General features: G+C 72.4%; 104 protein-coding genes, 1 tRNA gene and 1 pseudogene (2 of these 106 only partly in view). 44 read left to right on the top strand and 62 right to left on the bottom strand.

Translation table 11 applies throughout. From position 1 onward, the window contains the following. Window positions 1-340, top strand: partial view of a methyltransferase domain-containing protein gene (locus ACH4OW_RS03665; protein ID WP_360135411.1) — the 3' end only. 461 nt of this gene lie to the left of the window's left edge; the window shows 340 of its 801 coding nt (coding positions 462-801); its start codon lies off the left edge, out of view; the stop codon is at window positions 338-340. Between the two features lie 130 nt (window positions 341-470). Here the strand turns inward: ACH4OW_RS03665 and ACH4OW_RS03660 are convergent, their stop codons facing one another. The 11 genes from ACH4OW_RS03660 to ACH4OW_RS03610 all read right to left on the bottom strand — a co-directional run bounded on the left by ACH4OW_RS03660 (window position 471) and on the right by ACH4OW_RS03610 (window position 12,578). Next, window positions 471-3,290, bottom strand: a complete 2,820-nt coding sequence (locus ACH4OW_RS03660; protein WP_398024670.1) for a DEAD/DEAH box helicase — start codon at window positions 3,288-3,290, stop codon at window positions 471-473. A 768-nt stretch (window positions 3,291-4,058) separates the two neighbouring features. Continuing rightward, on the bottom strand, window positions 4,059-5,021 hold the full coding sequence (gene tatC, locus ACH4OW_RS03655; RefSeq protein ID WP_360127899.1) for a twin-arginine translocase subunit TatC: 963 nt from the start codon (window positions 5,019-5,021) through the stop codon (window positions 4,059-4,061). 62 nt (window positions 5,022-5,083) lie between these two features. Beyond that, a complete protein-coding gene (gene tatA / locus ACH4OW_RS03650) occupies window positions 5,084-5,377 on the bottom strand; it encodes a Sec-independent protein translocase subunit TatA (RefSeq protein ID WP_360127902.1) in 294 nt (97 codons plus the stop codon). Window positions 5,378-5,583: 206 nt separating this feature from the next. Then, window positions 5,584-5,784, bottom strand: a complete 201-nt coding sequence (locus ACH4OW_RS03645; RefSeq protein ID WP_360127905.1) for a hypothetical protein — start codon at window positions 5,782-5,784, stop codon at window positions 5,584-5,586. Window positions 5,785-5,834: 50 nt separating this feature from the next. Beyond that, the gene (locus ACH4OW_RS03640) at window positions 5,835-6,095 is read right to left on the bottom strand and encodes a hypothetical protein (RefSeq protein WP_398024667.1); all 261 of its coding nucleotides are present in this window, start codon (window positions 6,093-6,095) and stop codon (window positions 5,835-5,837) included. Window positions 6,096-6,116: 21 nt separating this feature from the next. Beyond that, window positions 6,117-7,067: a WYL domain-containing protein gene (locus ACH4OW_RS03635; RefSeq protein ID WP_360127911.1), complete on the bottom strand. Its 951-nt coding sequence runs from the start codon at window positions 7,065-7,067 to the stop codon at window positions 6,117-6,119. Window positions 7,068-7,088: 21 nt separating this feature from the next. Continuing rightward, on the bottom strand, window positions 7,089-8,078 hold the full coding sequence (locus ACH4OW_RS03630) for a WYL domain-containing protein (protein WP_360127914.1): 990 nt from the start codon (window positions 8,076-8,078) through the stop codon (window positions 7,089-7,091). A 249-nt stretch (window positions 8,079-8,327) separates the two neighbouring features. Then, complete coding sequence (locus ACH4OW_RS03625; protein ID WP_360127917.1) at window positions 8,328-8,702, bottom strand: FKBP-type peptidyl-prolyl cis-trans isomerase; 375 nt, start codon at window positions 8,700-8,702, stop codon at window positions 8,328-8,330. A gap of 57 nt (window positions 8,703-8,759) precedes the next feature. Next, window positions 8,760-9,764 carry an FKBP-type peptidyl-prolyl cis-trans isomerase gene (locus ACH4OW_RS03620; RefSeq protein ID WP_398024663.1) on the bottom strand — a complete coding sequence of 335 codons (1,005 nt, stop codon included), beginning with the start codon at window positions 9,762-9,764 and terminating at the stop codon, window positions 8,760-8,762. 174 nt (window positions 9,765-9,938) lie between these two features. After that, on the bottom strand, window positions 9,939-11,300 hold the full coding sequence (gene pafA, locus ACH4OW_RS03615) for a Pup--protein ligase (RefSeq protein ID WP_360127919.1): 1,362 nt from the start codon (window positions 11,298-11,300) through the stop codon (window positions 9,939-9,941). A gap of 9 nt (window positions 11,301-11,309) precedes the next feature. Continuing rightward, entirely contained in the window at window positions 11,310-12,578 is a 1,269-nt protein-coding gene (locus ACH4OW_RS03610; protein ID WP_398024660.1) for an MFS transporter, read from the bottom strand. A 122-nt stretch (window positions 12,579-12,700) separates the two neighbouring features. Here ACH4OW_RS03610 and ACH4OW_RS03605 point away from each other — a divergent pair, with 122 nt between their 5' ends. Beyond that, a complete protein-coding gene (locus tag ACH4OW_RS03605) occupies window positions 12,701-13,747 on the top strand; it encodes a LacI family DNA-binding transcriptional regulator (RefSeq protein ID WP_398024658.1) in 1,047 nt (348 codons plus the stop codon). Between the two features lie 117 nt (window positions 13,748-13,864). Here ACH4OW_RS03605 and prcA read toward each other — a convergent pair whose 3' ends face one another. The 6 genes from prcA to arc all read right to left on the bottom strand — a co-directional run bounded on the left by prcA (window position 13,865) and on the right by arc (window position 19,843). Beyond that, entirely contained in the window at window positions 13,865-14,671 is an 807-nt protein-coding gene (prcA, locus tag ACH4OW_RS03600) for a proteasome subunit alpha (RefSeq protein WP_360127926.1), read from the bottom strand. Window positions 14,672-14,736: 65 nt separating this feature from the next. After that, on the bottom strand, window positions 14,737-15,582 hold the full coding sequence (gene prcB, locus ACH4OW_RS03595; protein WP_360127929.1) for a proteasome subunit beta: 846 nt from the start codon (window positions 15,580-15,582) through the stop codon (window positions 14,737-14,739). Continuing rightward, window positions 15,534-15,710 (bottom strand): endonuclease domain-containing protein, encoded by a 177-nt coding sequence (locus ACH4OW_RS03590; RefSeq protein WP_360127932.1) that lies wholly within the window; start codon window positions 15,708-15,710, stop codon window positions 15,534-15,536. The genes prcB and ACH4OW_RS03590 overlap by 49 nt, the downstream gene beginning before the upstream one ends. 180 nt (window positions 15,711-15,890) lie before the next feature. Next, window positions 15,891-16,109: a ubiquitin-like protein Pup gene (locus tag ACH4OW_RS03585; RefSeq protein ID WP_003981605.1), complete on the bottom strand. Its 219-nt coding sequence runs from the start codon at window positions 16,107-16,109 to the stop codon at window positions 15,891-15,893. Window positions 16,110-16,287: 178 nt separating this feature from the next. Then, window positions 16,288-17,799, bottom strand: a complete 1,512-nt coding sequence (dop, locus tag ACH4OW_RS03580) for a depupylase/deamidase Dop (protein WP_398024656.1) — start codon at window positions 17,797-17,799, stop codon at window positions 16,288-16,290. A 277-nt stretch (window positions 17,800-18,076) separates the two neighbouring features. After that, the gene (arc, locus tag ACH4OW_RS03575; RefSeq protein WP_360127939.1) at window positions 18,077-19,843 is read right to left on the bottom strand and encodes a proteasome ATPase; all 1,767 of its coding nucleotides are present in this window, start codon (window positions 19,841-19,843) and stop codon (window positions 18,077-18,079) included. A gap of 241 nt (window positions 19,844-20,084) precedes the next feature. On the opposite strand from arc, the gene ACH4OW_RS03570 reads away from it, so the two are divergent. Beyond that, window positions 20,085-20,372: a ferredoxin gene (locus ACH4OW_RS03570; RefSeq protein ID WP_030017428.1), complete on the top strand. Its 288-nt coding sequence runs from the start codon at window positions 20,085-20,087 to the stop codon at window positions 20,370-20,372. Between the two features lie 15 nt (window positions 20,373-20,387). Here ACH4OW_RS03570 and ACH4OW_RS03565 read toward each other — a convergent pair whose 3' ends face one another. From ACH4OW_RS03565 to ACH4OW_RS03555, 3 genes are all read right to left on the bottom strand, one after another. Then, complete coding sequence (locus ACH4OW_RS03565; RefSeq protein WP_360127945.1) at window positions 20,388-20,972, bottom strand: hypothetical protein; 585 nt, start codon at window positions 20,970-20,972, stop codon at window positions 20,388-20,390. 185 nt (window positions 20,973-21,157) lie between these two features. Further along, window positions 21,158-22,066 (bottom strand): tRNA (adenine-N1)-methyltransferase, encoded by a 909-nt coding sequence (locus ACH4OW_RS03560; protein WP_003981600.1) that lies wholly within the window; start codon window positions 22,064-22,066, stop codon window positions 21,158-21,160. Between the two features lie 282 nt (window positions 22,067-22,348). Next, complete coding sequence (locus ACH4OW_RS03555; protein ID WP_360127949.1) at window positions 22,349-23,662, bottom strand: site-2 protease family protein; 1,314 nt, start codon at window positions 23,660-23,662, stop codon at window positions 22,349-22,351. 190 nt (window positions 23,663-23,852) lie between these two features. On the opposite strand from ACH4OW_RS03555, the gene ACH4OW_RS03550 reads away from it, so the two are divergent. Next, window positions 23,853-24,998 carry a RecB family exonuclease gene (locus tag ACH4OW_RS03550; protein ID WP_398024651.1) on the top strand — a complete coding sequence of 382 codons (1,146 nt, stop codon included), beginning with the start codon at window positions 23,853-23,855 and terminating at the stop codon, window positions 24,996-24,998. A 13-nt stretch (window positions 24,999-25,011) separates the two neighbouring features. Beyond that, window positions 25,012-25,683, top strand: coding sequence for a response regulator transcription factor (locus ACH4OW_RS03545; protein ID WP_360127955.1), 672 nt, complete (start codon window positions 25,012-25,014; stop codon window positions 25,681-25,683). A gap of 94 nt (window positions 25,684-25,777) precedes the next feature. Here the strand turns inward: ACH4OW_RS03545 and ACH4OW_RS03540 are convergent, their stop codons facing one another. The 4 genes and pseudogenes from ACH4OW_RS03540 to metH form a co-directional block, all read right to left on the bottom strand. After that, the gene (locus ACH4OW_RS03540) at window positions 25,778-27,367 is read right to left on the bottom strand and encodes an ABC transporter substrate-binding protein (protein WP_360128387.1); all 1,590 of its coding nucleotides are present in this window, start codon (window positions 27,365-27,367) and stop codon (window positions 25,778-25,780) included. Window positions 27,368-27,528: 161 nt separating this feature from the next. Next, complete coding sequence (locus tag ACH4OW_RS03535) at window positions 27,529-29,139, bottom strand: ABC transporter substrate-binding protein (RefSeq protein ID WP_360127958.1); 1,611 nt, start codon at window positions 29,137-29,139, stop codon at window positions 27,529-27,531. Between the two features lie 374 nt (window positions 29,140-29,513). Continuing rightward, entirely contained in the window at window positions 29,514-30,215 is a 702-nt protein-coding gene (locus ACH4OW_RS03530) for an HAD family hydrolase (RefSeq protein WP_398024649.1), read from the bottom strand. A gap of 172 nt (window positions 30,216-30,387) precedes the next feature. Beyond that, window positions 30,388-33,894: pseudogene (metH, locus tag ACH4OW_RS03525) on the bottom strand (methionine synthase); the annotation flags it as partial. Window positions 33,895-34,215: 321 nt separating this feature from the next. Between metH and ACH4OW_RS03520 the strand changes: the two are divergent. From ACH4OW_RS03520 to ACH4OW_RS03505, 4 genes are all read left to right on the top strand, one after another. After that, window positions 34,216-34,989 (top strand): IclR family transcriptional regulator, encoded by a 774-nt coding sequence (locus ACH4OW_RS03520; protein ID WP_398024647.1) that lies wholly within the window; start codon window positions 34,216-34,218, stop codon window positions 34,987-34,989. Between the two features lie 226 nt (window positions 34,990-35,215). Beyond that, window positions 35,216-36,004 (top strand): MIP/aquaporin family protein, encoded by a 789-nt coding sequence (locus ACH4OW_RS03515; RefSeq protein ID WP_398024645.1) that lies wholly within the window; start codon window positions 35,216-35,218, stop codon window positions 36,002-36,004. A gap of 41 nt (window positions 36,005-36,045) precedes the next feature. After that, a complete protein-coding gene (gene glpK / locus ACH4OW_RS03510) occupies window positions 36,046-37,587 on the top strand; it encodes a glycerol kinase GlpK (protein ID WP_398024643.1) in 1,542 nt (513 codons plus the stop codon). A 4-nt stretch (window positions 37,588-37,591) separates the two neighbouring features. Further along, window positions 37,592-39,202 (top strand): glycerol-3-phosphate dehydrogenase/oxidase, encoded by a 1,611-nt coding sequence (locus ACH4OW_RS03505; protein ID WP_360127977.1) that lies wholly within the window; start codon window positions 37,592-37,594, stop codon window positions 39,200-39,202. Between the two features lie 84 nt (window positions 39,203-39,286). Here the strand turns inward: ACH4OW_RS03505 and ACH4OW_RS03500 are convergent, their stop codons facing one another. Beyond that, entirely contained in the window at window positions 39,287-40,786 is a 1,500-nt protein-coding gene (locus ACH4OW_RS03500) for a GMC family oxidoreductase (RefSeq protein ID WP_398024640.1), read from the bottom strand. Between the two features lie 188 nt (window positions 40,787-40,974). On the opposite strand from ACH4OW_RS03500, the gene ACH4OW_RS03495 reads away from it, so the two are divergent. The 5 genes from ACH4OW_RS03495 (at window position 40,975) to ACH4OW_RS03475 (ending at window position 45,964) form a co-directional block, all read left to right on the top strand. After that, window positions 40,975-41,571 (top strand): cupin, encoded by a 597-nt coding sequence (locus ACH4OW_RS03495; protein ID WP_360127982.1) that lies wholly within the window; start codon window positions 40,975-40,977, stop codon window positions 41,569-41,571. After that, a complete protein-coding gene (gene mtnC / locus ACH4OW_RS03490; protein WP_398024638.1) occupies window positions 41,568-42,908 on the top strand; it encodes an acireductone synthase in 1,341 nt (446 codons plus the stop codon). Before ACH4OW_RS03495 ends, mtnC begins: the two co-directional genes overlap by 4 nt. Window positions 42,909-43,079: 171 nt before the next feature. Next, window positions 43,080-43,835, top strand: coding sequence for a purine-nucleoside phosphorylase (locus ACH4OW_RS03485; RefSeq protein WP_398024637.1), 756 nt, complete (start codon window positions 43,080-43,082; stop codon window positions 43,833-43,835). Beyond that, complete coding sequence (locus tag ACH4OW_RS03480) at window positions 43,832-45,181, top strand: amidohydrolase (protein ID WP_398024634.1); 1,350 nt, start codon at window positions 43,832-43,834, stop codon at window positions 45,179-45,181. Before ACH4OW_RS03485 ends, ACH4OW_RS03480 begins: the two co-directional genes overlap by 4 nt. A 111-nt stretch (window positions 45,182-45,292) precedes the next feature. Continuing rightward, the gene (locus ACH4OW_RS03475) at window positions 45,293-45,964 is read left to right on the top strand and encodes a FadR/GntR family transcriptional regulator (protein WP_398024632.1); all 672 of its coding nucleotides are present in this window, start codon (window positions 45,293-45,295) and stop codon (window positions 45,962-45,964) included. A gap of 46 nt (window positions 45,965-46,010) precedes the next feature. Here ACH4OW_RS03475 and ACH4OW_RS03470 read toward each other — a convergent pair whose 3' ends face one another. Both ACH4OW_RS03470 and ACH4OW_RS03465 read right to left on the bottom strand, forming a co-directional pair. Beyond that, window positions 46,011-46,757, bottom strand: a complete 747-nt coding sequence (locus ACH4OW_RS03470; protein WP_398024630.1) for an SDR family NAD(P)-dependent oxidoreductase — start codon at window positions 46,755-46,757, stop codon at window positions 46,011-46,013. A 128-nt stretch (window positions 46,758-46,885) separates the two neighbouring features. Next, entirely contained in the window at window positions 46,886-47,902 is a 1,017-nt protein-coding gene (locus tag ACH4OW_RS03465) for an aldo/keto reductase (protein WP_398024628.1), read from the bottom strand. A 394-nt stretch (window positions 47,903-48,296) separates the two neighbouring features. Between ACH4OW_RS03465 and ACH4OW_RS03460 the strand changes: the two genes are divergently transcribed. Together ACH4OW_RS03460 and ACH4OW_RS03455 are read left to right on the top strand one after the other, a co-directional pair. Continuing rightward, window positions 48,297-49,418: a PAC2 family protein gene (locus ACH4OW_RS03460; RefSeq protein ID WP_398024626.1), complete on the top strand. Its 1,122-nt coding sequence runs from the start codon at window positions 48,297-48,299 to the stop codon at window positions 49,416-49,418. 211 nt (window positions 49,419-49,629) lie between these two features. Further along, complete coding sequence (locus ACH4OW_RS03455) at window positions 49,630-50,307, top strand: response regulator (RefSeq protein ID WP_398024624.1); 678 nt, start codon at window positions 49,630-49,632, stop codon at window positions 50,305-50,307. A gap of 37 nt (window positions 50,308-50,344) precedes the next feature. Here the strand turns inward: ACH4OW_RS03455 and ACH4OW_RS03450 are convergent, their stop codons facing one another. The 5 genes from ACH4OW_RS03450 to ACH4OW_RS03430 form a co-directional block, all read right to left on the bottom strand. Beyond that, window positions 50,345-51,304: an SMP-30/gluconolactonase/LRE family protein gene (locus ACH4OW_RS03450; protein WP_398024622.1), complete on the bottom strand. Its 960-nt coding sequence runs from the start codon at window positions 51,302-51,304 to the stop codon at window positions 50,345-50,347. Window positions 51,305-51,503: 199 nt separating this feature from the next. Continuing rightward, on the bottom strand, window positions 51,504-52,733 hold the full coding sequence (gene mshC, locus ACH4OW_RS03445; protein ID WP_360128009.1) for a cysteine--1-D-myo-inosityl 2-amino-2-deoxy-alpha-D-glucopyranoside ligase: 1,230 nt from the start codon (window positions 52,731-52,733) through the stop codon (window positions 51,504-51,506). 133 nt (window positions 52,734-52,866) lie between these two features. After that, the gene (locus ACH4OW_RS03440; protein WP_398024619.1) at window positions 52,867-53,826 is read right to left on the bottom strand and encodes an SCO1664 family protein; all 960 of its coding nucleotides are present in this window, start codon (window positions 53,824-53,826) and stop codon (window positions 52,867-52,869) included. Continuing rightward, complete coding sequence (locus ACH4OW_RS03435) at window positions 53,790-54,380, bottom strand: DUF3090 domain-containing protein (protein WP_360128015.1); 591 nt, start codon at window positions 54,378-54,380, stop codon at window positions 53,790-53,792. Before ACH4OW_RS03435 ends, ACH4OW_RS03440 begins: the two co-directional genes overlap by 37 nt. 129 nt (window positions 54,381-54,509) lie before the next feature. Then, on the bottom strand, window positions 54,510-55,208 hold the full coding sequence (locus ACH4OW_RS03430) for a histidine phosphatase family protein (protein WP_398024617.1): 699 nt from the start codon (window positions 55,206-55,208) through the stop codon (window positions 54,510-54,512). A 78-nt stretch (window positions 55,209-55,286) separates the two neighbouring features. On the opposite strand from ACH4OW_RS03430, the gene corA reads away from it, so the two are divergent. Continuing rightward, window positions 55,287-56,279, top strand: a complete 993-nt coding sequence (gene corA / locus ACH4OW_RS03425) for a magnesium/cobalt transporter CorA (protein ID WP_360128021.1) — start codon at window positions 55,287-55,289, stop codon at window positions 56,277-56,279. A 24-nt stretch (window positions 56,280-56,303) separates the two neighbouring features. Here the strand turns inward: corA and ACH4OW_RS03420 are convergent, their stop codons facing one another. Together ACH4OW_RS03420 and ACH4OW_RS03415 are read right to left on the bottom strand one after the other, a co-directional pair. After that, window positions 56,304-57,092, bottom strand: coding sequence for a ferritin-like domain-containing protein (locus ACH4OW_RS03420; RefSeq protein WP_398024615.1), 789 nt, complete (start codon window positions 57,090-57,092; stop codon window positions 56,304-56,306). Between the two features lie 260 nt (window positions 57,093-57,352). Then, a complete protein-coding gene (locus ACH4OW_RS03415) occupies window positions 57,353-58,408 on the bottom strand; it encodes an LLM class F420-dependent oxidoreductase (RefSeq protein ID WP_398024613.1) in 1,056 nt (351 codons plus the stop codon). Window positions 58,409-58,570: 162 nt separating this feature from the next. On the opposite strand from ACH4OW_RS03415, the gene ACH4OW_RS03410 reads away from it, so the two are divergent. Both ACH4OW_RS03410 and ACH4OW_RS03405 read left to right on the top strand, forming a co-directional pair. Beyond that, a complete protein-coding gene (locus ACH4OW_RS03410) occupies window positions 58,571-59,554 on the top strand; it encodes an aldo/keto reductase (RefSeq protein ID WP_360128030.1) in 984 nt (327 codons plus the stop codon). Beyond that, on the top strand, window positions 59,485-61,953 hold the full coding sequence (locus ACH4OW_RS03405) for a helix-hairpin-helix domain-containing protein (protein ID WP_398025220.1): 2,469 nt from the start codon (window positions 59,485-59,487) through the stop codon (window positions 61,951-61,953). The genes ACH4OW_RS03410 and ACH4OW_RS03405 overlap by 70 nt, the downstream gene beginning before the upstream one ends. A gap of 77 nt (window positions 61,954-62,030) precedes the next feature. On the opposite strand, the gene ACH4OW_RS03400 is transcribed toward ACH4OW_RS03405, so the two are convergent. Then, complete coding sequence (locus ACH4OW_RS03400) at window positions 62,031-62,738, bottom strand: hypothetical protein (protein WP_360128036.1); 708 nt, start codon at window positions 62,736-62,738, stop codon at window positions 62,031-62,033. Between the two features lie 47 nt (window positions 62,739-62,785). Here ACH4OW_RS03400 and ACH4OW_RS03395 point away from each other — a divergent pair, with 47 nt between their 5' ends. Then, a complete protein-coding gene (locus ACH4OW_RS03395) occupies window positions 62,786-62,974 on the top strand; it encodes a DUF5703 family protein (RefSeq protein WP_003986762.1) in 189 nt (62 codons plus the stop codon). A 174-nt stretch (window positions 62,975-63,148) separates the two neighbouring features. Here the strand turns inward: ACH4OW_RS03395 and ACH4OW_RS03390 are convergent, their stop codons facing one another. The 3 genes from ACH4OW_RS03390 to ACH4OW_RS03380 all read right to left on the bottom strand — a co-directional run bounded on the left by ACH4OW_RS03390 (window position 63,149) and on the right by ACH4OW_RS03380 (window position 65,897). Beyond that, a complete protein-coding gene (locus tag ACH4OW_RS03390; RefSeq protein ID WP_398024610.1) occupies window positions 63,149-64,006 on the bottom strand; it encodes a chaplin in 858 nt (285 codons plus the stop codon). Between the two features lie 142 nt (window positions 64,007-64,148). Continuing rightward, window positions 64,149-64,382 (bottom strand): chaplin, encoded by a 234-nt coding sequence (locus ACH4OW_RS03385; protein ID WP_031010739.1) that lies wholly within the window; start codon window positions 64,380-64,382, stop codon window positions 64,149-64,151. A 189-nt stretch (window positions 64,383-64,571) separates the two neighbouring features. After that, window positions 64,572-65,897, bottom strand: coding sequence for a M20/M25/M40 family metallo-hydrolase (locus ACH4OW_RS03380; RefSeq protein ID WP_398024608.1), 1,326 nt, complete (start codon window positions 65,895-65,897; stop codon window positions 64,572-64,574). Between the two features lie 230 nt (window positions 65,898-66,127). On the opposite strand from ACH4OW_RS03380, the gene ACH4OW_RS03375 reads away from it, so the two are divergent. Continuing rightward, window positions 66,128-66,215: transfer RNA gene (locus ACH4OW_RS03375), tRNA-Leu, on the top strand. An 88-nt stretch (window positions 66,216-66,303) separates the two neighbouring features. Here the strand turns inward: ACH4OW_RS03375 and ACH4OW_RS03370 are convergent. After that, window positions 66,304-66,837: a hypothetical protein gene (locus ACH4OW_RS03370; protein WP_398024606.1), complete on the bottom strand. Its 534-nt coding sequence runs from the start codon at window positions 66,835-66,837 to the stop codon at window positions 66,304-66,306. Between the two features lie 369 nt (window positions 66,838-67,206). On the opposite strand from ACH4OW_RS03370, the gene ACH4OW_RS03365 reads away from it, so the two are divergent. Then, a complete protein-coding gene (locus tag ACH4OW_RS03365; protein ID WP_398024604.1) occupies window positions 67,207-67,395 on the top strand; it encodes a hypothetical protein in 189 nt (62 codons plus the stop codon). A 481-nt stretch (window positions 67,396-67,876) separates the two neighbouring features. Next, on the top strand, window positions 67,877-68,035 hold the full coding sequence (locus ACH4OW_RS03360) for a hypothetical protein (RefSeq protein WP_398024601.1): 159 nt from the start codon (window positions 67,877-67,879) through the stop codon (window positions 68,033-68,035). 118 nt (window positions 68,036-68,153) lie between these two features. On the opposite strand, the gene ACH4OW_RS03355 is transcribed toward ACH4OW_RS03360, so the two are convergent. From ACH4OW_RS03355 to ACH4OW_RS03330, 6 genes are all read right to left on the bottom strand, one after another. Further along, window positions 68,154-68,639: a hypothetical protein gene (locus ACH4OW_RS03355; protein ID WP_398024599.1), complete on the bottom strand. Its 486-nt coding sequence runs from the start codon at window positions 68,637-68,639 to the stop codon at window positions 68,154-68,156. 79 nt (window positions 68,640-68,718) lie between these two features. Then, window positions 68,719-68,949 carry a DUF397 domain-containing protein gene (locus ACH4OW_RS03350; protein ID WP_398024597.1) on the bottom strand — a complete coding sequence of 77 codons (231 nt, stop codon included), beginning with the start codon at window positions 68,947-68,949 and terminating at the stop codon, window positions 68,719-68,721. 37 nt (window positions 68,950-68,986) lie between these two features. Then, window positions 68,987-69,301: a hypothetical protein gene (locus ACH4OW_RS03345; RefSeq protein ID WP_398024595.1), complete on the bottom strand. Its 315-nt coding sequence runs from the start codon at window positions 69,299-69,301 to the stop codon at window positions 68,987-68,989. Window positions 69,302-69,339: 38 nt separating this feature from the next. Then, window positions 69,340-70,182 (bottom strand): helix-turn-helix domain-containing protein, encoded by an 843-nt coding sequence (locus ACH4OW_RS03340; protein ID WP_398024593.1) that lies wholly within the window; start codon window positions 70,180-70,182, stop codon window positions 69,340-69,342. Next, entirely contained in the window at window positions 70,172-70,696 is a 525-nt protein-coding gene (locus ACH4OW_RS03335; protein WP_398024592.1) for a DUF6879 family protein, read from the bottom strand. The genes ACH4OW_RS03340 and ACH4OW_RS03335 overlap by 11 nt, the downstream gene beginning before the upstream one ends. Next, a complete protein-coding gene (locus ACH4OW_RS03330; protein ID WP_398024590.1) occupies window positions 70,680-70,889 on the bottom strand; it encodes a hypothetical protein in 210 nt (69 codons plus the stop codon). Before ACH4OW_RS03330 ends, ACH4OW_RS03335 begins: the two co-directional genes overlap by 17 nt. Before the next feature lie 404 nt (window positions 70,890-71,293). Here ACH4OW_RS03330 and ACH4OW_RS03325 point away from each other — a divergent pair, with 404 nt between their 5' ends. The 4 genes from ACH4OW_RS03325 to ACH4OW_RS03310 all read left to right on the top strand — a co-directional run bounded on the left by ACH4OW_RS03325 (window position 71,294) and on the right by ACH4OW_RS03310 (window position 74,732). Beyond that, on the top strand, window positions 71,294-72,244 hold the full coding sequence (locus tag ACH4OW_RS03325; RefSeq protein ID WP_398024588.1) for an NAD-dependent epimerase/dehydratase family protein: 951 nt from the start codon (window positions 71,294-71,296) through the stop codon (window positions 72,242-72,244). Window positions 72,245-72,517: 273 nt separating this feature from the next. Beyond that, a complete protein-coding gene (locus ACH4OW_RS03320; protein ID WP_398024586.1) occupies window positions 72,518-72,958 on the top strand; it encodes an XRE family transcriptional regulator in 441 nt (146 codons plus the stop codon). Between the two features lie 50 nt (window positions 72,959-73,008). Beyond that, entirely contained in the window at window positions 73,009-73,527 is a 519-nt protein-coding gene (locus ACH4OW_RS03315) for a toxin (RefSeq protein ID WP_360128095.1), read from the top strand. Then, on the top strand, window positions 73,524-74,732 hold the full coding sequence (locus tag ACH4OW_RS03310; RefSeq protein ID WP_398024584.1) for an MAB_1171c family putative transporter: 1,209 nt from the start codon (window positions 73,524-73,526) through the stop codon (window positions 74,730-74,732). The genes ACH4OW_RS03315 and ACH4OW_RS03310 overlap by 4 nt, the downstream gene beginning before the upstream one ends. Here the strand turns inward: ACH4OW_RS03310 and ACH4OW_RS03305 are convergent. The 4 genes from ACH4OW_RS03305 to ACH4OW_RS03290 all read right to left on the bottom strand — a co-directional run bounded on the left by ACH4OW_RS03305 (window position 74,729) and on the right by ACH4OW_RS03290 (window position 79,298). After that, window positions 74,729-75,571, bottom strand: a complete 843-nt coding sequence (locus tag ACH4OW_RS03305) for an SMP-30/gluconolactonase/LRE family protein (protein WP_398024582.1) — start codon at window positions 75,569-75,571, stop codon at window positions 74,729-74,731. The genes ACH4OW_RS03310 and ACH4OW_RS03305 overlap by 4 nt on opposite strands. 205 nt (window positions 75,572-75,776) lie before the next feature. Then, window positions 75,777-77,216 (bottom strand): aldehyde dehydrogenase family protein, encoded by a 1,440-nt coding sequence (locus ACH4OW_RS03300; RefSeq protein WP_398024580.1) that lies wholly within the window; start codon window positions 77,214-77,216, stop codon window positions 75,777-75,779. A 1-nt stretch (window position 77,217) separates the two neighbouring features. Further along, a complete protein-coding gene (locus tag ACH4OW_RS03295; RefSeq protein WP_360128110.1) occupies window positions 77,218-78,315 on the bottom strand; it encodes a phenazine biosynthesis protein in 1,098 nt (365 codons plus the stop codon). A 158-nt stretch (window positions 78,316-78,473) separates the two neighbouring features. Continuing rightward, the gene (locus ACH4OW_RS03290; RefSeq protein WP_360128393.1) at window positions 78,474-79,298 is read right to left on the bottom strand and encodes a class I SAM-dependent methyltransferase; all 825 of its coding nucleotides are present in this window, start codon (window positions 79,296-79,298) and stop codon (window positions 78,474-78,476) included. A 146-nt stretch (window positions 79,299-79,444) separates the two neighbouring features. Here ACH4OW_RS03290 and ACH4OW_RS03285 point away from each other — a divergent pair, with 146 nt between their 5' ends. After that, on the top strand, window positions 79,445-80,692 hold the full coding sequence (locus ACH4OW_RS03285) for a DegT/DnrJ/EryC1/StrS family aminotransferase (RefSeq protein ID WP_398024577.1): 1,248 nt from the start codon (window positions 79,445-79,447) through the stop codon (window positions 80,690-80,692). 20 nt (window positions 80,693-80,712) lie between these two features. Here ACH4OW_RS03285 and ACH4OW_RS03280 read toward each other — a convergent pair whose 3' ends face one another. After that, window positions 80,713-81,201, bottom strand: a complete 489-nt coding sequence (locus ACH4OW_RS03280) for a DUF6314 family protein (RefSeq protein ID WP_398024575.1) — start codon at window positions 81,199-81,201, stop codon at window positions 80,713-80,715. Between the two features lie 203 nt (window positions 81,202-81,404). Here ACH4OW_RS03280 and ACH4OW_RS03275 point away from each other — a divergent pair, with 203 nt between their 5' ends. After that, on the top strand, window positions 81,405-82,097 hold the full coding sequence (locus ACH4OW_RS03275) for an HAD family hydrolase (RefSeq protein ID WP_398025217.1): 693 nt from the start codon (window positions 81,405-81,407) through the stop codon (window positions 82,095-82,097). Window positions 82,098-82,128: 31 nt separating this feature from the next. On the opposite strand, the gene ACH4OW_RS03270 is transcribed toward ACH4OW_RS03275, so the two are convergent. Further along, entirely contained in the window at window positions 82,129-83,751 is a 1,623-nt protein-coding gene (locus tag ACH4OW_RS03270) for an ABC-F family ATP-binding cassette domain-containing protein (protein ID WP_398024573.1), read from the bottom strand. Between the two features lie 360 nt (window positions 83,752-84,111). After that, entirely contained in the window at window positions 84,112-85,485 is a 1,374-nt protein-coding gene (locus ACH4OW_RS03265) for a cytochrome P450 (RefSeq protein WP_398024571.1), read from the bottom strand. 34 nt (window positions 85,486-85,519) lie between these two features. Here ACH4OW_RS03265 and ACH4OW_RS03260 point away from each other — a divergent pair, with 34 nt between their 5' ends. After that, on the top strand, window positions 85,520-85,921 hold the full coding sequence (locus tag ACH4OW_RS03260) for a (2Fe-2S) ferredoxin domain-containing protein (RefSeq protein WP_360128125.1): 402 nt from the start codon (window positions 85,520-85,522) through the stop codon (window positions 85,919-85,921). A gap of 40 nt (window positions 85,922-85,961) precedes the next feature. Here ACH4OW_RS03260 and ACH4OW_RS03255 read toward each other — a convergent pair whose 3' ends face one another. Continuing rightward, complete coding sequence (locus ACH4OW_RS03255; RefSeq protein WP_398024569.1) at window positions 85,962-87,287, bottom strand: TolB family protein; 1,326 nt, start codon at window positions 87,285-87,287, stop codon at window positions 85,962-85,964. A 183-nt stretch (window positions 87,288-87,470) separates the two neighbouring features. Between ACH4OW_RS03255 and ACH4OW_RS03250 the strand changes: the two genes are divergently transcribed. After that, window positions 87,471-88,367, top strand: a complete 897-nt coding sequence (locus ACH4OW_RS03250; RefSeq protein ID WP_398024568.1) for a phosphotransferase family protein — start codon at window positions 87,471-87,473, stop codon at window positions 88,365-88,367. Here the strand turns inward: ACH4OW_RS03250 and ACH4OW_RS03245 are convergent. The 4 genes from ACH4OW_RS03245 to ACH4OW_RS03230 all read right to left on the bottom strand — a co-directional run bounded on the left by ACH4OW_RS03245 (window position 88,364) and on the right by ACH4OW_RS03230 (window position 94,807). After that, entirely contained in the window at window positions 88,364-90,334 is a 1,971-nt protein-coding gene (locus tag ACH4OW_RS03245) for a primary-amine oxidase (protein WP_398024565.1), read from the bottom strand. The genes ACH4OW_RS03250 and ACH4OW_RS03245 overlap by 4 nt on opposite strands. Before the next feature lie 3 nt (window positions 90,335-90,337). Beyond that, window positions 90,338-91,927 (bottom strand): APC family permease, encoded by a 1,590-nt coding sequence (locus ACH4OW_RS03240; RefSeq protein WP_398024563.1) that lies wholly within the window; start codon window positions 91,925-91,927, stop codon window positions 90,338-90,340. Window positions 91,928-91,970: 43 nt separating this feature from the next. Continuing rightward, the gene (locus ACH4OW_RS03235) at window positions 91,971-92,924 is read right to left on the bottom strand and encodes a hypothetical protein (RefSeq protein ID WP_398024561.1); all 954 of its coding nucleotides are present in this window, start codon (window positions 92,922-92,924) and stop codon (window positions 91,971-91,973) included. A gap of 227 nt (window positions 92,925-93,151) precedes the next feature. Beyond that, window positions 93,152-94,807, bottom strand: coding sequence for an FAD-binding dehydrogenase (locus ACH4OW_RS03230; protein ID WP_360128143.1), 1,656 nt, complete (start codon window positions 94,805-94,807; stop codon window positions 93,152-93,154). Between the two features lie 209 nt (window positions 94,808-95,016). Between ACH4OW_RS03230 and ACH4OW_RS03225 the strand changes: the two genes are divergently transcribed. The 7 genes from ACH4OW_RS03225 (at window position 95,017) to ACH4OW_RS03195 (ending at window position 100,763) form a co-directional block, all read left to right on the top strand. After that, window positions 95,017-95,907, top strand: a complete 891-nt coding sequence (locus ACH4OW_RS03225; protein WP_398024559.1) for a DMT family transporter — start codon at window positions 95,017-95,019, stop codon at window positions 95,905-95,907. Window positions 95,908-96,035: 128 nt separating this feature from the next. Then, a complete protein-coding gene (locus tag ACH4OW_RS03220) occupies window positions 96,036-96,953 on the top strand; it encodes an MBL fold metallo-hydrolase (RefSeq protein WP_398024556.1) in 918 nt (305 codons plus the stop codon). Window positions 96,954-96,994: 41 nt separating this feature from the next. Next, window positions 96,995-97,525: an NUDIX hydrolase gene (locus tag ACH4OW_RS03215; protein WP_398024554.1), complete on the top strand. Its 531-nt coding sequence runs from the start codon at window positions 96,995-96,997 to the stop codon at window positions 97,523-97,525. Between the two features lie 57 nt (window positions 97,526-97,582). Next, a complete protein-coding gene (locus ACH4OW_RS03210; protein ID WP_360128155.1) occupies window positions 97,583-97,993 on the top strand; it encodes a DUF202 domain-containing protein in 411 nt (136 codons plus the stop codon). A gap of 3 nt (window positions 97,994-97,996) precedes the next feature. After that, on the top strand, window positions 97,997-98,335 hold the full coding sequence (locus tag ACH4OW_RS03205; RefSeq protein ID WP_360128158.1) for a DUF202 domain-containing protein: 339 nt from the start codon (window positions 97,997-97,999) through the stop codon (window positions 98,333-98,335). 136 nt (window positions 98,336-98,471) lie between these two features. After that, window positions 98,472-99,539 (top strand): phosphotransferase family protein, encoded by a 1,068-nt coding sequence (locus tag ACH4OW_RS03200; protein WP_360128161.1) that lies wholly within the window; start codon window positions 98,472-98,474, stop codon window positions 99,537-99,539. A gap of 9 nt (window positions 99,540-99,548) precedes the next feature. Then, window positions 99,549-100,763: an acyl-CoA dehydrogenase family protein gene (locus ACH4OW_RS03195; protein WP_360128164.1), complete on the top strand. Its 1,215-nt coding sequence runs from the start codon at window positions 99,549-99,551 to the stop codon at window positions 100,761-100,763. Between the two features lie 28 nt (window positions 100,764-100,791). Here ACH4OW_RS03195 and ACH4OW_RS03190 read toward each other — a convergent pair whose 3' ends face one another. From ACH4OW_RS03190 to ACH4OW_RS03180, 3 genes are all read right to left on the bottom strand, one after another. Then, window positions 100,792-101,388: a TetR/AcrR family transcriptional regulator gene (locus ACH4OW_RS03190; RefSeq protein ID WP_360128167.1), complete on the bottom strand. Its 597-nt coding sequence runs from the start codon at window positions 101,386-101,388 to the stop codon at window positions 100,792-100,794. A 64-nt stretch (window positions 101,389-101,452) separates the two neighbouring features. Continuing rightward, the gene (locus ACH4OW_RS03185; RefSeq protein WP_398024550.1) at window positions 101,453-103,108 is read right to left on the bottom strand and encodes a class I adenylate-forming enzyme family protein; all 1,656 of its coding nucleotides are present in this window, start codon (window positions 103,106-103,108) and stop codon (window positions 101,453-101,455) included. Next, the gene (locus tag ACH4OW_RS03180) at window positions 103,105-103,899 is read right to left on the bottom strand and encodes an SDR family oxidoreductase (RefSeq protein ID WP_398024548.1); all 795 of its coding nucleotides are present in this window, start codon (window positions 103,897-103,899) and stop codon (window positions 103,105-103,107) included. The genes ACH4OW_RS03185 and ACH4OW_RS03180 overlap by 4 nt, the downstream gene beginning before the upstream one ends. A gap of 183 nt (window positions 103,900-104,082) precedes the next feature. On the opposite strand from ACH4OW_RS03180, the gene ACH4OW_RS03175 reads away from it, so the two are divergent. Together ACH4OW_RS03175 and ACH4OW_RS03170 are read left to right on the top strand one after the other, a co-directional pair. Further along, a complete protein-coding gene (locus ACH4OW_RS03175; protein WP_398024545.1) occupies window positions 104,083-105,414 on the top strand; it encodes an exo-beta-N-acetylmuramidase NamZ domain-containing protein in 1,332 nt (443 codons plus the stop codon). A gap of 115 nt (window positions 105,415-105,529) precedes the next feature. Then, a complete protein-coding gene (locus ACH4OW_RS03170) occupies window positions 105,530-106,543 on the top strand; it encodes a methyltransferase (RefSeq protein WP_398024543.1) in 1,014 nt (337 codons plus the stop codon). 36 nt (window positions 106,544-106,579) lie between these two features. Here ACH4OW_RS03170 and ACH4OW_RS03165 read toward each other — a convergent pair whose 3' ends face one another. Beyond that, window positions 106,580-107,017, bottom strand: coding sequence for a hypothetical protein (locus ACH4OW_RS03165; protein WP_398024541.1), 438 nt, complete (start codon window positions 107,015-107,017; stop codon window positions 106,580-106,582). 232 nt (window positions 107,018-107,249) lie between these two features. Here ACH4OW_RS03165 and ACH4OW_RS03160 point away from each other — a divergent pair, with 232 nt between their 5' ends. Both ACH4OW_RS03160 and ACH4OW_RS03155 read left to right on the top strand, forming a co-directional pair. Next, entirely contained in the window at window positions 107,250-108,575 is a 1,326-nt protein-coding gene (locus tag ACH4OW_RS03160; RefSeq protein WP_398025214.1) for an MFS transporter, read from the top strand. Between the two features lie 158 nt (window positions 108,576-108,733). Beyond that, window positions 108,734-110,053 (top strand): serine-threonine protein kinase, encoded by a 1,320-nt coding sequence (locus ACH4OW_RS03155; RefSeq protein ID WP_398024539.1) that lies wholly within the window; start codon window positions 108,734-108,736, stop codon window positions 110,051-110,053. Window positions 110,054-110,093: 40 nt separating this feature from the next. Here the strand turns inward: ACH4OW_RS03155 and ACH4OW_RS03150 are convergent, their stop codons facing one another. Beyond that, window positions 110,094-110,540, bottom strand: coding sequence for a hypothetical protein (locus ACH4OW_RS03150; protein WP_360128188.1), 447 nt, complete (start codon window positions 110,538-110,540; stop codon window positions 110,094-110,096). Window positions 110,541-110,909: 369 nt separating this feature from the next. Here ACH4OW_RS03150 and ACH4OW_RS03145 point away from each other — a divergent pair, with 369 nt between their 5' ends. Further along, a complete protein-coding gene (locus tag ACH4OW_RS03145; RefSeq protein WP_360128191.1) occupies window positions 110,910-111,527 on the top strand; it encodes a hypothetical protein in 618 nt (205 codons plus the stop codon). Between the two features lie 153 nt (window positions 111,528-111,680). Then, window positions 111,681-111,887: the 5' end (the start) of an OFA family MFS transporter gene (locus ACH4OW_RS03140; RefSeq protein WP_398024537.1), read on the top strand. The gene runs 1,164 nt beyond the window's last position; only the first 207 of its 1,371 coding nucleotides appear in the window; its start codon is at window positions 111,681-111,683; its stop codon lies off the right edge, out of view.

Here is a 111,887-nt window from a genome sequence, read left to right as displayed (position 1 = left end):
CGCGATCGGTCACCAGGTGCGGTTGCAGGCCGCGGCCGGCGGCAACGCGCTGCTCGGCCGGGAGGTGCAGCCCCTGCTGACCGGCGCCGGATACGAGGAGGTCGCCGTGTCGCCGCGTACGGTCTACGCCGACGCGACCCGGCCCGGGCTGGTCGACAGCTTCACCCGCAGCACGTTCATCGCGATGATCGCGTCGGTGCGGGACGACGCGCTGGCCGCCGGGCTGACGACCGAGGCCGACTGGGAGCGCGGCATCGGCGACCTGCGCCGGACCGCGGACCCAGGCGGAACGTTTCACTACACGTTCTTCAAGGCCACCGCCGTCAACCCGCCGGCCTGACCACCCCAAGCCCCGCACGCCCGGACCACGGGGGTCGGGCGTGCGGCGCGCGGGCCCGCCCCAGCTCCGGGTCGGGCCCGCGCCTTGAGCAATCCGAGGAACGGGCCCCAGCCCTCAGCCCCCTTACCCCTCACCCCACCGAGGAGTACGCCACCACGCCCCTGAGCACCGCGTCCACGGCCTTCCGCGCGTTGCGCGCCACGTCCGACGGAGCCGCCGCCGCGATCTGGCCGAGGATGTCGATCAACTGCTTGCACCAGCGCACGAAGTCGCCGGCCGGCATCTCCGCCTCCCGCAGCACCTCGTCCAGGCCGAAGCCGGAGGCCCAGCGGTACGCGGCCCACGCGAAACCCAGATCCGGTTCGCGCTGGCCGACGCCCTCGGCCTGGTTGATCTTGTGGTCCTCCTCCAAGGCGTCCAGCCGGCCCCAGATCCGCACCATCTCGGCGAGCGCGTCCCGCGCCTTGCCGGACGGCAGCTTCGGCGCCACCGCGTCGTCCGCCTGCCGGGCCTCGTAGACCAACGCCGAGGCGCAAGCGGCCAGTTCGGCCGGGCCCAGCCCGTCCCAGACGCCCTCGCGCAGGGATTCACTCGCGAGGAGGTCCAGCTCGCCGTAGAGCCGCGCCAGCCGCCGGCCCTCGTCCGTGACCGTGTCCCCGTGCAGATAGCCCAGTTCGGTCAGCAGGGCACAGATGCGGTCGAAGGTGCGCGCGATCGTGTTCGTACGGCCCTCGATGCGGCGCTCCAGCTGCCGGGTGTCGCGCAGCAGCCGGTGGTACCGCTCGGCCCACCGCGCGTGGTCCTCGCGCTCGTCACAGCCGTGGCAGGGGTGCGCGCGAAGCTCCGTACGCAGCCGCGCGATCTCCCGGTCGTCGGCCGCCGCCGACCGCTGCTTGCGGTGCCGCTCCGGCACCAGGTGCCCGGCCTTCGTACGCAGCGCCGACGCCAGGTCGCGGCGCGACTGCGGACTGCGCGCGTTGAAGGACTTCGGGATGCGCATCCGGTCCAGCGGCGCCACCGGCACCGGAAAGTCGATCGACGCCAGCCGCTTGACCTGCCGCTCGGCGGTCAGCACCAGCGGCCGGGGCCCGTCGTGGGCGTCGTAGCCGCGGTGGCCGTTGGTGCGCCCCGACGGCATGCCCGGGTCCAGCACCAGCGCCAGCCCCGCGTACTTGCCCGTCGGCACGTGGATGACGTCGCCCGGCCTGAGCTTCTCCAACGCCGCAGCGGCCGCGGTCCTGCGCTGCGCCGCGCCCTGCTTGGCCAGCTCCGTCTCACGGTCCTTCAACTGCCTGCGCAGCCGCGAATACTCCTCGAAGTCGCCGAGGTGGCAGGTCATGGACTCCTTGTAGCCGGCCAGCCCCTCCTCGTTCTTCTGCACCTGCCGGGAGATCCCGACCACGGACTTGTCCGCCTGGAACTGCGCGAACGACATCTCCAGCAGCTCCCGCGAACGGTGCCGCCCGAACTGCGAGACCAGGTTGACCGCCATGTTGTACGACGGCTTGAAGGAGGAGCGCAGCGGATACGTACGCGTACCGGCCAGGCCCGCCAGCGCGCCCGGGTCCATGCCGCGCTGCCACAGCACCACCGCGTGGCCCTCGACGTCGATACCGCGGCGCCCGGCACGGCCGGTGAGCTGCGTGTACTCGCCGGGGGTGATGTCGGCGTGCTGCTCGCCGTTCCACTTGACCAGCTTCTCCAGCACCACGGAGCGGGCGGGCATGTTGATCCCCAGCGCCAGCGTCTCCGTCGCGAAGACCGCCTTGACCAGCCCCTTCAGGAACAGCTCCTCCACGACCTCCTTGAAGGTCGGCAGCATTCCGGCGTGATGCGCGGCGATCCCCCGCTCCAGCCCCTCCAGCCACTCGTAGTAACCCAGTACGTGCAGGTCCTCGTCCGGGATCCCGGCCGTCCGCTCCTCCACGATGGCGCGGACCTTCGCCCGCCCCTCCTGGTCGTTGAGCCGCAGCCCCGAATACAGGCACTGCTGCACAGCCGACTCGCACCCGGCCCGGCTGAAGATGAACGTGATCGCCGGCAGCAGACCCTCGTTGTCCAGCCGGTCGATCACCTCGGCGCGGCCCGGCGTCCAGATACGGCTGCGCTGGCGCCGCTCGCGCTCGCGGTCCGCCTCGCGCAGGTTGCGGCCCCGGCGCTTGTCCCGCCCGAACGTCGGCCGGCTGTTCTCCATCCGCGCCAGCCGCTCCAGGTCCGGGTTGACCTCGCGGCGCCCGGCCTTGCCCGTCCCCTGGCCCTCGCGCTCCTCGAAGAGGTCGTACATCCGGCGGCCGGCGAGCACGTGCTGCCACAGCGGCACCGGGCGGTGCTCGGAGACGATCACTTCCGTGTCGCCGCGCACCGTGTCCAGCCAGGCGCCGAACTCCTCCGCGTTCGAAACCGTCGCGGACAGGGACACCAGCGTCACGGACTCGGGAAGGTGAATGATCACCTCTTCCCAGACGGCCCCCCGGAAGCGGTCGGACAGGTAGTGCACCTCGTCCATCACCACATACCCGAGACCGGACAGCGACTGCGAACCCGCGTACAGCATGTTCCGCAGGACCTCGGTGGTCATCACGACCACCGGCGCCTCGGAATTGACGCTGTTGTCACCGGTCAGCAGCCCGACCCGGTCCGCGCCGTAGCGCCGCACCAGGTCCTGGTACTTCTGGTTCGACAGCGCCTTGATGGGCGTGGTGTAAAAGCATTTACGGCCCTGCTCCAGGGCCAGGTGGACGGCGAACTCGCCCACGATCGTCTTGCCGGATCCGGTCGGGGCCGCGACCAGCACTCCCTTCCCGGCCTCCAGGGCCTGGCACGCCTCGATCTGGAACGGGTCCAGCGCGAAGTCGTACATCTCACGGAAAGGGGCGAGTGCGGTGGCCTGCTCCGCCGCCCGCACCTTGGCGGCGGCGTAGCGCTCAGCAGGGGACATGTCCTCGGTCATCGTGCTTACGAGCCTACCGGCCACCTCTGACAACGAGCCGATCATTATGGCCGCCCTTTACCGACCCTCCCCCAAGCCCCCGCTTCCCCACCCGCCCACCGCCCCCGCCTCTCGAAGCGCCGGTCCGGGGGCGGGGATGCAGGGGGTGGGGATGCAGAGGGGGGTTCGGGGGCGCGGGTGCCGGGGGGGGCCGCGGGTTCTTAGGTCCGGGCGTCCGCGGCTCTGGGGGTTGGGGGGAGGGCGAGGGGCCAGGGGGTGGGGGCCGGAGGGCGGGGGCGCGGGCGCGGGGTCTGAGGCCCGCACGTCCGGGGGGGCCGCGGGTGCCCCGGTCCACGGGTGCCCCGGTCCGCCGGTTCCCCGGTCCGCCGGTTCCCCGGTCCGCCGATTCGCGCCCGTCACCCCTGGGTAACCCCCGGCTGGGGGGACGAGCACGTTCGATTCGCCCCGGAGAAGCGCGGGGCGGCGCAAGGACAGGGGCGGCGTCAGATCAGGGGCGGCGCGAGGTCAGGGGCGGCGCAAAGACTCGGGACGACGGTACGGGGAGGCGCCGCGCGGTTCGCGCCCGCCGCCCCCGGGTAACCCCCGGCCGGGGGGACGAGCACGTTCGATTCGACCCGGAGAAGCGCAGGGCGTAGGCCGCCCTGGAAAAGCGCGGGGCGTAGGCCGGGGCGTAGACCGCCCCGTAGGCGCTGGGCGCGACCCCAGGCCGGTGCCAAGACAACGGCCGGGGGTCGGTGTTTCGGGTCACACCTCGCCCCGGCCTTGCGGTCACGTCGCGTCGTCGTAGCCGTTGTGGCGCGGCGACCGGTCGCCGCCGGTCTGCTCCGGCAGCATCCGCCGGCCGGTGACCGGCTCCACCTCGCCGATGTCGTCAGGTGTCAGGTCCAGCTCGGAGGCCTCGTCGTCCGCGGGCCCCGCGTCCAGCCGGCGCTGCCTGCGTGAGTCGTTCAGCATGGCGATCACGACGGCCGCGAAGTACAGGAGGCAGATGGGCGCGGCGAGGGCGATCATCGTCAGCGGGTCGGTGCTCGGGGTGGCGATGGCCGAGAACACGGTGATGCCCATCACCATGCCGCGCCACCAGCCGCGCATCCGGGCCGCGGACAGTACGCCGGCGAAGTTGAGCATGACCAGCACCAGCGGCAGCTCGAAGGAGAGCCCGAAGACCACGAACATCCGGGTGACCAGGTCGAGCAGCTTGTCCAGCGGCAGCAGGTTGTCCACGCCGACCGGTGTGAAGTCCAGGAGCACCTTGGCGGTGGTCGGCAGCACCGAGTACGCGAAGTACGCGCCGACGACGAAGAGCGGGAAGCCGGTGCCCACGAAGCTCAGGGAGTACTTCTTCTCGTGGCGGTGCAGTCCCGGCGCGAGGAAGCCCCACAGCTGGTACAGCCAGACCGGGCTGGCCAGGATGACGCCACCCATCAGGGAGACCTTCAGGGCCAGCGCGAACGGCCCGAGGAGGTCCAGCATGACGATGCGGGCACAGGTGCCCTTCTGCTGCTTGGCCAGGTCGGTGAACAGCGCATCACAGCCGACGGCCTGCAGGACCGGCTTGGTGATGAAGTTGATGATCTCGCCGTAGAAGAACGCACAGACGATCGTGGCGATCAGGATGGCCAGGACCGATTTGGCGAGCCGGTTGCGCAGCTCGCGCAGGTGCTCCACGAGCGGCATGCGCCCCTCGGGATCCTTCTCTTTGCGGTTCTTCGGAAGGGCGGACTTGAGCACCCCACGTCCTCATCTCGTGCGAGAGGCAGTGGCCGTCACCCCTGCCCCGTCCGGGCCCTCGGTCAGCGCTTGGTGGTGTCGGACGGCTGGGCGACCGGCCGTCCGCTGTTCACGTCGCCGGGGGCGGCCTGGATGGTGCGCGGGGCTTCCTGCTGGCCGTTCGGGTTCGGCGGGTCGGACGGCGCCGACTGGGAGTCCGTTCCCTCCGACTTCATCGCCTTGGCCTCGCTCTTGAGGATGCGTGCGGACTTGCCGAGCGAACGAGCCATGTCGGGGAGCTTCTTCGCGCCGAACAGCAGCAGGACGACGACGAGGATGAGGAGGATCTCGGGAACACCGATCTTTCCACCGAACATAACTGGGTACCTTCTCACCGAGGCGGCTGGGGTTGGGGCTGCTCGACAGATCGGACATATGTCCGTCCGCCGTGCCAGCAGCGATCGTAACGCGCGGCGGCAAACGCTGGACAATCTCCGCGCGTACTCCCGGTTGCGGGCCGGTGCCTCGCTCTTCGGCCCGCTTCAGCAGCGTACCGGTCGCGCGTGCGACTGAGCAGAGCGCGTCATCCCTTTACTCTTCCGCCCCGCGCGGCCAGCGGTGTGGCCGCGCGTTCCAGGTCCTCGGCGGCCCGCTGGATGCGCTGCGAGGTCTCTCCGACCTGGCGGGCCAGCCGCCGTACCTCGACGAAGACGCGGACGGCGAGGACGCCGAGCACGGCGAGGCCGAGGAAGCCGAGAGCGATAGCGATCATGGGCCAGAGCATGGGGCGAGCCTATCGGGGGGTGGGTGGGGCGGGTGGTGTCCCGGGGCGCGTCAGCCGCAGTGCAGCCGCAGCGTGCGCACCCCGCCCCCGGTGAGCAGTTCGATGATCCGTTCGCCGGCCGGTTTGCGGACCGCGCTGCCGCAGTCCGGGCAGGTGAAGGAGTAGAAGGTGGTACGGCTGCTGGCGCCGATGGCCAGGCGCAGCGCGTCCGACGCCAGCTCGAAGCGGCCGCGGCAGGCCGGGCAGGCCGCCTTGAAGAGCACCGGTCCTGCCAGGGTCGTGGTCATCGTGCCCGCCATGGTCGTCGTCATCGTGCCGCCGCCCTTCGCGTCCTATTCGCCGTAAGCCGCGAGCGCCTGCCGGGACGCCTGGCGCGCGCTGTCCGCGAGGGCCTGCGGCGAGACGATGCGGCCGTCCCGGCCCAGGCGCAGCGCGAGCCGCCGGAGCGAGGCGGGGTCGGGGGTGCGCAGCGTGATGCGCAGGCCGCCGTCCGGCAGCTCGTCGGCGCTGTCGTGCGGGTAGTACTCGGCCACCCAGCGGCCGCCTGGGCCGACCTCGATGACGACCTCGGGGTCTTCGGCTGCCGGCTGGACGAGCCCTTCGGACAGGTCGCGCAGCTCGACGGGCGGCGGGTCGGAGGGGGCGTCGAGCAGTTTGATCTCGGCGACGCGGTCGAGCCGGAAGGTACGGCGTGCCTCCGAGAGCCGGCACCATGCCTCTACGTAGGTGTGGCCGACCGCGAACAGCCGGATCGGGTCCACTTCGCGCTCGGTCAGCTCGTCGCGGGCGGGCGAGTAGTAGCGCAGCCACAGGCGGCGCCGCTCGGCGATCGCCCGGTCCACGTCGGCGAAGACGCCGCCTTCGGACTCGAAGGTGACCGACACCCGGGAGCTGGCGCCGGCCGCCTCGCCCGCTGCGGCCTCCAGCTTGGCGGTGGCGCGCAGCAGTGCCTGCCGGTCGCCCTCGCGCAGGCCGGGGAGGGTGGCCACCGCGCGGGCGGCCACGAGCAGGGCGGTGGCCTCGTCGGCGGCGAGGCGGAGCGGTTCGGCGACGTCGTCGGGGTTGTGCCACCAGATGCGGTCGCCGTCGGTGTCGATGTCGAGCAGGTCGCCGCCGCGGAAGCTGGTACCGCACATGGGCAGTACGTCGAGGTCGGCGATCAGCTCGTCCTCGGTGATGCCGAAGGCGCGGGCGACGTCGGAGACGCGGGCGCCGGGGCGTTCGCGCAGGTAGGTCACCAGCGACAGCATGCGCCGGGTCTGGTCGATCGCGTTCGTAGCCATGGAGTGTGCGTCCCGTCTCTCTCAGCCCTTGGCCACGGCGCGCAGCCGGTCCACGACGTCGGCCCGCAGTTCGGCGGGTTCCAGCACCACCACGTCGGGGCCGAACTCCACCAGCCAGGCGTCGAGTCCGTGCCCGTACGGGATCTCCAGTTCGTCCCAGCCGCCGCCGAGGTCGCGGATGTTCAGCGCGCGGGCGCGCAGCGGGTAGCCGTGGTCGGCGCGCAGTCTGATGCGGGCGGTGCCGGTGGCGGTCTCGCCGGCCCAGCTCTCCACGGTCTCGCGGACCGTGACGTGGTCGGGCACCTCGGCGGTGAACTTCCCCTGCCGGGAGCGGACCTTGCCGGTGATGCGGGAGAGCCGGAAGACGCGCTCGGCCTGCCGCTCGCGGTCCCAGCCGGCCAGGTACCAGTGGCCGCGCCAGCACTCCAGTATCCACGGCTCCACCTGCCGCTGCTCGGGGCGCGCGGCGTTGGACTTGCGGTAGTCGAAGACGACGGGGCGCCGGTCGCGGCAGGCGAGCATCAGCGGTTCGAAGGCCGCCTCGTGAGCGGGAATGCGGGGCTCCAGCGCGCTGTGCGGCTGCTGCGCCTCGAACGCGTCGTCGTCCTGGAGGGGCATGCCGGCGGCGCGCAGTTTCTGGAGCGCGCCGCTGGCCGCGCCGGCCAGCCGGGCCTGCTGCCAGATCTTGGCGGCGAGTCCCAGTGCGGCGGCCTCGGCCGCGTCCAGGGTGATCGGGGGGAGGCGGTTGCTGTCCCGGCGCGCGAGGTAGCCGGTCTCCCCGTCCAGTGCCTCGACGGTCTCGATGACCAGGCCCAGCTCGCGCAGATCGTCCTTGTCGCGCTCGAACATCCGGTTGAAGGAGTCGTCGCTGCCGCTCCCGGCGTCCCCGGCGCCGAACGTCTCCACGTACGCCTCGATGGACGACCGCAGTTCGCGTTTGGTCAGCGGGCGACGGGTACCCAGAAGGCACAGCGCCAGGTTCATCAGCCGCTCGGCCTTGGCAATGGCCATCGACGCCCTTTCTTGTCGGACTCCCGACCGATGACCGTACCGCTCCGGGGACCTGCGGCAAAAGCCGAGGGTCCGGACGGCGAAGGCCGAGGGTCCGGACGGCGAAGGCCGAGGGTCCGGACGGCGAAGGCCGGGGGCCCTGACGACGGGCGTCGGCGGCCGGGGCGGCGAAGGCCGAGGGCCCGTGCCGGGTGGCACGGGCCCTCGGTGGGCCGGCCGCCGCGGTGCGGTGGGCCGGCGCCTTCGGTCTCAGACGGAGATCAGGTCACAGACGAAGATCAGCGTCTCGCCGGGGGCGATGCGGCCGCCGCCGGCGCCGCGGTCGCCGTAGGCCAGGTGCGGCGGGATGGTCAGCCGGCGGCGGCCGCCGACCTTCATGCCCTGTACGCCCTTGTCCCAGCCGGGGATGACCTGGCCGGCACCGAGCTGGAACTCCAGCGGGTTGCCGCGGTTCCAGCTCGCGTCGAACTCCTCGCCGGAGCTGAAGGAGACCCCGACATAGTGGACCTTGACGAAGTCCCCGGCCTTGGCGACCGGCCCGTCACCCTCCCACAGGTCCACGATCTCCAGATCGGTGGGGGCGTCGCCCTCGGGGAAGTCGATTTCGGGCTTGTCGATGCTCACGAAAGTGCTCCTACGAACGAATCTGTACTGCTACGACCACAGTCTGGCAGATCATGTTCACACCGTGCCGACGATGTCCACGGAGAACACGAGCGTGCTCTTGCCCAGCTCGTGCTGCGGGTTCGCGCCGTAGCCCAGCTTCGGCGGGATCACGATCTCCACCCGGTCGCCGACGTTCTTGCCGACCAGCGCCTGGTCCCAGCCCTTGACGACGGCACCGGTGCCGATCTGGAAGGCGGTCGCCCCGCCGTGGTCCCAGGAGGAGTCGAATTTCTTGCCGTCCTCCCACTTCACGCCCGTGTACTGCGCGATCAGCCCGTCACCGGCCTTCACCTTCGGGCCCTTGCCCTTGATCAGGACCTGCTCCTTGAGGTCGGCCGGCGCCTTCTCCCCCTTGGGGATGGTGATCGTCGCGGCCTTGTCGCCCTCCGCCTTGACCTCGGGCATGCCCTCCTCCGGCGCCGCCTGCTCGCCCTCGGACTTGCCCTTCTTGTCCGCCTTGCCCGCGCCGGCCACGTCCACGACCCACACCAGGCCGTCCTCCGGCTTGATGCCGGACTGCGGGTTCAGGTTCTCGCCGATCAGCGCCTTCGCGGTGCCCTCGACCTCGAACCGGCTGCCGACCTTCTGGCCCGCCACCGCCTCCAGCACCTTCTGCGGCAGCTGCTGCTGGGTCTGCTGGTCGCTCACCTCGCTGACCAGCTGCATGCGCGGCGCCTTCACATCCGCACCGGGCTGCTTGGTCCAGGTGCTGCCGAGGTTCTGGCCGCTCTTCATGGTCTGCGCCGCGAAGTCCAGGCGTACGTAGTCGCCCTTCTTCACCGTCGCGCCCTTGCCCTCGATCAGCGTCTTGGTGACGGCCTCGTCGGGCGCCTTGGCGTCCTTCGGCACGGTGATCTTGGGCTGTTCCCCGGGCTTCCCCTCCACCTTGGCGACCGCGGAGGCGGAGGCGGAAGCCGACGAGCCCTTGCCGTCATCGGACCCACAGGCGGCGGTGAACAGCAGGAGGGGCACGGTCAGCGCCGCGGCGGCAGCGCGGCTGGTGTTCTTCGTGAGGTTCATGAAGTCCAACTCGGGGTCGTGGGGCGGGTGGGCAATGCCCGCCACTCTACGACCTGAACCTGGGTGCATTTCCATAAGCAACACAACGGTGGAATAGAGCAATGTGCCGGGAGCGCCCCCGCGCTCCCGGCACCTCCACGGCCGGCCGTCACCGTATCCGGTGACGGCCCGGGCTCACATACCGGCGATCAGCTTCTCCACCCGGTCGTCCACCGACCGGAACGGGTCCTTGCACAGCACCGTGCGCTGCGCCTGGTCGTTGAGCTTCAGGTGCACCCAGTCCACCGTGAAATCGCGGCGCTGCTCCTGCGCACGGCGGATGAAGTCGCCGCGCAGCCGCGCCCGGGTGGTCTGCGGCGGCACCGACTTGCCCTCGAAGATCTTCAAGTCGTTGCAGATACGAGCCGCCTGGCCCTTCCGCTCCAGGAGGTAGTAAAGGCCCCGGCGGCGGTGGATGTCGTGATACGCGAGGTCTATCTGCGCCACTCGCGGATGCGACATGCTGATGTTGTTCTTCGCGCGGTACCGCTCGATGAGCTGGTACTTCATCACCCAGTCGATTTCGGTGGAGATACGGTCGAGATCCTCGTCACGGACGGCTTCGAGCGTACGGCCCCACAACTCCAGGACCTGTTCGACCGTGCCCGTACGGATTCCGCGCCGTTCGCAGAAGTCCACCGCCTTTTCGTAGTACTCCTGCTGGACCTCCAGCGCGGACGCCTCCCGGCCGCTGGCGAGCCGCACCTTTCGCCGGCCCGTTATGTCGTGACTGACCTCGCGAATGGCGCGGATCGGGTTTTCCAGCGTCAGGTCGCGCATGACCGTGCCGGCCTCGATCATGCGCAGCACGAGGTCCGTGGCGCCGACCTTCAACAGCATGGTCGTCTCGGACATGTTGGAGTCGCCGACGATGACGTGCAGCCGGCGGTAGCGCTCCGCGTCGGCGTGCGGCTCGTCGCGGGTGTTGATGATCGGACGGGACCGGGTCGTCGCCGAGGAGACGCCCTCCCAGATGTGCTCGGCGCGCTGGCTCACGCAGTAGACGGCCCCGCGCGGCGTCTGCAGTACCTTGCCCGCGCCGCACAGCAGCTGACGGGTGACCAGGAAGGGGATGAGAATGTCCGCGAGCCGGGAGAACTCCCCGTGCCGGGCCACGAGATAGTTTTCGTGGCAACCATAGGAGTTTCCGGCGGAATCGGTGTTGTTCTTGAAGAGATAGACGTCGCCCGCGATTCCCTCCTCGTGCAGGCGGCGCTCGGCGTCGACCAGCAGACCTTCGAGAATGCGCTCGCCGGCCTTGTCGTGGGTGACCAGCTCGGTCACGTTGTCGCACTCGGGGGTTGCGTATTCCGGGTGCGATCCCACGTCCAGGTACAAGCGGGCGCCGTTCCGCAGGAAGACATTGCTGCTGCGGCCCCATGACACGACACGGCGGAAGAGGTACCGCGCCACTTCGTCAGGAGACAGTCGGCGCTGTCCCCTGAACGTGCACGTGACGCCGTACTCGTTCTCCAGCCCGAAAATGCGGCGGTCCATGACTGAACATTACGCCTGATGGCCTGCTCTGAAACCGGGTTGGGCCGCCCCGTTCCGATCATTTTCCGCCGCGGCCCGGACAGCCCCGCTCACAGCGGCCCCACCACCAGGGGAAAGAAAGCGCTTTGTCGACAGAAGGACGATCAGTGCGGCCACTCCGCCCGCTCCCGCCACGGCGAACCCGGCGGCCGGGCCGCCCTGCTGCACCGCGGGCCCCACCACCGTCATCCCCACCGCCGACCCGACCCCGATCGTGGTCACCAGCCACGAGAACGCCTCGGTGACCGTCCCGCGCGGCGCGTGCCGGTCCACCACCACGAACGCACACGCCAGCGCGGGCGCCAGGGAGATGCCGGACAGCCCCGCCAGCAGCGTCATCCCCACCACTCCCGGCGTCACCGCCAGCGGCACGTACCCCGCCGCCAACAGGGCCACCAGCAGCAGCAACCGGTTCTCCGGATGCCCCGGCCACTGCCGTGCGCCGTACACCACGCCGCCCAGGAGCGCGCCGACGCCGAGGGCGGACAGCAGGTAACTGGAGACCATGCCGCCGCCGTGCGCGTCGGCGTATGCGACCGCCGCCACCGCGATCGACCCCAGCGCCGCGCCCACGAAGAAGAACGACGCCACGAGCACCACGATCCCGGAGGACTGCAAGGCGCCCAGCCAGTGCGCCTCGCGCGGCGCGCTGCGCCACTCCCGCGACGGCGCCGAGACGGCCACCGAGAGCGCGCCCAGCACCCCGAACACGTTGACCACCAGCAGCGCCGCCCGTTCCGACCAGGCCGCCACGCACGTGGTCACCAGCAACGGGCCCACCGCGAACAGCACTTCCTGCGCTACCGCGTCCAGCGCGTACGCGGCGTGCACCCGGTCCTCGCGCTTGAGCACCGAGGGCCACAGCGCGCGCAGCCCGCCCTCCAGAGGCGGCGTGAAGAACCCGGCGACCGCCACGGCCGCGTACACCACGGGCAGCGGGCCGAGCCCCACGGCCGCCGGCAGTGTCATGCCCAGGGCGGAGACCACGGCGGCGGGCAGGATCACGCGCGGCTGCCCGTACAGGTCCACCGCCCGCCCCAGCAGCGGCTGCCCGATGGCGTTGCTCAGTCCGTACACGGCGGACAGCACCCCGGCGAGGACGTAGCTGCCGCCCTCCGCGCGGGTGAAGAGCACGATGGCCAGCGGCCCGGTCGCGTTCGGCAGCCTGCCGATCAGCGTTCCGACCAGCAGCCGCGCCGCGTGCCGTGTCCTGAGCAGCTCCGCGTACCCAGCGGCCATGCCCGCCCCTTCCTACCCGGCGCGGCCGGGAGTGTTACGTATAACGTGCGGGCGTCATACGTACCATGGGACCGGTCGGCGGGTCCACACCGCGACGTACCGAAGCGAGGAGCCCGAACCCGGTGACCCCCCAAGAGGACCCGACAGCAGCGCGCCCGGGCACGGCCGCCGGCGCCCGCGTGACCAGCCGGGACGTGGCACGCGCCGCCGGTGTCTCGCAGGCCGCCGTCTCCCTGGTCCTCGGCGACAAGTGGCACGGCCGCGTCTCGCGGCCCAAGGCCGAATCCGTCCGCGCCGCCGCCCGCGACCTCGGCTACCGGCCCAACCTGGCCGCCCGCAGCCTCCGGCTGGGCCGCACCCGTACCGCGCTGCTCGTCGTCCCCGCCCTGACCACCGAGTTCTTCGCGCGCGTCTACACCGGCGCGGCGCGGGTCGCCGCCGAGAACGGCTTCGGCGTCGTGCTGTACCCCTCCCCCGAAGGCGTCGGCCCGGCCCGTGACCCCTTCGACTCGGCGCGCGCCTCACTCGACGGCGTGATCGCCTCCTCGATGGCCTCCGACGCGCTGGCCGCGATGCGCGGCGAGGGGCTGCCGCTGGTCCTGCTCGACAGCGACCCGGACGACTCCGGGGCCACCGCGACCGTCAACCTCGACCTCGCCGACGGCGTCCGCCGGCTGGTCGCGCACCTGCTCGCGCTGGGCCACCGCCGGATCACCCACCTCGCCGCCGACATCGACTCCTGGACCTTCCGCGTACGGGCCCGGGCGCTCGCGGAGGCGTTGCACGGCGTCCCGGACGCCCGCGTACGGACCGAACCGGCCGCCCTCAGCGTCGAGGCGGGCCTGCGCGCCGCGCACGCCTCCCTGACCCGGCCCGGCCCCCGGCCGACCGCCCTCCTGTGCGACGACGACCTCCTGGCGGCGGGGGCCTGCAAGGCCGCGCGACGGCTGGGCCTGCGGGTCCCGGAGGACGTGTCCGTCACGGGCGTCGACGACCTGGCGCTGGCCACCGCCCTGGAGCCGGAGCTGACCACCCTGCGGCTGCCCGCCGAGGACGTCGGGGCCGCCGGCATGCGGGCCCTGATGACGGCCTTGGACGGCGGTACGCCCGCGCCCGTGACCCTGCCGGCCGAACTGGTCGTCCGCGGGTCCACCGCGCCGCCCCGCTGACCGCCGCACAACGCGGCGCGCCCCGGCGGGTGCTCGACCCGCCGGGGCGCGTAGGTGCCCGTCCGCCGCGCCGTACGGCTGCCGGTCACCGGCACGCCGCACGACGCCTCGTAAGCGCTACTTCCCGGTGTCCTGGCCGCCTTCGGAGCCCGAGGTGCCTTCGGAGTCCGACGGTGCGCCGCCGGCCCCTTCCCGGCCCTCCTCCGCCGCGGACGCCGCGGCGCCGTTCTCCTCCAGCAGCCGGGAGAGCTGACGGCCCAGGATCCGCTTGAACTTCCGCTGCTGCGGACGCGTACGGTCCAGGGTCGCGACCTCCAACTGCTCGGCGGTCAGTGTGCGTTCACCGCCGTTGTTGTCGCGCGAGAGCGACTCGACGGCCAGTTTCAGCGCCTCGCCCAGCGTCATGCCGTCACGGTGGCGCTGATCGAGGTAGCTGCTGATCTGATCGGCGTTGCCGCCCACCGCGACCGAACCGTGCTCGTCGACGATCGATCCGTCGTGCGGCAGCCGGTAGATCTGGTCGTCCTCGGGGGCATTGCCCACCTCCGCGACGATCAGCTCCACCTCGTAGGGCTTCTCGGCGGCGCTGGAGAAGATCGTGCCGAGGGTCTGCGCATAGACGTTGGCAAGGCCCCGCGCGGTCACGTCCGCGCGGTCGTAGGTATAGCCGCGCAGGTCGGCGTAGCGCACGCCGCCGATGCGCAGGTTCTCGAACTCGTTGTACTTGCCGACCGCGGCGAAGGCGATGCGGTCATAGATCTCGCTGACCTTGTGCAGGGCGCGGGAAGGATTCTCGGCGACGAAGACCACGCCGTCGGTGTACTGCAGCACCACGACGCTGCGGCCGCGCGCGATGCCTTTGCGCGCGTACTCCGCACGGTCGGCCATGGCCTGCTGGGGTGAGACATAGAACGGCGTCGACACCGGCTATCCGTCCCTTTCTGTCAATGACTCTCTCAGTGGCGCGTGCATGGCGGACTTCCGTCCCCTCAGAGCAGCGCGGCACGCGGGCCGTCGGGCTCGTCGAGCCGCCGCTCGTGGACGGCCCGGGCGATCTGGGACACCTCGGCCTCGGTGTACCGCTTGAAGCCGTCCTCGGTGATCACGGTGACGATCGGGTAGATGCGGCGCGCCAGGTCGGGGCCGCCGGTCGCCGAGTCGTCGTCCGCGGCGTCGTACAGCGCCTGGACGACCGCGGTGGCGGCCTGGTTCTCCGTGAGGTCGTCGCGGTAGAGCTTCTTGAGGGCGCCGCGCGCGAAGACCGAGCCGGAGCCCGTCGACGCGAAGCCGTGCTCCTCCGAACGCCCGCCGGTCACGTCGTACGAGAAGATGCGGCCCTTCTCGCGGTCCACGTCCCAGCCGGCGAACAGCGGCACCACGGCCAGGCCCTGCATGGCCATCCCGAGGTTGCTGCGGATCATCGTGGAGAGGCGGTTCGCCTTGCCCTCCAGGGAGAGTTGGGCACCCTCGACCTTCTCGAAGTGCTCCAGTTCCAGCTGGAAGAGCCGGACCATCTCGACCGCGAGACCGGCGGTGCCGGCGATGCCGACGGCCGAGTACTCGTCGGCGGGGAAGACCTTCTCGATGTCGCGCTGCGCGATGACGTTGCCCATCGTCGCGCGGCGGTCGCCGGCGAGCACCACGCCGCCGGGGAACGAGGCCGCCACGATCGTCGTGCCGTGCGGCGCCTCGACGGCCCCCTGCACGGGCAGCGGCGGCCGCTTGCCCGGCAGCAGTTCCGGCGAGTGCTCCCCGAGGAAATCCATGAACGACGAGGAGCCGGGCGTCAGGAAGGCCGCCGGCAGACGCCCGGTGCTACGAGTGTTGGCTTCCACACGTTTCCTTCCGGATATTCGGCCGCCCGCCCCAAGACGTCCGGCCGATCCTTGAATTGGCCCAGCGCTGCGTTGCTGCTGAAGCACCGTACGCCCCGGACCTTACCCGTCTTGTGGTCGTGATCCACATGCGGCCGTCCGCCGGGCGCCCCGGGGGGTACCGGCGGTGTGCGGCTCCGCGCTCCGCCGCGCACCGCCGGCACCTCGGCCGGAGGCCGGCCCGCCGGTTCCGCCCGGCAGCGGGTGCGGCCGCGGGCAGCCCGTGCCCGTGCCCGCCGCACCCCCGGCCGGCCGAAGCGGCGGATCGGCTACTGACCGCCCTTTTGCACGAAACTCCGCACGAAGTCCTCGGCGTTCTCTTCGAGCACGTCGTCGATCTCGTCGAGGACGGAGTCGACGTCGTCCGACAGCTTCTCCTGCCGCTCCTTGAGATCGTCGGCAGCCTGTGCGTCCTGCGACTGCTCCTCGACCTCCTCGGTGGAACGCGTCGCCTTCTGCTGTCCGCCGCCGGTGTCCTTGGTCGCCATATCCCTCACCCCGCTCGGTTCGCCCCGCTCGATGTGACTGTCAAGATCAGACCCTACAAGCAAGGTCTGACATCGGCCCTGTTCTTCGTTGTCTTGGTGCAACGTCCGCCGGACACCCCGATGATTCCCGTTCGGGGGACCTTTCAGCCCCTCGCCGGGCACCGGATCGGGACCCGGATCACCCTCCGGAAAGGACCCTGACCAGGTCCTCGGCCGTACGGCACCGGTCGAGGAGCTCCTTGACGTGGTTACGGGTGCCGCGCAGCGGCTCCAGCGTCGGTACCCGTTGCAGAGAGTCACGGCCCGGCAGATCGAAGATCACCGAGTCCCAGGAGGCCGCGGCCACGTCGTCCGCGTACTGCTCCAGGCAGCGGCCGCGGAAGTACGCCCTGGTGTCCTCCGGGGGCGCCTGCACCGCCCGGTCGACCTCGGCGTCGGTCAGCAGCCGTTTCATCTTGCCGCGGGCCGCGAGGCGGTTGTAGAGGCCCTTGTCGGCCCGTACGTCGGCGTACTGGAGGTCGACCAGGTGCAGCCGCGCCGCGTCCCAGCCGACGCCGTCGCGGCGCCGGTAGCCCTCCATGACCTCCCGCTTCGCCACCCAGTCCAGCTCGCCGGACAGGCTCATCGGGTCGTGCTCCAAGCGCCCGAGCACGTCCTCCCAGCGGGCCAGCACGTCCTTGGTCTGCTCGTCGGCGTCCGCGCCGAGGCGGTCCTCCACGTACTTGCGCGCCAGCTCGAAGTACTCCATCTGGAGTTGTACGGCGGTCAGCGTGCGGCCGCTGCGCAGCGTGATCAGGTGCCGCAGCGTCGGGTCGTGGGAGACCTGGTGGAGGGCGCGTACGGGCTGGTCGACGGCGAGGTCCACGGCGATGAAGCCGTCCTCGATCATGGACAGGACCAGCGCGGTGGTGCCCAGCTTGAGGTATGTCGAGATCTCGGAGAGGTTCGCGTCCCCGATGATCACGTGCAGCCTGCGGTACTTCTCGGCGTCGGAGTGCGGCTCGTCGCGGGTGTTGATGATGGGGCGCTTGAGCGTGGTCTCCAGGCCGACCTCGACCTCGAAGTAGTCGGCGCGCTGGCTGAGCTGGAAGCCGTGCTCGTGGCCGTCCTGGCCGATGCCGACGCGGCCGGCGCCCGCGAAGACCTGGCGGGAGACGAAGAAGGGCGTCAGGTGGCGCACGATGTCCGAGAAGGGGGTCTCCCGCTTCATCAGGTAGTTCTCGTGCGTGCCGTAGGAGGCGCCCTTGTTGTCGGTGTTGTTCTTGTAGAGGTGGATGGGCTGGGCGCCGGGGACCTGGGCCGCGCGCTCGGCGGCCTCGGCCATGATGCGCTCGCCGGCCTTGTCCCAGAGCACCGCGTCACGCGGGTTGGTGACCTCGGGCGAGCTGTATTCCGGATGCGCGTGGTCCACGTACAGACGTGCCCCGTTGGTGAGGATCACATTGGCCAGCCCGATGTCCTCGTCGGTCAGCTGGCTGGCGTCGGCGTTCTCGCGGGCGAGGTCGAAGCCTCGGGCGTCCCGCAGCGGGTTCTCCTCCTCGAAGTCCCAGCGGGCGCGTCGCGCCCGGTGCATCGCCGCCGCGTAGGCGTTGACGACCTGGGACGAGGTGAGCATGGCATTGGCGTTCGGGTGGCCGGGGACGGAGATCCCGTACTCCGTCTCGATTCCCATTACTCGCCGTACGGTCATGCGGCCCTCCTTGCCCGGCGGCGCCCCCGGATGGGGTCGGCGCTCAAGTACCGCTGCGCTTCCGGTCCGTGTGCGGTCCCCGCTCCCGCACTGCGTGACGCGGCGGTACCGAAGAGCCTAGAACGCCTTTGCGGCGCTGGGGAGATCATTACAGTCATTGCTCCAGTCCGGTTTTTACCTGCTCCGTCGCTGCGTTCCGGAGGATCACCCCCGTGGCCCCGGAAATGCGTCCGGCTGCGGACGCCCCGTGCAGGACATCCGCAGCCGGTCGGCGGTGTTACAGGTATTGGCCGGTATTCGCCACCGTGTCGATGGAGCGGCCGGTGTCCGCGCCCTGCTTGCCGGTGACCAGGGTGCGGATGTAAACGATCCGCTCGCCCTTCTTGCCGGAGATGCGGGCCCAGTCGTCCGGGTTGGTGGTGTTGGGCAGGTCCTCGTTCTCCTTGAACTCGTCCACGCACGCCTGGAGCAGGTGGGCGACGCGCAGACCCTTCTGGTTGTGTTCGAGGAATGCCTTGATGGCCATCTTCTTGGCGCGTCCGACGATGTTTTCGATCATTGCGCCGGAGTTGAAGTCCTTGAAATAGAGAACTTCCTTGTCACCATTGGCGTAGGTGACCTCCAGGAAGCGGTTCTCCTCGGACTCCGCGTACATCTGCTCGACGACCGACTGGATCATCGCACTGACCGCGGCCGAGCGGACTCCGCCGTGCTCGCCGAGGTCGTCGGCGTGCAGCGGCAGGCGCTCGGTGAGGTACTTCGAGAAGATGTCCTTGGCGGCCTCGGCGTCCGGACGCTCGATCTTGATCTTGACGTCGAGCCGGCCGGGACGCAGGATCGCCGGGTCGATCATGTCCTCGCGGTTGGAGGCGCCGATCACGATGACGTTCTCCAGGCCCTCCACGCCGTCGATCTCGGAGAGCAGCTGCGGGACGATGGTGTTCTCCACGTCCGAGCTGACCCCGGACCCGCGGGTGCGGAAGAGGGAGTCCATCTCGTCGAAGAAGACGATGACGGGCGTGCCCTCGCTCGCCTTCTCCCGGGCCCGCTGGAAGACCAGCCGGATGTGCCGCTCGGTCTCGCCGACGTACTTGTTGAGGAGCTCGGGGCCCTTGATGTTGAGGAAGAAGCTCTTCCCCGCGGGCTGCCCGGTCACCTCGGCGACCTTCTTGGCGAGCGAGTTCGCCACGGCCTTGGCGATGAGCGTCTTGCCGCAGCCGGGCGGTCCGTAGAGCAAGACGCCCTTGGGCGGGCGCAGTTCGTGCTCCTTGAACAGGTCCGGGTAGAGGTACGGGAGCTCGACCGCGTCGCGGATCAGCTCGATCTGGCCGCCCAGACCGCCGATCTTCGTGTAGTCGATGTCCGGGACCTCTTCGAGGACGAGTTCTTCGACCTCGCTCTTCGGGATGACCTCGTAGACGTAGCCGGAGCGCGGGTCCAGGAGCAGGGCGTCGCCGGGGCGGATGGTGATGTCCAGCAGCGGCTCGGCGAGCCTCACCACCCGCTCCTCGTCGGTGTGCCCGATGACCAGGGCCCGCTCGCCGTCCTCCAGGATTTCCTTGAGGGTGACGATGTCCCCGGCGTTCTCGTACTCCATGGCCTCGACCACGTTCAGAGCCTCGTTGAGCATGACCTCCTGGCCACGCCGCAGCTCTTCGAGGTCGACGCTGGGGCTGACGTTCACCCGGAGTTTCCGGCCTCCGGTGAAGATGTCGGCCGTACCGTCCTCGTTCGCCTGTAGAAAGACTCCGAAGCCGGCCGGCGGCTGCGCGAGCCGGTCGACCTCCTCCTTGAGGGCGACGATCTGGTCGCGCGCCTCACGGAGCGTGTTGGCGAGTCGTTCGTTCTGCGCCGAAACGCCGGCCAGGTTGGTCTGCAGCTCGACGATCCGCTCTTCGAGAATCCTCGTGTGACGCGGAGAGTCGGCGAGCTTGCGTCGCAGGACGGCGATCTCCTGCTCAAGATAGGCGACCTGGCCGGCCGGGTCGTCAGACCCTCGCCCTGGCCGGATGCCGCGGTTGATGTCGTCGTCGTGGGCTGCCACGGTCCTCACCTCCTCCAAGGGGAGCTGGACGCTTCCTGACCCTACCTGGGCCGGTGCAGGTTGAAACCCCTAGATCGAAAAGACTGTCGGGGTGTGTCCGATCTTCACCCTTGCGCACGTCCTCACCTCAGGGGGATACCCACCCAACAACATCAGAAAGCGGACGGTTGTATCGTCGAGACGGTCAACACCCGTCAGGGTGGGCCCCATTTGATTCAGGTACGCAGGAACGGCAGGCGAGATGACGGCGCAGGACGAAGCACTGGAGGTCTGGATCGACCAGGACCTCTGCACCGGCGACGGCATCTGTGCGCAGTACGCGCCGGAGGTCTTCGAACTCGACATCGACGGTCTGGCTTATGTGAAAAGCGCCGACGACGAGCTGCTGCAGGACAAGGGGGCCACCACCCCCGTACCCCTGCCGCTGCTCAATGACGTACGGGACTCCGCGAAGGAGTGCCCGGGCGACTGCATCCACGTACGCCGCGTCGCGGACCGGGTGGAGGTCTACGGCCCGGACGCGGAGTAGACGGTATGTGACGGATCACACACCCTCGGTGACGGATGAGGCGGGAAGTTCGCTCTGGACGAACTTCCCGCCTTTCCATTGCCACTTGACCTGCTCGCGCTCGTCGGGGCAGCAGCGCGGCACATCGGCCGTGGAGTAGCCCAGCAGGGTCGCGGCGACCACACCGCCGCGTACGGCGAAGCCCTCGACGCTGCGCTGCCGTGCGGGCGCGAGGAGGGTCGCGGCGACCCGCGGGGCGCCCCGGCCCGCCTCGGGGCGGGCGAGGACGTACACCCCGCTCGGCGGCGTGCCCGTCTCGGTGTGGCAGCGCACCACGGCGACCGTCTCGGGGCTGCCGTCGCCGTCGAGGTCGCCGGTGGCGCTGTCGACCACGTCGAGGCGGTTCGGGCCGCAGTCCACCGGGTACGCGGCGGCACGCGGGTCGGGGGCCGGCGCGGCGGCGGCACGGGCGCTCGCGGCGCCCCCGGTGGTGGCCGTGGCGTCGGGCGGCTGGACGAGGGACGCGGTCGCGACGACCGCCGCCAGGGCGGCGGCGGTGGCGAGCCAGTGCAAGGCGCGGGCGCGGGTGTGCGGAAGGTCCTGGCCTGCCGTGAGCTGCACGCGGGGTAACTCCTGTGAAGAACTGTGGCGGTGGGAGTGCCCAGCATCGTTCCACAGGGCAGGCCGTCAGGGAACACCCGGGCAGGGAGCTCTACCCGCCGAACGACGCGGCGCCGCCGGCGGTTCCCGCACAGGGGAACTCGTCGGCGGCGCCGGGTGGTTCGGGTCGTCGTCCGGGCGGCGGGTCAGCCGCGCTCCGCGCCTCCGCTGGAGCTGCCGGGACCGCTGTAGTCCTCGCCGTACGCGCCCTTGGCCGGGCGGCGCCGGCGCAACGGCGGCTCGACGCCGTCCGCGAGGCGGCGGGCGGTGAGCAGGAAGCCGGTGTGCCCGATCATGCGGTGGTCCGGGCGGACGGCCAGGCCCTCGACGTGCCAGGTGCGGACCATGGTCTCCCAGGCCGACGGCTCGTTGAAGGTGCCGTGCTCGCGGATGGCCTCGACGGTACGGGCCAGCTGCGTGGTCGTGGCGACGTACGCGCACAGGATGCCGCCCGGCACGAGCGCCTTGGAGACGGCCTCCAGGCACTCCCAGGGGGCGAGCATGTCCAGGATGACCCGGTCGACGTCGGTGTCGGAGAGGTTGTCCTGGAGGTCACCGACGGTGAGCGTCCACGCCGGGTGCGGGCCGCCGAAATAGCGCTCCACGTTCTGCGTGGCGATCTCGGCGAAGTCGGCGCGCCGCTCGTAGGAGTGCAGCATGCCCTGGTCGCCGATGGCGCGCAGCAGGAAGCTGCTGAGCGAGCCGGATCCCACCCCCGCCTCGACGACGCGGGCGCCGGGGAAGATGTCGGCCATCGCCAGGATCTGCCCCGCGTCCTTGGGGTAGACCACGGCGGCACCGCGGGGCATGGACAGGACGTAGTCGGGGAGCAGCGGGCGCAGCGCGAGGTAGGCGACGTTCCCGGTGGTACGGACAACACTGCCCTCGGGAGCACCGATCAGCTCGTCGTGGGGGAAGGCTCCCTTGTGGGTGTGGAAGCTCTTGCCCTCTTCGAGCGTGAACGTGTAGTGGCGTCCCTTGGGATCGGTGAGCTGGACCTGGTCCCCGACCTTGAAGGGCCCGCGACGGCGGGCGGCACCGGTCGGTTCGGACATGTGACCAGCCTACCGGGCGCGGGGGGCGCTCCGTACCAGGAGGGGCGGGGGTGGGGGGGGGCGGCGGGCGGGCCGAGGCGGGACGAGGGAGCCGGGTCGCGGCGGGGCCGGGGCTCGGCGGGCGGGGCGCGGCCGGGGCCGGTCGCGGTGGGGCCCGGGCGGGGCGCGGCCGAACCCGGGCGTGCGGCCGGGCCGGGGCGTGCGCTCCTTCGGGGCGAATCGAACGCGATCATCCCCCCGGCGGGGGCTTACCCAGGGGTGGCCCGGGGAACCCCGTTCGGCTCAGGAAGGTCGTGCCATCGCTGCCACGAAGGCGCGCTCCACGTCGGCCGTGGACAGGACGCCGTAGATCTCGCCGGTCTCCTCGACCACGAGGTATTCGGTGGCGGGGGTGGCGCGCAGGTAGTCGAGGAGATCCTCGCCGGCCAGTTCGGCGGAGACCCGCATGCCGTCTTTCAGGTCCTGGGCGAGGCCGCTGACGGCGACCCAGGGGCGGCGGTGCTCGGGGACGCCGACGATGGCGGTCTCGCGGACGACGGCGGTGGGCCGGCCCACCCGGTCCACCACGACCAGGGCACGGGCGCCGGCGTCGTTGGCGCGGCGCAGGGCCTCGGACAGCGGGGTGTCGGCCTCTACCGGCACGGCGCGCCGGGTGAGGGTGCGGGCCTGGAGGTCGGGGAGGCGTTCGCGCAACCGGGCCATGCGCAGGCTGTTGCCGGCGCCGGTCCAGATGATCGCGGCGAGGATCGCGGCGAGCAGCGCGTCGGTGATCGAGTCGGCGCCGCCGAGGTCGGTGGGCGCGTTGCCCAGGGCGCCGGTGTGGGTGAGCAGCGGCAGGCCGATCAGGACGGAGACGGCGAGCGCGCGGCCGACCCAGGCGGCGGCGACGGTGCCGGTCATCGGCTTGCCGGTGATCTTCCACACGACGGCGCGGAGCATCCGGCCGCCGTCCAGCGGCAGGCCGGGGAGCAGGTTGAAGACGGCGACGATCAGGTTGGAGATCATCAGTCCGGCGAGCAGGACGCCGGGTACGGTGCCGGGTTCGACGAGCGTCATGCCGCCGTAGAAGACGCCCGCGAGGACGAGGGAGAGCAGCGGGCCGACGAAGGCGAGGACGAATTCGCGGCCGGGGGTCTCGGACTCCTTCTCGATCTCGGAGACGCCGCCGAAGAACTGGAGCTGGATGCGGCGGACGGGGAGTTTGTAGCGCAGCGCGGCGACCGTGTGCGCGAGCTCGTGGACGAGCACGGAGGCGTAGAAGGCGACGGCGAAGAAGAGGGAGACGAGGTAGCGGGCGGCGCCCAGCTCCGGCAGGATCCGTTCGAGCTGGCCGCCGAAGACCCAGGTGATCAGGGCGGCGACGATGAACCAGCTGGGGGCCACGTAGACCGGTACGCCGAAGGGGCGGCCCATGAGGATGCCGCCGCCCGTGCGCCGTCCCCTGCGGGTGTTCTTGGCCGGCTGCTGCTTCGGGGGGCGCGGCCCGGCCGCGCGGGTGCGCCCGGTGTCGCGGGCCGGGTCGGACGGTCCGGGCGGGTTGGGCGGTTGGGGGTGCGCGGACTCCTCTGGGTCCTGCGGCTTCCCACTCTCGTCCACGGTGTCCCCTCGTCGATTGCGGCCTTCGCTCCTGTCCGTACGGATCCTGTCCGGCGGCTTGTCGATCATGCAGGGCGAAGGGGTCTGGCGTCGATGGTATGCGGAGCGCTCCGCGGCGCCCCGCCTCGGTCTCCCATTGTGATCCCTCGGTTGCGCGAGCTGTCAGTGGCGGGCCGTAGGGTCGGGTGTCATGGGAACGAGCACCGAGAAGGCCGGGCCGGACGCCGCGGGCGGCAGCGGCGGGCAGGACGGGACCGGCGAGGCCGGCGGGGCCGCGGCGCGGGAGGCCGTGGATGTCGCCGGCGTGCGCGACGGCGCTGCCGTACGGCCCGCGGACGCCGCGCCGGGCACGGGGGCAGCGGCCGGGGCGGGGGCCGGGTCGGGCGCCGGGGCGGAGGCCCAGGGTGTGACCGGCTCCACGCCGGAGGTTGTGGCCGGTTCCACGCCGCCGGTGGTCGCCCTGCCTGCCGGGCGGCCGGTCGCGCTGTCGCCTTCACGGGCGAGCGACTTCATGCAGTGCCCGCTGCTGTACCGCTTCCGTGTGATCGACAAGCTGCCGGAGAAGCCCAGCGCGGCGGCGACGCGCGGCACGGTCGTGCACGCGGTGCTGGAGCGCCTCTTCGACGCCCCCGCGGCGCAGCGGACGGCCGACGGCGCGCGGTCCATGGTGCCGGGCGAGTGGGAGAAGCTGCTGGCGAAGCGGCCGGAGCTGGCCGAGCTGTTCGAGGACGACCCGGCGGGCGAGCGGCTGGCGGCGTGGCTGGCGGACGCCGAGGCGCTGGTGGAGCGGTGGTTCACGCTGGAGGACCCGACGCGCCTGGAGCCGGCGGACCGCGAGCTGTACGTGGAGACGGTGCTCGACTCGGGGCTGCGGTTGCGCGGCTTCATCGACCGGGTGGACGTGGCGCCGACGGGCGAGGTGCGGCTCGTCGATTACAAGACCGGCAAGGCGCCCCGCCCTGAGTACGCGGACGGTCCGCTGTTCCAGATGAAGTTCTACGCGCTGGTGATGTGGCGGCTGCGGGGCCTGGTGCCGCGGCGGCTGCAGCTGGTGTACCTGGGCAGCGGGGACGTGCTGACGTACGACCCGACCGAGGCGGACCTGCGGGGTGTGGAGCGCAAGCTGCTGGCGCTGTGGGACGCCATCCAGCGGGCGGCGGCGAGCGGCGACTGGCGGCCGCGGCGTACGAAGCTGTGCGGGTGGTGCGACCACCAGGCGGTGTGCCCGGAGTTCGGCGGTACTCCCCCGCCGTATCCGCTGCCGGTTCCGGCCCCCGGCCGGGCTCTCCCCGTGGAGGCGTCCGGGCCGGGGCAAGGCAGAATGGGCGCGGTCTAACGAAGGAGTTCCTGTGGCTATCCGCGTCCTGCTGGTCGACGACCAGCCGCTGCTGCGTACCGGTTTCCGGATGATCCTGGAGGCCGAGCAGGATCTCGCGGTCGTCGGCGAGGCCGGGGACGGCCTGCAGGCGCTGGAGCAGGTGCGGGCGCTGCAGCCCGACGTGGTGCTGATGGACATCCGGATGCCGCGGATGGACGGGGTGGAGGCGACCCGGCAGATCACCGGCCCGGCGAAGGACGGTCCGGCGAAGGTGCTGGTGCTGACCACGTTCGACCTGGACGAGTACGTGGTCGAGGCGCTGCGCGCCGGGGCCAGCGGCTTCCTGTTGAAGGACGCGCCCGCGCAGGAGCTGGTGCAGGCGATCCGGGTGGTGGCGGCGGGTGAGGCGATGCTCGCGCCGAGCATCACGCGCCGGCTGCTGGACAAGTACGCGGGTCATCTGCCGTCGGGTGAGGAGCCGGTGCCGGACACGCTGAACACGCTCACCGAGCGTGAGGTGGAGGTGTTGAAGCTGGTGGCGCGCGGCCTGTCGAACGCGGAGATCGCCGCGGACCTGTTCGTGAGCGAGACGACGGTCAAGACGCACGTGGGGCACGTGCTGACGAAGCTGGGGCTGCGCGACCGGGTGCAGGCCGCGGTGTATGCGTACGAGAGCGGTCTGGTGCGTCCCGGCGCGCAGTAGGCGGGTGCCGGACACGTACGGACGGCCCGGCCCGCCCGCTCCCGGAGGAGTGGGCGGGCCGGGCCGTTTCGCGTGGTGGCGCGGGCCGTTCCCGCTAGCCCTTGTTGATCTCCCAGAAGCGGAAGACGGTGCTGGCGTCCAGGGTCCACTGGAGGCCGTCGACGTTCTCGCGGGCGACGGCGTACTGCTTGCCCTGCCACACCGGGATCATGGGCAGGTCCTCGGCGACGATGTCCTGCATCTCGCGGAAGGCGGGCTTGGTCGCCTGCCGGTCGGGCTGGCCCGCGGTGCCGGGCAGCAGCTTTCCGGTGATGCGCTTGGCGTCGTAGTTGTTGCGCAGGACGTTGTCCTTGCCGAAGAACGGCTGGGTGAAGTTGTCGGGGTCCGGGTAGTCGGGGACCCAGCCCTTGACGTACACGCCGTACTTGCCGGCCTCCACGCCCTTCTCGTACTCCTCGATGGGCACGCTCTTGACCTTGGCGTCGAAGAGGCCGCTGGCGTTGAGCTGCTGGGCGATCTCCTCGAAGGCCGGGACGGTGCCGGGGCCGTAGCGCACGGGGGTGGCCCAGAGGGTCAGGGGCACCTTCTTGTCGCTGCCGTAGCCGGCCTCGCGCAGGGCGGCGGCGGCCTTGTCGGGCTGCGGCCGGTCGCCGTAGCTGGCGAAGAAGGCGGTGTTGTGGCCGGTGATGCCCGCGGGGACGATCGAGTAGAGCGGGGTGGCGGTGCGCTTGTAGACGTCCCGGACGAGGGTGGAGCGGTCCAGGAGGTGGGCGATGGCCTTGCGGACGCCCAGCTTGCCGGCGACGGGGTCGTGCATGTTGAAGACCAGGTGCATGACCTCGGCGCTGTTGCCCTCGACGACCTGGACGCCGTGCTTGCGGCTGTCGGACGCCTGGTCGAGGGAGGCGATGTCCTTCATGGCCAGGCCGCGGTAGGCGATGTCGATGGAGCCGTCCTGGACGGCCTTCTTCAGCTTGTCCTGGCTGTCGAAGAACTTCATCGTCATGCCGGAGTTCTTGACCTTGGCGGGGCCCTTGTAGGAGCCGTTGACGCCGAAGACCGCTTCCTTGTCGCCGTACTCCTTGAGGGTGTAGACGCCGGAGCCGACGGCCTTGTTGTCGGTGCGCAGCTTGTCGGGGGCGTACGAGCGGTGGTCGACGATGGAGCCGGCGCCGGAGGCGATCTTCATGGGGAAGGTCGCGTCGGGGGCCTTGAGGCGGAAGACGACGGTCTTGGCGTCGGGGGCCTCGATCTTGTCGACGGAGGCGAACATCACGGACGGGCCGCGCTTGTCGTTGATGCGCTTGATCCGGTCGAAGGAGAACTTGACGTCCTCGGAGGTCAGCGCGTTGCCGTTGCTGAATTTCAGGCCGTCTTGGAGGGTGCACTTGTAGACGGTGCTGCCGCCTTCGGCGAAGCCGCAGGTCTCGGCGGCCTCGGGCTGGGGCGTCGTGCTGCCCTTGGGGAAGCTGAGCAGCGACTGGAAGACGTTGTTGAACAGCAGCCAGGAGACCGGGTCGTAGCCGGCCGCGGGGTCGGTGGACACGACTTCGTCGGTCATGCCCATCACGACGGGTTCACCGGTCCCGGCGTCCTTGCCGTCACCTGAGCCGCAGCCACTGAGCAGAGCGGCGATGAGCCCTGCCCCGATCGGTGCGGCCAGCCACTGGTCGCGTTTCCTCACGTGCGTGTCCCTCACAGTCGTCATGGCGGTGAAGCGTTGTGATCCGCGCCGGCGGGTGCCGGTGTCGGTGTGCCGGCAGGTGCCGTCATCGGTTGTGGTGGTGCGCGCCGTCCTGGACGGAGCAGCCGGCCGGCGCGTGTGGGCGCCGGCCGGAGATCGGGTCAGTTGCTGCTCACGCCGCGGCCGAGTTCCCAGATCTGGAGGGCCGAGGAGGAGTTGAGGGCCCATTCGGCGCCGGTGATGTCGTCACGGGCCGCGACGTACTGCTTGCCCTGCCACAGCGGCAGGATGGGTACCTCGTCCGCGATGATGTCCTGGGCCTGCTTGAATCCCTCGCCGGCGGCGTTGCGGTCGGTCTGCTGCCGGGTGTTGGGGATCAGCTGGGATTCGAGCTTGTTGTTGCGGTACGGGGAGTTGAGGAAGTTCCCCTTGCCGATGAACGGCGCGATGTAGTTGTCGGCGTCGGGGAGGTCGGCGAACCAGCCCATGCCGTAGACGGCGTACTTGCCCTCGGTCTGCTCCTTGCGGAACTGCTGCCAGCTGTCGACGCCCTTGATGCTGACGTCGAACAGGCCGCTCTTGTTGAGCTGGCTCTGCAGTTCCTTGAACTCCTTGGCCGTGATGGTGCCGTAGTGGTTCGTAGTGTAGGTGAGGGTGAGCTTGACCGGGGTGTTGATGTGCGCCTGCTGGAGCATCTTGCGGGCGGCGGGGACGCTCGGGTTGCCGTACTTGGTGAAGAAGGAGTTGATGTGGCCGGTGAGGCCCTTCGGCACCAGGGAGTACAGCGGGTCGCCCGCGTAGGAGTACACGTCGCGTACCAGCGTGGAGCGGTTGACCAGCTGGGCCATGGCCTGCCGGACGGCCTTGTCGGAGACCGACGGGTCGTCGGTGTTGAAGGCCAGGTAGCGGATCTCGGCGCCGGGTACCGCCGTCAGGGTGACGTGGTCGTCCCTGGCGTCCTCCAGGCCCTTGATCTGGTCGGGCGCCAGGCTGCGGTTCATCAGGTCGATGTCGCCCTTGCGCAGGGCCTTCTCCATGCCGTCCGAGTCGTCGAAGAACTTCATCTCGACGGTGGAGTTCTTCGCCTCGATACCGCCCTGGTAATCGGGGTTCTTGGTGAAGACGGCCTTGGTGACGCGCTCACCGCTGTGCTCGACCTTCACGGTGTACGGGCCGGAGCCGGCGACCTCGAAGCCCTTGTAGAGGCCCTTTTGCGGGTACACCTCGCTGTCGACGATGGCGGCGGCCGGGGTGGCGAGCTTCTGCGGGAAGGTGGCGTCCGGCTTCCTGAGGTGGAAGACCACCTCGGTCTCGCTGGGCGTCTCCACCTTGTCGACGTTGTCCACCAGGGAGAACGGGCCGGTGTCGAACTTGATGGCGAGCATCCGGTCGATGGAGAACTTCACGTCCTTGGACGTGAGGGCGTGCCCGTTGGAGAACTTCAGACCGCTGCGGAGTTTGCAGCGGTACTGCTCGTTCTGGGTGTCACGGAAGCCGCAGGACTCGGCGGCCTCGGGGACCGGGGCGGTGCCGGTACGCGGCAGCCGCATCAGCGTCTGCAAGGTTCCGCGCAGCACGTTCCACGCGTCGACGTCGTAGGCCTGCGCGGGGTCGAGCGGGGCGGGCGCGTCCTTGGTGGCCTCCAGTTGGGCGGTGGTGCCGACCTTGATCGGCTTGCCGCCGTCCCCGGAGCCGTCCGAGCTGCCGCAGGCGGCGAGCGCGGGGACGAGCAGACCGGCCAGGGCCGGCAGCACCAAGGTCTTGCGATTCATCGTCGGCAGGTTTCCTTATCAGCGCAGAGGTGTTGCTCGCGATGACATTAGTAGGAACGGCCAGGGCGTCCGGGACACAACAGAGTTGAACAGATATCACGCCCGGATAACGGCCGCCAGGTGACCGATATCCGGACGGGGGAACGATTTGCGCGAGCCTCCATGAATCCGGACACTTGCCCCGGCCGAAACCACCTTAAATTACCCGCGAGAGACCCAAGGGCTTCCCTGTCGACGGGCTGGCGCGTGAGAAACGTCACTCCGGCATTGCGGGGTTCGGGCGGGTGAATTCAGCCAGTGCATTCGTCACGGAAAATGAGCGGCCCACTCCTTACAGTTTCTTCCGTTTTCGAACGCCACGCTCGGTGCACGTCTCACCGGCTATCCGTGATGAGCGAGCGGAGAAATGGGAGATCCACTTCTTCGAGAGAACCGACGACGGTGCGGCCCGCCGCGGGGGCGATCGGCGTCACCGACGGCACGGCCACGACCCGGCAGCCCGCCGCCTCGCCGGCCGTCACCCCGGTGACGGTGTCCTCCACCACGGCGCAGCGCCGCGGGTCCACGCCCAGCCGGGCGGCAGCGGTCAGGTACGGGTCCGGGTGCGGCTTCGTACGGGGCAGGTCGTCGCCGGCCAGCGTCAGCCGGAAGTGCTCCGGGCCCAGGGAGTGCAGCATCCGGTCGATGATGGTGCGGTGCGAGGCGGAGACCAGGGCGGTGGGCACGTCGTGGGCGGCCAGCTCGGCCAGCAGCCGGCGGGCGCCCGGCATCAGCGGGACGCCGCGGGCGATGCGCTCGGCGAAGCGCGCGTTCAGCAGCACGGTTAGTTCCGGGAGGCCGATGTCGGCGCCGGTCGCGCCGATCAGGTACGCGGCGCTGCGCGTCATCGGCCCGCCGACGACGACCTCGCGGTGGTGGTCGTCCAGTACGTGGCCCAGCTCGGCGAAGACCTCGGACTCCGCTTCCCACCAGAAGCCTTCCGTGTCGACGAGGGTGCCGTCCAGGTCGAGGAAGACGGCCTGGAGGGTGGCTCCGCCGGCCGTACGCGTGCCTACCGCGGGGATGCTGCTGGTCATCCGTGCACCTCCGTTGACGTGTCCCCGGAGGGACAAAAGGGCCGGTCGTTTCCCCGTACGGGGAAACGACCGGCCGCTACCGGACCCGCCCCTTTTCGGCGACCCCGGGCACCGCCCGGTGGGGCCGCTCCCCGGGGGCAAACCCCCGCCCCCCCCGCCCGCCCCCGCCCAACCGCGCGTTGAAGTACTTGGCCTCCGGGTGGTGGATGACGATGGCGTCGGTGGACTGCTCGGGGTGCAGCTGGAACTCCTCGGAGAGCTGCACGCCGATACGTTCCGGCCGGAGCAGGTCGGCGATCTTGGCGCGGTCCTCCAGGTCGGGGCAGGCACCGTAGCCCAGCGAGAAGCGGGCGCCGCGGTACTTCAGCGCGAACATGTCCTCGACGTCCGCGGGGTCCTCGCCGGCGAAGCCGAGTTCGGCGCGGACGCGGGCGTGCCAGTACTCGGCGAGGGCCTCGGCGAGCTGCACGGACAAGCCGTGCAGCTCCAGGTAGTCGCGGTAGGAGTCGGAGGCGAACAGCTCGGCGGTGGCCTCGCCGATCCTCGAGCCGACGGTGACGACCTGGAGGCCGACCACGTCCGTCTCGCCGGACTCCTCGGGGCGGAAGAAGTCGGCCAGGCACAGCCGGCGGCCGCGGCGCTGGCGCGGGAAGGTGAAGCGGGTGCGCTCGGTGCCGTCCTCGTTGAGGAGGATCAGGTCGTCGCCCTTGGAGTGGCAGGGGAAGTAGCCGTGGACGACGGCGGCTTCGAGGAGGTTCTCGGTCTGGAGCTTGTCGAGCCAGCCGCGCAGCCGGGGGCGTCCCTCGGACTCGACCAGTTCCTCGTAGGAGGGGCCGTCGCCGGTACGGGCCTGCTTGAGGCCCCACTGCCCCTTGAACAGGGCGCCCTCGTCCAGCCAGGAGGCGTAGTCGGCGAGCTGGATGCCCTTGACGACGCGGGTGCCCCAGAAGGGCGGCGTGGGGACGGGGTTGTCGGTGGCCACGTCGGAGCGGACCGTGCCCTCCTCCTGCTCCGGCTCGGCGACCTGGACGTCGCGCTTGGGGACGCGGCGCTGCTTGAGCTCGGGCAGGGTGGCGCCGGGCACGCCGCGCTTGACTGCGATCAGGGCGTCCATCAGGCGCAGGCCCTCGAAGGCGTCGCGGGCGTAGCGGACCTCGCCCTCGTAGATCTCGTGGAGGTCCTGCTCGACGTAGGCGCGGGTCAGGGCGGCGCCGCCGAGGATGACGGGGAAGTCGGCCGCCATCTTGCGCTGGTTGAGCTCCTCCAGGTTCTCCTTCATGATCACCGTGGATTTGACCAACAGGCCCGACATGCCGATGACGTCGGCGCGGTGTTCCTCTGCGGCCTCCAGGATGGCCGACACCGGCTGCTTGATGCCGAGGTTGACGACGTTGTAGCCGTTGTTGGACAGGATGATGTCGACGAGGTTCTTGCCGATGTCGTGCACGTCGCCGCGCACGGTCGCGAGCACGATGGTGCCCTTGCCCTCGGAGTCGGACTTCTCCATGTGCGGCTCCAGGTAGGCCACCGCGGTCTTCATGACCTCGGCGGACTGGAGCACGAACGGCAGCTGCATCTGGCCGGAGCCGAACAGTTCGCCGACGACCTTCATGCCTTCCAGCAGCGTGTCGTTGACGATGTCCAGGGCGGGGCGTTCGGCGAGCGCCTCGTCCAGGTCGGCGTCCAGGCCGTTCTTCTCGCCGTCGATGATGCGGCGCCGCAGCCGCTCCTCCAGGGGCAGCGCGAGCAGTTCCTCGGCCTTGCCGGCCTTCAACGACTTGGCGGTGGCGCCCTCGAACAGCTCCAGGAGCTTCTGGAGCGGGTCGTAGCCCTCTTCGCGCCGGTCGTAGATCAGGTCGAGGGCGACCTTGACCTGCTCCTCCTCCAGGCGGGCGATGGGCAGGATCTTGGAGGCGTGCACGATCGCCGAGTCCAGTCCGGCCTTGACGCACTCGTCGAGGAAGACGGAGTTGAGCACGATGCGGGCGGCCGGGTTGAGGCCGAAGGAGATGTTGGACAGGCCCAGCGTGGTCTGCACGTCGGGGTGACGCCGCTTCAGCTCGCGGATCGCCTCGATGGTGTTGACGCCGTCCTTGCGGGACTCCTCCTGGCCGGTGCAGATGGTGAAGGTCAGGCAGTCGATGAGGATGTCCGTCTCGCGGATGCCCCAGTTGGACGTCAGGTCCTCGATGATGCGCTCGGCGATGGCGACCTTGTTCTCGACGGTGCGGGCCTGGCCCTCCTCGTCGATGGTCAGCGCCATCAGGGCGGCGCCGTGCTCGCGGGCCAGCGCGGCGACCCGGGCGAACCGCGACTCGGGGCCGTCGCCGTCCTCGTAGTTGACGGAGTTGATGACCGCGCGGCCGCCCAGCTTCTCCAAGCCCGCCTGGATGACCGGGACCTCGGTGGAGTCCAGCACGATGGGCAGGGTGGAGGCGGTGGCGAAGCGGCCGGCCAGCTCCCGCATGTCGGCGACGCCGTCCCGGCCGACATAGTCCACGCACAGGTCGAGCAGGTGGGCGCCCTCGCGGATCTGGTCGCGGGCCATCTCCACGCAGTCGTCCCAGCGGCCGTCGAGCATGGCCTCGCGGAACTTCTTGGAGCCGTTGGCGTTGGTGCGCTCGCCGATGGCCAGGTACGAGGCGTCCTGGCGGAACGGGACGGTCTGGTAGAGCGAGGCGGCGCCGGGCTCGGGGCGCGGGTTGCGCTCGGTGGGGGCCAGGCCCCGTACCCGCTCGACGACCTGGCGCAGGTGCTCCGGGGTCGTGCCGCAGCAGCCGCCGACGAGCGAGAGGCCGTACTCGCCGACGAAGGTCTCCTGGGCGTCGGCCAGCTCGCCCGGGGTCAGCGGGTAGTGGGCGCCGTCCTTGCCGAGGACGGGCAGGCCGGCGTTGGGCATGCAGGCCAGCGGTACGCGGGCGTTGCGGGCCAGGTAGCGCAGGTGCTCGCTCATCTCGGCGGGGCCGGTGGCGCAGTTCAGGCCGATCATGTCGATGCCGAGCGGCTCCAGGGCGGTCAGCGCGGCGCCGATCTCCGAGCCGAGGAGCATGGTGCCGGTGGTCTCCACGGTCACCGAGCAGATCACCGGCAGGTCGGTGCCGGTGGCGGCGAGGGCGCGGCGGGCGCCGAGGATGGCGGCCTTGGTCTGGAGGAGGTCCTGGGTGGTCTCGACCAGCAGCGCGTCGGCGCCGCCGGCGATCATGCCTTCGGCGTTCTGCTGGTAGGCGTCGCGCAGGGTGGCGTAGTCGACGTGGCCGAGGGTGGGCAGCTTGGTGCCGGGACCCATGGAGCCGAGCACCCAGCGCTGCTGCCCGGTCGAGGCGGTGAACTCGTCGGCGACCTCGCGGGCGATGCGGGCGCCGGACTCGGACAGTTCGAAGACCCGTTCGGGGATGTCGTACTCGGCGAGCGCGGCGTGGTTGGCGCCGAAGGTGTTGGTCTCGACGCAGTCGACGCCGACCGCGAAGTACTCCTGGTGGACCGAGCGGACGATGTCCGGACGGGTGATGTTCAGGATCTCGTTGCAGCCCTCCAGCTGCTGGAAGTCCTCCATCGTCGGGTCCTGGGCCTGGAGCATCGTGCCCATCGCCCCGTCCGCCACCACTACGCGGGAGGCGAGGGCCTCGCGCAGTGCCGTGGTGCGGGATGTGCTGGTGGACGATGGCGTGTACGAGGCCATGGAGGTGCTCCCCTGGTTGCGACGGCTGTCGGCTTTGCGCCTTCCGGTAGAAGGCGCACCCGGTCAGGGTAGCGGTCGTGGCTGCCGGTGGCCCGGGTGTCCCACGGCGTGGACGGCGCGGGGCGTGCGCGGGACGGTTCCGGGGCCGCGCCGGACCAGGTCAAGATCATTGACAGGGGTCGGCCGACTGCCACAGGGTCGGCATTCACCGATATCGTTCAGCATTGCCGAACCGCTCGTGAGCTGCTCGTGAGCCGTACGGCGCTGCTGCACACCGCACCATGTCACCCGCTTCACACCGCTTCACCCGGAGGTTGCCCGATGGCACGGACCATCCAGTCGCTGGAGCGTGCCGCCGCGATGCTGCGGCTGCTGGCCGGCGGCGAGCGGCGGCTGGGGCTCTCCGACATCTCCTCCGCGCTGGGCCTGGCCAAGGGCACCGCGCACGGCATCCTGCGCACCCTCCAGCAGGAGGGCTTCGTCGAGCAGGACCCGGCGTCGGGCCGCTACCAGCTGGGCGCGGAGCTGCTGCGCCTCGGCAACAGCTATCTGGACGTGCACGAGCTGCGCGCCCGCGCGCTCGTGTGGACGGACGACCTGGCGCGTTCCAGCGGCGAGAGCGTGTACCTGGGGGTGCTGCACCAGCAGGGCGTGCTGATCGTGCACCACGTCTTCCGGCCCGACGACAGCCGCCAGGTGCTGGAGGTCGGCGCGATGCACCCGCTGCACAGCACCGCGCTGGGCAAGGTGCTGACGGCGTACGACCCGGTGGCGCACAGCGAGGCGGCGGAGGCCGAGCGGCAGGCGTTCACGCCGCGCACGGTGACCGCGCTGGACGAGCTGGAGGCCGTGCTGGACCTCACCAGGGCGCGGGGCTGGGCGGCCGACGTGGAGGAGACCTGGGAGGGCGTGGCGTCGGTGGCGGCGCCCATCCACGACCGGCGGCGGATGCCGGTGGGCGCGGTGGGTGTCACGGGCGCGGTGGAGCGGGTCTGCCGGGACGGCGAGCCGGGTGAGCTGCGGCCGGAAATCGTCGCCGCTGTGAGGGATTGCGCACGTGCCGTCTCCAGGGACCTCGGCGCCGGGCGATTCTGACCCCTTCCGCCCCATATGTTCACCTAAGTTTTCAGTCACAGAACCCTTGACGGGGTGCTGCGTGTGAAGAAAACTGCCGTTCGTCGGTCGGCATTGTCGAACACCAAACGACAATATTGGTTATGGTGGACAGTGCCGGAGGCCGACCAACGCCCTCTCGGAGGGCGCGGACCTCGGAGGGACCCGGGGTCCGCCTTCCCCTGGACGAAGGACAAAGGAGTCGCGGGTGTCCAGCTCCGACATCTTCATCAGCGAGACCATCGGTACCGCTGTTCTGATCCTGCTGGGCGGTGGCGTCTGCGCCGCCGTCACGCTCAAGCGCTCAAAAGCGTTCAACTCGGGCTGGGTGGCCATCACCTTCGGGTGGGGCTTCGCCGTCCTGACCGGCGCGTACATCGCGACGAAGTCCGGCGCCCACCTGAACCCGGCGGTCACCGTGGGACTGGCCGTCAAGGGCGGAACGCCCTGGAGCGACGTGCCGGTGTACTTCGCCGGCGAGCTGTTCGGCGCCATGATCGGTGCGGTACTCGTCTGGCTGGCGTACTACGGCCACTTCAAGGCCCATCTGACCGACCCGGAGATCGTGGGCGAGCAGAGCGGCCGGGAAGGCATGGTCGACAAGGCGGCGGCCCCCAAGGCCGGCCCGGTTCTCGGGATCTTCTCCACCGGACCCGAGATCCGCAACGCGGTGCAGAACCTGACCACGGAGATCATCGCCACCATCGTGCTCGTGCTGGCGATCCTCACGCAGGGCCTCAGCGACAACGGCAAGGGCGTCGGTGTCGTCGGAGCGCTGCTGACCGCATTCGTGGTCGTCGGTATCGGTCTGTCGCTGGGCGGCCCGACCGGCTACGCGATCAACCCGGTCCGCGACCTCGGTCCGCGTATCGTCCACTCGCTGCTTCCGCTGCCGAACAAGGGCGGATCGGACTGGGGCTACGCCTGGATCCCGGTCGCCGGTCCGCTGATCGGCGGCGCGATCGCCGGTGGTATCTACAACCTCGCGTTCGCCTGAGCCGCGCCGCCCGCACAGAAGACTTTTGGAGCACAGACACCATGAGCGACAACCACAGCGCCGCCTCGCACGGTCACGGCCCCTTCATCGCGGCCATCGACCAGGGCACCACCTCCAGCCGCTGCATCGTGTTCGACAAGGACGGCCGCATCGTGTCGGTCGACCAGAAGGAGCACGAACAGATTTTCCCCAAGCCGGGGTGGGTCGAGCACGACGCCAAGGAGATCTGGGCGAACGTCCAGCAGGTCGTGGCCGGTGCCGTCGAGAAGGCCGGCATCACCGCCAAGGACGTCAAGGCCATCGGCATCACCAACCAGCGCGAGACCACGCTGATGTGGGACAAGAACACCGGTGAGCCGGTCCACAACGCCATCGTCTGGCAGGACACCCGCACCGACGCGCTCTGCCGCGAGCTGGGCCGCAACGTCGGCAAGGACCGCTTCCGCCGCGAGACCGGCCTGCCGCTGGCCTCCTACTTCGCCGGCCCGAAGATCCGCTGGCTGCTGGACAACGTCGAGGGCCTGCGCGAGCGCGCCGAGGCCGGCGACATCCTCTTCGGCACCATGGACTCCTGGGTCATCTGGAACCTGACCGGCGGCGCCGAGGGCGGCGTGCACGTCACCGACGTCACCAACGCCTCGCGCACGCTGCTGATGAACCTGCGCAAGCTGGAGTGGGACGAGAAGATCCTGCACTCCATCGACATCCCCGCCGCGGTGCTGCCGGAGATCCGCTCGTCGGCCGAGGTGTACGGCACCGCCGCCTCGGGCGCGCTGGCCGGTGTGCCGGTCGCCTCGGCACTGGGCGACCAGCAGGCCGCGCTGTTCGGCCAGACCTGCTACGAGCAGGGCGAGGCCAAGTCCACGTACGGCACCGGCACCTTCATGCTGATGAACACCGGTGACGAGCCCGTCAACTCCTACAACGGGCTGCTGACCACGGTCGGCTACCGCATCGGCGACGAGAAGCCGGTCTACGCCCTGGAGGGCTCGATCGCCGTCACCGGTTCGCTGGTGCAGTGGATGCGCGACCAGATGGGCCTGATCAACTCGGCCGCCGAGATCGAGACGCTGGCCAGCACCGTCGAGGACAACGGCGGCGCGTACTTCGTCCCCGCGTTCTCCGGCCTGTTCGCCCCCTACTGGCGCCCGGACGCGCGCGGTGTGATCGCGGGCCTGACCCGCTACGTCACCAAGGCGCACATCGCCCGCGCCGTCCTCGAGGCCACCGCCTGGCAGACCCGCGAGATCACCGACGCCATGACCAAGGACTCCGGCGTCGACCTGACCTCGCTGAAGGTCGACGGCGGCATGACCTCCAACAACCTGCTGATGCAGACCATCTCGGACTTCCTGGACGCGCCCGTGGTGCGTCCGATGGTGGCCGAGACGACCTGCCTCGGCGCCGCCTACGCCGCCGGACTGGCCGTCGGCTTCTGGCCGGACACCGACGCGCTGCGCGCCAACTGGCGCCGGGCCGCCGAGTGGACCCCCCGCATGGACGCGGAGACCCGCGACCGCGAGTACAAGAGCTGGCTCAAGGCCGTCGAGCGGTCCATGGGCTGGATCGAGGACGAGGAGTAATCAAATGAGCACCCTGCAGAGCGTCCCGGCACTCGGGACGCACCCGGCCGACGGTTCGACCCAGAGCCGCGCCGAGACCCGGGAGCGGCTTTCCAAGGCGACGTACGACCTCCTGGTGATCGGCGGCGGCATCCTGGGCATCTCCACCGCCTGGCACGCCGCGCAGTCGGGGCTGCGGGTTGCGCTGGTGGACGCCGGCGACTTCGCCGGCGCCACCTCCTCCGCCTCCTCCAAGCTGCTCCACGGCGGTCTGCGCTACCTGCAGACCGGCGCGGTCAAGCTGGTGGCGGAGAACCACTTCGAGCGCCGTGCGGTCTCGCGTGAGGTGGCCCCCCACCTCGCCAACCCGCTGACCTTCTACCTGCCGGTCTACAAGGGCGGCCCGCACGGCGCGGCCAAGCTCGGCGCGGGCGTCTTCGCCTACTCCGCGCTGTCCGCCTTCGGCGACGGCGTCGGCCACGTCATCAGCCCGGCCAAGGCCCGGCGCGACGTGCCGGAGCTGCGTACGGACAACCTCAAGGCCGTCGCGGTGTACGGCGACGACCAGATGAACGACGCGCGCATGGCCCTGATGACGGTCCGCGCGGCCGTCGAGGCCGGCGCCACCGTCCTGAACCACGCCGAGGTCACCGGGCTGCGCTTCACGCAGGGCCGGGTCACCGGTGCGGAGCTCAAGGACGGCACCGACGGCACCGAGTTCGGCGTCAACGCGCGCCTGGTCCTGAACGCGACCGGCCCGTGGGTCGACCACCTGCGCAAGATGGAGAACCCGAACGCGGCGCCCTCCATCCGCCTGTCCAAGGGCGCGCACCTGGTCCTCAAGCGCACCTCCCCCTGGAAGGCCGCGCTGGCCACCCCGATCGACAAGTACCGCATCACCTTCGCCCTCCCCTGGGAGGACATGCTGCTGCTCGGTACGACCGACGAGGAGTTCGAGGGCGACCCGGCGGACGTCCGCGTCACCGAGAAGGACACCGCGCAGATCCTGGACGAGGCGGCCTTCTCGGTCCGCGACCAGCAGCTGTCCCGTGACCTGATCACGTACTCCTTCGCGGGCCTGCGGGTGCTGCCGGGCGGCCCCGGCGACACCTCCAAGGCCAAGCGCGAGACCGTCGTCACCGAGGGCGCGGGCGGCATGCTCTCCGTCGCGGGCGGCAAGTGGACCACGTTCCGCCACATCGGCCGTACGGTCATGAACAAGCTGGCGGCGCTGCCCGGCCACCCGCTGGCCGAGGACATGGAGCCGATCGCGCACCTGCCGAAGAAGCTCCCGCTGCCCGGCATCGCCAACCCCAACGCGGTCGCCCACCGCCTGCTGGTCGACGGCTCGGCCCCCGGCCCGCGCATGGCGCCGGAGACCGCCCGCCACCTGGCCACCCACTACGGCTCGCTGTCCTTCGACATCGCGCGGCTGGCCAACGAGGACCCGGCGCTGGCCGAGCGCATCCACCCGGACGCGCCGGAGATCTGGGCCCAGGTCGTCTACGCCCGCGACCACGAGTGGGCGGAGACGGTCGACGACGTGCTGCGCCGCCGCACCACGCTGACCATCCGCGGTCTGGACACGGAGGACGTCCGTACCAAGACCAAGGACATACTGGGCCGGCGCGGCTGACGCCCTGCCACCCACCGTCGTCCTGAGGGGCGGCTCCCGGCCCGGGAGCCGCCCTTCGGCGTGTCCGGGGGCAGTCCCAGGCTGTTACGGCTTCAGCTCCGCGCAGTGCTCGGCGATGGCCATGGTGGTGAGGTTGGTGTTGGCGGCGGGCAGCGTCGGCATCACGGAGGCGTCGACGACGTGCAGGGCTTCGACGCCGTGTACGGCGCCGGTGGCGGAGACCACCGCGCCGCGGTCGCCGGCCGGGCCCATCCGGCAGGTCCCGGCGGCGTGCTGGTAGCCGCTGACCGTCCGCCGCAGCGCCTCCGCCAGCTGTCCGTCCGCGGTGACGGACGGGCCGGGCGCCCGCTCCTCGCGGAGCAGTGCGGACAGGGGTGCCGTACGGGCGAGGGCGCGCGCCAGCCGCATGCCCGTCACCATCCGCCGGGTGTCCTCCGGTTCGCGGAGGAAGCCCACGTCGATGCGCGGGGCGTCCAGGGGGTCGGCCGAGCGCAGCCGCAGACGGCCGCACGAGGACGGCCGCAGCAGCGCGACCCACAGGGTGAGCACGGTGTCCCCGTTCTCGTCCGCCTCCGGGCCCGAGGGGAAGACGTGGAGGTCGACGGGGCCGCCCGCGCAGCCGACGCTACAGGTCAGGAAGGTCTGCAGGACCGGGTCTCGGGGGCCGGGCGGCGGGGCGTCGGTGGCGTACTCGAGCGTCACGGCAGGGTGGTCGCGCAGGTTCTCCCCCACGCCGGGCAGGTCGGCCGCCACGGGGATGCCGAGGTCGTGCAGGTGGTCCGCCGGGCCGATGCCGGTGCGCAGCAGGATCGGCGGGCTGCCGTACGCGCCGGCGGCGAGCACGACCCGGTGCGCGGGCAGCACCGTCCGCTGCGGATCGGCCAGTTCCACTCCCGCCGCCCGCCCGCCGCGCAGGACGACCCGGTTGACGAGCGCATCGCCGCGCACGGTGAGGTTCGGGCGCCCGCGCGCCCGTGCGAGGTAGGTGAGGGCGGTGCTCTGGCGGACGCCGTCGATCCGGTTGACCGGTACCGGGCCCACGCCGCGTGCGCCGGGGGCGTTGTGGTCCGTGACGGGCGGGTGCCCGAGGGCCGTGCAGGCGCTGTGGAAGGCGCGCTGCCACCGGTTCGTCTCGGCCTGCGCGTACCGCCGTACGGGTACCGGGCCGTCCGTGCCGTGCCAGGGCGGCCCGGCGTCCAGGTCGCGTTCGACGCGGCGCAGGCTGGGCAGGAAGTCGGCGAACGCCCAGCCGGGGTTGCCGCGGGCGGCCCAGTCGTCGTGGTCCTGCGGGTGCCCGCGCAGGGCGATCGCGGAGTTGATCGCCGAGGAGCCGCCGACGAGCTTGCCGCGGGGCAGGCCGACGGGGCGGCCGAGGGCGCCCGGTTCGCTGACGTACCCCCAGTCGTGGCTGTGGGTGGCGGCCGGGCTGGTGGCCACGTCGTCGGGCAGCCCGCCGGGCGTGCTGCCGTAGTCGGGCCCGGCCTCCAGCAGCAGGACGGACCGTTCCGGGTCCTCGGTCAGCCGGGAGGCCAGGACGCCTCCGGCCGACCCCGCGCCGACGATGATCACATCCCATGCGTCCATGACCTGCGTCCCTCGCCTCCCTCGGGTGCACGTTCCGTACTTCCGGCCCCCCGGGGTACCCGTCCCACAGGAATCACACACCCGGCGGGCCGGCCGTCCCGGGGACCCGCCGCACTAGCATCGCCGGCAGGGGCCGGCCGGCCCGGCCCGTACAGCCTCCAGACCCGTCACCGACTTTGGAGAGCCTCATGACCTTGCTGACCACCTGGCCGGAGAGCGGCCCGGAGACCGTGGTGCGGCACACGTCCGACCCCGTGGAGATCGCCGCGGCGCTGGCGCCGATCGGGGTGCGGTACGAGCAGTGGCCGGTGCGCGCGGGCGTGGCGCCGGACGCGGACGCCGGCACCGTCCTCGCGGCGTACCGGACGGAGATCGACACGCTGACCGCAGAGGAGGGCTTCGCGACGGTGGACGTGGCGGCCCTGCATCCGGCGGACGACCCCGCGTGGGCGGAGCGGGCGCGGGCCGCGCGGCAGAAGTTCCTGGCCGAGCACACGCACGAGGACGACGACGAGGTGCGGTTCTTCGTCGCCGGGTCCGGGGTGTTCTACCTGCACGCGGGAGGCGAGGTGCACGCGGTGCTGTGCGAGGAGGGCGACCTGCTCGGGGTGCCGCGGGGCACCACCCACTGGTTCGACATGGGGACCCGCCCGTCCTTCACCGCCATCCGCTTCTTCCACGAGGAGGACGGCTGGATCGCCACGTTCACGGGCGACGACATCGCGCTGCGGTTCCCGGACTTCGACACGCTGCGGGCCGCGCGGGCCGAAGGGGGCGCGGCGTGACCCACGCCTTCGAGGTGGACCACGTGGTGCTGGACATCGAGGGCACCACGGGCGCGACCGGCTTCGTCGTCGACAAGCTGTACCCGTACGCGCGCGAGCGGTTCGGGCGGCTGCTGGCCGAGCGGGCCGGGGAGCCGGACGTACGGCGGGCCGTCGGGCAGATCAGGCGGATGCTGGACGAGCCGGACGCCGACGCCGCGCGGATCGAGCAGGTGCTCGGCGCGTGGCTCGACGAGGACCGCAAGGCCACGCCCCTGAAGACGTTGCAGGGGATCGTGTGGGCCGAGGGCTTCGCGAGCGGTGAGCTGGTCTCGCACTTCTACCCGGACGTGGTGCCCCGGCTGCGGGAGTGGCATGCGGCCGGGGTCCGGCTGCACGTGTACTCGTCGGGTTCGGCGGCGGCCCAGCGCGCGTGGTTCGGGCACAGCCCGGAGGGGGACCTGCGGCCGCTGGCCGGCCGGTTCTTCGACACGGAGAACGCCGGTCCCAAACTGGCGGCCGCCTCGTACGGGACGATCGCCGCCGAACTCAAGGCGTCGCCGGAGCGGATGCTGTTCCTGTCGGACCGGCCGGGGGAGCTGGACGCGGCCAGGGCGGCGGGGTGGCACACGGCGGGGGTCCGGCGGCCCGGGGAGCCGTACTACGAGAGCGGGGTGGGCGACCACCCCGAGGTGGCGTCCTTCGCCCAGCTGGAGATCGGTACGGGCGCGGGGCGCGGCGGCGGCCCGGGTACGGAGAAGCTACGGCGGGCCGGTGCCCGGCTGGCCGCCGAGGCCGCGCGGTTCGCCTCGCTCGGCTGGATGCGCGGCACGTCCGGCAACCTCTCGGTCGTCCTGGGCCGCGATCCGCTGCGGCTGGCGGTGACCGCGAGCGGGCGGGACAAGGGCGAGCTGACGGCGGACGACGTGGTGCTCGTGGACGACGCGGGGGCGGCGGTCGGCGGTCCGGCGGGCGGGCGGCCCTCGGCGGAGGCCGGGCTGCACGCGCGGGTGGCGCGGCTGACCGGTGCCGGGGCGGTCGTGCACGTCCACACGGTCGCCGCGGTGGCGATGGGGCGGCGTCGGCCCGGCGGGATCGTGCTGCGGGACCTGGAGATGCTCAAGGGGGTCGGGCTGCCTGCCGAAGGTGCCGCGGTGCGGCTGCCGGTCATCGCCAACAGCCAGGACATGCGCGTGCTCGGGGACCGCCTGGAGGAGGCCAGGGAGCCGCGGTTGCCCGCCGTGGTCGTGGCGGGGCACGGCCTGTACGTGTGGGGCGCGGACCTGCTCCAGGCCCGGCACCACGCCGAAGTGGTGCAGTGGCTGCTGGAGTTGGAGCTGGCGTCAGGGCGGGAGTGATACGGCCGGCCCGGGGGCGCATGGCGTGCGGTCGCGCGTACCGGACCACGTCGCGGGCGCGGGAAGGCCGACCCGTAGGTTGGGAGGCGCGGCGTGCGGTCCCGGCCGGCGTCGTCCCGTCAGCGATGTCCCGTCCCGCGGGCCATGCGCCCGAGCCACTGGAGCCGACCCGTGACACCAGACCTGTCACCCATCGCCCGCCTGCCCCGCCGCGGGCTGCCGCCGTCCGCCGTCGTGGTGGGCGACCCGGCCCGCGCGGCCGCCGTCGCCGGGCTGCTCGACGACGCGGCGGAGATCGCGTACCAGCGCGAGTACCGCACGTTCACCGGCAGCTGGAAGGGTCTGCCGGTGGTCGTCGCGTCGCACGGGGTGGGCGCGCCCGGCGCGGTGCTGCTGTTCCAGGAGCTGGCCGACGCGGGGGTGCGGACGTTCGTGCGGTTCGGTACGGCGGGGGCGATCAGGCCCGGGATCGGCGACGGCGACCTGGTGATCGCCGAGGCCGCGGTGCGGGACGACGGGGTGACGCAGCAGCTGGTGCCGCCGGAGTACCCGGCGGTGGCCGCGCCGGAGGCGGTGCTGGCGCTCGCCGGGGCGGCGGCGGAGGCCGGGGCGCCGTACCACCGCGGTGTGGTGTGGACCCGGGCGGCGTTCCAGCCGGGTCTGCTGCCGCTGCCGGTGGCGGCGTACACGGCGGCGGGCGTGGCCGCGATCGAGATGGAGGTGTCCGCGCTGCTGGTGACGGCGGGCCTGCGCGGGCTGGTCGCCGGCGCGGTGCTGGTGGTCGACGGGGTGAACGCGGACGAACTGGTCGACGAGGCCGCGACCGGCGGCTACGACCCGCACCGGGACGTCGTCGCGGACGGCGTGGCGCGCGGCGCCGTCGTCTCGCTGGAGGCCCTGCGGACGCTGGCGGAGGGAGTCCGGTGAGCGCGGCGGGAGACGGGATCGCGGCGGGCGGCCGCGCGGAAGCGGCGGCGGCCGACCTGCTGGTGCACGGCGGTACGGTGCTGACCGTCGACGCGGCGGGCACGGTGCTGCGGGACGGCGCGGTCGCCGTACGGGACGGGGAGATCGTCGCGGTGGGACCGGCCGGCGAGGTACGGGCCGCGTACCGCGCGGCCGAGGAGATCGACGCGGCCGGCTGCCTCGTGCTGCCGGGGCTGGTCAACACCCACACCCACCTGGCGATGACGCTGCTGCGCGGCCACGCCGACGACGTGACCCTCCAGGGTTTCCTGGCGCGGGTGGTGCCCCGGGAGGGCACGCTGCTGTCCCCGGAGGCGGTGGCCGCGGGCCTGCGGCTGGCCGTCGCGGAGAGTGTGCGGGGCGGGGTGACCACGGCCCTGGACATGTACTGGTTCCCCGAGGCGGCCGACCGGGCGGCGCGGGACGCCGGCTGGCGGCTGCTGTCGGGGCCGACGTTCATGGACGTGCCGGTGACGCCGGACCGTGTGCCGTACGGGGATCGGACGAAGTGGGCGCGCCGTTACCTCGAAGAACGCCGCCCCCGCCCCGGCACCCGGCCGGTGGTCTTCGCGCACAGCGCCTACACCCTGGACGCCGCCCAGCTGACGGACATCGCCGCGCTCGCCCGGGAGCACGGCGCGCTGCTGCACCTGCACGCGGCCGAGAACGCCGCCGAGGTGGCGATGGTACGCGAGCAGTACGGCAAGCGGCCCGTCGAACTGCTGGAGTCGCTGGGCCTGCTGGGCCCGGACACGCTGCTCGCGCACGCGGTCGAACTGAGCGACACCGAGATCGCGGCGCTCGCCCGGACCGGCACCGGCGTGGCGCACTGCCCGGTCTCCAACCTCAAGCTGGGCTGCGGCATCGCCCGGGTGCCCGACCTGCTGCGCCACGGCGTGCCGGTCGGGCTCGGCACGGACGGCCCGGTCAGCTCCAACTCCCTGGACATGGTGGGCGCGTTGGGGACAGCGGCGCTGGTGCACAAGGCGGGCGGCGACCCCACGGCGGTCGGCGCCGAGCAGGCCGTGCGGATGGCGACGATCGAGGGCGCGCGGGCGCTGGGGCTCGACGGGCAGCTCGGTTCGCTGGAGGCGGGCAAGCGCGCCGACCTGGCCGTGCTCGACCTCGGCGGGCCGCACCTGGCGCCGCGCCACGACCCGTGGTCGACGCTCGCCTACGCGGCACGCGCCGCCGACGTGCGGGACACCGTCGTCGACGGCCGGGTCCTGATGCGCGACCGGCGGCTGACGACGCTGGACGAGGCGGCCGTGATCGCCGAGGTGGAGGCGCTCGTCGCGGCCGGCTGAACCGAGGCGGCCGCCGGGCCCTCCCGGCGGCCGCGGTGCCGCCGCCATAATGGCGCAAACATCGGATGTCTTCGGAGATCCGGATGGCGAACCCGAGCGGAAGGGCCGGCCATGGCGGTCACGGACGAGGCCATAGAGAAGATCAAGTCGATGATCGTCTCCGGCGCGCTGCGGCCGGGCGACCGGCTGCCCAAGGAGTGCGAACTCGCCGCGGACCTGGGCCTGTCGCGCAATTCGCTGCGCGAGGCCGTACGCGCCTTGTCGCTGGTCCGCATCCTGGACGTACGGCAGGGCGACGGCACCTACGTCACGAGCCTGGACCCGCGACTCCTCCTGGAGGCGCTGGCCTTCGTGATGGACTTCCACCGCGACGACACGGTGCCGGAGTTCCTGGCCGTCCGCCGGATCCTGGAGCCGGCCGCCACCGCGATGGCGGCCGGCCGCATCGAAGCGGGCGAACTGGACGAGCTGGAGCGGCGGTTGGACGCCCTCGGCCCGCGCCCGTCGGTGGCCGAGCTGGTCGCCTGCGACCTGGAGTTCCACCGCGGGATCGTGGCCGCCGCCGGCAACTCGGTGCTGAGCTCCCTCCTCGACGGGCTCTCGGGGCCGGCGACACGGGCGCACGTCTGGCGCGGGCTGACGCAGCAGGACGCGGTGAGCCGCACGCTCGCCGAGCACCGGGCGATCGTCGCCGCGCTCCGCGACCGGGACCCGGAGGCGGCGCGGGCCTGGGCGACGGCGCACGTCGCGAGCGTGGAACAGCGGCTGCGGTCCACGCTGTGAGGAGGGGACGGGCCCCGCGGGCCGCGCCCCTCCCCCACAGCCCGCGTCAGACGGCGAATCCCCCGTCCACCGCGATGGAAGCGCCCGTGACGTACCGGCCGCCCTCGCCCGCGAGGTGCGCGACGGTCGCCGCGACGTCCGATGGCTGCCCGTAGGACCCCAGCGCCGTCAGCTGGGCCTGCATCGGCGCGCTCTCCCCGTCGGCCGGGTTCATGTCGGTGTCGATCGGGCCCGGGTGCACGAGGTTGGCGGTGATGCCGCGCGGCCCCAGTTCCCTGGCGAGGGTCTTGGTCAGGCCGGTGAGCGCGGCCTTGCTCATGGCGTACAGCGTGCCGCCGGGGAAGGCGACGCGCTCGGCCATGCAGCTGCCGATGGTGACGATGCGCCCGCCGTCGCCGAGGTGCGCCACGGCGGCCTGCGCGGCGAGGAACGGCGCCCGGACGTTGACGGCCAGCACGCGGTCCACGTCCTCCTCCGCGATCCCTTCGAACGGCCCGAGGACGCCGACGCCCGCGTTGTTGACGAGGATGTCCAGCCGCCCGAACCGCGCCACGGTGCCGTCCACGGACGCGCGTACCGCCGCCGTGTCCGCACTGTCGGCCCGCACCGCCCAGGCCCGCCGGCCCAGCTCCTTGATCCGTTCCACCACCCGCTCCGCGCGCTCCTCCCCGCCGCGGTAGGTGAGGGCGACGTCGGCGCCGTCGGCGGCGAGCCGCACCGCGATGGCCTCCCCGATCCCCCGGCTCCCACCGGTCACCAGCGCCACCTTGCCGTCGAGCTGTGCGGTCGTCATGTCCGCCCCTTCATTCCGCGCTTCTGTCGCGCTATATACCGAGTTCTTGTGATGTGTCGCCCTTGGCGACATGACTCGATACTCGTACGCGGCGGACGGCGCGGCTGGCGGAATCCGGACGCCTAACGTCAGGGGCGGGCTGCCGGATCGGCGGTGGGCAGCGGCAGGTCGGCGCCGAGGAGACCGCGGTCGGTGAGCGCGTGCCAGAGCGCGTCGGGGATGTCGTACGTGAACAGGCCGGCGTTCTCCCTGGCCTCCTCCGGGGAGGCGGCACCGACCAGGGCACCGGCCACGGCGGGGTGCCCGAAGGGGAAGCGCAGGGCCGCCGCCTTGAGCGGCACGCCGAACTCCGCGCACACGGCCCCGAGCCGCCGCGCCCGCTCCACCAGCGCGTCCGGCGCCGGCACGTAGTCGTACGGGGCGCCGGGCGACGGGTCGGCCAGCAGCCCGGAGTTGTAGACGCCACCGACGACGACCGACGTGCCGCGGCGCGCACAGACCGGCAGCAGGTCGTCGAAGGCGCCGCGGTCGAGCAGGGTCCAGCGCCCGGCGCACAGCACCACGTCCGCGTCGAGGTCGGCGACGAACCTGGCCAGGGGGTGGCTGTGGTTCATGCCGAAGCCGATGGCGCCCACCACGCCCTCGGCGCGCAGTTCGGCGAGGGCGGGGAAGCCGGAGTCGTACACCGCGGCCTCCTGCCCGGCGATGCCGTGCAGGTAGACGATGTCGACGGCGGAAACGCCCAGGCGTTCCAGGGAGGCGTCGAGCGTGCGGCGGATGCCGTCCCTGCTGAGGTCCCGCACGCGGGCGCGCGCGGGGGTGTCGGTGTAGCCCTGGCCGTCGACCGCTTCACCGGGGGCGAGCGGGCGCAGCCGCATCCCGACCTTGGTGGACAGGGTGTACGAGGCACGGTCGCGCCCCGCCAGCGCGCGGCCGAGGCGCTCCTCGGACAGGCCGAGTCCGTAGTGCGGCGCGGTGTCGAAGTGGCGGGCGCCGGTGTCGTAGGCGGCGCGCACGGTCTGCCGGGCGCGCTCTTCGGTGAGGGGCCGGTAGAGGTTGCCCAGCGGCGCGCAGCCCAGGCCGAGCGGCGGCACGCGCACGCCCGTGCGTCCCAACCGGCGTTCCCCGCGCGGTACGTACGGCATCGTGGTCTCCTCGGTCCGGATTCTCGCCGCCGGCCACCCACGGTCTCCCGCCCCCGCACACCGCAACGTAGTCGAACATCGCCGGATGCTGAACCGGCCCGCGCGGGTGCGGACGAACATCGGACCTTTCCCGGACATCCGATGTATGGCACCGGCGGCCCACCAGCGTCCACCGGACGCACGGAAGTTGACCGAGGCCGGGGCCCGACCGGCACCGGCCGGGTGCCGGGCGCCCGGCCGGACGGAATCCGAACACGTCGGATGTATGCACACTCGTTCGTGCACAGGGGCTGCGTCGGGGTCCCACGGACGCCGTAGGCTGGGGGCGCACGCAAATGGAACTGCTGCCGGCGACCGTCCCGAGGAGGCGGCGCCGGTCGGAAGGAGGCGCTGGGTGATCGAGCTCGACGGAGTTCCCGAGCTGATCGACCCGGTCATGGTGGCCGCGTTCGAGGGCTGGAACGACGCCGGTGACGCCGCCTCCGCCGCGGTCGCGCATCTGGACCGGGAATGGAAGGGCGAGGTGTTCGCCGCGCTGGACGCGGAGGACTACTACGACTTCCAGGTCAACCGCCCGACCGTATGGCTGGACGGCGGCGTCCGCAAGATCACGTGGCCCACCACGCGCCTCTCCGTCGTGCGGATCGCCGACGCGAACGGCAAGGGCAAGCCGCGCGACCTGGTGCTGGTGCGCGGCATCGAGCCCAGCATGCGCTGGCGCTCGTTCTGCAACGAGCTGCTGGGCTTCGCCCACGAGTTGGGCGTGGAGATGCTGGTGGTGCTGGGCGCGCTGCTCGGCGACACCCCGCACACCCGGCCGGTGCCGGTCAGCGGCGTCACCTCCGACCCGGACCTCGCGCGCACGATGGACCTGGAGGAGACCCGGTACGAGGGCCCGACCGGCATCGTCGGCATCCTCCAGGAGGCGTGCACCCACGCGGGCGTCCCGGCGGTCAGCCTGTGGGCCGCGGTGCCGCACTACGTCTCGCAGCCGCCGAACCCGAAGGCCACCCTCGCCCTCCTCAACCGCCTGGAGGACCTGCTCGACCTGCGCATCCCGCTGGGCGAGCTGAGCGAGGACGCCCGCGCCTGGCAGCTGGGCGTGGACCAGCTGGCGGCCGAGGACAGCGAGGTCGCGGAGTACGTCCAGTCGCTGGAGGAGGCGCGGGACACCGCCGAGCTGCCGGAGGCGTCGGGCGAGGCCATCGCCCGGGAGTTCGAGCGGTATCTGCGGCGCCGGGATCCGCAGGCCGGCCCCGGCCTGGCGACCGACGGCGGCGTCGCGGACGGCCGCGACGGCTCGTACCTGCGCGACACGACGAGCGGACGCACCCGCCCGCCCCGGCCGGCGTCCAAGGACCCCAAGGACGCGAAAGAGCCGAAGGAAGCCAAGGAGCCCAGGGAACAGAACCGGGAGGCGCGCGACGCCGAGGAGTCCCGCGACTCCCGCGAGCCCGGCGGCTCGGCGGACGCCAAGGGCCCGGAGGACGGCGCCTCGGACGACTCCGGGGAATGACCACAGGCTCTCGCCTAGGGGGCGGCCTCCGGGGCGTCCCCTGAGCCGGGGCAGGGGCGGGCTCCTCCTCGGCGGCGATTCCGGGTGCGGCCGTGTCCGAGAAGCTGCTCTTCGTCTCCGGACGAACGAGCCCGGCCCGCCGCCTCTTTGGAGCTTCCTTGCCTACCCGCTTATCCGCCGCCCCGGCCGCCGCACCCGTCACGGGCGTCCGGTGATCCGGGTGCTGGTCGCCGACGGCGACGCGATGATCCGCGCGGGGGTACGCGCCATGCTGGCCGCCGACCCGGGCATCGCCGTCGTCGCCGAGGCCGCCGACGGGCGCGACGCCGTGGAACTGGTCCGGCGCCACCGCCCCGCGGTGGCCGTGCTCGACATCCGTATGCCGGGGATCGACGGCATCGAGGCGGCGGCCGTGATCCGCGGCACCGTGCCGGGCACCGGCGTCGTCATGCTCACGACGTCCGGCGAGGACGACCACATCCTGCGGGCGCTCGGCGGCGGCGCGGCCGGCTTCCTGATCAAGTCGGGCGACCCGGCGGAACTGATCGCGGGGGTCCGCGCGGTGGCCGAGGGCGCCGCCTACCTGTCGCCGCAGGTCGCGGCCCGGGTCGTCGCGCACCTCGTGGCGACCGGCGTGGGCGCGGCGGCCGCCCGCAGGACCACCGCCCGTGACCGGGTACGGTCCCTGACCGCGCGGGAGCGGGAGGTGCTGGCCTTCCTGGGGAGCGGGCTGTCCAACGGGCAGATCGCCCAGCGGCTGCGGGTGGCGGAGAGCACGGTCAAGGCCCACGTCAGTGCCATCCTGGCGAGGCTGGGCGTGGACAACCGCGCTGCCGCCGCCGTCGTCGCCCACCAGGCCGGAATCGGCTCGCCGCCGGCGCTCGCCTGAGACCACCCCCGCGGTGTGTGCCCTTGTGTCCCGCCCGTCATACGCGGTCCACCGCGACGGCGGTGTACGTCGTGGTCGGCAGCGGCGGGTCCACGTCGAAGCGGGCGTTGGGCAGGTAGATGCGGTCGCCGCAGGCGGCGGCGGTGGTGGGTATCTGGAAGCGCGGGTCGGTGATGCGGGCGACCGCCCGGCCGTACGTGCCGCTGCGGTTCAGGCGCAGGACGTCCACGGCGTTCTGTGCCTGCTGCACGACGTACAGGTCCCGGTCCAGGAGCAGCAGGCCGTCGCCGTTCACGAGCGGCGGTCCGGTGTGCGTGACCTTGCGGGCGTCCCCGGTGCGCGGGTCGACGCGGAAGAGCACGCCCGCGAAGGTGTTGACCACGAGCAGCGCGGCGCCGTCCGGGGTGCGTTCGATGCCGTTCGCCGTGAAGCCGGGCCCCTGGGCCCACTCGCCGGTCAGCGGCAGGGTGCGGAGCCCGTCGGGCCCCGGCAGTTCGCCGTGCCGCCCGAAGGGCAGCACGTAGAGCTGAGGGCGGAAGGAGTCGGTGAAGTAGGCGGCGTCCGGGGTGAGGACGACGTCGTTGACGAGGTTCTGCCCGTCGCCGGCCGGGTAGGTGGCCAGGACGGCGCCGCCGCGGGTGTCGACGACGCGGAGCGTGCCCGCGCCGCCCGCGACGAACAGCCGACCCCTGGCGTCGGTCTTGAGGCCGATGGCCTGCCGGCCCGTACCGAGGCTGCCGGTGATCAGCCGGCCCCGTCCGGTGGCCAGGTCGGCGCGGTAGACGGAGGCGTCGGCCAGGGAGCCGAAGTACGCGTACGGGCCGGGCCCGATGGCGATGCCCTCGGGCCGGAACCCGTCGGGGAGGCGGATCGTGGTGGGCCGGCCGCCGGCGGCGCGGGCGGTCGGCGCGAGGGGGCCGAGCGGGGCGAGGGCGGCGCCGGTGCCCAGTGCCGTGCCGGTGGCGAGCAGTCTTCGGCGGGAAAAGGAGTGTGGCATGGTGCGCGTCCTTCCTGCGGGAGTCCCGGGACACCCAGCCCAGCACACCCCGGGCCCGCCGTCCCGCGCAACGGCACGTCTTCACAAGCGAATCGGGGCGCTCCCTCGGTGGAGGGAGCGCCCCGGGCTGACGGGTGCCGCGCGCGGCCGGCGGTCCGGTCACGCGGTGGTGCGGTTGCGCCGTTGCAGGGTTACGCGGTTACAGGGCGACGCCGAGGAGCGCGTCCACGGCGCGCGAGACGAGGCCGGGCGCCCCTTCGTCGCTGCCGCCGTCCGCCTGCTGGGCCGCGGCCCAGCGGTCGACCGCGGCGAGCGCGGCCGGCGAGTCCAGGTCGTCCGCCAGCGCGGTGCGGATCTCCTCCAGCAGCGCGTCGGCCGGCGGCCCGTCCGGGCGGGAGACCGCGGCGCGCCAGCGCGCCAGCCGCTCCACGGCCTCTTCCAGGACCGCGTCCGTCCACTCCCAGTCGGCGCGGTAGTGGTGCGCGAGCAGGGCCAGGCGGATCGCCGCCGGGTCCGTGCCGTCGCGCCGCACCTTGGAGACGAAGACGAGGTTGCCCTTGGACTTGGACATCTTCTCGCCGTTCAGGGCGACCATGCCGGCGTGCACGTACGCCTTGGCGAAGGGGTGCTCGCCGGTGAGGGCCTGGGCGTGCGAGGCGCCCATCTCGTGGTGCGGGAAGGCGAGGTCGGAGCCGCCGCCCTGCACGTCGAAGCCCATGCCGAGGTGCTGCAGGGCGATGGCGACGCACTCGATGTGCCAGCCGGGGCGGCCGCGGCCGAGCGAGGCGCCGTCCCAGCTGGGGTCGCCGTCGCGGGCGGCCATCCACAGCATCGGGTCGAGCGGGTTCTTCTTGCCGGGGCGCTCCGGGTCGCCGCCGCGCTCGGCGGACAGCACCCGCATCGCCTCGGCGTCGAGCCGGGAGACCTGGCCGAAGTGCCGGTCGGCCTCGACGGAGAAGTAGATGTCGCCTTCGAGCTCGTAGGCGGCGCCGCTGTCGCGCAGGCGCTCGACCATGGGGACGATCCACGGTATGGCCTCGACGGCGCCGACGTACTCGCGCGGCGGGAGCATCCGCAGGGCCGTCATGTCCTCGCGGAACAGGGCGGTCTCCCGCTCGGCGAGCGCGGTCCAGTCGTCGCCGGTGGCCAGTGCCCGCTCCAGGAGGGGGTCGTCGACGTCGGTGACGTTCTGCACGTAGTGCACCTGGCGCTTCGTGTCGAGCCACACGCGCTGGACCAGGTCGAACGCGTTGTAGGTCGCCGCGTGCCCCATGTGGGTGGCGTCGTACGGCGTGATGCCGCAGACGTAGATACGGGCGACGGGACCGGGGGCGAGGGTCACCCGTCCGCCGGTCGCTGTGTCGTGGATCCTCAGGTCGCGGCCCTGGCCGGGCAGGGCGGGGACCTCAGAAGCGGGCCATGCATGCATGCCTTGAGCGTAACCGGATGCATGTTCCGCATACGAACCGGATCACGGATCTTGGCTGAATAAGCCCTCTTGCGCCGAGCCGCCCGGGTGTGCAGGCGGGGCTGTACGGGCGGTTCCGCGGCGCCCTGGGCGCTCAGACCGGCGGCCAGGGGATCGGCGGCCAGTCCCCGCCGGGGCTCGGGTGCACCCCCGTGCGCAGCAGGTCGGCGACCCGTCCGCGCAGCGCCGCCAGCTCGGCCGCGGTGATCAGCCCGGCCAGCCTGGCGGCGAGCGGGGCACCGTCCGCGAGCTGCCCGGCGAGCCCTTCCAGCACCGCGCGGGCCTCTTCGGTCAGCGGTTCGCCCGCCCAGCCCCACAGGAGCGTGCGCAGCTTGTCCTCGGCGTTGAAGGTCACACCGTGGTCGATGGCGTAGAGCCGTCCGCCGCCGGCGGGCAGCAGGTGGCCGCCCTTGCGGTCGCCGTTGTTGATGACCGCGTCCAGGACCGCGAGCCGCCGCAGCCGCTCGTCGTCGGCGTGTACCAGAAGTGCCGTACGGCCTTCGCCGACCTCGGCGAAACCCACCGGTTTCCAGCCGGGTCCCGGCTCCTCGCCCTCGACCAGGGCCAGCAGCCCGGCGTCCCCCGGCACCACCTCGATCCACTCCTGGACCATGCCCTGCCCGTAGGGCCCGTCGCGCAGCACCGTGGTGGGGACCAGGTCCCAGCCGGTGGCCCGCGACAGCTCGTACGCGGCGACCTCGCGCTGGGCGAGCGTGCCGTCGGGGAAGTCCCACAGCGGGCGCTCGCCGGCGACGGGCTTGTAGACGCAGGTGCCCGTGGTGCCCTCGTGGGTGACCGTGCAGTACAGGACGGCGTTGGACGCCTCGCGCACCTGTCCGCGTACGGTCAGCTCGCCGTGCGTCAGCGCCTCGGCGGACAGCCGTACGGGGTCCGCCTGCGCCGTCCGGCCGCCCGGCTCCGCGGCCGCCCCGCCGTCCCGGCCGTCACCCGGGCGGCGGTCCGCCACCCGGTCGGCCGCCCCGTCCCCCCGGGCCGTCACCGTCTCCTCCCCCGGCATCACGCGTCCCGCCGGTATCCGTTCTGACGCGGGCATACGTGTCCTTCCGGATCGAGCGGCAGGCTGCACAGCGGGCAGGGCGGGCGCCCCGCGTTGACGACTTCCAGGGCCCGCTTGGCGAAGGAGCGGGCCATCGTGCCGGTGAGGCGGACGCGGAGCATCGGCGGGCCGTTCTCGTCGTCCTGGAGCAGCCGCTCCTCGGCCTCGGCGAGGTCCTCGTCCGTGTCGGCCTCCAGCTCGACGAGCGCCTGGGCCTCGATGATCATGCGCTGCTCGTCGCCGTCCCAGGCGAGCGCCATCGTGCCGACCCGGAACTCCTCCTCGACCGGTGACTCCAGCGGAGCGGTGTCGGACAGCTCGGTGGGGGCGACCGCGGGGACGGGCGCGTTGCCGCCGCTGCGGCGCACCACCTCGTCCAGCAGCTCGTCGACGCGCTCGGCGAGCGCGGCGACCTGGGTCTTCTCCAGGGCGACACTGGTGGTGCGGCCGGCGGCCGTCGCCTGGAGGAAGAAGCTGCGGCGGCCAGGCAGCCCGACCGTACCGGCCACGAAGCGGTCCGGCGCGTCGTAGAAGAACACCTGACGGGACAACGTCCTGCTCCGTTTGCTCGACTGCGGGGTCACTGTGGTCGCTGCGGTTCCTGTGGGTGTGGCTTCCGTGTGCGGATCGCAGGAGGTGTGGCAGGCAGCGCCGTCGCCCCACCCTACTGCGCCCGCTGATCACGATCCGCCCGCGCCACCACCCACGGCCGCGTCCCGGTCGTCCGCCGCGGTGGTGCCGTCCTCCCGCGGCGCCAGTCCGCCGAAGTCGCCGGTGTCGCCGAGGCGTACGACGTACGGGCGCAGCCGGGTGTAGCGGATCGCGGTGAGCGAACAGGGCTCGACGGAGATCCGCTGGAACAGGTCGAAGTGCAGACCGAGGGCGTCGGCCACGAGCGACTTGATGATGTCGCCGTGCGAACACATCGCGTAGACCGCTTCGGGGCCGTGCGCGGCCTCGATCCGGGCGTTCCAGTCGCGTACCGCGTCCACGGCGCGCGCCTGCATGCCGCGCATGGACTCGCCACCGGGGAAAGCGGCGGCGGACGGGTGCTGCTGGACGACCTCCATCAGCGGTTCGTCGTTCAGCTCCGCCAGCTTGCGGCCCGACCAGTCGCCGTAGTCGCATTCGCTGATGCGCTCTTCGGTGTGCAGCGGCAGACCGGGGCGGGCGTCCAGGAGGGGCTGCAGGGTCTCCCGGCAGCGTTGCAGCGGGCTGCTCACGGCGGCGGCGAGCGGCAGAGCCGCCAGGCGGCCGGGGAGCGCGGCGGCCTGCGCGGCGCCCCGCTCGTCGAGAGCCACTCCGGGCATCCGCCCGGCGAGCAGGCCGGACGTGTTGGCGGTGGAGCGGCCGTGCCGCACCAGGATCAGCGTGGGCATGGCAGCACCCTACGTTGCCGGGGCCGGCCGCCGGACGCGGGCCCGGAGTCCTGGCACGAGCCGGTACGACGAGTGACAATGCCCAGTGTGATCGTCGACTGCGCCATCTACCGGGACGGCCGCCGCACCGAAGGGCCGTCGGACTTCTCCGACGCCCTCGAAGCGGCGCGCGCCGAAGGTCACTCCTTCCTGTGGCTCGGGCTGCACGAGCCCACCCGGGAGGAGTTCGACCGCGTCAGCAGCGAGTTCGGGCTGCACCCGCTCGCCGTGGAGGATGCGCTCAAGGCGCACCAGCGGCCGAAGATGGAGGTGTACGACGACTCCCTGTTCATGGTGCTCAAGCCGATCTCCTACGACGACGCCGAGGGCGCCATCACCGCCAGCGAGCTGATGCTCTTCCTCGGCGACTCCTTCGTCGTCACCGTCCGCCACGGCACGGCCAGCCCGCTCGCCGCGGTGCGCCGCCGCCTGGAGCACGAGCCGGACGTGCTGTGCCACGGCCCCACCGCGGTCGTGTACGCGGTCAGCGACGCGGTCGTCGACCACTACATCGAGGTGGCGGCCGAACTCCAGGTGGACCTGGAGGAATTGGAGGCGGAGGTGTTCGCACCGTCCGGCTCGGACACCGGCAACACCGCGGCCGCGATCTACGCGTTCAAGCGCGAGGTACTGGAGTTCCGGCGCGCCACCAACCCGTTGGTCGAGCCGATGCTGCGCCTTCAGAACGCCGGGGTGCCCTTCGTGCACGCCGAGGCCCGCCCGTTCTTCCGGGACGTCGGCGACCACCTCACCCGCGCCAACGAGTCCGTCGAGGGGCTGGACCGGCTGCTGTCGGACATCCTCAGCGCCCACCTGGCGCAGATGGGGGTGCGCCAGAACGACGACATGCGCAAGATCTCCGCCTGGGCGGCCATGGCGGCCCTGCCGACGCTGATCGCCGGCATCTACGGCATGAACTTCGAGCACATGCCCGAGCTGAAATGGACCTGGGGCTACTACGGCATCCTGCTGCTGATGCTGTGCCTGGAACTGCTCCTGTACCGGCTCTTCAAGCGGCGCGGCTGGCTGTGAGAACGGCCCGCCGGACCGCGGCCTTCACACGAACTCCGGCGCGGAGGCGGCCGGGCCGCCCAGCGCGTCGCGCCGCTCCGGGGTGCGCAGCGTGACCATCCGGCGCCAGCCGGCGAGCCGCTCGTACGCGTACACCGCGCGGATGCCGGCGACGAGCACGGCGGACTTGGCGCGCGGCCAGCCCAGGATGCGGCCCATGTGGGCCATCACGGCCAGGCTGACGTCGCGGTAGACCGCGGCCTCGGCCAGGGCGCAGTCGCGCAGCGCGCGCCGGATCGCGGGGCCGTGGCCCTGCTCCGCCAGCCGCAGCAGCTCCTCGTGGCAGTAGGCGAGGTGGTTCTCCTCGTCAGCGGCGATCATCAGGATCGCCCTGCCGATCTCCGGGTGGCCGCCGAAGTACTTCTTGAGCAAGTCCATCTGGCCGGCGGCGCGCTGTTCGGTGACCCGGCTGTGCGCGAGGTAGGTGACGACGTCCTGCTCGGTGAGCGGTTCGTCGCGGCGCAGCTTGTCATGTGCGAGGCCGATGCCCCGGCGCTCCAGCAGCGCGGTGTAGTCGGTCTCCTCCGGGACCGTCGCCGGCTGGAGGCCACGCTTGCGCAGGAGGGCGTTGAACAGCCGGCCGTGCTTGTCCTCGTCGGCGCCGTGCCGGGCGGCCTTGGGGGCCAGTGCGCGCTGCGACGCGGGGACCAGCGCGGCGATCCGCCCGTTCTCCCAGCCGCCCTGCGCCTCGCCGCTGGCCGCGATGGAGCAGAACAGCCGGTAGGACTCGTCGTGGTCGAGGATCTCCTGGAACAGGCTTCTGGCCGAGAGCACCGGGCCACCTCCGATACGCACATCCGCAAAAGAAAAGTAAAGTGCGGTACGCGGGAAGTGGCAACGGGTACGTCGGCCAACTCCTCCGTTCGAGGGACCGTACGACCGGCGCCTGACGGGGCGGGACCGGGCCGCGGGCGTAACCACGCGGGCCGTCCCGGCGTTGTGCGGGGTGACGGCCGTGGCGGGGAAGACCCCCGAGCCCCCACCACGGCCGCAGGCTTGTCCTCCGGGCCCGGCCCCGGACGCGGGGCGGGCGCTTACGCCAGCCCGGCGCGCTCCAGGGCCTCGGTGCCCGCCCGCAGCGAGGCGATCCGGTCCTCCAGCGTGAACCCGGCGGGCGCGAGGGTCAGCGTGGTCACCCCGGCCGCCGCGTACGCCTGCATCCGCTCCGCGATGCGCTCGACGGAGCCGAGCAGCGTGGTCTGGTCGATCAGCTTCCGGGGGATCGCCGCCGCCGCGCCCTCCTTGTCGCCGGACAGGTACTTCTCCTGGATCTCGGCGGCCTCCTTCTCGTAACCCATGCGGCAGGCGAGCTGGTTGTAGAAGTTCTGCTTGCGGCTGCCCATGCCGCCCACGTACAGCGCGGTGTACGGACGGAACATGTCGGCCAGCGCGCTGACGTCCTTGTCCGCGCCGACGGCCAGGGGCAGCGTCGGGCAGACGTCGAAGCCCTCCAGCGTCTTCCCTGCCTTCTCCCGGCCCGCCCTGATGTGCGAGACCGCCGTCTCCTCCAGGTGGTCGGCGGAGGGGAAGATCAGCAGCGCGCCGTCGGCGATCTCACCGGTCTGCGCGAGGTTCTTGGGGCCGATCGCGGCGATGTAGAGCGGGATGTGCTCGCGCTGCGGGTGCACGGTCAGCTTCAGCGGCTTGCCGGGGCCGTCGGGCAGCGGCAGCGTCCAGTGCTGCCCCTGGTAGGACAGCCGCTCGCGGGTCATCGCCTTGCGGACGATCTCCACGTACTCGCGGGTGCGGGCCAGCGGCTTGTCGAACTTCACGCCGTACCAGCCCTCGGACACCTGCGGCCCGGAGACGCCGAGGCCGAGGCGGAAGCGGCCGCCGGACAGCGAGTCGAGGGTGGCGGCGGTCATCGCGGTCATCGCGGGCGTACGGGCCGGGATCTGGAAGATCGCGGAGCCGACGTCGATGCGCTCGGTCTGGGCCGCGACCCAGGAGAGCACGGTGGGGGCGTCGGAGCCGTACGCCTCGGCGGCCCAGCAGACCGCGTAGCCGAGCCAGTCCGCCTCCTGCGCCACGGCCAGGTTGTCCGCGTCCATCCCGGCGCCCCAGTAGCCGAGGTTGATCCCGAGCTTCATGCCGCTCCCCTTACTGATCAGTAACGTCGGTGTTCCGGGGACTCTAGCGCGGGGCGGCGGCAGCCGTCACCGGCCGGTTGTCCACAGGCCGCCCGCGCGGCGTGCCGACCGGCTGTCCACAGGTCCACCGGCGCGGCCGACGGGCCAGTAACCTCAGGGCCCATGGAGCAAAGGCACCTCGGCCGTACCGGCCTGCGCGTGTCCCGTCTCGGCCTCGGCACCCTGACCTGGGCCAGGGACACGGACGAGCACGACGCCGCCGAGCAGCTCAAGGCGTTCTGGGAGGCCGGCGGGACCCTGGTGGACACCGCCGACGTGTACGCGGACGGCGGCGCCGAGTACCTCCTCGGCCGGCTCTGCGAGGGACTGGTGCCGCGCCGCGACCTGGTGATCGCGACCAAGGCGGGCAGCGTCCTGGACGCGGACCGCCGGGTCGACGGCTCCCGCCGCCACCTGCTGGACGCGCTGGACGCCTCGCTGGAACGTCTCGGCACGGACTACGTCGACCTCTGGCAGCTGCACGCCTTCGACCCGTACACACCCCTCGAAGAGACCCTCCAGGCCCTCGACACCGCCGTCGCCACCGGCCGCGCGCGCTATGTGGGCGTCTCGAACTTCTCCGGGTGGCAGCTGGCCAAGGCCGCGACCTGGCAGCTGGCCGCACCGGCGATCCGCACCCGCCTGGCAGGCACCCAGATGGAGTACTCCCTGCTCCAGCGCGGCATCGAGCGCGAGTTGCTGCCCGCGGCGCGGGACCTGGGCGTCGGCCTGCTGCCCTCGTCACCGCTGGGCCGCGGGGTCCTCACCGGCAAGTACCGGCGCACCACCCCGGCCGACTCCCGCGGCGCCTCGGAGCAGCTCGCGCCGTTCGTCGCCCCGTACCTGGACGAGACGGGGAGCCGCATCGTCGAGGCGGTCACCACGGCCGCCGACGGGCTCGCCGTCACCGCGCTGCAGGTGGCTCTCGCGTGGGTCCGCGACCGGCCGGGAGTCGCCGCGCCGGTCGTCGGCGCGCGCACCGCGCAGCAGCTCAGGGCGGCATTGTCAGTGGAGGGCCTTAGTCTTCCTGACGAGATCTGCCGGGCCCTGGACGACGTCTCGGCCCCGGTGCACCACTATCCCGATCACGACTGGAGCACGCTGTGAGCACCGACCGCCTCTCCGACGAGGCCGCGCCCGAGCCGACCGCGCCCGGCCCGGAGGCCGCCAGCGGGGAAGCGGAGGCCGCCCCTGAGGAGGCGGAGGCCGCCCCCGGGGAAGCGGCGGCCGGTAAGGACGAAGCGGCAGCCGCTCCCAAGAGGGGCGATGCGGCGACCGCCGCCGCGCTGGCGGCAGCGGTGCGGGCCGTGGAGAGCGGCGAGCGGTCGGCTGACTCCTTCTTCACCGGGCGTTCCCCCCGGCCGGGCGGCGCCCCACGGGCGGCGGGCGGCCCGCGGAACGCCGGCGGCGTACCGGCTCCGTCCACGGGCGCCCAGGAGCGCGGCGGCCCGGCAAGCGTGCCGCAGCCCGCGGCGGGCCCCGGCCAGGACGCCGCCCCGGGACACGCCCGCCCGGCCGCGGATGGTGGCGCCCACCGCCCCGGCCCGGCGGAGCACGCCGCGGCGCACCCGGCCGTGACGGCGCCGCCCGCCCCCGGCATCGAGGGCGTACGACAGGTGCTGACGGCGGGCGGCGCCCCGGAGGCGCTGGCCGCGAAGACCGCCGAAACGCTCGGCGAGCGCGCCGCCGAGGCGCTGCGCGAGGACCCGTGGCAGCTGCTCGCCGTCCCGGGTGTCCGCCCCGAGCAGGCCGACGGCTTCGCGCGGGCGCTCCTCGGCCCGGCCTGCGGCCCCGGCGACGAGCGGCGCGCGCAGGCCCTGGTCGGCTGGCTGCTGGAGCAGGCCGCCCTGGCGGGGCACTCCGCCCTGGAGGCGTCCGCGCTGCGCGCCGCGCTCGCCCAGCGGTCGGTGCCGGACCCGGACGAGGCCCTGCAGACGGCCATCGCCGAGGGCGCCGTGCTGGTCTTCCAGGACGCGATCGAGACGCCGGGCGCCGCCCGCCCGGTGGCGTCGGACGACGAGGACGCGGAGCAGCCGGTCCGGGTGCTGCTCGGCCTGGACCGCTTCGCCATGGCCGAGGAGAGCGTCGCGGACGGCCTGGCGCGGCTGCTCAACACCTTCGAAGAGCCCGCCGACCTCCCTGCCCCGGCGGACACGGACGACGCCAACGACGAGGAGCGCCCCGCCGGGGACTCCCCGGATGCGGACGGCGCCGCGCCGGACGAGGACCCCGGCGCGCCGGCCGCCCGCCGGCCGGGCGCGGCCGACTGGGAAGCCGTCGCGGCGGCCGCCCCCTCCCCCTCCGCCGCCGAGCTGATCCGTACCGCCGCCCGCGGCGGCCTGGTCGCCCACACCGGCGCCGAGGCCGCGCGCGCCGAGCCCGCAGCGCTGATCGCCGCGGCCCGCGCGCTCGGCCTGCGCGCCTGCGGCGCCACGCACACCGACGACGGCCGCGCGCGGCTGGCCCGGCTCGTCGCCGAGGCCGCCGACGCGTACCAGGACCGGGCCTCGGCGCCGGCCGCCCCCGACGACGCCGCCGTCACGCTCGCCGGGCTGCTGGCGGGCCGCGAAGGCCCGGGCCGGGACGCGGACGGCGCCCTCGCCCTCGACCTGCTCGTCGTCCTGGACGCGCCCCAGCTGGACCTGGAGACCGCCGCCGCGCTCGTCGAGTCGCTGACCGACGGCACCCGGCTGGTGCTCAGCGGCGACCCCGGCGTGCTGTGGTCGGCCGGCCCCGGGCGGCTCTTCGCCGACGTGCTGGCCGCCCGCTGCTGCCCCCAGGTCGCCTCCCGCACACCGGACTTCGGGCCGGTCGGCGAGCTGGTCTCCGGCATCGGCATCGGCGAGCTGAACCAGGTCGAGGCGCCCGGCAAGGAGGTGGTGATCGTCCCGGCGCGCGACCCCGGCGAGGCGGTGCACCGCACCGTGCAGCTCGTCGCCGACTCGGTGCCCCGGGCGATCGGCGTGCCCGCCGGGCAGACCCAGGTCGTCACCGTCGGCCACGGCGGCGCGGCAGGCACCCGCGCCCTGAACACGGCCCTCAAGGAGCGGCTCAACCCCGGCCCCGGCCGGTTCGGCGGCTTCGACCCGGGCGACCGCGTCGCCTACTCCCCCGCCCCCGGCCGTACGGTCGCGGGCACCGTCACCGGCGCCGACGCGGCCGGGCTGCACCTGGACTGCGCCGGCTCCCCCGTGGTCGTGCCGCGCGAGGAGGTCGGTGCGGGTGCCGTGCGCCACGGCTGGGCGATCACGGCCCACCAGGCGGCCGGTTCGCGCTGGCCGGCCGTCGTGGCCGTGCTGCCGGGCGACGCCGCCAAGGGGCTGACCCGCGCCTGGGTCTACACCGCCTTCAGCCGCGCCGAACGCCATCTGTCCGTCGTCCAGGGCGTGGACCAGGCGCTGCCGCGCGCGGTCGCCGAGGTCCCGGTCAAGGAGCGCACCACCCGCCTGCGGACGCTGCTCCAGCAGCACACCGCCCAGACCGCGGCGGACGCCCTGGCAGGCTGAGAGCCGGGGGCGGCGCGCGTGCGCCGCCCCCGGCCCACCGGTCACACCGGCGCCGTCACGCTTCCGTCACGGCCGCCTCACCGCTCCCCGTCGAGCGTCTCCAGCACGTCGTCGTCATCGATGTCGGCGCCCCGTTCCTCGTCGAAGACGGAGCTGACGTCGAAGCGGCACACCACCCGCTGCGGGTCGGTCTGGTCGAACGGCGCGGACAGCCACTCCCCCGGCTCGGGCGTCTCGTCCGCCGCGACCACCCACAGCGTCGAGTCGCCCTCCTCCAGGCCGAACTCCTTGTGGCGGGTGGCGATCTCGTCCGGTTCGAACTCCCCGAACAGCACGCCCAGCGCCGCGTGCACGCTGCTGCCGACCACCCCGGACACCGATCCCGCACCGCCGTTGACCGCCCGCACCTCCGCGGCGGCGTCGGCGGCCGACTCCGGGTCGAGATCGGCGATCCGCTGCGCCTGCGACAGCAGCCGCTGGGGTTCGGCCACCGCGTAGTCGCGCCGGATCAGCACGCTCAGCGCGCTGGGTTCCTCCGGGCCCGCGTAGGCGGGCAGCGCGTCGTTGCCGGGGATCTCGAAGGGAGTGACCTCGTCATAGGTGTCGTACAGCAGCTCGTCGTACGCCTCAGCCGCCGCGGCGAGTTCGTCGAACGCGGCATAGACGGCAGGGTCGTCCTGGCCCGAGCGGTGTTCGACCGCGTCGAGGTGACGGTCCAGCGCGGCTTTGACCGCCTCGGCGGCGGCACGTACCTCGGCAGCGGAAGGCTGCGCAGCATCAGACATAGTGCAGACGCTATCCGTACCGGGGCCGGTCCCGCACAATAGATGCGATGCCGGAATACGAATTCTGCGATGTGTACGTGCCGCGGGGGGTCTCCCGCAAGGCCGCCACACGCCTGCTGACCGACCATGCCGAGTACGGACACTGGGAGTTGGACCGCCTGCGCCTCAATCCCGACGGCAGCCGCCGCGTACGGCTGCGCCGCCGGATCATCCGCCAGATCCGGGCGACCTGGTGAGCGTTCGCGCCCGCCGCGGCACCCGCCGCGCCGCGTGACCGCACCGTGGCCCCCCGAACGCATGCCTGAATCACCCGCGCTCCCGGACGTGGACGCCGCGGACCGGGCCCGCACACGGCTGGGCGGGCCCCGCCGTCGCGGAGCCCGCCCAGCCGTACCGGTCCGGCAACGCGGTCAGACGCGTGCGGATCGCGCGCGGCGGTAGAGCACCGCGCCTCCGATCAGCAGGCCCGCGCTGGCCGGCAGCGCGACGCCGAGCGCGGCCGCCCCGGTCTGCGCGAGGTGTTCGAGTCCACCGCCCTCCGGCGGGGTGACGATCTGCGTCCGCGGCTCCGACTCCTCCTGCGTCCGCGCCCCCCGCTCCTGGACCGCGCCCGCGGTCTCCGTGTCCGGCCGGTGCCCGGCCGCCGGTCCGCCGGGCGCACCCGGTGCGGCCGGTCCGCCCGCCCGGTCCTGCGCCGGAGCGCCGGGCCCGGCCGGGGACCGCGGGTCCTCCTGGCCGCCGGACGGCTTCGGGCCGTTCCGGCCCGACGGCGGCTCCGGGTCGCGGCCGGTGCCGGTGCCCGTGCCGTCGCCCGCGCCGCTGCCGCTGCCGCTGGTACCGCAGCCGTTCGTGTTGACCGCGTTGCCGACGCCGACGACCGACACCGAGTTGCCGCAGGCGTTGACCGGCGCGTGGACCGGCGCCTGCACCTGGTTGCCCGACGCGACGCCGGGCGAGTTCTGCGCCGTCCCCTGCGCACCGGCGCCGCCGGAGCCGTGACTCCGGCTGCCGCCGCCACGGGACCCGCCACCGTTGTCACAGTGGTTTCCCATGGACGGATTCAGCAGCCCGACGACGTCCACGGAATTCCCGCAGGCCTGCACCGGGACATTCACCGGAATTTGAGCCGTATTGCCGGACAACACCCCCGGGGAATTCGCGGTCTTCCCCTGCGCACCGGAGTCCGCGTGCGCGTAGCCGCCCGCGACGGCAAGTACGCCGCCGGCCGCCACTATCGTGATCAGGCCCTTTTTCGCGACCTCTCGCATAAGTTCCTCCCCTGCCTTCGACCTTCTGGATGGCGCACGGAACACTCCGCTTCCGCGCACCGAAACAACCGTCGGCTCCGGAGTGCATGGTGCGCACTCCGGAGCCGACCGGGATTACAGCCTTACGGGTTCAGGCACCGCGTCAGTCGTTGACGCAGGTGTTGCCAAAGGCGGGGTTCAGCAGCCCGATGATGTCAATCGTGTTGCCGCACAGGTTGATCGGCACGTGGATCGGCACCTGGACGGCGTTGCCCGAAATGACACCCGGGGAGTTCAGGGCGGCACCCTGGGTCCCGGAGTCGGCAACGGCCAGGCCCGCGCCGGCGAGCACCAGACCACCGGTGGCAGCCGCGGCAGCGACGACCTTCTTGATCATTATTCCTCCTTGTTGGCAATGCGGTCCCAGCCGCGGACCGCACCCTCTGCAACGAGGAGAAGGTGATGAAGCTACGAGCCTATGACGGCATTCACTCGTTCCGGCTAAACGCGTACGTCTGGCCGAATGTCCGGGCTCGCGTGCGATGCCCGGCGGCGGAAGTCCCGTACGCCGGTACGGGACTTCACCTCAGCTCTGCTCGATGAACCGGTCGAGTACGCGCGTACCGAACTTGAGTCCGTCGACCGGCACCCGCTCGTCCACGCCGTGGAACATTCCGGCGAAGTCCAGCTCCGGCGGCAGCTTGAGCGGCGCGAAGCCGAAGCAGCGGATTCCGAGGTCGTCGAAGGACTTGGCGTCCGTACCGCCGGAGAGCATGTACGGAACGGCCCGTGCGATCGGGTCCTCGGCCCTGAGGGCCGATTGCATGGCGTCCACCAGGGCGCCGTCGAAACTGGTCTCCAGGGCCTTGTCGGCATGAATGTCCTCGCGCTTGACCCGCGGCCCGAGAATCCGGTCCAGATCGGCGAGGAATTCCTCCTCGTGGCCGGGCAGGAACCGTCCGTCGACGGCCGCGGTCGCCTGGCCCGGGATGACGTTGACCTTGTAACCGGCGCCCAGTTGGGTCGGTGCCGCGGTGTTCTGCAGCGTGGCACCGATGATCTTCGCGATGCCGCCCAGCTTGGCGAGGGTCTCCTCCATGTTCTCCGGGTCGAGTTCGGTGCCCAGGGCGTCGGAGAGCTCGTCGAGGAAGGACCGTACGGTCTTGGTCACCCGCACCGGGAACTTGTGCCGGCCCAGCCGCCCGACCGCCTCGCACAGCTCCGTGATCGCGTTGTCGCTGTTGGTCATCGACCCGTGGCCGGCGGTGCCGTCCACGGTGAGCCGCATCCAGTGCATGCCCTTCTGGGCCGTCTCGACCAGGTAGAGCCGCAGGTTCTCGTTGACGGTGAAGGAGAACCCGCCGACCTCGCCGATGGCCTCCGTGACGCCTTCGAAGAGGCCGGGGTGCTTGTCCACGAGGTGCCGGGCGCCGTACACGCCGCCCGCCTCCTCGTCGGCGAGGAAGGCCAGCACGATGTCGCGCGGCGGCTTGCGCCCGGAGCGCAGCCGGTCGCGGACGACCGCGAGCGTCATCGCGTCCATGTCCTTCATATCGACCGCGCCGCGGCCCCACACGCACCCGTCCGCGATCTCGCCGGAGAACGGGTGGTGGGTCCAGTCGTCCGCGTTGGCGGGCACCACATCCGTGTGCCCGTGGATAAGCAGCGCGGGCCGCGACGGGTCGGCGCCCTCGATGCGGGCCACCGTCGAGGCGCGGCCCTTGTGGGACTCGATGATCCGCGGCTCCAGCCCGACCTCGGCCAGCTTCTCCGCCACGTACTCGGCGGCGGCGCGCTCACCCGGGCCCGAGTGGTCGCCGTAATTGCTCGTATCGATCCTGATCAGGTCCCGGCACAGGTCGACGACCTCGTCCTCGCCGGTGACCGTACGGGCCGGCTGCGACTCGCTCACACTGCCTCCTCATGGTTCACGGCCGCGCCGTGACTCGGGGGTCCGGTCCGCGGCGGGGGTCCACCGCCATCCTCCACCCCGGCGGCGCTGCGCCCAAGGCCGCAATGCTGCCGACATCCGCTGGTCACAGGCGCGCCCCCGGTGCCGGACGGCCGTGATCGACCACCCCTGAACGTTTGCTATTGTTTTCCATGTCGGAACGGCCAAGCGGCCGGACCGGCAGACACCTGGTCCGGGTGGCGGAATGGCAGACGCGCTAGCTTGAGGTGCTAGTGCCCTTTATCGGGCGTGGGGGTTCAAGTCCCCCCTCGGACACCAGCAAAGACCCCACTTCACGTGGGGTTTTTCTGTATCTCGGGCTGTGGCGTGGCCAACCACGTGACCAACAGCCGAGCGATTTTCCTGGTCAGACCAGGGATGCCAGCCCGATACGGGCTGCGCTGGAAGCGGCGAGCTTCTTGGCTCCCTCGGCGCGGCGCCTGCCGTAGCGGGCCATGGTGTAGCCGGGCGAGTGGTGCCGGGCGTTGGCCGAGACCTCTACAGGGTTCTCGTGGTTGTCCAGATCATTCGTGATCTTCGATGCCCGCCAGTCGTGCAGCCGGAAGTTCTCCGGCAGGTGCAGGCGGTTGCGAGCCGTCCGCCAGCGGGCGGAGACCTTCTCCGGGCCCTGGGGGCCGCCTGCTTCGCCCCGGTACAGCTTGAAGCCGTCCCGGGCGAACACCAACCCGTGCTCCACCCACAGCGGGCCGAGTCGTTCCTTCTCGGCCTGCTGACGCTCCCACTGCCACTTGAGGACGTTCATCAACGCTTGGTCCACATAGATGATCGCGTTGTCGTCGCCGTCCTTGCTGAGCTTGCGGAGCCGGTAGGTGTTGCCCTCTTCGACCACGACCCAGCCGAGCTCGATGGCGCAGTCGTCCCAGTGGATCAGGTCCCACATCCATCCCAGAACTTCACTGCTGCGGCACGAGGTTGCCGCGTAAGAGGTCCACAGCGGGGCGTCCCGGAGACAGTGATGGGTCAGGCCGCCGTCACACGCCCGATTGCCGCACGGCTGCCAGATGTCCGCGAGAAACCGCCCCGTCTCATGGTCGTTGAGCGTGGGGAAATTCGGTTCAGCGGCCTTGATCTGTCGTTCGGTCGGCGGGTTGGAGTCACGGAGATTGACTCCGTGCGCTCGGTCGGCTTGAAGCTGAAGGCTTCCTAAGCCAGGCGCAGAAGGGGGCTACTGAGAGCGGCCCCCTTTCCTCATTCGACAGGAAATGGTGAGGCGATGTGGCCTGACAGGCAGGACGTTATCCGTCGCGCAGTGAAGCCGGAGAAGCACATATTGGATGTGCACTTCGGATCGGATGAAACCACTCCAGCAATTGAAGAGGAGTTCAACCTGTACACCGCCCGAACTGCGGGCGAATCGATCGCTATGGAATATGCGGCAAGGTTGCACCGAGATGGAGCGAAACCTTCAGTCGAGTTTGAATCGTTCGCTTATTTTTAGTCGAGATTCATTTCACGTAATTCTTTTTCGGTTTCGCTGAACGTTTCGTGAAAAAATTTGAAAGAAAACAAGGCGCGATGGGTGGGGGGTGTCTCCCTGAACGCTTTCTTCCCGACCGAGGCGTCATAGAGGTTCCGAACCGCCGCAGATCAGAAACCCTCTTCGGGAGTGGCGTCGGAGGCTCTATAGAGCGGCAAAACCCACTTTGGCGACGTACTCCAGGGGTGTACTCAGAACGCCACAGAAGGGCGGCCGGCATGGCCCATAGAACACCCGCTCAGCGCATCGAGGCTGAGCTGCTCGACAAATACGAGGCGGATGGAATTCGCCTATCCGGATTCGAGACACGCTATGTGGAATCAGCGGCGCAGCATTTGGCGCAGGCTGAACGTATGGACCGACTGGTCAAGGAACAGGGCCGCATGGTCGAGGGCGGGAACCGTCGGGGCGTGTTTGTTCTTCATCCGGGGATTGCCGAGGCGTGGCGGAGTGGATCGAAGGCCCCGAGGACGACCGCGACCACGTCGAGGCTGCCATGCGTCGGTACGTGCGGTACCTCGGCATGACGACAGATGAGTACCTGGCCCACGTGCGCGGACCGAGCGTCACGCCGGCCAGCGCGGAGGGTGAGGGAAGCTGAGCCCCATGGCCGGGCGGGTGGACGCTCGGCCGTTCTGCTCGGCAGGCTCCGGAGCCTGCGACCGTAGCGAAGTGATAGCCCCGGCCCGTGATGGGTCGGGGCCTCTTTGCTAAGGGGCCTACCGCAGCGGACACATCAGTTCCGGCTCGGCCTGGTTCGGAGAACAGCACACCAGAGCCAGAGACAGGAACGAGGGGCGTTCGAGGTAGAAGCCGTGGGAAACGTCCCCGCCCCAGCAGAGCCGTTCGGCAGCAGAGCTGACGAGTATCGCCAGCCGCGTCGTGTCGCGGTCCGGCTCGGAGGCGAATCGGGGCGCGTACGCGGCGAGCTGTTCCCCGAGCCATTGTGCGGCCTCTTTCGACTCGTCCCAGGTGCCCCGCACCAGCCTGCCGGGCTTGACGAGCCAATAGGCCATCTCCAGCGGAGGCAGGTCCACGACAGGGAACTCCGCCTTCACCAGCCGATAACGTTCAACGAGCCGCTTGCCTGCCATGTCGTCGTCACCGGCCGGAGCCGGGGGCGGATCAGGGTGGGCAGGCCGCCTCAAAGCCTCCTCGTCGAACCGTTTTTTGGAGCCGGTCCACAGATAGCCGTGGTAGTGCAACTGATGATCCTCGTCAGAGCAGTTGAAGGCGGCCCCGCCCTCCCTGGAGGACGAAGGCCGCCGGTCAGGGAACGGCCATTCAGGCCGAGAGGCCGAAGCGGACCGGGTCGATACCGGCCGCGTCCAGCTCGGCGGTGGTGAACCTCAGCGGCTCCGCACCGGGCCGCTTGCTGTCGCCCAGCGCCCACGCATCGGGGCCGATCTTCGCGAGGGTCGCGCAGGACTCACCGTCCGGGTGCGTGTTACCCCCGCACGCCTTGAGGAACGTGGCTCCGTCGATGGGCAGGCTGTAAAGGTCGGTTCGGGACATGGGTGCGCCTTCCTGCGAGATCAGTGAAGGGGCAGGCTCAGAACGGGTACTGCTCCGGCTTGCGCACGTACACGACGCCAGAGGCAAGAGCCGTCGCGGACTCCCGAAAGAGTTCGTCCAGCATCGACCTGGGACCGTCCCGCATGGCATTGGTCAGACTCTCGGCCAATAGAGCGGCCTCGGACGGAAGCAGGACCATTTCTGTGTCTGCCATATGCCGACCGTTCTTCGTCAACCACATCGGGACACGAATGTTCCCATCATCATCCCGGTACGCCTTACGGCTCGGAATCGGGTCCATCCGCCAACCTTGCGGGATGCCCTGCCTGTGGTTCTTCGGTTCGGACGGCATGGGTACATACTCGGGCCGCCGACGGGGAACCTCCAGCATTATTCGCGTTGTCGGGTAAATAGCATGGACCACTCGTTCAGAAGTTCCCGGCAGTCGCCTCCGAACGCTGCGTACGACTCGTACCTCTCGAAGCCTTCGCGGTACGCGTTCACGTCGCGATGGTCCCGAAGAATCAAAGCACCTGTTCCGGTTTCCACGGTGGCTAGTCGTCGGTCGTAGACCGTGAAGGTATTCAGTGGCATCTCTGGAATGTGATTCGCCAGGGGAATGACCCCAAGTCGAACATTCGGAATTCGAGAGACCGAAGCCATTCGGTCTAGCTGCATCGCCATGGCGAGAGGCGGCAAGAGCGGCCAGCGAACAGCTTGTTCCGTGAGAAGGAACGTGAACGACTTTGACGAGTCGTAGAGGACATTTTGACGTTCCAGTTTCTTCGCGATGGTCTTGGACTGGCCTCCAGGAACGTCCGCGATGCTGGCGCGCACATACTCCGGCGTAGCCAGTAGCCCCGTGATCGCCGAGAGTAGGAAGAATCGAAATTCTGTTGTGACTGTTTCGAGCCTGGCTAGCTCGCTCTGCTTCTTGTCGAGCCCTCGGCGCCGTGAAGACCAATGGTCCTGCCACTCGGTATTCGCTGTCCGAACCAATTCCAGGATCTGTGAGGCTGCCGGATCATCGGTCCCGAGCGCTTCAAGTATTAGGTCGACGTCGATAACAGCGGGAGTGAGTTTCCCGCTCTCAATGTTGCTGACCTTGGTTTGCGACATGCTGCAGCGGCGAGCGAGCCAGGTCTGAGTTTTCCCGGCTCGCTTCCGCAGGCTTCGCAGTGCTTCCGCTAGGTCCGACCTGGACTGACCTAGCCGTTCAGGCTCAAAGGTCAAGGCCCTTAACGTACTCCTCGAAGGGCAGGGACTCGGCTACCGCGATTCGCTGATATTCGATGAACTGGGACACGTCGCCCCGGAATACCTTACGGTTGATCTGCTTTCCGTCGGGCTCATAGTTCATGAGTACGACTTCCGATTGATCGAACATCCAGAAGTCCTGAACCCCTTCAAGGGGGTTGAGCCGGTCAGTCACGTCGAGAATGCGGATCTGTTCCCCGGCCAAGAGATGCGGCCGGTAGTACTGGGAGAATTCGAACCGCAGGTACTCAGACAGAGGACGAGTGACGACGTGGACGCGTCCTTGAACGCGCCCCTGCGCTGCCTGTCGGCGGAGCCGGTCTGTGTACTCGTTGCGGACCATGGCGGGGTCGATGCGCACGCCGTCGCGGAACGCCTGGAGTTCCTCGGCTTCCTGCGGCATGAGGTACTGCGGCAGGGTCTCAAGGCGCCACGCTTCGCGCTGGAAGCCCTCGAAGCGCGCGGCCCAATCTTCACCAGCCAAGAACACGGACAGCCTCCCTCAGAACGTCCTCGGGGATCTCGACAAGCCCTTCCCCCTCCGGGGACTGGAATGCCTTGGACACGTCGCCCTGGACGACGATGGAGCCGGAGGCGGTGCGGTAGACGTTTGGGCAGTCGTCCTTGCCGCACGGCCCCCCGTTGCCGTTTCCGGTGAGTCGGGTCAGTTCCTCACGAGCCATGGTGAAACCCCCTGTCCCCCGCCCCCTCGTGGGGCGGCTCCATGACCGTACGGAGGGCGCGGTATCGCCGTCTATGCGGCCGCGCCAATATTTGTGTTGTCGCATAAACCTGTGGCGCTCGCCCCCTCCCGAAGGCAGCCGGGACGGTGGGTGTGGGCAGGCTGGCCACATGACCAACGCATGACCAACAGCGGTCCGGAACGGCCCGAAACGGGGGGGAACGCATGGCCAACGGGATTGGTCAAGTCTGCGGCGCGCCGAGTACGTTCGCGCAGGTCAGGTAGCTAGAAGGCTGGTGCCCGAGTGGAGAGTTCAAGTCCCCCCTCGGACACCAGCAAGAACCCCGGTTCATCTGGGGTTTTTCGCATTTCCGGACGGCGCTCCCGCGCCGCTACCCTACGCGCATGGATCTTCACGTTGTCATAGGTTTCGGTCCCGCGGGGGCGGCCACGGCCCGGCTCCTGGCCGGGCAGGGGCATTCCGTGCGGGTGGTCACCAGGTCCGGCGGGCGCGCGGAGCCGGGGATCGAGCACGTCGCGCTGGACGCGGCAGACGCCGGGCGGCTGACGGAGGCCGCGCGGGGCGCGGCCGCCATCCACCAGTGCGCCTCGCCGCCGTACCACCGCTGGACGCGTGACTGGCCCGCGCTGGCCGCGTCCGTGAACCAGGTGGCGGAGGCGACCGGCGCGGTGCTCGTCATGCTGGGCAACCTCTACGGCTACGGCCCGGTCGACGGCGAGCTGACCGAGGACCTGCCGCTCGCGGCGACCGGCCCCAAGGGGCGGGTGCGGGCGGAGCTTTGGGAGCGGGCGCGCGCCCTGCACGAGGCGGGGCGCGTCAAGGCCGTCGAGGTCCGCGCGTCGGACTTCTTCGGGCCGGGCGTGACCGACGGCGGGCACCTGGCGTCCCGGGTCGTGCCGCGGCTGCTGGACGGCAAGCCGGTCTCCGTTCTCGGCGATCCGGACGTTCCGCACAGCTGGACCTACCTCCCCGACGTGGCCGCGACCATGGCCCAGGCCGCGGTCCTGGAGGAGGCGTGGGGGCGGGCGTGGCACGTTCCCACGGAGCCCGCGCTGTCCGTGCGGGAGATGGTGGGCAGGCTGGCGGCGCAGGCGCGGGTGGAGCCGGTTCCGGTGCGCCGGCTGCCGTCGGCCGTGGTGGGCGCGCTGTCGGTGGTCTCGCCCCTGCTGCGGGAACTTCGGGAGATCCGTTACCAGTTCGACCGGCCGTTCGTCGTGGATTCCACCGCTTACCGCAAGGCGTTCACCGCGGCGGCCACGCCTCTCGACGAACAGGTCGAGGCGACGGTGGACTGGTGGCGTGCCCGCCTGGCCGGGGATCAGAACCGGCCGTGAGACCGGGGCAGGCGCGCAAACCGGCCTGCCCCAGGGGGTTTTCACCGTGCGTGCGGCTCATCGCGCCGGCGCCGCGCGACCGTGGTGCAACCGGTCGCCGTCGCGACGAGCTCTTCCTCACGCGAACACCCCCGTCGTCCGCGTGAGTGGACGTGGGAAACTCTCTGTCCATCTCCGCTAACGCGCTCCGACGTTAAGTGCACGCCACAGTCCTGTCAACTAGGATGAGTCGGCACTTCGGCAGCCCACCCGGCGCACATTGAAGGAGTCCTGATGTCGTCACTGGCCGGGAAGGTCGACAAGCTGTTCACCACGATCCGCTCGGACGGCAAGGAGTACACGTACGAGGAAGTCGCGCGCGGATGCAGCGAACTGAGCGGCGGTACCTTCTCCAAGACGTACGTCTGGCAGCTGCGGACCGGCCAGCGCACCAACCCCACCAAGCGTCACCTCGAAGCGCTCGCGGCCTTCTTCCGGGTGCCGGTGGCCTACTTCTTCGACGACGACACCGCCGACCGAGTCGACTCGCAGCTGGCCCTCGCCTCCGCGATGGGCAACGCGGAGGTCCGGGACATCGCGCTGCGCGCCATGAGCATGGACGACTCCGGCCGCAAGTCGCTGGCCCGCATCATCCGCGAGGTCAGCATGCTGCACTCCGCCACCGCCGCGTCACGCGGCCGGCAGCCCGCCCGTCCGTCCGACAGCGAGGAGTAGTGCCCCGGATGCCTTTTCCCTGGCGTGACCGCCACGGCAGAGGGTCCGGCATGAAAGCGCTGCGCCGGCAGTGCCGGGCCAAGCTGGCCGCGTTCGGGCTCCCCGCCGGCTACGACCTCCCGCTGCTCTGCGAGCACGTGGCCGGGAACCGGGGCAGGGAGATCGAGTTGGTGGCCATGCCGATGGATTCCTCGGGGCCCTGCGGCCTGTGGCTGTCCTTCCCCGGCACGGACTACGTCGTCTACGAATCGCAGACCAGCCGCCACCACCAGGAACACATCGTCGCCCACGAACTGGCCCACATGATCTGCGGCCACCACGGCGTCGGCGTCCAGGGGGCCGACGCCAACGCCCTGCTCTTCCCCGACCTCGACCCCGCCCTCGTACAGGACTTGCTCTACCGCGAGAACTACTCGGACGCCCAGGAACAGGAAGCGGAGGTCATGGCCTTTCTCCTCGGTGAGGCACTGCGGGCAGGGCCGCGCGGGGGCGCGGCCGCGCCGGACCCCGACAGCGCGCTGGGCCGCGTGCACGGATCGCTCGACTGGCGCCGCGAGGACGGTTCATGACCGGCATCACCCACATCCGTTACCCGATCGCCGCGCTCGCCTGCTGGATCGCGTTCGCCTACACCCTCGTGCCGCTGCTGCGCGGGCACCGCCGCAACGCCGGTCTGATCGCGCTGTGCGCCTCCTTCGGCTGCCAGGGCATGTACCTGTCGATGTCCACCCCGGCCCGCTGGACGGGCACCCTGTTCGGGACCATCACCTGGTACAACGTGTCGGTCCAGCTGTGGATCATCGCCGTGCTCGCCTGCCAGCAGATCCTGCTGATCCACTGGATATACCCGAGGGCCGAGGCGCTCGTACGGGCCAGGCGGCGGCTGCTGACCCTCGCGGTGGTGCCGGTCACGATGGCGGTGCTGTTCTTCCTGGCGACCCTCCAGGGTGCGCCGCGCAACGTCTTCAAGCACCCCGGCGACCAGCCGTTCTTCGTCGCCTACCAGGCCGCGTACCTCACCGCGTTCGTGGTCGGCAAGGTGTTGGTGGCCCGCGCCTGCTGGCACTTCGCGAAGCTCACCGACCACCCCTGGGTACGCCGCGGCCTGCGCATCGCGGCGGCCGGCGCGGCCGTCGAACTGGTCTACCCGGCCGGTCGGTACGCCGACGTCTTCCTGACGCAGTACGGCTGGAACCCGCTGCGCTGGTCGGACGTGTCCCGGACCACGCTGACCGTGGGCATGGTGCTGAACATCGTCGGCTGGACCGCCCCGCTGTGGGGGCCCCGGGTCTCCGCCGCCCGCCGCTGGCTGGCCGACTACCGCAGTTACCGGCGGCTGCGCCCGCTGTGGCTGGCCCTGCACCGGGCCCATCCGGAGATCTCCCTGCCGTCCAGCACCGGCAGCGACCTGTCGGCCCTGTACGACCTGCGGTTCCACCTGCACCGCCGGGTGATCGAGATCCGGGACGGCTGCCTGGCGCTGCGCGGGCACCACGGCGGCCCCGGCGCGGTGCCGGATGCGGGGCAGGGCGCCGGGGAGCGGTCGGCGGAGGCGGAGGCCGCGTACATCGCGGCGGCGCTCGCGGCCGGGCCGCGGCCGGCGGCCTCCGGCGCGGACGAGCCCGACGGCAGGCCGGCGCCGGCGCCCGCGGGCGGCACCGACTTCTCCGCCGATGTGGCGTGGCTGGTCGAGGTGTCCCGGGCGTTCGCCCGTATGCGGCCCGCGGCGGCGCAGGCCGAACAGGACAGCGGCGAGGCCGCCCTTACGCCCTAGCCGTCGAACGCCGCGCTTTCCACGCCCTGGGCGATGCCGGGTACCACGAAGAGGTTGCCGGCCTCGGGTTCGGCGTCTCCGAGGTCGCGGCGGGCCGAGGTGACGTAGAGGTCCGTCAGGTCGGTGCCGCCGAAGCTGCAGGCGGTGGTCAGCGAGGCGGGCAGGGCGATCTCGCGGTCCAGCCGGCCGTCGGGGGTGTAGCGGCGGACCGCTCCCCCGCGGAAGAGGGCCACCCAGATGCCGCCCGCGGTGTCGGTGCACATGCCGTCCGGTACGCCCTCGGTGTCCGTGATGGCGGCCAGCGCCCGGCGGTTGGCCGCCTTGCCGGTGTCGATGTCGTAGTCGAAGACGTCGATGCGGCGGGTGGGGGTGTCCACGTAGTACATGCGGGTCGCGTCCGGGCTCCAGGCGATGCCGTTGCTCAGCCGGATCCCGGTCGCCGCCGGGTGCGTGGTGCCGTCGGCCGAGACGTGGGCCAGCCAGCCGGGCGAGGACGCGCCGGCGATGGTGCCCACCCACAGGCGGCCCCGGGCGTCGATGCCCGCGTCGTTGCCGCGTACGTCCCGGTCCGGCCATTGGGCGAGCCAGCGGCGGGTGCCGTCCTGCCCGGTCACCGCGACGCCGTCGTGCAGGCTCAGCACGAGTCCGCCACCCGCCCTGGGCAGGGCCGCCGCCACCGGTCCGCCGGCCGTGGTGACCGTGTCGCTGCCGTCGGAGGGGCGGTAGCGGTGGATGTCCCCCTCGTTCATGTCCACCCAGAGCAGCGTGCCGCTCCGGGCGTCCCACGCGGGGCGTTCCGCAAAGTGCGCCCGTATGTCCAGGGCCACTTCAACACTCACCGTGCACCTTTTCCTCACCATTGCGGACCGGGCCTCCGGATCCGGGGCCGGGCAGGGTCATACGATCACCACGGGTCGCAGCGCGTCCAGGAGACCCTTTCCAGTGAGGGGACGACCGGGGCGGCGCGGAGCGGCAACCGAGAGAACCCGGAAAGGATCATGACCGGAACCTTACCCATCGGTCAGCCGGCATGACCTGCTCAAGTCAACGCGTTACCGGTTCCGTCGGATCCGTGGCGAAGGTCTTCGTCTCCATCAGGAACTCGGCCGGCGACCCGTCATGCGGCAGGCCGGGCCGGGACCAGTACGTCGGTACGTCACCCCAATGCGTGTTGCGGATCAGCGGACTCGCGAGGCACTGCCGTACCAGGCCGGGGTCGCCGCCGAGCACCGTGAGGGCCAGGGTCCGGCCGAGCCCGTCCGGGCGCAGGCCCGGCCGCCACGGCGCCACGGCCGCGTAGGGGAAGGGCAGTTCGGTGCCGAAGTACGGATGCCCCGGGCCGTCCAGGAGGGTGATCACGGGCCGCAGGACGGCGCTCCCGTCCCCGAGGTCGGTGATCGGCTCGCCGGGCACACCGGAACCGGTCGCGGGGTGCGCGCCGACGGCCTCGTACACCTGCCGCGCGAGCTGCCGGGCCTCGTCCAGCGGCCGTACGGGCAGGGCCGCTTCGGGGTGGCCGGCGGGCAGCGGCGGCAGGCCGGCGAGCCGTTCGGCGAGGGCGGCCGCCAGGCCACGCGGGTCCTGCTCGCACAGTACGGCGCTGGCGTTGAGGCACTGCACCCCGGCGTCGCCCGCGACCGAGTCGGCGATGGTGTCCAGGTGGTCCTGCCAGGACACGTCCCCGGTGAGCAGGATCTTCGAACGGCCGGGGCCCTGGGCGAGGACCCGCCGGCTGCCGGCGTAGCGGTCCACGACGGCGTCGCCGCCGTAGACCAGGCCGCGGTCGGCGTGTTCGACGACGGCGTCCGCGTGCTCGTGGGTGGTCGGCAGCAGCGCCGTGTACCCCGGCGCGAGCCCCGCCCCGCGCAGGGCGCGGACCAGCCGCCGCGGGGTGAAGGGGTCGCGCCGGGAGGGGCGTACGGCGACGCGGTAGCCGAGGGCGAGGGCGCTCAGCCACTCCAGGTGGGTGGCGGGGTGATTGCCGGGCGCCAGTACGCCGAGCACGTCGCCCTTGCGCACCCACACCGGAACGGCGCCGGTGTCCGGGCGGCCCGTGGCCGGCAGCGCGTCGAGGGACACGGCGCCGGCGGGGCGCTGCGCGGCCAGGGTTTCCGCCGCGGCCCGGCCGGCCCGCGCCACCTTGGCGAGGGTGCGGCGGGCGACGGAGACCGGCAGTCCGGAGACCAGGGCCTGGCGGTGGCAGTAGGCGTCGGGGGTCTCCCCGTCCAGCGTCGCGGTGGCGAACAGCTCGCCCGCCCTGGCCAGGGCCGCGAGCCGGTCCGCTGCGGGCTGTTCCGACGCGGCGCGCATCTCGTTGATCACCTGGCGGATCAGCAGCGGTGGCGCGAGGGAGAGTTCGCCTGCCGGGCGCCCCGTGACGTCCGTGAGGGCGGTGCGGTTGGCGGAGCGGTACGGGCCCGAGGGCCGCTCGACGGCGATGTCGCCGTCGTCGCTCCCCGCGGCCGCTTCCGGGTGCCCCGTCACGTCAGTACACCCCCTCGATGATCTTCGTGCCGCCGTCGGCGAACGGCCGCACGTCGGCGACGCCGTCCCCCGCGAAGCCCGGCACCGGCGCGACGCGGACCGCGGTGTCGCGTTCGAGGACGTGCGGCAGCAGGACCTCCGGGCTCAGCTGGCGCATGCACACCCGGCCCCGCTCGCCGTACGCCACCTCGCGGGACAGGTCGTCCGGGTCGAGCAGGGACAGGTGGACGTACGGGTGGAAGCTCTGGAAGACGCAGGGTTCGGTGTCGCCGGGGACGGCGGGCCGCTGCGGTGCCGCGCCCATCATCGTGTTGCCGTACAGGCCGCTGACGGCCGCTTCGGGGAAGACCTCGGCGGCGAGCAGCCGGAGCGTCTCGGGGTCGATGGAGGTGCTGCCCCACATGATGCCGCGGACCTTGGCGCGCACGAGGTCCGCGAGCCGGGGGCGTTCGGCGATGGCTTCCAGGAGCGGCGGGGTGGCGTACAGCAAGGAGACGTGCTGCGAGGCGAGCACCCATTCGGCCTGGTCGAGAATGTGGTCGACGTAGCGTTTGACGACGTCGTGGTGGCCGTCCTGGAGGGACCTGCGTACCCAGCGCGGGTCGAGGTCGACGGGGAAGAACACCGCGCCGCGCAGGCGGGCGAGGCCGCGCAGCGCGTCGGCGACGACGTGCGGGCCGGTGGGGCCGAGGAAGAGCAGGTTGCCGTCGTGCGCGGGGAAGCCGTGCCGGTCGAGGACGTCGGACCACCACCGGGTGTTGCGTTCCCACTGGCCGAGGTCGACGACCCGCTTGGGGGCTCCGGTCGTGCCGCCGCTCTCCCAGACCGCGGGCAGCCGGCCGAGGCCGCGCAGCCCGGCCGGCAGCAGGTCCTCGACCGGTACGTCCCGCCACTCCGCGCTGACGTCGGGGAACCTGGCCAGGTCGGCGAGGGTGGTGATGTCCCGGCGCGGGTCGAAGGGCAGCGACGCGGCCCGCTCCACCCAGAACCTGGAGCCGGTGGCCGGGTCGAAGTGCCAGGCCATGGCCGCTGCCACCACGTCGTCGGCGGTCGGCAGTTCGTGCCAGGGCGTGCCGAGTACGGCATCCACGTCGCGCATGCTGTGTCACCTCTCTGACGGCGGTGTACTCCGGGCGTCGGCCGGCGCCCGGCGAATCCACCGGATCATGGGATGTTTGTCGGTGCAAAGCGGCACCTGGCATTCCGGCTTGAACGAAACGGGGGCTGGCTTGATCCGTGGCACGCGCCGCGCCCGCCTCAGGACTTGGTCGCGCGCAGGGCGAACAGCAGCGGGACGCGGGGGTGGTCGGCGGGCAGCCGCCACCAGCCGTTGTCGGCCTGCTCCATCGCCGCGAAGCGCTTCCAGGGCAGCAGGTCCGTCTCCCGCAGCAGGTCGACGGCGAGCCCGGCGCCGGTCACCGCGCTCACGGTCTCCCCGAGGCCGTGCCGCCACTCGTAACTGGTCGTCGCGCCCGCCACGGGCGGCCCGTCGGTGTACGTGTACGGGGTGTCGCTGCGGAGCGCGCCCCGGCCCTCCAGGTAGTCGCGGGTGAGCAGCAGCTGTTCGTCTCCCGGAGCGGAGCCGGCGCCGGGGGTGGCCCCCAGGGCGTTGAGCACCGGGTGGAACTCGACGACGTACAGCGTGCCGCCCGGCCGCAGCAGACCGGCGACCACCCGCGCCCACCGGGTCAGGTCCGGCAGGTAGCAGAGCGCGCCCTTGCCCGTGTAGACCACGTCGAAGCGGCGGCCGGCCAGCGCTTCGCCGGCGCGGTGCACGTCGGCCTGGACGAACTCGACGCACCGGCCGCGGCCGGCCGCCAGCCGGCGCGCCACGGCCAGCGCCGCGCCGGAGAAGTCCAGGCCGACCGTGTGCGCCGCGCCCCGGTCGGCGAACGCCTGCGTCTCGGTGCCCAGGTGGCACTGGAGGTGCAGCACGTCGCGGTACTTCAAGGGCCCGAGATCGTCCCACTCGAAGGGGGCGAACCAGTCTTCGGCGGTCCGCGAGCCGTCCAGGCCGTAGAAGTCGCTGGCCACGTGCACGGGGGTGCGGGCGTCCCAGTTCTCCTGGTTGGCCCGCAGCATGGCGTCGGTCGCGGGGTCGGTGTCGTGAGTCTTCACAGCGCGGTCCCTACCCGTCGGCCGCCGGGCGGATGCGGTCCCGCGGGGGCCCCTTTCGGGTCAGGTGCCCGGTGGTGCGGTGCGTCTGACCCGGTGAGGAGGTGTGTGAGGTGTATCCACCGAAGACGTTCGACATCGGCTGGCCGGATCTCGCGTACGGGTTGGCGGCCTGTGCGCGCGACGGGGACGCCGAGGGGGCGGCCGCCGCCGTGGAACGGCGGTTCGGGGCCGGCGGCACGCTCGGTACGGCGCGGAGCGCGGATGACGGGGGCGTACGGCACTGCGTGGCGGCGCTGTCCGTGCGCAGCGCGCTGGACCTGGCGCTGAGCGCCGCTGCACTGCCGCGTGGCAGCGAGGTGCTGATGTCCGCCGTCACCCTCCCCGACATGTGGCGGATCGTGACGGAACACGGCCTGGTGCCGGTGCCGGTGGACCTCGACCCCGGCACTCTGCTGCCTGCCGCCGGCCAGTGGGAAGCGGCCGCCACCGCGCGAACGAAGGCCGTTGTCGTCGCCCACCTGTTCGGCACCCAGGCGCCCTTGGGCGCCCTGGCGGAACTGGCCGCGCGGCACGGCTGGCTGCTGGTCGAGGACTGCGCCCAGGCGTACAGCGGCCCGGATTTCCGGGGCTGCGCCGCAGCGGACGTATCGCTGTTCAGCTTCGGCCCGCTCAAGACCGCGACGGCGCTGGGCGGCGCGGTGGCGGTCGTACGCGACCCCGGCCTGCTGGACTCGATGCGTGCCCTGCACCGCGCGTGGCCGGTGCAGGGGCGGGACGCGCAGGCCGGGCGGATCGCCAAGTACGCCCTGCTGGCAGTGCTGACCTCGCGGCCGCTCTACACCGGCCTGGTGGCCGCCGCCGGGCTGCTCGGGCGGGACCACGCGAGCGGCCTGCACAGCGCGGTGGGCGCCTTCGCCGGCGCGGATCTCCTGCCCGCGATCCGGCAGCGCCCCGGGCCGGCTCTGCTGGCCCTGCTGGACCGGCGGTTGGGCGGCGCCGGCACCGTACGGGCGGTGGCGGCCCGTACGGCGGTGGCGCGGCGGCTGGCGGCGCGGCTGCCGGACCCGGCGCTGGTGTACGGCGCGGCAGCCCCCGTCCACACCTTCTGGCTGTGCGCCGTCCCCACCCCGGACCCGGACGCGACGGCGGCCCGTCTGCGGTCCGCGGGTTTCGACGCGGCGCGGCCGGCGTCGCTCGGCGCGGTACCGGCCCCGCCGGACCGCCCGCAGGGCGCACGGACCGCCGCCCACCTGGTGCGGCACGCGGTCTGCCTGCCGCTGCGGCCCGGTATGCCGGACCGCGCGCTGGACCGGATGGCCGCCGTGCTCGACCCGGAGGACTGGGGCCGGCGGCCGTGATCCCGGCGCGGCGGGCGGCGTCACGGCAGCGGGCGGGCGGCCCTCCGGTACACCGAGCACAGCAGCTGGGTCTTGGCCGGTCCGCCCACCCGCCAGCGCAGGTGCCACTCCTGCGGCGAGACGACAGTGAACTCGCCCTCGTACAGGTCGGCGGCGCAGGGGTGCCGGGTGTTCCAGCGGCCGGTGCGCAGGTCGAGGTCGTGGAAGGGGCGCCCGTCGGCGAAGGTGACGTCGGCGGTGCCGTCGGGGCGCGGGCACAGCCGCAGCGTGCGGGTGGCCGGGGCGGTCGCGCCGTTCCAGGCCAGCTCGCCCTCCTCCACGTGCAGCAGCACGGTCCCGGCCCCGCCTTCGGGCCGGAAGTGCGCCGTACCGCGGAAGGTCCCCTGCGTACCGGTGCGGACGTCGAGCACGGTGCGGTCGATCGTCCACCGTCCGGCCAGGTACGCCGCCGCGTCGGTCACCGCGTACCGGCCGCCGGGCCCGTTCGCGGCCTCGTGCTCTGTCGACATGACGTCATTGTCCCCGGCGGCCGCTCCCCCGCGCAGGCCGGGCCGCGTTCCGGGCCGCTGTCCGGGCCGTTGTCCGGGCCGCCGGGAAATGCGGTGCGCCCGCGCGGACCTGGTCAGTAGGGTGCCGCGGGGCCGGAGCACCGGCCGGCCGGGACGACGGAGCACGAGGAGACGGTGTGGGTACAGGGGACGGCGGGTCCGGAATGCGCCGGGCGCGGCAGGTGCTGGTGTTCGACGCCGACGACACGTTGTGGGAGAACAACGTGATCTTCGAGCGGGTCATCGAGGAGTTCCTGACCTGGCTGGACCATCCCGAGCTGGGGCGGGACGGCGTACGGGCCCTGCTGGACGAGATCGAGGCCGCCAACGCCGCGGTCCACGGGTACGGCAGCAAGGTGTTCCTGCGCAGCCTCGGCGAGTGCGTGCGCCGGGTGCGCCGCCGGGAGGCGAGCGCGCAGGAGCTGGCCAGGATCGCGGGCTGGGCCCGCGCGTTCGAGGCGGACGAGGTCGAGCTGATCCCCGGGGTGGCCGAGACGCTGGCGGAACTGGCCGGGCGGCACCACCTGCTGATGCTGACGAAGGGCGACGCGGAGGAGCAGCGCAGGAAGGTGGACGCGTCGCGGCTGGCGCACCACTTCCGCGGGGTGCACATCGTGCCGGAGAAGAACGCCGGTACGTACGAGGAGCTGGTGCGCACCCGCACGCTGACGCCGTCGGCCACCTGGATGATCGGCAACTCCCCCAAGTCGGACATCCTGCCGGCCCGGGCGGCGGGCCTGAACGCGGTGTTCATCCCGAACGACAACACGTGGGTGCTGGAACACGACGTCCTCGACCCGGCGGACGGGCAGGTGCTCCACCTGGAGAAGTTCACCGAGCTGCTGCGGCACTTCTGAGCCGCGGCGGCCCGGTGCGCCGCCCGGGTGGTCACATCGGTGCGGTGTCCGCCAGTTCGCCGTCCAGGGCGAGCCAGCGGGTGATGCCGATCTCGCGGAGGAAGGCCAGGTCGTGGCTGACCACGATCAGGGCGCCGCGGTAGGCGTCCAGCGCCGTGACGAGTTGGCGCACGGAGGCCATGTCCAGGTTGTTCGTCGGCTCGTCCAGCATCAGGAGCTGGGGCGCGGGGTCGGCGAGCAGCAGGGCCGCGAGGGCGGCCCGGAAGCGCTCGCCCCCGGAGAGCGTGCCCGCGGGCTGGTCGGCACGGGCGCCCTTGAACAGGAAGCGCGCCAGGCGGGCCCGTACCTGGTTGTTGGTGGCGTCCGGGGCGAAGCGGGCGACGTTCCCGGCGACGGTCAGCCCGTCGTCGAGGACGTCCAGCCGCTGCGGCAGGAGGCGGTGCGGTACGTGGATCTCCGCCGTGCCCTCCTCGGGCGGTATCCCGCCCGCCAGCGTCCGCAGCAGCGTGGTCTTGCCGGAGCCGTTGCGCCCGGTCAGCGCCACCCGTTCGGGGCCGCGCAGCTCGATGTCGGCGCGTGCCCCGTAGCGGGTGCGCAGGGCCCGCAGGGTCAGTACGCCGCGGCCCGGCGGTACCTCGGTGTGCGGCAGGTCGACGCGGATCTCGTCGTCGTCGCGCACGGCTTCGGCGGCCTCGCCCAGCCGCTGCCTGGCCTCCTTGAGTTTTTCGGTGTGCATGGCGCGGTGCTTGCCGGCCGAGACCTCGGCCGCGGCCTTGCGCCCGTTCATGATGATCTTCGGCTCGCGCTTCTGGGCGTACATCTTGTCGGCGTACCTGGCCCGGCGCGCCAGCTTCACGTGCGCGTCGGCCAGTTCGCGTTTCTGGCGCGCCACGTCGGCCTCGGCGACGCGCATCAGGCGTTCGGCCGCCTCCTGTTCGACGGCGAGCGCGTGTTCGTAGGCGGTGTAGTTGCCGCCGTACCAGTGGATCTCGCCGCCGCGCAGGTCGGCGATCCGGTCCACGCGGTCGAGCAGTTCGCGGTCGTGGCTGACGACGACCAGGACGCCGGACCAGCCCTCCACCGCCGCGTACAGCCGACGGCGGGCGGCCAGGTCGAGGTTGTTGGTCGGCTCGTCCAGCAGCAGTACGTCGGGGCGGCGCAGCAGCAGCGCGGCGAGGCGCAGCAGGACGGACTCGCCGCCGGAGACCTCGCCGATGGTGCGGTCGAGATCGATGGCGTGCAGGCCGAGTGCGTCGAGGGTGGCGCGGGCGCGTTCCTCGACGTCCCAGTCGTCGCCCACGGCCGTGAAAGCGGCCTCGCCGGCGTCACCGTTCTCGATGGCGTGCAGGGCCGCGCGGGTCTCGGCGATGCCGAGGGCCGCGTCCACCCGCAGGTGGGTGTCCAGGGCGGCGTTCTGCGGCAGGTAGCCGAGCTCGCCGGCGGTCCGCACGGTCCCTTCGGCGGGCTCCAGCTCCCCGGCGAACAGCTTCAACAGGGTTGACTTGCCGGACCCGTTGAGGCCGATCAGGCCGGTGCGGCCGGGGCCCACGGTCAGCTCGAAGTCCTCCAGGACACGGGTGCCGTCGGGCCAGGCGAAGCCGAGGCCGGAGCAGGCGACGAAGGCGCCGGAGGGTGCGGCGGAATGGGTATGCATACGGGTCTCCTGAGTGCGCGGTGCGGTTCGGGGGGCAGCGCGGGAGACACCGCGAGAAGGTCCACGGGAGGCCGGGCCGGTGCACGGGGGCGGGCCGGCGCGGAGGCGGGCCGGAGATCCGGGGTCGCCGAGGTCGCGGACGTGGCCGCACGGCGGGTGCCGGGCGCGCCGAACGCGCGCACCGTCGCACCTCGCGCCGTGGGCGCGGTGTCTCAGGACCTCAGACGAGCAACGGCCTTCTCCTGTCGGCGGCAGTGGGGCGAGAAGAACGGTACGGCGGGCGCCACGGAAATGCAAACGCTATTTATGTTGCGTTTGCCGCGGTGCCCGCCGCGCGCTCGCACCCCCGCCGCCCGGCCGTCAGGAGACCGCGCGCAGCCGCACCCGGGCCGGACCCGCCGCCTGCAAGGTGATCCCGGCGGTCAGCGGCACCTCCCGGTCGACGGCCGTCAGCTCGTACGAGCGCAGCAGGACGGCCGCCGCCAGCACCGACTCCAGCATCGAGAAGTGCTGCCCGATGCACGCCCGCGGGCCGCCGCCGAAGGGGAACCAGGCGTAGCGGTGCCGCGCCGCCTCGCGCTCCGGCGTGAACCGCAGCGGGTCGAAGCGCTCCGGGTCCTCCCACAGGCCGGGGTGCCGGTGGGTCACCCAGGGCGAGACGATCACGTCGGCGCCGGCCGGTACGGCGTGCCCGCCGATCTCGGTGGCCGCGACGGCGCGGCGGCTGACCACCGGTGCGGCCGGGTACAGCCGCATCGCCTCCTTGAGGGCCATCGTGAGCCGCGGCAGCCGGTCCAGGTCGGCGGCCTCCGGGTCGCGCCCGGCCAGGACGGCGGTGACCTCCTCCCGTACGAGCGCCTGCTCCTCGGGGTGCCGGGCGAGCAGGTGGAGGGTGAAGGCCAGGGACGTCGCGGTCGTCTCGTGCCCGGCCAGCAGGAAGACCAGCACCTGGTCGCGGAGTTCGGTGGCGTCCAGGCTGCCGTCCGCCGCGTTCCCGGCGCGGGTCAGCAGCGAGAGCAGGTCGGTGCCGTCGCCGGGCTCGCCGGCGGCCCGGCGCCCGGCGACGATGCGGTCGCAGACGGCGTACAGTTCGGCCGTCGCGGCGGCGGCCTTCCGGTTGGCGGGCGTGGGCCAGTGGCGCGGCGGGTTGCGGGGCGAGAAGCCGCGCCGCACCACGTACCTGTTGATGACGGGGAAGCAGCGGTGCACGGTGTCGACCGCGGCCTCGACGTCCGTGCCGAACAGGATGCGGGAGACGGTGCGCAGGGCGAGCCGGTTCATCTCGCCCACCAGGTCGACCGTGCCGCCGGGCGGTGTCCGCCAGCGTCCCGCGACGGCCTGGGCCTCGGCTGCCACGGCCGCCGCGTAGCCGTCCACCCGGCGCTTGGTGAACAGCGGCTGCACGATCCGCCGTTGGCGCAGGTAGTCGGCGTCCTGGCTGGTCAGCAGCCCGTTGCCGAAGGACTGCCGGACCTCTTCGTAGAACGGGTGGTCCTTGCGGAAGTCGGCCGCCTCGGAGGCCAGGATCTGCTGGCTGCCCTCGGGTGAGAAGACCGCGAGGAAGACGCTGCGCAGGCCGGGCGGGCCGGCCGTGAAGCGCACCACGTCGCCGTGTTCGCGCCGGGCGCGGGTGAACGCGTCGAGGGTGTCGCGCCGCAGGTCGAACATCGATCCCAGGAGCGGCAGTCCCTTGGGTCCCGGTATCGCCGGGCGGTCGTGCGTGGTGGAGGTCATGGGGCCGATACCTACCCCACGTAGCATGGGTCGAATGATCAGCAAGCGTTCCGGCCGCCCGTCCGCCGAGACCCCGTGCCGGGTCACCGTCTGCCGCGGCTGCTGCTGCGGCGACCCGCGCAAGGTCCCGGGCGTCGACCACGCGGCCCAGATCCCGCGGCTGCGCGCGGCCTTGGCGGGCGCGGCCGAGGTGCGGGCCTCCGAGTGCCTGGACGTCTGCGACCAGGCCGACGTCGTCGTGGTCCAGCCGTCGCGCGCGGGGCGGGCGGCGGGCGGGCGCCCGGTGTGGCTGGGCCTGGTCAACGACGACGCGGCGCTGGACGACATCGCGGCCTGGATACGGGCCGGCGGCCCCGGCCTCGCGGAGCCGCCGGGGGTGCTCGACCTGTACGCGTTCACCGTGTCCCGGCGGGTGCGCGAGGCGCTGGAGGACTGAGGGCCCGCGTGCCGGCCCTGCCCGTGTGCCCCGGCCCCGGTCAGGTGAGGTGGCGTACGAAAAGGTGCGTCACCGTGGCGGGACCGGCGGGGGTGGGCTGGTCCGGCGAGCTGCCGAAGAGCACCCTGTCCCCGGCGCGGTCGACGCCCAGGAGACGGGCGTGGTCGGTGCGCTGCGCCCCGTCGGTGCCGGTGCTGGCGCGCGCGACGGCACCGGTCACCAGGTCCCGTACGAAGACGTCGTCGGTGCCGTTGGTGTCCCCGGGCACGAGGTTGGTGGCCCGGGAGCCGAAGTACGCCCTCCGGTTGTCGGCGCTCAGGAACGCGCCGGTCGCCGAACCGCCGTCGCCCTGCACCCCGCCGGGGCCGCGGCTGAGCAGCCGTACGGCACCGGTGTCCAGGTCCGTGGCGAAGACGTCCGCCGCCTCGTTGGTGTCGCCGTCCACGACGTGCGGCGAGGTGCAGGAGAACAGGGCGTGACGGCCGTCGGGGCCGAGGCCGATCCGGTCGGCGCGCACGTCCTCGCCGTCGAGGCCCCGGGCGGCCGGGCGTATCCGGCGGGTGCCGATGTCGTACACGTAGAACTGCCGGTCGGGTGAGGGGCGCCGCGGCCCGGCCTGCCCGGTCGCCGCCGGCGGGTCCGTGGGCACGCCGTTGGCCTTGAAGCCGGCCTTCCGCCCGTCCGCGCTGATCACCGGTGAGGTGTACCGGCCCCAGGCCAACGGGCCGCCGATGCGCACCGTGGTCCGCTCGCGGCGGTCCCGTACGTAGAGGTAGTCGGCGCCGTCGGCGCCCGGCGCCAGGTCGGTGCGGTCGGAAGAGAAGACGGCGAAACGGCCGTCGTCGCTGATCTGCCCGTCGGAGCTGTGCGCGGCCGGGGAGGCGCCGGGCACGAGGAGTTCGGTGCGGCCGGTCGCGCGGTCGCGGACGTAGGTGTCGGTCCCGCCGCCCGCGCGCGCCGTGCCGGTCAGGTCGGTGGCGGCGGACGAGAAGACGACGTACCGCCCGTCCGCGCTGATGCTGTCCGCCACGGAGTCGCCGTCGGCCACCGTGCCGTCCGGGGTGGCGCTGATCAGCTCGACCCGGCCCGTGCCGAGGTCTTTGAGGAAGACCTTCGACCGGTCCCCGGCGGCTCCGGGAACGAGGTTGGCGGCCCGGGAGGCGAAGACCACGAAGCGCCCGTCCCCGCTGATCCTGCCGCCCTCCACGGGCGCGTCGGCCGGGGTGCCGTCCTGCGCCACGTCCACCTGCTCGGTGCGCGGCTGCCGGTCGTCCGCCGCTGCCGTGGTCACGGGCAGGGCGTTGACGGAGCCGGCCAGTAACGCCGCCGTCGTGGCGGCACGTGCGAGCCGACCGGATCGACCCATGCTGGTCCCCCCTCTGCGGTACGCGCATCTGCGCATCGATGACGCGCAAGCAGCCAACAGCCCCACCAGTCCCCCGGTCAACGCCCAGCACGCTCCCCTCAGCCCCGGATACGGCCGTTGCCGCAGGGAGCGGCTGGACGCGGCGCGCGGCGGCGGCCCGCGGTCTGCGGCATGATGGCGATCATGACGGAGGAACGCCTGCCGGCGGCGGCAGAGGTGGCCCTGCTGGCCCAGGACGCGGTGCCCGGAGTGGACGTGGCGGACGTGCGGCCCATCGGCGAAGGGGGCGATCACGCGTCCTGGTGGGTGGGTACGGAGCACGTCGCCCGCTGCGCGCTCGACCGGGGCGGATCGGAGCGCCTGCGCCGCGAGGTGGCGCTGCGCGCTCTGGTCGGCGACCGGATCGGCGTGCCCGTACCGCGGAGCGTGGCGAGCGGTGAGTGGGCGCGGGGGCGCGCGTTCACCCTCGACGCGCGGCTGGACGGGGTCTCCGCCGAGCTGCGCCCGGTCCCGGCGGCCGGCGAGGCCGATCTGACGCGGATGCTCGTCCTGCTCGCGGAGGTGCCCGTGGCGGACGCCGAGGCGCTGGGCGTGCCGCCGGAGGCGCCGCGCAACATGCCCGGACTGCTGCGCCGGGCCGCGGCGGCGGCCGAATCCGTCGCGGCCCGCGGCGAGTTCGACGCCGCCTGGCTGCCGAGGCTGGACGTGCCGGCGGCGGAGGCCGCGACGGCGCCCGGCACGCTCGTGCACAACGACCTCAAGGGCGAGCATCTGCTCGTGGCCGGGGACGGGCGGATCAGCGGCGTACTGGACTGGACGGACGCGGTGACCGGCGACGCCGCCGAGGACGTCGCCGGGCTCGCGATCTCGGTCGGTGCCGTGGCGGCCGTACGCGTCGCCGAGGCGGCCGGGTTCGGCCCCGGCGCGTGCGCCCGCGCGCTGCAACTGTCGCGCTGCGACACGCTGACCCTCCTGTCCGACCGGCTCCGCGGTCTCGACGACAGCCCTTTGCCGCTTCTGCGCGCGCAGTTGCGGCGCGCGTGGGAACCGACGTCCCTGGACGCGCCGCACAGCGCTTAGTCCGCGTGGCAGTGCCCCGGCCCGCCGCTCTCGCGCGGCAGGTCGAGCGCGGGGTTGCGGTCGAAGAACCCGGTCGGCCGCAGGGTGAAGCCGCACCGGTCGACCGGCATGACCGGCCAGTCCTCCAGGCGCGGCAGGTGCGTCGGCCCGAAGCAGTGCCAGAGGGTGAGGGCGGTGTTCTCCAGTGACTCGCCGGGGCGCGACCACTGCACGACGCCCGCGCCGCCGGGGTGCTGGTTGGGGTAGTCGCCGTCCGGGTAGCGCCGGCCGGGGGCGCTGCGGGTGACCCAGAGGTGCTTGGTGGCGTAGGCGACGCGCGCGGCGACCGGGGACCCGGGCTGGGCGAGCAGCGTGGGCCCTGCCTGCGGGGTGAGGGTGTACGCGACCGGCCGGCCCGTCCGGTTGGCGGAGCCGGGGTTGGTGATCCGCCAGCGGCGTCCGGCCGCCGGGTCGGCCAGCCGTCCCGCCGCGCCGGAGTCGGTGACGGGGGTGGTACGGGTGGTGAAGGCGTTGCCGTTGGGGTTGTCCGGGCCCATGGGGAGCCGGACGACGTCGACCTCCTCCACCGTGTTGGCGTGGCCGTCCACTGCCGGGTCCAGCCGGGCGCAGAACAGGTGCTGGTGGTAGGGCGCCTGGAGGCCGGGGGCGATCTCGGTGGCGTACGGGGACACGGTGCCGGGCTCCGCCGCCGAGGTCTGCACCAGGCCGGTGGACTTGACCTCGAACTCGATCGTGCCGTCCTGGTAGAGGTACCAGTAGAAGCCGTAGTCGTAGTTGCCGAGCGTGGCGATGCAGGAGACGACCAGACGGCGCGCGCGGCGGCTTTCGGCGGCGAAGTCGTCGAACATGTTGGTGTGCTTCCACAGGAGGCCGTGGTCCTCCTCGTGGATGCAGATCGCGTTGGGCAGCGTCTGCGGGGTGCCGTGGTCGTCGGGGACGACGGCGTCGACGTACACGATCTCGCCGAGGCAGTCGCAGCCCAGCCGCAGCGCGTTGGCGTTGCGGCCGAGGGTGTACTCGCCGACGTCCAGGTAGCAGATCCAGTTGCGGTCCTCCCCGGGGTCGGCGTACGGGACGGCCATCTCGGCGAGCGACGCGCGGTGCAGTACGGGGCGCACCCGGTCGCCGTCGCGGAAGGACAGCTCGTGCAGGACGAGACCCTCGCGGGAGTTGAAGTCCAGCCGCAGTGACCAGTTCTGCCAGGTCAGACGGTGTCCGTCGAGGGCGAAGGAGGGGCCGTCGGGCTGGTGGATCTCCAGCGGCTTGAGGTCGGTGCGCGCCGGGCCGTTGAACTCGGCCTCGTAGCGCCCGCACTCGGCGGGGACGGGTACGGCACCGGTGTCCACGAGCCGCACGACCCGCCGCTCGGTCAGGTCGACGTCGGCGACCAGGCCGCCCACGGGGTGCGCGAACGGGTTGTCGGCCGCCTCGCAGCGCAGGAACGTCAGCGAGCGCAGCATGCGGCGCCCGGTCTCCTCGGCCCGGCCGAAGTTGCCGGCGGCCAGCGGGGCGCAGACGGCGAGCGTGGTGTCGGTGAGGCCGCGTTGCGCCATGGCCCGGCGCCAGCCGGGGTCGGCCTTGACGATCGCGTCGCAGCGTTCGTACTCCTCGAAGAGGATGGGCGGCTGGCCGTCGGCGCCGGGGTCCAGGGAGCGGTGGGAGAGCAGGACGCGCGCGCCCACGTCGACGACGGCCTCGGCACAGGCGCCGGTCCCCGTGTCGAGGAGGGTGACGCGCAGCCGGCGGGTGACCGGGTCGCCGGGGCGGTGCGCGGCGACGGTGTGCCGGTCGGGCTCGTCGAGGAGGACGAGGGGGAAGCGGGTGGCGTCGCCCACCAGGCCCTCGCGGCGCAGGACGTCGCGGGCGGTGGTCAGTTCCTTCGCGGTCAGCGGGTCCAGGGGGTGCGGGGCGGCGGGCGCCGCGTCCGTGTCCTTCGGGGGCTGCGGTTCCGTCGCGCCGTGTGCCATCGGTCAGCTCTCCTCGCGCAGGGTCGGCACCGGCGGCACGCTCGCCGCCTTCTCCAGTTGGAACGCCTCGTTGCCCAGTCCGATACGGGCGTGTACCTCAGGCCGCCGGGCGCGCAGCACCCGCCCGTACCCGAGCCCGACCACGGCCGCCAGGCCGATGACGCCGGGCAGCACCCAGCCCAGTGCCGAGCCCTGCCCGGCGCTGACCAGCACGCCGAAGTCCTTGACCGCGTAGACCAGTACGGTCAGCAGCGCGAGCGCGGCCAGTCCGGCGGCCAGCAGCCGCCCGGCCTGGGCGCGGCCCGCTCCGCGCCGCAGGAAGAACGCGATGACCGCGACGGACGCGGTGGCCATCAGCACGATCACGCCGAGCGCGCCCACGTTGCCGCCCCAGGTGAACAGCTTCAATACGGGAGTGGCGGGGTCGCCGTCCGGCATCCGGTCGGTGAGCGCGAAGGCGCCCACGACGAGCAGCGAGATGACGGACTGGAGCAGCGAGCCGAGGGCGGGCGCGCCGCTGGACCTGGCGGTGCGGCCGAGGGCCGCGGGCAGCAGGCCCTCGCGGCCCATGGCGAAGGCGTAGCGGGCGACCACGTTGTGGAAGCTGAGCATCGAGGCGAAGATGCCGGTCACGAAGAAGACGTGCAGGACGTCGGTGAAGGTGCCGCCGAGCCGCGGCCCGGTGAGGGCGAAGATCAGGTTGGGGCCTTCCTTCCCGGCGGTGGCCACGACGTGGCCGGGGCCGGTGGCGACGCCGATCAGCCAGGAGCTGAGGGCGAAGAAGACCGCGACGAAGCCGACGGCGAGGAACATCACGCGGGCCACGACCGTCTGCGGCCGGCTGGTCTCCTCGGCGTAGACGGGGGCCTGTTCGAAGCCGACGAACGCGGCGACGGCGAAGCACAGCGCGGTGCCCAGGCCGGCGCCGCCGAGGGTGGCCGGGTCGAAGGCGTGCAGCGACAGGCCCTGCGGCCCCGGGTCGGTGGCGAAGGCGACGTCGAAGACGACGATGAGGGCGACCTCGGCGGCGAGCAGCACGCCGAGCACCTTGGCGTTGAGGTCGATCTTCAGGGCGCCGAGGACGCCGATGACGGCGACGCCGAGCAGCGCCGGCACCCACCAGGCGACGGTGAAACCCAGGTGCTTGTCCAGCAGCCCGGCCATCTCGAAGCCGAAGATGCCGTAGATGCCGAACTGGAGGGCGCTGTAGGCGGCGAGCGCGACGAAGGAGGCGCCCGCGCCCGCCGTGCCGCCGAGGCCGCGCGCGATGTAGGCGTAGAAGGCGCCCGCGTTGTGGACGTGCCGGCTCATCTCCGCGTAGCCGACGCCGAACAGCGCCATCACCACGCCCAGGATGACGAAGAGCAGCGGCTGCCCGACGATGCCCATGACCTGGTACGTGGTGACCATGACGCCGGCCACGACCATCAGGGGCGCGCTGGCGGCCAGGACGGACAGCAGCAGGCCCGGCGTGCCGATGCGGCCGGCGCGCAGGGCCCGCTCCTGGCCTTTGAAGGTGCTGATCTCCCCCGTGCCGTCCGGTCTTCCCGTGCGTCTCGGGCGGCTCTGTTTTCCCGTACTGCTCGTGAGCATGGCGCGAAGGTCCTCTCCGTGGAGTGCGGCGAGTGCGGGTGCGTCAGGCGGTGCGGAAGGCGGTGTCGCGCGCCGCCTTGAAGGCCGTGCGTGCGTCCCGGTCGGGATAGGACCACGGCACGGCGGTGACGTGCGGGCCGATGCGGTGGAAGAGGGCGGCGGCCTCGGCCATCCTCCCCTCGTAGTACTTGGCGTGGGCGAGGAAGTTGAGGTCCACCTTGCGGCGCGGGTGGCCCTCGCCCTCCCACTCCAGCCACCAGTCGAAGGCCGCCTTCATGACCTGGCGGGCGCGGCGGGAGGACCAGTGCCCGGAGGCCGCCGGGTCCGCGGGTTCGAGGCCGGCCGCGGCCAGCGCGCGGTAGCGCTCCGCGTGCGCGACGACGGGCAGGATCGCCAGCGGCGAGTCGGCCGGGGCCTGTTCGGCGGCCCAGTACGCGAAGTCGTAGACCTGGTGCAGCGGGTCGCCGGCGCCGCCTTGATGCTGCTCGGCCAGGCAGGCGGCCATCAGGTGGTGCGCGTGGTGGTGGTCGGGGTGCCGGGCCCGTACCTGGTCGAAGGCGTGCTCGCGTTCGTCGGCCGTGCCGGTGTGGCGGGCGAGTATGAGCATCCCCAGCCACGGTGTGGGGTCGCGGGGCGCCATGCGGGCGGCGACGCCGCAGGCCTCGCGGGCGGCGTCGGCGCCGCACTTGCCGCGCAGCGCCTGGAAGACGAGGGCGCAGGCCAGCAGGGCGGCCGCGTCGGCGCTGTCGGGGTCGGCGAGGCGCCAGTCACCGGCCCAGGCGGCGCCGGCCGGGCCTTCGCCGAGTACCACCAGCCGGTGGCCGCGCAGGTCCCAGTCCGTGCCGGTGTCGGCCAGCAGCGTACGGACCCTGACCCACCGGCCGTGCGCCAGCGCGTCCACGGATGCGGCGAGTTCGACGTCGTCCAGGGCCGGGTCGAGGACCAGGGAGTCCTTGCGGCGGGATCTGCCCAGCGGCGGGGGCGGCGGAGGGGTCACGGGCAGGAACACTCCACGACGCGCTTCACCTCCGGGCGCGCCGCGTCCGGGGCGCGCCTGTGCGGAATCCGGGGGACCGGCCCGCACCGTCGGCCGACTGGTCCACACCACTGGGTCACGCACAGCAAAGCGGCAGTCACAGCTTCACGTCAAGGCCGTCCGGAGAATGTCCGGAAACTCAACTCCCTTGCCTGTCAATACACTTGTCAACAAGAGCGGGTGACGTCTCAGCCCACCGCCCGGGCCGCCGCCCGCCCCGCCGTACGCCCCGAGAAGATGCAGCCGCCCAGGAAGGTCCCCTCCAGCGACCGGTAGCCGTGCACGCCGCCGCCACCGAAGCCCGCCGCCTCCCCGGCCGCGTACACGCCCGGCAGCGGCTCGCCGCCCTCGGTGAGCACCCGCGACGACAGGTCGGTCTCCAGGCCGCCGAGCGTCTTGCGGGTGAGGATGCCCAGCCGTACGGCGATCAGCGGCCCGGCCTTGGGGTCGAGCAGGCGGTGCGGTGACGCGGTGCGGATCAGCCGGTCGCCCAGGTATTTTCGCGCCCCGCGCATGGCGGTGACCTGGAGGTCCTTGGTGAAGGGGTGGGCGATCTCGCGGTCGCGCGCGACGATCTCGCGGCGCAGCGCAGCCTCGTCGACCAGCGGCTCCTTGGTGAGCTGGTTCATCCGCCGTACGAGGCCGCCGAGCGTGCGCTCGACGACGAAGTCCGCTCCCCGGTCCATGAACGCCTGCACCGGCCCGGGGGCGCCGGGCAGCGCACGCCCCAGCACGTCCCGCACGCTGCGGCCCGTCAGGTCGGGGTTCTGCTCGGACCCGGAGAGGGTGAACTCCTTCTCGATGATCTTCCGCGTGAGGACGAACCAGGTGTGGTCGTAGCCGGTGCGCATGATGTGTTCGAGGGTGCCGAGCGTGTCGAAACCGGGGAAGAGCGGCACCGGCAGCCGCTTGCCGCGCGCGTCCAGCCACAGCGGCGAAGGCCCGGACAGGATGCGGATGCCGTGCCGCGGCCAGATCGGGTCCCAGTTGCCGATGCCCTCCGTGTAGTGCCACATGCGGTCCCGGTTGACGATCCGGCCGCCGGCCGCCTCGGTGATGCCGAGCATCAGCCCGTCCACGTGGGCGGGCACCCCGGACAGCAGCCGCTCCGGCGGCGTGCCGAGGCGCTCCGGCCAGTTGGCGCGTACCAGCTCGTGGTTGCCGCCGATGCCGCCCGAGGTGACGATCACCGCCTGCGCCCGCAGCTCGAAGGCGCCGGCCACCTCGCGGCTGCTGGGCGTGCCGCGCCGGGCGTCCGACGGCTCCAGCACCTCGCCACTGACGGTGTCGACCGCGCCCGCGCTGCGCGCCAGGCCGGTGACGCGGTGCCGGAAGCGCAGCTCCACCAGGCCGCGCGCCACCCCGGCCCGCACCCGCCGCTCGAACGGCTGGACCAGCCCTGGCCCGGTGCCCCAGGTGATGTGGAAGCGGGGTACGGAGTTGCCGTGCCCGGTCGCCTCGTAGCCGCCGCGCTCGGCCCAGCCGACGACCGGGAAGAGCCGGACGCCCTGCCGGTGCAGCCAGGAGCGCTTCTCGCCCGCGGCGAAGTCCACGTACGCCTCGGCCCACTTGCGCGGCCAGTGGTCCTCGGGGCGGTCGAAGCCCGCGGCGCCGAGCCAGTCCTGCCAGGCCAGCTCGTGGCTGTCGCGGATGCGCAGCCGCCGCTGCTCGGGCGAGTCGACGAGGAAGAGGCCGCCGAAGGACCAGTGCGCCTGGCCGCCGAGGCCGCTCGCCGGCTCCTGGTCCAGGAGGATCACCTTGCGCCCCGCCTCGGCCAGCTCGGCGGTGGCCGCGAGACCCGCGAGACCCGCTCCGATCACGATCACATCAGCGTCGTAGGCCATGTCCGCCAGCTTCTCTCCTCGCCGCGGCGCGCCGGAGGGCCCGGCCGCCATCGTGGGTACCGATCCTCAGTGCGGGCGGGCGGGGCGTCAACCGGGGGTTGGCGGCCGTGCGGTCGGGTACCCGGGGGCGCCCGACGGCGGCGGACGGCCGCGCGGCTCGCTATCCTCGGCCAAGTCCCCGTCGTCCCGCTGGACTTGAGGTGCGTGTCGTGACGGTGTTCCTGCTGGCCGTGAGCGCGGCCGGCTGCCTGGGGTGCGGTTTCGTCCTCCAGCAGGGCGCGGCCCAGCGCGCTCCGATGCAGGACTTCCTGTCCCTGCGGCTGCTGCTGGACCTCGCCCGGATGCCGCGCTGGCTGGCCGGTATCGGCTTCATGGTCGCCGGTATGGCGCTGGGCGCCGCGGCGCTGGGCCTGGGCGAGATCACCCTCGTCGAACCGCTGCTGGCCACCAACCTGCTGTTCGCGATGGCCCTGTCCCGGTGCCTGACCCGGCAGCGGCTGGGGCGGCGGGGCTGGGGCGGGCTCTGGCTGCTGGCGGGCGGCGTGACGGCGTTCATCGTGGCCGGCGAGCCGCACGGCGGCCGCAGTGTCGCCGATCCCCTGCGGCACTGGCTCGTCATGGGCGCGGTCCTGGGGCTCGCCCTGCTGCTGGCGGCCGGTGCCAAGCGGGCGCGGATGAGCCTGGAGGCGGCGCTGCTGGGTGTCGCGGCCGGGCTGCTGTACGGGCTCCAGGACGCCCTGACCCGGATCAGCGGCGACCGGTTCGGGCACGGCGGGTGGGCGGCGCTGCTCACCGGCTGGCAGCCGTACGCGGTTCTCGCGCTGGGCGTCCTCGCGCTGGTGATGGTGCAGAGCGCCTTCGAGACGGCGCCGCTGCGCATGTCGCTGCCCGCCTTGACGGCGGCCCAGCCGCTGGCGGGCATCGCCTGCGGCGTCGGCTTCCTGGGCGACCGGCTGAACCTGACGGTCGGCGCGCTCGCCTGGGAGGCGGCCGGGCTGGCGGCGGTCGTGGGCGGCATCGTGCTGATCGGCCGGCACCCGGTGCTGCCGGCGGGGGCGTCCGTACGGCCGGAGCGGGTACGGGAGTTGCAGGTGGGGTGAGATGGGGGTGGGGTGAGATGCGGTCGGGCCGGGAACGGCTACCCCCTGCACCCCTTCCTCTTTGCGTCGCCGTCGCGGAACCTCTTCGTACGAACCCCGTACAAGCCGCCCGAAAGGTGAGGCATGCCATGAAGAACGACGCACGCCGCCCCGCCCGCACGCAAACCGCCCCGGACGACGCCTGGTACGTCGACGACCGCTGCACGAACTGCGACGTCGCCCGGCAGCTCGCCCCCGGCCTCGTCGCCGAGCGCGGCGGACGCTCCGAGATCGTCCGGCAGCCGCGCGACGCGGCGGAGGAACGGCAGCTGCACGCCGCCGCCTTCGCCTGTCCCACCCGCTCCATCCGCCACCCCGCCCGCCGGCTCGACCCGGCGCTGGACCCCTACCCCATGCCGCTCGGCACCACCGACGTGCTGCTGTGCGGCCACAACTCCCCGCACACCGCCGGCGCCAACTCCTACCTCCTGCGCCGCCCCGGCGGCACGCTCATGATGGTGGACACGCCCCGGTGGAGCGAGCCGCTGGCGGCCCGGTACGAAGCGCTCGGGCCCCTCACCGACATCCTGCTCACCCACCGGGACCACGTGGCACACGGCCGCCGCTACGCCGACCGCCTCGGCGCCCGGCTGTGGATACACGAAGGCGACCTGGACTCCGTACCTGAGGCCGACCACGTCCTGCGGGGCACCGAAAGCACGGAGATCGCCGCCGGTGTGCTCGCCCACCCGCTGCCGGGCCACACCGAAGGCAGCGTCGTGTACGTCGCCGACGAGCGCTACTGCTTCAGCGGGGACAGTTTCTACTGGTCGCGCACGACCGGGGACGTCGAGGTGGCGGACAGCGTCACGTGGTTCTCCATCGAGGCGCTGGCCGCGTCCCTGGCCCGTACCGTCGGCCGGCTGCGCTTCGAGTGGCTGCTGCCCGGCCACGGCGACCGCAAGCACCTGCCCGCCGCCGACATGGCCGACCGGATGCGCCGGCTGGCCGCGCGCACCCGGGAACTGCGGCCGCGACCGGTCGACTTCACGGCCGTCCGCTGGTGAGCCGCGGCGCGGCGGCCCCGGCGGGCTGGTTGCATGGGGGCATGAACCGACAGCAACCACTGAGCGCGGACGAGATCGTCGACGTCGTCAACGAGAGCGACGAGGTCGTGGGGCAGGCCCGGCGCGGAGACGCCTACGCGCACCGGCTGCGGACCCGGTGCGCGTTCATCCTCGCTCGCGACGCCGAGGACCGGATCTTCGTGCACCGCCGTACCGCGCAGAAGCTGGTCTTCCCCTCGCACTACGACATGTTCGTCGGCGGCGTGGTCGGCGCGGGCGAGACGTACGACGAGACGGCGCTGCGCGAGGCGGAGGAGGAGCTGGGCGTGAGCGGCCTGCCGCAGCCGGTCCCGCTGTTCAAGTTCCTCTACGAGACGCCCGAGCACACCTGGTGGTCGGCGGTCTACGAGGTGCGCTGCACGCTGCCCGTCCGGCCGCAGGAGTCGGAGGTGGCCTGGCACGCGTTCCTCAGCGACGAGGAGCTGGAGCGGCGCATACCCGGGTGGGAGTGGACGCCGGACGGCATGGCCGCGTACCGGCGGCTGCTGGAGTGGCGGGCGGTGCGGGAGTGACGGCCGCCGGGCGGTACGGGCAGGGGGCCGGCCGGGGCACCGCGTAGGGTTCTGGCCATGATCCTCACCGACAGGCTGCGGTCGATCGGCGCGGGCGTACGGCTGTGGTTCACGCCCGCGCGGGTCCGCGAGGAGGGCACGACGCCCGACTACCGCTTCTCCCTCGCCAACGAGCGGACGTTCCTGGCCTGGCTGCGCACCGGGCTGGCGCTGGTGGGCGGCGGGTTCGCGGTGGACCAGTTCCTGCCCCGGCTGCACGACGTGCTGCGGGTGGCGTGCACCGTGGTCCTGCTGGTGGGCGGCGCGCTGTGCGCGGTGCGGGCGGTCAACCACTGGGTGCGCTGCGAGCGGGCGATGCGCCGCGGCGAGGATCTGCCCGCGTCCCGGTTCCCGGCCGTGCTGGCGGTCGCGGTCGCCCTGCTCGCGGCGGCGATGGTCGTGCTCGTCGCCGTCGGCCGGACGCGCTGACCGATGGCCGGTTCCCTGCCGCCGGAGCGGCCGCGCCCGGCCCGCGACCCGGGGCTGCAACCGGAGCGCACCCGCCTCGCCTGGCGGCGCACCACCCTGTCCTGCACGCTGGTCGCGATCCTCGCGGGGCGCCGACTGGTCCAGCACCGTGCCCCCGGGCCGGTGGTGGTGGTCGCGGCGGCGCTGGTGATGGTGGTGTGGGTCGCGTTCGTGGCGGCCGCGCACGTCCGGATGCGGGCGATGGGCGCCGGCCGGCCGCCGGCCCTGTCCGCCCGTACGGCCCTGGCGCTGGCCGCCTGCACCTGCGCGCTGGCGGTGCTGGGCGCGGCCATCCTGGTCTGAGAGCCGGGCCGGCCGGCCCTTCCGGGCCGCGTGACCCACACCCCACACTCTCCCTCTGGACGCCATACCGACTAGTCGGCATGATCGTACCGGCCGTCCGCCAGGGGCGGCCGTCCCTTCCGTACGGAGGAGCACGATGAGCAACGGCACCCCTCCCACGCCCACGGGCCGGCCGGCGCCCCCGGGCCTCGACCCGGAACGGCTGCGGGACCACCTGGACCGGGAGCGCCCCGGGCTGGTGCGGGGCCCCCTGGAGGCCGAGCTGATCGAGGGCGGCCGGTCCAACCTCACGTACCGGATCACCGACGGCACCGGCCGCTGGGTCGTCCGGCGCCCGCCGCTCGGCCATGTGCTGGCCACCGCGCACGACATGCCGCGCGAGTTCCGGGTGATCAGCGCGCTGCACCCGACGGCGGTGCCGGTCCCCGAGGCGCTGCTGCTGTGCGAGGACGAGGCGGTCCTCGGCGCGCCGTTCTACGTGATGGAGCTGGTCGAGGGCGTGCCGTACCGCACGGCGGAACAGCTCGCCGGGCTGGGCCCGGAGCGGACCCGCGGCGTGGTGCTGTCCCTCGTCGACACGCTGGTCGCGCTGCACGCCGTGGACCCGGCGGCGGTCGGCCTCGGCGACTTCGGGCGGCCCGACGGCTTCCTGGAGCGCCAGCTGCGGCGCTGGGGCAAGCAGCTGGCGGCGTCGAAGAACCGCGACCTGCCGGGCATCGACGCGCTGCACGAGGCGCTGGGCGCGGCGCTGCCCGCCTCCCCCGCGCCCACCGTCGTGCACGGCGACTACCGGCTCGACAACGTCCTGGTCGGCGACGGCGACCGGATCACGGCTGTGCTGGACTGGGAGATGTCCACGCTCGGCGATCCGCTGACCGACCTCGGGCTGCTGGTGATGTACAGCGAGCAGGAGGACGTCCCCGGCTCGCCGATCGCCACGACGCGCGGCGCGCCGGGCCACCCGGAGGCGGCCGAGCTGATCGAGCGGTACGCGGCCGGGTCGGGCCGGGACGTGTCCGGCATCGCCTGGTACACGGCGTTCGCGTACTTCAAGCTCGCCGTGATCCTGGAGGGCATCCACTACCGCTTCACGCTCGGGCAGACCGTCGGCGCGGGCTTCGACCGGATCGGCGAGCTGGTGCCGGTCTTCATCGGCCGCGGCCTGGCCACCCTCGACACCCTGACGACCGCCAAGGAAGGCTGAGGCACGCCGATGGACTTCGCATTCGACGCCCGTACCGAAGAGCTGCGGGACAGGCTGCTGGCCTTCATGGACGAGCACGTGTACCCGGCCGAGGCGGTCGCCGACGAACAGCGGGCCGCGCTCGCCTCGCCCTGGGACACCCCGCCGGTCGTGGAGGACCTCAAGGCGGAGGCGCGCAAGCAGGGCCTGTGGAACCTGTTCCTGCCGGACGAGGAGTACGGGGCGGGGCTGACCAATCTCCGGTACGCGCCGCTGGCCGAGATCACCGGCCGCAGCCCGCAGCTGGCGCCGACCGCGCTGAACTGCGCGGCGCCGGACACCGGCAACATGGAGGTGCTGGCGCAGTTCGGCTCCGAGGAGCAGAAGAAGCAGTGGCTGCGGCCGCTGCTGGCGGGCGAGATCCGCTCGGCGTTCGCGATGACCGAGCCCGAGGTGGCCTCCTCCGACGCGACCAACATCGAGACCCGCATCGACCGGGATGGCGACCAGTACGTCATCAACGGCCGCAAGTGGTACATCTCCGGCGCGATGAACCCGCTGTGCCGGATCTTCATCGTGATGGGCAAGACCGACCCCGACGGCGCCGACCAGCGCCGCCAGCAGTCGATGGTGCTCGTCCCGCGCGACACCCCCGGCCTCGAAGTCCGCCGCGCCATGCAGGTGTACGGCTACGAGGACCACTACCACGGCGGCCACGCCGAGGTCGTCTTCCACGACGTGCGCGTACCGGCCGCGAACCTGATCGGCGAGGAGGGCGGCGGCTTCGGCATCGCGCAGGCCCGCCTCGGCCCCGGCCGCATCCACCACTGCATGCGGCTGATCGGCATGGCCGAACGCGCCATCGAGCTGATGTGCCGCCGCGCCGTGACCCGTACGGCCTTCGGCAAGCCGCTGGCGCACCAGGGCGTCGTCCAGGGGTGGATCGCGGACGCGCGGGTGGCCGTCGAGCAGCTGCGGCTGCTGGTGCTCAAGACCGCCTGGCTGATGGACACCGTCGGCAACAAGGGCGCGCACACGGAGATCCAGGCCATCAAGATCGCCACGCCGCGTACGGTCGTGGACATCCTCGACCAAGCGGTGCAGCTGCACGGCGCGGGCGGCGTCAGCCAGGACTTCCCGCTGGCGGAGCTGTGGGCCGCGGCCCGTACGCTGCGCCTCGCGGACGGCCCGGACGAGGTGCACCAGCGGTCGCTGGCGCGCCGGGAACTCAAGCGTTACCTGTAGCGCGGCAGGCCGTGCGGCCCCGGGGGCCTCACGGCCGCAGGGCCCGCAGCAGCAGGTCGGCGAGGTGGTCGGCGACCTGCTGCGGCGTGAGCGGGCCGTCCTCGCGGTACCAGGTGCCCAGGTGGTGCACCGACCCGAAGTGGTAGTCCACGACCAGGTCGGCCGGGGTGGCGCTGCTAAACACCCCGGCGCGCTGGCCCTCTTCGACCAGCGCGCGGAACCGCTCGTGGTAGCGCCGCCGCTCGGCCCGTACCTGCTTGTCCTTCTCGGGGGCGAGGTGGTGCATCGAGCGGAAGAAGATCTTCGTGTCGTCGAGGTTCTCGATGGTGGTGACCACGACGTCGGCCGCGGCGTCCCGCAGCCGCTGCTCCACGGGCGCGTCGGCGCGGGCGAAGTGGTCCAGCCGCTCCTGCTGGAGCCGCAGCACCCGCCCGTACACCTCGTGCAGCAGATCGTCCTTGGAGCCGAAGTAGTGGTAGAGGGCGCCCTTGGTGACGCCCGCCGCCTCCACGATCTCCTGGACGGAGGTGCGGTCGTAGCCCTGCTCGGCGAAGAGCCGGGTGGCGGTGGCCAGCAGCCGCCGTGCCACGGGTTTGGTACTCCCGCCGTCCGTCGTGCCGGCCATCGCGCTCACCTGTCCCTTGTGCGTCGTGCGTCGTGTCGTTGCGTGGTGCCCGCAGCGGGCGCGGTCAGCCGCGCCCGCGCAGCTCCCGCCTGAGGATCTTGCCACTGGTCGTCTTCGGCAGGTCGGGCAGGATCTCCACCTGCCGCGGATATTTGTACGCGGCCAGCCGCTCCTTGCAGTACCCGGCCAGCTCGTCCGGCCCGGCGTGCCGCCCGGGCCGCAGGCTCACGTACGCCTTGACCGACTCGCCCCGGTAGGCGTCCGGCACGCCGACCACCGCCGCCTCGCGCACCGCGGGGTGGCCGTACAGGACGTCCTCGACCTCCCGCGGCCACACCTTGAACCCGGACGCGTTGATCATGTCCTTCTTGCGGTCGACGACGTACAGCCAGCCGTCCGGGTCCATGAAGCCGATGTCGCCGGTGCGCAGTTCCCCGTCCGGCAGGGTCTCGGCGGTGGCGTCCGGGCGGCGCCAGTAGCCGGGCACCACCTGCGGGCCGCGCACCGCGATCTCGCCCTGCTCGCCGAACGGCACGTCACGCCCCTGCTCGTCGACGATCCGGACGACCGTGTCGGGGCCCGGCACGCCGACCGCGAGCGTCCCGGAGGCCGGGTCCACGGGCGCCTCGCGGCCGGGCGGGACGCTGGCGCACGGCGCGGTGCACTCGGTCAGGCCGTAGCCGTTGTGCAGGTACAACCCGAAGCCCGCCCGGAACTTCTCCACCAGCGCTGGCGGCAGCGGCGCGCCGCCGGAGGAGAGGGTGCGGAACGACGCGAAGTGCTCGCGGGTCACCCCCGGCTGGGCCATCAGCGCCATGTAGGCGGTGGAAGGGCCGACCGTGTAGGCGGGCCGGTGCTCCAGGAAGGCGTCGAGGACCACGCCCGGCTCGAAGCGGTAGGCGAGCGCGAGGGTGCCCGCGTTGGCGAAACAGGCGGCCAGCTCGCAGACCATGCCGGTGATGTGGAAGAGCGGCGCCAGCGCGAAGTACGTCGCGCCCTCGGGCAGCGCCAGGCCGGTGCGCTGCCGCTCGGCGTTGTAGGCGATGTTGCCGTGGGTGTTGGCGGCGCCCTTCGGGGTGCCGCTGGTGCCGGATGTGTAGCTGATGAGGGCGGTGTCGGCGGCGGCAGGCGGCGTCACGCCGGGCGGCTTGCCCTCGTACGCGCGGGCCGCCGCCAGCAGGTCGTCGGCGCCCTCGCGCGGCCCGAGGCGCTCGCCGCGCAGCACGCGCACGTCGTCGCGGGTCTGGAGGCCGAGTTCACAGGCGGTCAGGGCGATCCGTACGGAGGGGGCCGCGGCGGCCGTCGCCCGCAGGAAGGCGTCCCAGGCGCGGTCCGCGCAGACGAGCGCGGTGACCTCGGCGTCGGTGAGGATGTGCGTCATCTCGGCCGACTTGTACATGGGGTTGACCGGGACGACGACACCGCCCGCCTTCCAGACGCCGAGCAGCGCGAGGGCGAAGTGCGGCGTGTTCTGGAGCATGACGGCGGCGCGGTCGCCGGGCCGGAAGCCGCGGTCCGCCAGATGCCCGGCCACGCCGTCGCTGAGCGCGTCGGTCTCGGCGTAGGACAGCCGGCCGTCGAAGTAGGCGAGGGCGGTACGGTCCGGGGCGCGGCGGGCCGCGTCCCGGAAGGCGTGCAACGCGGAGGGGCGCGGGTGCACGGGCGCGCGCTGCGCCTCGGTGAGCTGCGCCAGCCACGGCTTGTCCTGATAGGTGGTCATCGGCTTGTCCCCTCGGCTTCCGGTGCGCGGCCCACGGCTTGTTCCAGCTTCCGCTGGAGGCGGTTCATGCCACCCAACCAGTGCTCGGTGTCGGCCGACCGCGCGGCGTAGTAGGTGGCGACTTCCGGGTGCGGCAGCACCAGGAAACGTTCCTCCGCCATCGCCGCGAACAGCGCGTCGGCGACCTCGGCGGGCTCGATCGCGGTGGGGGCCAGCACCAGCTCCCCGGCCGCGCCGGTGCCGCCGAGCATGTCGGTGCGCACGCCCTGCGGGCAGACGGCGTGCACCGCCACCCCCCGGTGCCGGTACGTCAGCGACAGCCACTCGGCGAAGGCGTACGCGCCGTGCTTGGTCACGCTGTACGGTGCCGCGCCGACCATCGTGAGCAGGCCCGCCGCCGACACGGTGGACACGAACCGGCCCGCGCCGCGCTCCAGCCACTCGGGCAGCAGCGCGCGGGCGGCCCGTACGTGCGCCATGACGTTGACGTCCCAGGCCAGCTCCCAGGCGGCGTCCGGCGCCTCGGGGCCGCCGCCTGTGCCGACCCCGGCGTTGGCGCAGAAGACGTCGACGGTCCCGCCCAGCGCCTCGCGGGCCGCCGGCACGACGGTCGAGGCGTCCCCGGGCACGGCCACGGCGCCGATCTCCCGCGCCGTACGCTCCGCCTTGACCGCGTCCAGGTCGTTGACCACCACCCGGGCGCCCGCGGCGGCGAAGCGGCGGGCCAGCGCGGCACCGATGCCACCGCCCGCCCCGGTCACCACGACTGTCTTGTCCCGTACGGCTTCCACCAGCGGTCTCCCTCGGTCGCCCTCGACTCGACTGCCAGGCAGACTAACCAGTCGGTATGCCGGAGTGGAAGGGCACGGGCCCGCCCGGCGGCCCGGCGCGCGGCGCGCCGTCCGCCGCGTTCCCCCGGAGGCCGCCGGGCGTTAGCGTGCGCACGACACTGCCCCGACGGCGGAGGTGGACGCATGACCCTGTCCAGACGGAATCTGCTGGCCGCGACGGCGGTCACGAGCGTGGTGGGTGCGATGGGAATGCCGGACGAGGCGGCCGCGGCCGGAGAGTCGGCGGGGACCTACGGTGCCGGAGCGGCCGCACAGGGCACGGGCCACACCGGCCGGCCCCGCCCCCGCGTCCGTACCGGCTTCGACCGGCTGGCCGCCGACGGCTACGCCCTCCTGGCCGGCCGCCGGACCGGCGTCGTCACCAACCCCACCGGCGTCACCCCGGACGTACGCCACATCGTGGACGTCATGCACGCCGACGACCGGGTGAACCTCACGGCCGTCTTCGGCCCCGAACACGGCTTCCGGGGCACGGCGCAGGCCGGCGGCTCCGAGGGCAGCTACGAGGACCCCGCCACCGGGCTGCCCGTGCACGACACGTACGGCAAGAGCGGCCGGGCGCTGGCCGACATCTTCACCCGGTCCGGCGTGGACACCGTCGTCTTCGACATCCAGGACGTCGGCGCGCGCTTCTACACCTACATCTGGACCCTGTACGACTGCATGATCGCCTCCGTCCTCGCGGGCAAGCGCCTCGTCGTCCTCGACCGCCCCAACCCGGTGACGGGACGCGCCGCGACCGGCCCCGTGCTGGACCGCGCCCTGGCCTCCGGAGTCGGCCGCGAACCGATCGCGCTCGCACACGGCATGACCGTGGCCGAACTGGCACTCCTGTTCAACGCCGAGTACGTGCCCCGCGCCGCGGGCCGGGCCGCCGACCTGGAGACCGTACTGATGACCGGCTGGCAGCGGACCGGCTTCTTCGACGCGACCGGCCTGCCCTGGGTGCCGCCGAGCCCCAACATGCCCACCCCGGACACCGCCCTCGTCTACGCCGGCACCTGCCTCTTCGAAGGCACCAACCTCTCCGAGGGCCGGGGCACCACCCGCCCCTTCGAACTGCTGGGCGCGGACGGCATCGACCGCCGCTGGGCCGCCGCCGCCAACGAGCTGGCCGCGGACACCGGCCTCCCCGGCGTCCGCTTCCGGGAGGCGTACTTCGCCCCCGCCTTCTCCAAGTTCCAGGGCAAGACCATCGGCGGCGTCCAGCTCCACGTCCACGACCGGGAGGTCTTCGACCCCGTCCGCACCGGCATCGCCCTCCTGACCACCGCCAAACGGACCTGGCCCGGCTTCGCCTGGCGCCCCGACCAATGGATCGACAAACTCACCGGCACCCCGCGCGTACGGACGATGATCGACGCGGGCGCCGGCGTCGACGAGGTGGCCGCGGCCTGGCACGAGGACCTGGCGGGCTTCCGCCGGACGCGGCGGCGGTACCTGCGGTACCGGTAGCCCCGCAGGGGGCAGGGAGCACGGGGCACGGGCGGCGCAATGTGCCCTGGTGGCGCCAGGGACGTACGGCCATGGTGGAAACCCCGGCCGCCACCCACGGAAGGACCGCGCCCCCATGCCCACCACACCCCCCTCCCCCGCCGTCCGGCTCACCGAACACGCCCTGGCCTATCTCCACTCCGCCGCGCTGCGGGCGGCGGCGCTCCTCGGCGTCGCCGACCACCTGGCCGACGGCCCGCGCACCGCCGAGGAACTCGCCGCCGCCACCGGCACCGACCCCGCACACCTGCGCCGCGCCCTGCGCCTGCTCGCGACCCGCGAAGTCTTCCGCGAGGACGAGACGGGCGCCTTCCACCTCACCCCCGCGGCCGACCCCCTCCGCTCGGACGCCCCGTCGTCCATGCGCGACGCCGTCGTCATGCTCACCGACGAACCGTTCTGGCGCCCGGCCGGACACCTCGCCGACACCGTCCGTTCCGGCCACACCGTCTTCGACGACCTCTTCGGCGCGCCCTATTTCACCCACCTGGAACGCGTACCGGAAGCGGGCGCCGTCTTCGACACCGGCATGGCCGGCCTCGCCGAGAGCGAGAACGACCCGATCGCCGCCGCCTACGACTTCCCCGCCGACGGCACGGTCGTGGACGTCGGCGGCGGACGCGGCGGCCTGCTGCGCCGGGTCCTGCGGCGCAACCCCGGCCTGACCGGCATCCTCTACGACCAGGAATCGGTCCTCCGCCACCACACCCTCGACACCCCCGAACTCACCGGCCGCTGGCAGACCCACCCCGGCGACTTCTTCGCCTCCGTACCGCCCGGCGCCGACGTCTACCTCCTCAAGCGCATCCTGCACGACTGGAGCGACACCGACTGCCTCCGCATCCTGCGCGCCTGCCGCACCGCCATGACCCGGCCCGGCAGCCGCCTCCTGGCCATCGACGCGGTCGTCCCCGCCGGCAACGACCCGCACCCCGGCAAGACCATGGACATCCTGATGATGGCCTCCCTCGACGGCCGCGAACGCGACGAACCCGCCTTCCACCGGCTCCTCACCACCGCCGGCCTGAAACCGGCCCGCACGCTCCCCACGGACTCGACGCTCTCGATCGTGGAGGCGGTGGCGGCGTAACGGCACGGCGCGACGGGGCGGCGCAACGGGGCGGCGTCAGGAAGCCTTGTGGAAGTCGATGCCCAGCGCCGAGTCCGCGTCCACCGGTACGTGGATGCCGTCCCGCGCCCCTCGGCCGTCGACCACCAGCTCGATGGTCGCGCGCCGCTCCGTCCCGGTACCGATCTCAATCTCGATCGCCTGTTCCGCAAGGGAGTGCTTCGGCTTACGCAGCGTCCAGGTGCCCTTGCCGCTGAAGGCGTGGACCGGGTTGTAGCCGCTGTAGTCGCCTGGCACCTTCGTCGCGGTCGCCGAACCGTCTTCGCGCAACGTCACCTGCGCGCCGCGCGGCCCGTTCCAGGTACCGACGACGTCGCCCGGCTCCGCCCTGCCCGGTCCCCACCCGACGAACAGGGAGATATAGACCACGCCCGCCAGCACCAGCACGAGGATGGCCGCCGAAACCCCGATGGCCACCCGAGCTACGTATTTCATCAGGCCGACAACCCGCCTTCCCCCGTAAAAATCCCCAGGTCACGCCCTATGCCGGAAATCGTACTCAGCCGCAAAACCAGCACTTCACCGCCCCTGCCACCCCGCCCGCCACCACCTCCCCCATCCCACCCACCAAGACACCGCATCCCACCTATTGACTGGCCCGGCGTGCCGCGTGACAGTGCGGCTCGTGCACAGTGACGCGACATCAGCAGCCGTACCGGCGGACGGCATCCCGGCCGCGAAGACCACGCCCCCGAGCGAGGGCGCCCAGGCGCCCGGCTCCGCCGCCGGGCGGGAGAGCCTCCGCCGGGTGGCCGTGGCCTCGTTCATCGGGACCGCCATCGAGTTCTACGACTTCTACATCTACGGGACGGCCGCCGCGCTCGTCCTCAACCAGGCGTTCTTCCCGACGCTCGACCCGGTCAACGCCACCCTCGCGTCCTTCTCGACCTACGCGGTGGCCTTCGCCGCGCGGCCGATCGGGTCGGTGGTGTTCGGCCACTTCGGGGACCGGGTGGGACGCAAGTCCGTACTGGTGGCCTCGCTGCTGCTGATGGGGCTTTCCACGGCGCTGGTGGGCCTGCTGCCGGGCTACGGCACACTCGGGATCTGGGCGCCGCTGCTACTGATCCTGCTCCGCTTCCTCCAGGGGATCGGGCTGGGTGGCGAGTGGGGCGGCGCCGCCCTGCTGGCGGTCGAGCACGCGCCGAAGAAGCGGCGCGGACTGTACGCGGCGTTCCCGCAACTGGGCCCGTCCGTGGGGTTCTTCGCCGCGACCGGGGTGTTCTGGCTGCTGTCCGCCGTGCTGGACGACGGCGCCTTCCGGTCGTGGGGGTGGCGGGTGCCGTTCCTGCTGTCGTTCCTGCTGGTGGCCGTCGGACTGTTCGTACGGCTGAAGATCAGCGAGACACCGGTCTTCGCGAAGGTGATGGACGCGCACGAGGCCAGCCGGGTACCCGCCCTCGACGTGCTGCGCCGCCACCCGCGCGAACTGCTGCTCGGCGCGGGCGGCATGGTCGTCGCGTACGGCCTCTTCTACACCGCGACCACCTACTGCCTGTCGTACGCCACCGGCACGCTCGGCGTCTCCCGCAACACGATGCTCGGCCTCTCGCTCCTCGCCTGCCTCTTCCTGGCGGCCGGCACCTGGCTCGCGGCCACCCGCTCGGACGGCGCGGGGCGGCGCCGGCTGGTGCTGGCCGGAACCGCGCTCTCGGTGGTCTGGGGAATGATCCTCTTTCCGCTGCTGGACACCGGTCAGCCGGCGCTCATCGCGGCGGCGGTCGGCGGCGCGCTGTTCTGCATGGGCGTGGTGTACGGCCCGATGGGCGCGTACCTGCCCGAACTGTTCGGCACGACGGTGCGCTACTCGGGCGCCTCACTGGCCTACAACCTGGGCGGCGTCCTGGGCGGCGCGGTCTCCCCCCTGGTCGCGACCCGCTTGCAGGCGGCATTCGGCTCCGGCTCCGTGGGCTGGTACGTGACGGCGATGGCGGTGGTGTCACTGGCCTGCGTACTGGCCCTCCCGGAGACCCGGGAACGGGAGTTGGGCTGAGGCCCCGGCACCCGGCCGCCCGGACGCGTCGTCGGGAACCGGTCATGCGTGGCGTATGGCCGGATACGCGCGGTCGCAGGACGATGCGCTGCACACGGCGGTGCGGTCCGGAAGTCCGGCCCCGTAGCGGGGGCCGGCGCGCCGCTCAGGGGGTCGTCATGACGGATACCGCGGGCAGCGCAGGCGCACGGGCGGCCGGGGGCATCGGCGTGGTGCCGTACTGGGAGCTGACGTTCGACGCCGATGGCGATCCGGACGCCGGGGAGCGCGACCGGCTGGTGGCGGGGGCGGCCCAGCAGCGCGTCACCGACCTGCTGGTCTTCGCGCACGGCTGGAACAACGACCGGTCGATGGCCACCGGTCTCTACGGCCGGTTCTTCGCGCCTTTCCCGGCCATGGTGGGCGCCGGGGTGCGGCTCGGTTACGCCGGTGTGATCTGGCCGGCGATGCGCTTCACGGACGAGCCAATCCCGGACTTCGACCCGTCGGCCGCCCCGGCACCGGCTCCGGCACCGGCCGGGCCGCCGTTGCTGGACGACGCGACGCTGGACGCCTTGGCGCGGACGTTCCCCGGCCGGGAGCTGACGCTGCGCCGCATCCAGCAGTTGCTGGCCGAGCGGCCTGCGGCCCGTTCCGCGTTCGACGAGTACGCCCGGCTCGTACGCGAACTGGTTTCGGTGCGCGAGAGCAGCCCGGCGCAGCAGCTGGCCGAGGACGCGGGAACCGGCGCGCCCGCGATGCTCACCGACGATCCGCTCGGGGTGTGCGAGATCTTCACGGCGGCGTTGGAGAAGGCCGGGCAGCAGGAGCTGTTCGGCGACGGGCTCAAGCGGATGTGGAACGGGGCCAAGGAGTTCCTGCGGCAGGGGGCCTATTACGCGACGAAGCGCCGCGCCGGCGTGGTGGGGCAGCTGGGTCTGGGCCCGGCGCTCGGGAAGCTGGTACGGAGCGCGCCGGGCACCCGCATCCACCTGATCGGGCACAGTTTCGGGGCGCGGCTGGTCTCCTACGCGCTGCGCGGCATGCCCGCCGGCGTGACCGGGGTGAAGTCCGTGACGCTGCTGCAAGGGGCCTTCTCGCACTACGCGTTCGCCGCCCGGCTCCCGCACGACCCGGATCACGGCGGGGCTCTGAACGGCGTGCAGCAGCGGGTGGACGGCCCGATGGTGGCCTGCTTCTCGCGGCACGACTCGGCGCTCGGCATGCTGTATCCGCTGGCCTCCAAGCTGTCCGGCGACTCGGCGGGCTTCCTGGGCCTGTTCGACCGGTGGGGCGCGGTGGGGCACGACGGCATCCAGGCCGTGGACGGCGCGCAGCGGTTGGTCCTGGGCGCCGCGGTGCCCGGCAGCGGCTGCGTGAGCGTCGACGCGGCCTCGGTGGTGCGCGACGGCCCGCCGCCCGCCGGCGCGCACAGCGACGTCTGCCACCGGGAGCTGGCGCACGTCGTCCTCACGGCGGGGCGGGTGATCGCGCGGTAGGCGCGGGGTGGCCCGGCCGGCCACCCCGCTCGGTCGCGTGCTACTCCTCGGTGACCGGGCGCACGTACTCCAGCGTCCACGTCTCCTGGAAGTCGGACGTCGGCGCGGAGAGTTCGAGCTGGGCGCCGCGGTGGCCGGAGCGCCAGGCGAGGCCCTTCTCCGAAAGGATCTTCACGCCGCCGATGACCCGCTCGAAGGTGAACTTCGCCCACTCGGAGCGCGGGACGGAGTTGACCCAGATTTTGTCCTCATCGGTCACGATGCCCGCCGCATCGTGGTAGGCGAGGTGGATCACGTACGGTGCGCCCGGAATGTTCTCGGCGGGCACGACGACCCACTCCTGCTCGATCGGGAGCGGATTCAGCCGGTCGGTGATGACGGGGGCACCGTGCTTGGTGGCGTACTCGGTGGCCGTCACCAGGGAACTCGGACCGATGATGTGGGCGTGGATCTTGTAGATGCCAGGTTTTACCGGGATCGGAGCCATGTACGGGACTTCCTCTCTCTCGGCTTGCCGACGGGTCGTCGAGGGCACGCCGCCGGCGCCGTCCCACCATCGCGGCGGGCCGCGTTTCCGTACAGGGCGGGATAGCGCCAAGAACGGAGGTGGCGTGGATCGCGCAGCCCTGGGCAACTGACAGGTGAACCTTAACTTTCCCAAATCCCCACAGATGTACGGTGGATGATGCACAGGAGGCGCGCTGGGCGCCGCGGGGGGCACCGGGAGCGAGTGGCGCGCCCGGTGCGGCGTGAGTGCCGCCACGACTTACTCGCAAGGCAGTTCGATGGATCCGGCGGGCCACCCGCTACGTCCATTCCCTGTCCAGTCGGGTCCTCCCCACGGAGGTGGGATGAAATGGCCGGTTTCAGAGCTCTCGCAGAACAGGTGCGCAATCCGCGTCTCGTCGCCACACAGCGGCGCACGGCGTTGCGCAAGTGCCTGGAGCGCTTCGCCCCGTACGGGCATCGCGCCACCTGGCACCATCTGTGCACCAGGGCGGGCATCGCGACCGAGGACCGCGAACCCGACCCGGCGCGGCTGATGGCCGCACTGGAGGAACTGGAGGAGGCCCGGGCCGTCTGGCTCGGGTACGAGAAGGAGTTCGCGGCCCGCAGGCGCCGTGAGAAGCACGACGGCATCCGGCAGCCCAGCGCGCTCGACGACTGGCACCGGCGCACCTGGGGCGGCTGCGACATCGTCCCGTGCGAGGCGCCGCACCGGCACCCGGCCGCGCCGCTGGCCGTGGTGCTGCGCGGGATGATCAGGGCGATGGAGGCGGGCGACCCGCGGTCCGGGTGCCCGGTCTGCGGCACGGAGCGGTTCGTCTGGCGCACCGACCTGGAGCGCTACCCGGTGGCCGGCCCGGTGTGCCAGGAGTGCGGGATCGTGGCGCCGCTCTCGGTGCTCACCCGGGAGACGCTGGCCAGGGCCCGGCAGTCCTCCCGTGAGCGGCGGCTGTCCGTGGCGGCCTGAGCCGCGGGTGCGTCGGCGCCGGTGGTCCCGGTGGAATGGGCCGATGCCGCGGGGAAGGCGGTAACGGCCGCCGCCGGGACGTCCGCGCCGGGCCGGGGCGCACGTCCCGGGGCGTACTACCCGGGGGTGGGTGAACGATGTACGTTCCCCGTCATGCGTGCGTCCGGCCGTCTGCCTACCGTAGCGCCGCCAGGGTGGAGCCGTTGGCTCGTGCCGCCCGCGGCGCTGTCCGTCCACCTCGCCATCGGACAGGTCTATGCCTGGAGCGTGTTCAAGCCGCCGCTGGAGTCCGCGCTCGGGCTGTCCGGTACGGCCTCCGCGCTCCCCTTCCAGCTGGCCATCGTCATGCTGGGGCTGTCA

Source organism: Streptomyces sp. NPDC017056, from assembly GCF_044332485.1.
Classification (GTDB): Bacteria; Actinomycetota; Actinomycetes; order Streptomycetales; family Streptomycetaceae; genus Streptomyces.
This window is presented reverse-complemented; position numbering and strand designations above follow the sequence as displayed.

Excerpts from the sequence above, each read along its gene's own strand:
- ACH4OW_RS03660 (WP_398024670.1), bottom strand. The coding sequence starts at position 3,290 with ATGACCGAGGACATGTCCCCTGCTGAGCGCTACGCCGCCGCCAAGGTG.
- tatA (WP_360127902.1), bottom strand. The coding sequence starts at position 5,377 with ATGTTCGGTGGAAAGATCGGTGTTCCCGAGATCCTCCTCATCCTCGTC.
- ACH4OW_RS03645 (WP_360127905.1), bottom strand. The coding sequence starts at position 5,784 with ATGCTCTGGCCCATGATCGCTATCGCTCTCGGCTTCCTCGGCCTCGCC.
- ACH4OW_RS03640 (WP_398024667.1), bottom strand. The coding sequence starts at position 6,095 with ATGACGACGACCATGGCGGGCACGATGACCACGACCCTGGCAGGACCG.
- ACH4OW_RS03635 (WP_360127911.1), bottom strand. The coding sequence starts at position 7,067 with ATGGCTACGAACGCGATCGACCAGACCCGGCGCATGCTGTCGCTGGTG.
- ACH4OW_RS03630 (WP_360127914.1), bottom strand. The coding sequence starts at position 8,078 with ATGGCCATTGCCAAGGCCGAGCGGCTGATGAACCTGGCGCTGTGCCTT.
- ACH4OW_RS03620 (WP_398024663.1), bottom strand. The coding sequence starts at position 9,764 with ATGAACCTCACGAAGAACACCAGCCGCGCTGCCGCCGCGGCGCTGACC.
- pafA (WP_360127919.1), bottom strand. The coding sequence starts at position 11,300 with ATGGACCGCCGCATTTTCGGGCTGGAGAACGAGTACGGCGTCACGTGC.
- ACH4OW_RS03610 (WP_398024660.1), bottom strand. The coding sequence starts at position 12,578 with ATGGCCGCTGGGTACGCGGAGCTGCTCAGGACACGGCACGCGGCGCGG.
- ACH4OW_RS03585 (WP_003981605.1), bottom strand. The coding sequence starts at position 16,109 with ATGGCGACCAAGGACACCGGCGGCGGACAGCAGAAGGCGACGCGTTCC.
- dop (WP_398024656.1), bottom strand. The coding sequence starts at position 17,799 with ATGACCGTACGGCGAGTAATGGGAATCGAGACGGAGTACGGGATCTCC.
- ACH4OW_RS03570 (WP_030017428.1), top strand. The coding sequence starts at position 20,085 with ATGACGGCGCAGGACGAAGCACTGGAGGTCTGGATCGACCAGGACCTC.
- ACH4OW_RS03560 (WP_003981600.1), bottom strand. The coding sequence starts at position 22,066 with ATGTCCGAACCGACCGGTGCCGCCCGCCGTCGCGGGCCCTTCAAGGTC.
- ACH4OW_RS03550 (WP_398024651.1), top strand. The coding sequence starts at position 23,853 with ATGGGAACGAGCACCGAGAAGGCCGGGCCGGACGCCGCGGGCGGCAGC.
- ACH4OW_RS03535 (WP_360127958.1), bottom strand. The coding sequence starts at position 29,139 with ATGAATCGCAAGACCTTGGTGCTGCCGGCCCTGGCCGGTCTGCTCGTC.
- ACH4OW_RS03530 (WP_398024649.1), bottom strand. The coding sequence starts at position 30,215 with ATGACCAGCAGCATCCCCGCGGTAGGCACGCGTACGGCCGGCGGAGCC.
- ACH4OW_RS03520 (WP_398024647.1), top strand. The coding sequence starts at position 34,216 with ATGGCACGGACCATCCAGTCGCTGGAGCGTGCCGCCGCGATGCTGCGG.
- glpK (WP_398024643.1), top strand. The coding sequence starts at position 36,046 with ATGAGCGACAACCACAGCGCCGCCTCGCACGGTCACGGCCCCTTCATC.
- ACH4OW_RS03505 (WP_360127977.1), top strand. The coding sequence starts at position 37,592 with ATGAGCACCCTGCAGAGCGTCCCGGCACTCGGGACGCACCCGGCCGAC.
- ACH4OW_RS03500 (WP_398024640.1), bottom strand. The coding sequence starts at position 40,786 with ATGGACGCATGGGATGTGATCATCGTCGGCGCGGGGTCGGCCGGAGGC.
- ACH4OW_RS03495 (WP_360127982.1), top strand. The coding sequence starts at position 40,975 with ATGACCTTGCTGACCACCTGGCCGGAGAGCGGCCCGGAGACCGTGGTG.
- ACH4OW_RS03475 (WP_398024632.1), top strand. The coding sequence starts at position 45,293 with ATGGCGGTCACGGACGAGGCCATAGAGAAGATCAAGTCGATGATCGTC.
- ACH4OW_RS03470 (WP_398024630.1), bottom strand. The coding sequence starts at position 46,757 with ATGACGACCGCACAGCTCGACGGCAAGGTGGCGCTGGTGACCGGTGGG.
- ACH4OW_RS03465 (WP_398024628.1), bottom strand. The coding sequence starts at position 47,902 with ATGCCGTACGTACCGCGCGGGGAACGCCGGTTGGGACGCACGGGCGTG.
- ACH4OW_RS03450 (WP_398024622.1), bottom strand. The coding sequence starts at position 51,304 with ATGCCACACTCCTTTTCCCGCCGAAGACTGCTCGCCACCGGCACGGCA.
- mshC (WP_360128009.1), bottom strand. The coding sequence starts at position 52,733 with ATGCATGCATGGCCCGCTTCTGAGGTCCCCGCCCTGCCCGGCCAGGGC.
- ACH4OW_RS03440 (WP_398024619.1), bottom strand. The coding sequence starts at position 53,826 with ATGCCCGCGTCAGAACGGATACCGGCGGGACGCGTGATGCCGGGGGAG.
- ACH4OW_RS03430 (WP_398024617.1), bottom strand. The coding sequence starts at position 55,208 with ATGCCCACGCTGATCCTGGTGCGGCACGGCCGCTCCACCGCCAACACG.
- corA (WP_360128021.1), top strand. The coding sequence starts at position 55,287 with ATGCCCAGTGTGATCGTCGACTGCGCCATCTACCGGGACGGCCGCCGC.
- ACH4OW_RS03415 (WP_398024613.1), bottom strand. The coding sequence starts at position 58,408 with ATGAAGCTCGGGATCAACCTCGGCTACTGGGGCGCCGGGATGGACGCG.
- ACH4OW_RS03410 (WP_360128030.1), top strand. The coding sequence starts at position 58,571 with ATGGAGCAAAGGCACCTCGGCCGTACCGGCCTGCGCGTGTCCCGTCTC.
- ACH4OW_RS03400 (WP_360128036.1), bottom strand. The coding sequence starts at position 62,738 with ATGTCTGATGCTGCGCAGCCTTCCGCTGCCGAGGTACGTGCCGCCGCC.
- ACH4OW_RS03395 (WP_003986762.1), top strand. The coding sequence starts at position 62,786 with ATGCCGGAATACGAATTCTGCGATGTGTACGTGCCGCGGGGGGTCTCC.
- ACH4OW_RS03390 (WP_398024610.1), bottom strand. The coding sequence starts at position 64,006 with ATGCGAGAGGTCGCGAAAAAGGGCCTGATCACGATAGTGGCGGCCGGC.
- ACH4OW_RS03385 (WP_031010739.1), bottom strand. The coding sequence starts at position 64,382 with ATGATCAAGAAGGTCGTCGCTGCCGCGGCTGCCACCGGTGGTCTGGTG.
- ACH4OW_RS03370 (WP_398024606.1), bottom strand. The coding sequence starts at position 66,837 with ATGTGGGACCTGATCCACTGGGACGACTGCGCCATCGAGCTCGGCTGG.
- ACH4OW_RS03350 (WP_398024597.1), bottom strand. The coding sequence starts at position 68,949 with ATGTCCCGAACCGACCTTTACAGCCTGCCCATCGACGGAGCCACGTTC.
- ACH4OW_RS03345 (WP_398024595.1), bottom strand. The coding sequence starts at position 69,301 with ATGCCGTCCGAACCGAAGAACCACAGGCAGGGCATCCCGCAAGGTTGG.
- ACH4OW_RS03330 (WP_398024590.1), bottom strand. The coding sequence starts at position 70,889 with ATGGCTCGTGAGGAACTGACCCGACTCACCGGAAACGGCAACGGGGGG.
- ACH4OW_RS03325 (WP_398024588.1), top strand. The coding sequence starts at position 71,294 with ATGGATCTTCACGTTGTCATAGGTTTCGGTCCCGCGGGGGCGGCCACG.
- ACH4OW_RS03320 (WP_398024586.1), top strand. The coding sequence starts at position 72,518 with ATGTCGTCACTGGCCGGGAAGGTCGACAAGCTGTTCACCACGATCCGC.
- ACH4OW_RS03315 (WP_360128095.1), top strand. The coding sequence starts at position 73,009 with ATGAAAGCGCTGCGCCGGCAGTGCCGGGCCAAGCTGGCCGCGTTCGGG.
- ACH4OW_RS03310 (WP_398024584.1), top strand. The coding sequence starts at position 73,524 with ATGACCGGCATCACCCACATCCGTTACCCGATCGCCGCGCTCGCCTGC.
- ACH4OW_RS03295 (WP_360128110.1), bottom strand. The coding sequence starts at position 78,315 with ATGCGCGACGTGGATGCCGTACTCGGCACGCCCTGGCACGAACTGCCG.
- ACH4OW_RS03290 (WP_360128393.1), bottom strand. The coding sequence starts at position 79,298 with ATGCTGCGGGCCAACCAGGAGAACTGGGACGCCCGCACCCCCGTGCAC.
- ACH4OW_RS03280 (WP_398024575.1), bottom strand. The coding sequence starts at position 81,201 with ATGTCGACAGAGCACGAGGCCGCGAACGGGCCCGGCGGCCGGTACGCG.
- ACH4OW_RS03275 (WP_398025217.1), top strand. The coding sequence starts at position 81,405 with ATGCGCCGGGCGCGGCAGGTGCTGGTGTTCGACGCCGACGACACGTTG.
- ACH4OW_RS03270 (WP_398024573.1), bottom strand. The coding sequence starts at position 83,751 with ATGCATACCCATTCCGCCGCACCCTCCGGCGCCTTCGTCGCCTGCTCC.
- ACH4OW_RS03265 (WP_398024571.1), bottom strand. The coding sequence starts at position 85,485 with ATGACCTCCACCACGCACGACCGCCCGGCGATACCGGGACCCAAGGGA.
- ACH4OW_RS03260 (WP_360128125.1), top strand. The coding sequence starts at position 85,520 with ATGATCAGCAAGCGTTCCGGCCGCCCGTCCGCCGAGACCCCGTGCCGG.
- ACH4OW_RS03255 (WP_398024569.1), bottom strand. The coding sequence starts at position 87,287 with ATGGGTCGATCCGGTCGGCTCGCACGTGCCGCCACGACGGCGGCGTTA.
- ACH4OW_RS03250 (WP_398024568.1), top strand. The coding sequence starts at position 87,471 with ATGACGGAGGAACGCCTGCCGGCGGCGGCAGAGGTGGCCCTGCTGGCC.
- ACH4OW_RS03245 (WP_398024565.1), bottom strand. The coding sequence starts at position 90,334 with ATGGCACACGGCGCGACGGAACCGCAGCCCCCGAAGGACACGGACGCG.
- ACH4OW_RS03240 (WP_398024563.1), bottom strand. The coding sequence starts at position 91,927 with ATGCTCACGAGCAGTACGGGAAAACAGAGCCGCCCGAGACGCACGGGA.
- ACH4OW_RS03230 (WP_360128143.1), bottom strand. The coding sequence starts at position 94,807 with ATGGCCTACGACGCTGATGTGATCGTGATCGGAGCGGGTCTCGCGGGT.
- ACH4OW_RS03220 (WP_398024556.1), top strand. The coding sequence starts at position 96,036 with ATGAAGAACGACGCACGCCGCCCCGCCCGCACGCAAACCGCCCCGGAC.
- ACH4OW_RS03215 (WP_398024554.1), top strand. The coding sequence starts at position 96,995 with ATGAACCGACAGCAACCACTGAGCGCGGACGAGATCGTCGACGTCGTC.
- ACH4OW_RS03210 (WP_360128155.1), top strand. The coding sequence starts at position 97,583 with ATGATCCTCACCGACAGGCTGCGGTCGATCGGCGCGGGCGTACGGCTG.
- ACH4OW_RS03205 (WP_360128158.1), top strand. The coding sequence starts at position 97,997 with ATGGCCGGTTCCCTGCCGCCGGAGCGGCCGCGCCCGGCCCGCGACCCG.
- ACH4OW_RS03200 (WP_360128161.1), top strand. The coding sequence starts at position 98,472 with ATGAGCAACGGCACCCCTCCCACGCCCACGGGCCGGCCGGCGCCCCCG.
- ACH4OW_RS03195 (WP_360128164.1), top strand. The coding sequence starts at position 99,549 with ATGGACTTCGCATTCGACGCCCGTACCGAAGAGCTGCGGGACAGGCTG.
- ACH4OW_RS03190 (WP_360128167.1), bottom strand. The coding sequence starts at position 101,388 with ATGGCCGGCACGACGGACGGCGGGAGTACCAAACCCGTGGCACGGCGG.
- ACH4OW_RS03185 (WP_398024550.1), bottom strand. The coding sequence starts at position 103,108 with ATGACCACCTATCAGGACAAGCCGTGGCTGGCGCAGCTCACCGAGGCG.
- ACH4OW_RS03175 (WP_398024545.1), top strand. The coding sequence starts at position 104,083 with ATGACCCTGTCCAGACGGAATCTGCTGGCCGCGACGGCGGTCACGAGC.
- ACH4OW_RS03170 (WP_398024543.1), top strand. The coding sequence starts at position 105,530 with ATGCCCACCACACCCCCCTCCCCCGCCGTCCGGCTCACCGAACACGCC.
- ACH4OW_RS03165 (WP_398024541.1), bottom strand. The coding sequence starts at position 107,017 with ATGAAATACGTAGCTCGGGTGGCCATCGGGGTTTCGGCGGCCATCCTC.
- ACH4OW_RS03155 (WP_398024539.1), top strand. The coding sequence starts at position 108,734 with ATGACGGATACCGCGGGCAGCGCAGGCGCACGGGCGGCCGGGGGCATC.
- ACH4OW_RS03150 (WP_360128188.1), bottom strand. The coding sequence starts at position 110,540 with ATGGCTCCGATCCCGGTAAAACCTGGCATCTACAAGATCCACGCCCAC.
- ACH4OW_RS03145 (WP_360128191.1), top strand. The coding sequence starts at position 110,910 with ATGGCCGGTTTCAGAGCTCTCGCAGAACAGGTGCGCAATCCGCGTCTC.